Genomic DNA, 112,098 nt, shown 5'->3' with positions numbered 1-112,098 from the left:
ACGGCGAAGTCCGTTTCCGCGTCCGAGTTGACCACCACCGGATAGCCTTCGATGTACTGCACCACGGCCTTGCCGCCATAACTCGCGGCCTGGCTTTCGGCGAGTTCGGTAATGCGCTTTTTCAGCAGCGCGCGGACTTCCGGGCTGAACGATCGCACGCTCAGCTCCAGCTTCGCGCTGCTCGAAATCACGTTGTTCGCGGTGCCCGCATGCATCGAGCCGACCGTCACCACCGCCGGCTGCGACGGATCGACGTTACGCGCGACGATCGTCTGCAACGCCATCACGATGCTCGCTGCAATCACCACCGGATCCACCGTCAGATGCGGACGCGCCGCGTGACCGCCGACGCCTTCGATCGTGATGATCGCCTTGTCGCCCGCCGACATGAACGGCCCCTTGCGGAACAGCAGCACGCCCGGCTCCGCGCCCGGATGGTTGTGCACGCCGAACACGGCGTCGCACGGAAAGCGCTCGAACAGGCCGTCGTTGATCATTTTCAGCGCGCCGCTGTCGATGCCGCTTTCCTCCGCCGGCTGAAAGTACAGATGCACGGTGCCCGAGAAATTGCGGGTCTCGGCAAGGCGTTGCGCGGCGCCGAGCAGCATGGTCGTGTGGCCGTCGTGACCGCACGCGTGCATCTTGCCGTGCGTGCCGCTCGCATACGGCAGGCCGGTTTCCTCGATGATCGGCAGCGCGTCCATGTCGGCGCGAATGCCGATGCGGCGCGTGCCGTCGCCCACCGTCAGCGTGCCTACCACGCCGGTCTGGCCGACCCCGCGCGTGACCTGCCAGCCCCACTGCTCCAGTTTTTCTGCCACCAGAGCACCGGTTTGCAGCTCTTCGTAAGCCAGTTCCGGGTGATGGTGAATGTGATGACGGATCTCGCGCAGGCTTTCGGCGGCGGGCGCCAGATCGGACACTTCGGTAAAACGCGCGGCTTCGCTCATCGTTATCGCTCCATGAATTCAGGCCGCATGAAAGGCGGCTAACAGGCGAGCACTATAGCCACGCCGTTTTGTTCGAATAAGATGCTGTTTTTTTCACCCCGATTAACACGCCTTATCACGGGGATTACCCTAATGAAGTTTCAGCAACTGCAAGCCTTCGTCGCGGCGGCTCACCACCGCAGTTTGCGCGCCGCCGCGCGCGAGCTCGGCGTGACGCAACCGGCCGTCACGCATACCCTCCGCGAACTCGAAAGCGCGCTGAACGCGGAGCTGATGGTGCGCAGCGTGCGCGGCATCGAATTGACGGCGTGCGGGCTCGCGCTGCTACCGCGCGCCGAGCAGTTGCTAGGCGACATGCGGCGCACCGTCGAAGCGGTCGAACAGGTGAAGGGCGAACTGGCCGGCAAGGTCAGTGTGGGGACGATGCCGTCGATCGCGCTAACGGCGCTGCCGCAGGCGGTGTCGAAGTTTCGGCAGGCGATGCCGCTGGTGAGCCTGCATCTGGAGGAAGTGACGATTCCGGATGCGGTCGCGCGTTTGCGCAACGGCGCGCTCGATATCGCCGCGATCCATCACGTGCGGACGCTGGATAGCGATCTGGTGCAGGCGCGGCTCTATTCGACGGAGTTCGTCGTCGTGATGCGCGCGGGGCATCCGCTCGCGAATGTCACGCGCCTGAACGATCTGATCGACGCCGAGTGGATCGCGACCGTGGGCGCCGATCACTTCCCGCACAGCGTGATGATGGGCATGTTCGATACGCACGGTTTGCCGGTGCCGAAGCGGCTGTTGCGCGCGCCGTCTTCTTTCGCGGTGACGCTCGGGCTGGTGTCGCAAACCGACGTGATCGGCTGCTTCACGAGGCCGCTCGCGCAGAGGGTCGCGCCGCTCGGCATCCGCATCGCACAGATCGAAGAGACGCTGCCCACTTACGACCTCAGCATCATCTCGCGGCGCGATCTGCTGCCCACGCCGGCGGTGCTGCAATTTATCTCGTGCTTGCAGGACGCCACCCGGGAGCGGCTGGCGGCGACCGGCTAGGCGTTCTCACTGAGCCTGAGTCTCGGCCTTCAGGAATTTGACCAACACGTGCCCGGCGTCTTCGAGCGCGCCGGAGTTGTCGATCGTCGTGCAGCGCACGCCTTCGGGCAACGAAAACGGTGCGCGCCGCGCGAGTCTGGCCGCGACCTGCTCCGCCGATTCACGCGCCCGCGCACCGAGCCGCGCTTCGAGAATATGCGGCTCGGCGTCCACATGGACGACCTCGGTGTGCGGATAACGCGCCAACGTATGCTGCAAATGCTGACGCGAACCGTTGACGACCACCGTGCACCCGCGCGCGAGCCAGCCGTCGAGTTCAATGCCAATGCCGTAGCGCAACGAGTGGCTCGACCATTCGAGCGCGAACAGGCCGAGCACGGAGCGCACCGCGAATTCTTCGACGCTCAGCGCGACGTGTGCTTCGCCATTGCCGCTCGGCCGCGTGATGTAACGATGCGCGAAGAGGATCGGCTCGCCCATCAGACGCGTGCGCGCAAAGGCCAGCAACGAGTCCTTGCCCGCGCCCGACGGCCCCATCACATAGATCAAACGTCCAGCCATGGTTATTTCACCTCGCGGCTCTGGAACGGCACCCGCTGCCACAACACGAACGGCTCGCCCGGCGCCGGCTCGACAAACAGCGCGGCATGATCGACCGGCAGCGGACCGAGCTCGGGCGTACGCGCCTGCCACCACGCAACCAGCGCGGCACGCTCCTGTGCGTCGGCGAGCGAACCGGACAGCGTCATATGGAAACGGAATTCGTCGAACACGTAGGGGTAGCCCCATTCGATCAGCAGCGCGCGTTGCCGCTCGCTCAGCGGCGCGGCGAGCCGGCGCGCGAGATCGGCGGCCGGGGGTTTGGCGCGCAGCGTATCGAGCGTTTGCAGGGCATTCGTGGCGAGCGTGCGAATGTCGGCCTCCGCGTGCTGATCAGCCGGACGCAGCGCGACGAAGTCGCCCAGTGTCGCGGCTTCCACCGGCAGCGTGAACGGGCGCTGCGTATCGGCCCATGCCCGCGTGGCGGCGAGCACGTCGTCTGGTGTCACGCCGTCCGCCAGGCGAAACGGTGCGACTAGCGTGCCATGCCAGCCATAACGGCGCGGCGCTTCGGTCAACGCTGTCAGCGGACGTGTCAGACCCGGCGGTTGCGGCGGCACGTAGGTGTCGCCGCTTTCGGCATCGCGGCCAAGCCATGCCGAACCGGCTTGCCACCATGCCGACTCGCGCGACGGCGCGTAATAGACCGCGAAACGTGCATCGTTGCGCCACGCCGTGCCGCTCATATGTCGTGCTCCACCAGCAGTTGCACGCGGTCCGCCGCGAAATGCGTGAAGCCGTATTTGATCGGCGTGCCCTGCAGATCCACGTCGACGTTTTCGACCCACAACACCGGCTGCTGACGATTGATATTCAAACGCCGCGCGACTTCCGGCTCGGGCAGCACACTGCCGATGCGGCTCCACTTGCGCAGATAGTCGCTCACGCCGAGTTCCGCCATCGCTTTGGTCACGCCGCCAGTGCGCTCCAGCACCTCCGGCAGTTCGGGAAAACGCGCGGCGGGATACCAGTTGCGCGCGAACGTGAGCGGCACACCGTCGGACTCATGCAGCGATTCGATCCGGTAGACCGCCGCGCCGGCTCGCAAACTCAGCGTCTTCGCGACGCTCGGCTCGGCCTTGACGCGCACCGCCGACAACATCGTGCCCGCCGCCGAATGATGCTGCTGACGCAGGTTTTCTGTAAAGCGCGTGCGGCGGCCGATCGTATAGTCGATCGCGCCGGGTTGCACGAACGTGCCGCGGCCCTGCTCGACGCTGACCAGCCCCAACGCCGCGAGCCCGAGCATGGCGCGGCGCACGGTATGCCGGTTCACGTCGAAGCGTTTGGCGAGTTCGCCTTCGCTCGGCAAGCGCCCTTCTTCGCCGAAACCGCTCGCGGCGATTTCCCTGGCGAGGATCTGTTCGATCTGCCGCCATACCGCAACGCCAGCGCCGCGTTCGAGCATCGTGCCCGGCGTCGCGTTGTCGTTCGATGTCATGGTGCTGTCATTCCCTTGAGTTCAAATTATCGCTATGGCATGCATTGTAGTGCGCCAGCCGTGATGGAAATGTGAAACGCCGGCAAAGCGCTACACCGCTCGACAAGCATACCCCTAAACGTCTAGACGTTTAGATGAATAGATGGTCAAATGTCTACTCGCTGGATCAACAGGAACTTCGATGAGCGCCCCTCCCGCCTCGCCTTCTTCCACTGCGCCTTCATCGGTCCGGCGCGCCTGGATGGCCGTCCTCGCCCGCACGCCGCGCGCCGATCTCGAAGCCGCGCTGCAGCATGCGCTGCACGACCTGCCCCCGCCTGCTTACGACTGGCTGCGCCCGCCTGAAATCGGCCTCGCCATGGTGCGCGGCCGCGTGGGCGGCAGCGGCGACCCGTTCAATCTCGGCGAGGCTACCGTCACGCGCGCCACGCTACGTTTGCGGGTGGCGGAAGGCGCGCTGGCCACAGTCGGCGTGGCCTGCCACCTGGGCCGCGACCGCCGCCGCGCCGAACTCGCCGCGCTGGCGGACGCCTTGCTGCAAATGCCCGAGTATCACGCGGCGTTGCACGAGCAACTGATCGGGCCGTTTGCCGCGCAACAAGCCGCACGGCGCGACGCGCGGCGCGAGGACGTCGCGGCCACGCGCGTCGAATTCTTCACGATGGTCCGGGGCGACTGATGGAAAACTCACCGATTGCATTGTCCACGCTCACACCGGGTTTCGCCGATCCGGTACACGACACCCAGGGCGTGTTCCGCACCTTGCTCGACGCATTGTCGCGGCCGGGCACGGTCGGCGTGGTCGAGAACGTGTTGCCGGCCGTACGCGGCACGCTTGCCACGCGCGCCGATCTCGCCGCGTTTGCCGCGTTGCTCGCGTTGTGCGACTACGCCACGCCAGTGTGGCTCGCGCAAACCGACACGGCGCTCAGCTCGGCGTTGCGCTTTCATACCGGGGCGCCGCTCGCGAACGATCCCGCCGAGGCCGCGTTCGCCTACCTCCAAGACGCGGCCACGTTGCCGCCGCTCGAGACCTTCGCGCTCGGCGCCGCGGAATCGCCCGAGCAGGCGGTCACACTGCTGATCCATGTGGACGCGTTGACCGGCGGCGCGCCGATCGTGCTGAACGGCCCCGGCATCCAACACACCGAGACGATCGCACCGGTCGGCCTGCCCGAACGCTTCTGGCGCGAACGCGCCGCGCTCGCGCCGCTGTTTCCGTGCGGTGTCGATTGTTATCTCGTCTGCGGCGACGCCCTGATCGGCCTGCCCCGCACAACTCAAGCGAAGGTGAACTGATGTACGTTGCCGTCAAAGGTGGGGAACGGGCGATCGAAGCATCGTGGCGCCTGCTCGACAAGGAGCGCCGCGGCGAGACGCAACTGGCCGAACTCAGCGTCGCGCAGATCCGCGAACAGTTGCGTCTGGCGGTCGCGCGCGTGATGACCGAAGGCTCGGTCTACGACGAAGAACTCGCCGCGCTGGCGATCAAACAGGCAGCCGGCGATCTGGTCGAAGCAATCTTCCTGCTGCGTGCGTATCGCACCACGTTGCCGCGTTTCGGCTATACGCAACCGGTCGATACCGAAGCCATGCGGGTGGAGCGCCGTATCTCGGCAACCTTCAAAGATGTTCCCGGTGGTCAGTTGCTCGGCGCGACTTACGATTACACGCAGCGTCTACTGGATTTCGCGTTGCTTGCCGAGGGCGACGCGCACGCGAGCGGCGCGCCGGCACACCCGTCGCCGCAGCGCGTCGCACCGGTCGCCGCCGAAGCCATGCCGCGCGTCGTCACGCTGCTCGACAAGGAAGGGCTGATCGAACAGGAACGTCCCACACCGAATGCGCCGGAACCCGGCGATCTGTCGCGCGAACCGCTGGCGTTTCCCGCAAGCCGCGCCACGCGTTTGCAGAATCTCGCGCGCGGTGACGAAGGCTTTCTGCTCGCCATGGGCTACGCCACGCAACGCGGCTATGCGAACTCGCATCCATTCGCCGGCGAAATCCGCTTCGGCACGATCTCGGTGGAGATGGAACTCGACGAGTTGGGCGAGAGCGTCGACATCGGCGAGATCGACATCACCGAATGCCAGATGATCAACCAGTTCGCCGGCAGCGGCGCGGTGCCGCCCACCTTCACGCAAGGTTACGGTCTCGCGTTCGGTCACTCGGAACGTAAGGCGATGGCCATGGCGCTGGTGGATCGCGCGCTGCGTGCCGAAGAACTCGGCGAAACGCTGGCCTCGCCGACGCAGGACATCGAATTCATGCTGTCGCATAGCGATAGCGTCGAGGCGTCGGGCTTCGTTCAGCATCTGAAGCTGCCGCACTACGTGGACTTTCAGTCGGAGCTGGAACTCGTGCGGCGCTTGCGCGCACAGCACGCAGAGCAGGAGGTCAGGCGCCCGAGCGACGCCCGCGAAAACAACACCGCGCCCCAGCAAACGGCCCACGATCAGCAGGAGCAGGCAGCATGAACACAGCCGCTACACCGCTTACCAGGCCGCTCGCCACGCCGTCGTACGACGCCGCCGCGGAGGGCTACAACTTCGCCTACCTCGACGAGCAGACCAAACGCATGCTGCGTCGCGCGTTGCTCAAAGCGGTCGCCGTGCCGGGTTACCAGGTGCCGTTCGCCTCGCGTGAAATGCCGCTGCCGTTCGGCTGGGGCACGGGCGGCATTCAGGTCACCGCAGCGATTATCGGCCGCAACGACACGCTCAAGGTGATCGATCAAGGTTCCGACGAAACCACCAACGCGGTCAACATCCGCCGTTTTTTCGCGCGCACCACTGGCGTGGCGACCACGCGCCGCACTGTCGAAGCCACCATCATCCAGACGCGCCACCGCATTCCGGAAGCACCGCTCACCGACAAACAGATTCTGGTCTATCAGGTGCCGATGCCCGAACCGCTGTTCCGGCTCGAACCGCGCGTGGCCGAAAGCAAAAAGCTGCATGCGCTCGCGGACTACGGCCTGATGAGCGTGAAGCTGTACGAAGACATCGTGCATCACGGCAATATCGCCACGACTTACGACTACCCGGTGATCGTCAATCATCGCTATCTGGCGTCGCCCTCGCCGATTCCGAAGTTCGACAATCCGAAGATGCATATGAACCCCGCGCTGCAATTGTTCGGCGCCGGCCGCGAGCGGCGCATTCATGCGATTCCGCCTTACACGCCGGTGCGTAGTCTCGACTTCGACGATCACCCGTTCGAAGTACAGACGTGGCAGCATGCTTGCGCGCTGTGCGGTGCCACGGAAAGCTTCCTCGATGAGATGATCGTCGACGACGCGGGCCAACGAATGTTCGTCTGCTCCGATAGCGACTACTGTCATGAACGCCGCGGCGACGCCGAATTCGATCCGTCGTTGCGCCCCACCGCTCAAGGAGACGCAGCATGACGCCGCTGCTGAGCGCCCGCGCGCTCACCAAACAATACGGCGGCCGCAACGGCTGCAGAAACGTCAGCTTCGACCTGTATCCGGGCGAGGTGTTGTGCATCGTCGGCGAATCGGGCTCGGGCAAAACCACGCTGCTGAATGCGCTTGCATTGAAAACCGAAGCGGACAGCGGCGCGCTGCACTACACCGCCTCGCACGGTGAAAAACTCGACCTGCTGACCTTGTCCGAACCGCGCCGCCGGATGCTGATGCGCACCGAGTGGGGTTTCGTGCAGCAGAATCCGCGCGACGGACTGCGCAGCGGCGTTTCGGCCGGCGCGAATATCGGCGAGCCGCTCATGGCCGTCGGCGCACGCCACTACGGCGATATCCGCTACGCGGCCACGCAGTGGATGGAGCGCGTCGAACTCGATTCGTCGCGGATCGACGAGTTTCCGGCCGCGTTTTCCGGCGGCATGCAGCAGCGTCTGCAGATCGCGCGCAATCTCGTCACCAGCCCGCGGCTCGTGTTCATGGACGAACCCACCGCCGGTCTCGACGTCTCGGTGCAGGCACGCCTGCTCGATCTGCTGCGCACGCTGACTTCCACGCTGCATCTGTCGGTGCTGATCGTCACGCACGATATCGGCGTGGCGCGTCTGCTCGCGCATCGGCTGATGGTGATGCAAGGCGGCGAAGTGGTCGAAGCGGGTCTGACCGATCAGGTACTCGACGATCCGCAGCACCCGTACACGCAAACGCTGGTTTCCTCGGTTCTGCCGGTTTGAGGCTCATGATGCAATCCTTTGATACCGCCAACCCGACCCGCGCCGCCGGGCACGCCTTCGCCGACAACGCCGCGCTGATGTTGCGCGCGGTCGGCATCGGCAAGACATTTACGTTGCATGGCCAGGGCGGCGTGCAGATCGAAGCGCTCGCGGACGTGTCGCTCGAGGTGGAACGCGGCGAATGCGTCGTGCTGGTCGGCCCATCGGGCGCGGGTAAAAGCACGCTGTTGCGCTGCCTGTACGGCAACTATCTCGCGAGCACCGGTTCGATCGAGATTCGCGACGCAGCGGACAACAGCCGCGCCGTGTCGATCACCGGCGCCGAACCGCACGACGTGCTGCGCCTGCGGCGCGGCGTGGTCGGTTACGTCAGCCAGTTTCTGCGCGTGATTCCGCGTGTACCGACGCTCACGCTCGTCGCCGAGCCGCTACTCTCGCGCGGTGTGGCCGAAGACGAAGCCCGCACGCGGGCCGCCGCGTTGCTGGCCCGACTGAACGTGCCGGAGCGGCTGTGGACGCTGGCGCCCGCCACCTTCTCGGGCGGCGAGCAACAGCGCGTGAACATTGCGCGCGGCCTGATCGCCGGTCACCCGCTGCTGCTGCTCGACGAGCCGACCGCTTCGCTCGATGCGGAGAACCGCGACGTGGTCGCCGATCTGATCGTCGAAGCGCGCGAGCGCGGCGCGGCGATCGTGGGCATTTTTCACGACGAAGACACGCGCAACAAGGTCGCGACGCGCCGGCTCGAATTAAGGCCGCCGCTGCGCCACTGAGCGGATCGATCCGTGCCCGGCGAAACAGGAAACGGCTTTACACTGAACCAACCATCCAGTCCCACCCATCCAGTCCGACTGACTACGGAGCAAGTCGATGTTGATCAGGAACGCTCGCATCGTGACGCGAGATGAAGTATTCACCGGCGTGGTACACGTCGAAGACGGCGTGATTCGCAGCCTCGAGCGGGGCACGACCTCGGCGCGCGACGCGGAAGATTGGAACGGCGACTATCTATTGCCCGGCCTGATCGAATTGCACACGGACAATCTCGAGAAACATCTCGCGCCGCGTCCCGGCGTGCAGTGGAATACCGACGCCGCCTTCGTGATTCACGACGCGCAGGTGGCTGCCGCCGGCATCACGACGGTATTCGATGCGCTCGCCATCGGTTCGCGCTCGAACGTCGGGCTGCGCGGCCGCGACGTGCAAACGCAGTGCGCCGAATCGCTCACGCGCCTGTCCGAACGCAACCTGCTGCGCGCCGAACACTTTCTGCATCTGCGCTGCGAAATCGCCACCGCCGACGTGGTGGAACTGTTCGATTCGTTGTGCGCGCATCCGCTGCTGCGGCTTGCTTCGGTGATGGACCATACGCCCGGTCAACGCCAGTGGCACGATCGCGAGCAATGGCGTCGCTTCCAGGAGCGTAACGGCAAACTGAGCGACGAACATGTCGCGACCGCGCTGACCGAATTGTCGATCGAGCAGGCGCGTTACGCCGACACGCACCGCCGCGAGATCGTCGAACGTTGCAACCGGCTCGGCATTCCGGTGGCGAGCCACGACGACACGCTGGTCGAACACGTCGAACAGGCTCGCGCGGAAGGGATCGTGCTGGCCGAATTTCCGACCACGCGCGTGGCCGCCGAGGCCGCGCGCGCGCATGGCATTTCGACCATCATGGGCGCACCGAATATCGTGCGCGGCGGTTCGCATTCGGGCAACGTATCGGCGCTCGAACTGGCCGAGGCGAATCTGCTCGATATCCTGTCGTCGGATTACGTGCCGTCGAGTTTGCTGACCGCCGTGTTCGAACTGGTCGCGAAAGCGGACTGGACACTGCCGCGCGCCATGGCGACAGTCTCCGCCGAACCGGCGCGCACGGCCGGCTTGCATGATCGCGGCTCGATCGCGGCCGGCCTGCGCGCCGACTTCGTGCGCGTGACGATGCTCGACACGCTGCCGGTACCGCGCGCCACGTATCGCGGCGGCGCACGGATCGTCTAAGCGTGAGCTGACGTTCGAGCCCGGGCGTGGGAGGAAACGGTCTAGCGATCCGACTGCAATTGCCCCCACGCCACCAACACCTTCTGGATGCCGCGCGCGTAGGCGTCCCGCTCTCGCGGCGTTTCCGAGTGGTAGGCGCCGATCGCGCGCCACGTGTTGCCGTGCTTGACCATCTTCTGTTTCAGAAGCCACGCGGCGACGTACACGTTCACGCACGGATCGATCAGCGCGCGATGCGGCACGCCTTCGCGGGCGAGATCGCCGAAATGAATCGAATTGATCTGCAGCTGGCCGACGTCGATCGAGCCATTGGCGTTGCGCCGGATCGCGCTCGGGTCACCCTTCGATTCGTACCACGCGAGCGCACGCAGCACCCACGGGTTGACCCCTTGATAGGCCGCGGCTTCGTTGAAGCAGTCGTCGGCCGCTTGCGCTGTACCGCACGCCATCCAGCAGGCGAACGCGGCAAAGAAGATTTTCAAGGACATGCTTCATCCTTTCGCTCGATAGCGATAAAGAGGTGAAAGCGGCACGACAACCACGCCGACCGATCCTGCGTGCGTGGTGGGTCGTGCCGGGCGCTGCGTTACTTGTTCATGGCCAGCTCGATCTGGCGCTGCACGCCGTCGAGATAAGCGTGCGACGCGTCGGACACGATCAGCCGCACCACCGGAGCCGGCGGCATGCGGCGCTCCTGGGTCTGCGCGGGCGCGCGTGATTTCTTGCGATGCAGGGCCGGTTTGAGCGGCGCGGCATCGTCGTCGGTCGCACTCGGCGGCGGCAGCATGGCGAGCGACGGCAACGGTGGATAGACCTTGTCCGCCGCCGGCGGAAACGCGGCGGCGGACTGCAAATCCGCACCCGGCTGACCCGCGAACGCCGGTGCGACCAGCAAGGTGGCCAGGCTCAGAAATGCGCCGCGAGCGATCATCAGGTGCGCGTTCATTGAACCGTCCTGATCGATACGCTATACGGCTGCCCCAAGCCGGCGGTCCGGTTCTCGAAGTTCACCCGCGCCGTGTGTTGTGCCGGCACGCCTTTCCAGACTGCCTGATTCAGATAGGCGAAGTCCTGGCCTAACGCGGTGACGAGCACGACCGTCGGCTGAGGTTGCGCGGCGGCCAGCGCACCGGCTTTAGCCAGCACGGCGGTGAGTTGCGGATCGCGTGCGCCGAGTGCGTCCGGCGGAATGTCGAAGCTGATCACTTCGTTCGGCGCCTTATCCGTATGCGCCGCAGTCGACGGCGGCATCTGCGCGCAACCGGCAAGCGCCAGTGCCGCCATCAAGAAACAAACCTGTCGCTTCACGGAAAATCTCCAGTCAATCCTGTTGCCATAACGACGTTGTCGGCAAGCCCGCGGCAAAAGTTGAGACGGCGAAAACGCTTCCAGTGAAATGAAAAAGACTTGCCTCAGGATCGGCGCAAACGATTGCTGGCGCGCTCGCTGAAGCGACCATCGAGGCAAACTTGCCTCGCGTTTTTAGCGGGTATTTGTCTGATTAAAACGCCGTTTGGCGCGGGTCGAAGCGAGGAAGACGGAGCGACGCGATCGACGTGAAGCCGCGTGCAAGGCGTTCGTTAGCGGCGCGCAAGGAGGACGCGGATAAAGCGGCAGCGCGACGCGCAATCCAGACTCCGGCGAAGACGCCACAACGGGCCCGCTCAGGCCATCGGTTCGGCCTCGCGGCCGGCCGTCGCTCCCTGAGCGGCTCTCGCCTGCGCCTCTTCCTGATGGGCACGCTGTTCGCGCCGGCGTATCTCGAGCAGATCGTGGTACAGCAAATACGCACACCGTCCGCCGGATTTAGCCGCATACATGGCGGCGTCGGCGTTCAGCAGCAGTTCTTCGGCCGTGCCGCTGTCGTCCGGGAACTGGCTGATGCCGATGCTCGCGCCCACGTTCATGCTTTGCCCGTCCATCACGAGGGTTTCGTTCAGCGTGTCCATGATGCGCGACGCGATCGCGGGCGCCGCCTCCGCGGAACGCGGCCCCTCGATCAGCACGATGAACTCGTCGCCGCCGAGTCGTGCCACCACGTCGGCGGAACAGAGCACCTGTTTCAGCCGACGCGCCACCGCGGCCAGCACCTTGTCGCCAATCGAATGGCCGAACTGGTCGTTGATCTGCTTGAAGCGGTCGAGGTCGACGAACAGCACCGCCAGGCCCTCCTGACGCCGCGTGGCTTCGTCGATCGCGCTTTCGAGCTTCTGCATGAACAGCATGCGGTTCGGCAAGCCGGTGAGGCCGTCGTGCGTGGCCAGATGCACGAGCTCGCGTTGCTTGGCGTGCAGCACGTCCATCTGCGATTTGATTTCGCGGCGCAAACGATCGAAGCAGCGCGCCAGCACGCCGATTTCGTCGGTCCGTTTGAGCGGCAGCGTTTCCATGGCATGTTCGGCGAACAGATGCGTGGCCGCATGCGCGAGCAGATGCAGCGGCTTGGTCAGCGCGCGCGCGAACAGTACGGCAAGACCCAGCGCCAGCACGCTGAACACCAGCACCATACGAACGATGCGATCGCCGAGCAGATTCGCGCCGGACAACACGTCCTCCAGCGGCTTGGCGAGTCCGAGCACGATAAAGCGGTTGCCCGCGGAATCGCCGAACGGCCGCCGCACGAAGGCGAGCACCTGACCGGCGGCCTGCCTGGGCTTCACGAGGCCGTTGACGAGGATTTCGCTTTGCGACTGCTCGAAGAGCGGTTTGGTGACGGAGAAGCTGTCCTGGATCAGCACACGCCGGCCGCGGTCGAAGCCGAAGGTTTTCGACGGGTCGGGATGGACCAGGAAGTCGCCCCATTCGTTGGTGAGATAGACCTGATAGTCGCTCGGCAAATCGCTTTGCAAGCGCTTGAGCAAACCGGCCAGGTCGACGTCGATCACGACGACGCCCACCACCTCGCCGCCCGCGTTCGCCACCGGCGTGCCGAGCCGCAAGGTCGGTTTGCCTTCCGCGCCATGCGCGCCGTACTCGTGATTGACCGAGATCGGCGACGTATAAATACGGCCCGGCGAAAACGCCAGCGTCTCGAACACATACGCGAACTGGCCTTTTTCCTGCAGGCTGTTGCCCTGCACGCGCACGAGGCCGTCGCCGTCGCGATCGAAGCGGATCAGTTCGAGCCCGTAGTGCTGCCGCGCGATCAAACGGATCTGCAGGTACTCGGGGTGGTGGATCATGAAGCTCGAATACACCTGCGCCAACTGTTCGCGAGCCGCGTTCCTGCCGAGGCCGTCGTCGGTTTGCGCGACGTCCGCCGCGGACGGCAAGCTCGCGAGCACCTGGGCGTCGGCGCCGACGTCGTCGATCGAGTTGGAGAAGCGCTGCCCGAGCAGTTCCGTGGAAGTCAGCAGACTGTGGCCCGCTTCGTTCACCAGCATCGTGCGATTGGCGCGATACGCGTAATAGCCGGTCGCGCCGGACGCGAGCACGCCGATACACGCGAGCAGCACCGACAACTTGACGGTCAGGCCGGGCCGTATCATCAGAAGCGCTCCGAGCGGTCGCCGGACACGATTCGAGCCCACAGCTCCTCGCGCCGCTGGATATCCTCCACCGGTCCGATCCACACGATGTGAGCGTTGTCGCTGTTGTCGACCGGCGCGCTCAGCGTATTGGCGAGCCCCTGACGTTGCGTGAGCAAGCCGCTTACGCCGGGTTCGAGCATGTAGTTGATCCACGCGAGCGCGAGCGCGGGGTCCTGCGCCGAACGCGTCATCGACCAGCAATCGAGCCACGCGAGCGCGCCTTCATCGGGAATCACATAGCCGACGTCCGCGCCGGCGCGGCGCAGCATTTCGACCTGCTGGGTGCCGTAGTTGCCGAACATCAGCGCGACCTTGTGCTGCATGAAAACCGCGGTCGCTTCTTCGGGAAGCGTGTAATAGGTCAACAGATTGCGGCGCAGATCGACGAGTTTCTGCGCGATGGTGTGAATCTGCGTGGCGTCGAGCTGAAACGGATGCGGGTAGCCGAGCGCCAGCGCGGTGAACGAGAAGTTGTGCTGCGCGCTGTTGAAGTCGAGCACCTTGCCACGATACTTCGGATTCCATAGCTCGCGCATGGAACGCGGCGGCACCGCGATCTGCTTGCGGTCGTAGATCAGGCCCATGGACGAATACGTGAACGGAATCGCGTACACCTTGCCCGCCGACGTGAGCCCTTCGATCGACGTGCGCGCCTGAAACCGCCGCAGTTGCAGTTTCGTGTTCGGCAAGCTCGCCAGATCGAGCGGCGCAAGCAGATTGGCGTGCGTATAGCGCTGGATTTCGGCGGTGTTGGCGGCGAGCACGTCGAACGGCGGCGCGTCTTGACTGTGCATCAGCGTCCACAAGGCCTCGTCGGAATCGGCCAGCGTGACTTCCACCTTGACCTTGTAGCGCGACTCGAACGTCTTGACCACGTCGTCGTCGGCATAACCGGGCCATGCCAGCACGCGCAGGATTTTCTCGCCGGCCTGGGCGGGCGTAACCGATACGAGCCCGCAGCAGAACACCACGCCGATCAGAAGCGTCAGAAATGCGGATATAGCCGGGCGGCACGAACCCTGCGCGCGAGCTGCAGCGCCCGCGTTTCTGCGCGGGAAGCCTCGTTTAGAACAGCGCATGTCATCTGCCATCAACATCTCGTGCATATACAACACCGTTTAGCAGAAGGCCTGGCCGACGAACGCCAGCCCGCGGAGGCGATCCGCGCAGGTGGTATTCGGTGACTTTCTTCAGACAGATACGCTCGTTGCGCCGCCGGCAGCGAGCGCGAGGAGCATTGATGATAGCGCTAAAGCAATACAATTTTGTTTTCGGCCACGACGGTGTCGGGAAAAACGGGCAACCTGGCGTGACCGGTCAAACGGGCACATCCGTATTAACGGCGATTTATGCGAAATCTTTAATTTGGCGGGTCTCCGCTTGAAACGCACGCGCTGAGTAACAGGTCGTAATCAACTTCACTTAATAGCGCCATCCGAAAAGATAACCATGCCCAAAAAATTATGCTATTAGCGGGCCGCGCACGCGGTGGGCAATACTTAAAGAAGTGCGGCACGGCTGCCGATAACGTTAACTTGTCCCACGCCGGCAATGGTCGTGGGCAAAGCATGAAGCGAACCGGCTTTCGGGTCGTCGAACAAGACCATCACAATGCGCTTGAAGAAAACAGAATGGGTGTTGCTGGCCGTCGTGGCCAGTTTGGTAATGGGTTTTGGCAATTGGCTGCAAGGCGAAATGAACCGCGCGGCGCTCGCCCGTATTCAGCGCGATTCAACCAGCCCGCAGGACTTGCAGGATTCGCACGGCGCCTGCGCGGGCATGAGCGCACGCGAGACGGAAATGATGGGCAAAGGCGAACTCTGGTGCGGCACGGTCGGCACTTTAAGCTCCACCACATTCTCGCGTTAAAAGCTATCCTCCTTCGCCATCCGGTGTTTCACTAGCTTCCCAATATTTTTGACCTGATAAGCTTGGCGCGCGCTGCTGGCCGCCCCGGCTGGCGGCTTCCACCCAAGCCCGGTCGTGAGTCGCGCCGGGCGGCCCGCCGCGGCAAAACCGCATACGGGCGTATTTGAACTACACCGAGGAGTTAAACAGTGAAAAAACTGCTAGCGGCTTTGACGGTTGCTCTGCTTGCAACGGTCTCGATTGGCGCACACGCTAAAGATTGGTCGACTATCCGTTTTGGCGTTGACGCCAGCTATCCCCCGTTCGAGTCCAAAGGCTCGGACGGCAAGCTCGTTGGCTTCGACATCGACCTCGGCAATGAAATCTGCGCGCGCCTGAAGGCCAAATGCGTGTGGGTCGAAAACGACTTCGACGGCATGATCCCGGCCCTGAAGGCGAAGAAGTTCGACGGCGTGCTGTCGTCCATGTCCATGACGCCGCAACGCGCCGAACAGATCGCGTTCTCGTCGAAACTGTTCAACACGCCGACCCGCCTCGTCTCGAAGAAAGGTTCGGGCGTGATGCCGACGGCTGACTCGCTGAAGGGCAAGGCGGTGGGCGTCGAGCAGGGCACGATCCAGGAAACCTACGCAAAGACGTACTGGGAGCCGAAGGGCGTGAAGGTCGTTCCGTATCAGAACCAGGATCAGGTCTATGCCGACCTGCTGTCGGGTCGTCTGGACGCGTCGCTGCAAGACGCCGTGGAAGCTGAAATCGGCTTCCTGAAGACGCCGCGCGGCGCCGGTTACGAGTTCGCAGGCAAGGATATCGTCGACGAGAAGGTCCTCGGCAACGGCGCAGGCATCGGCATGCGCAAGGAAGACACCGATCTGAAGGCGAAGGTCGACAAGGCAATCGCCGACATCATCAAGGACGGTACGTACAAGAAGCTCGAGAAGAAGTACTTCGACTTCGACGTGTACGGCAGCTAAGCCCTCTTCGCGCGCCTCGCGGCGCGCGTACCGGCTTGCAGGCAACGGGCTCCGCCACACGCGGGGCCCGTTTCGTTTGTGCCGGCTTGTGCCACATTGCACCGCCCGGTTGACGCACGCCGCGCGGCAGATCGGCTAAGATCGTGCGGTCGAGGCGCGCCGCACGCGCCGCCTCCGCCTCGCTCTTGCATTGCCATCCAACCTGCTTTCCCACTGAAATCAACGACATAGCGCGGCATGCCTCGCTTGCCCGCGACTCCGAAGACCATGCAAACCCAAACCCATCCGCTGATTGCCCCGACGCTCGGCACTGCCCGTAACCTGACGAGTTTTCATTACGGTTCCGGCGGCGGGCAGAAGATTTATATCCAGTCGTCGCTGCACGCCGACGAGTTGCCCGGCATGCTGGTGTCGTGGGAACTGCGCCGCAAGCTGGCCGCGCTGGAAGCCGCCGGCAAGGTGCGCGGCGAAGTCGTGATCGTGCCGGTGGCCAACCCCATCGGCCTGAATCAGCACTTTCTCGGCCATCTGACGGGCCGCTTCGAAACCAACACCGCACAGAACTTCAACCGCAATTTCCACGATCTGTCGGCGCTGGTGCAACCGGTGATCGAGGCACGCCTCACCGACGACGTCGACGCCAATCGCAGCGCCATCCGCACCGCCATGCGTGAAGCGCTCGACGCGCAAAAGCCGGAAACCGAACTCGAATCGCAACGTCTGGCGCTGCAAAAACTCTCGTACGACGCCGACGTCGTGCTCGATCTGCATTGCGACTGGGAAGCCGCGATGCACCTCTACACGAACCCCGACCTGTGGCCGGAAGTCGAGCCGCTCGCGCGCTATCTGGACGCGAAGGCCTCGCTGCTGGCGCTCAATTCCGTGGGCAACCCGTTCGACGAAATTCACAGCTTCTGCTGGTCGGATCTGCGCGGCCGTTTCGGCGAGCGCTTCCCGATTCCAAACGGCTCGATCTCGGTCACGATCGAACTGCGCGGCCAGCGCGAGGTGTCGTACGAGTACGCCGAGCGCGACGCGCAGGCGATCGTCGAGTATCTGACCTCGCGCGGCGTGATCGACGGGACGGCCGCCCCGCTGCCCCCGCTCGAATTCGCCGCCACGCCGCTGGCCGGCGCCGAGCCGATCGTCGCGCCGATCAGCGGCGTGCTGGTGTACCGCTGCGAAGTCGGCACCTGGGTCGACGCCGGGCATGCAATCGCCGATATCGTCGATCCGCTGACCGATCGCGTCGTGACGTTGAAGAGCAGCGTGGCCGGTGTGCTGTACGCGCGGCACCTGACGCGCTTCGCGACGGCCGGGCTGGAGTTCGCGCGGATTGCCGGGGCGAAGGCCTTTAGAAGCGGTTCGTTGCTGAGCAATTGAGCATCGAGGCTCGCTGAACTCAGGTCGGATCGGGTCGGACTGGTACGGCTGCAAGCCTCTCGACGCAAAAACGCCCGCTGAAACAGCGGGCGTTTATGCGTTTATGCGTTTTGCGTTTATGCAGCCATCGCTCAGAACGCGGGAATAATCGCGCCCTTGAACTGCGTGTCGATGTACTTGCGCACTTCGTCCGACTCATACGCCGCGACCAGCTTCTTCACCCACGGCTGATTGCGATCCTGCACGCGCACGGCGATCAGATTCGCATACGGGCCCTTCAGGTCTTCGATCGCGATCGCGTCTTTGGTCGGCTGCAGGCCGGCCTTGACCGCGTAGTCGGTGTTGATCGAGGCCGCGTCGAGGTCGTCGAGCGCGCGCGGCAATTGCGCGGCATCCAGCTCGACCAGCTTGATTTTCTTCGGATTCTCCGCGACATCGAGCGGCGTCGCGTTGACGCCGTTCGTGCCGACGCCCGGCTTCAGCTTGATCACGCCGTACTTCTGCAACAGCAGCAACGCGCGATTACCGTTCGACGGATCGTTCTGGATGCCGACCTTCGCACCTTCCGGCAAGTCCTTGAGCGACTTGAATTTCTTCGAATAGAAGCCCATCGGCGAGACGTAGGTCAGGCCGACGTTGACGATCTTGTAGCCGCGCTGCTTGATCTGGCTATCCAGAAACGGTTGATGCTGGAAACCGTTGGCGTCGAGATCGCCCGAGTCGAGCGCGGCGTTCGGCTGCACGTAATCGTTGAATTCGATCACCTTCACGTTCAGACCTTCGCGCGCCGCGACTTTGGTCACGACCGACCAGATCTGCGCGTCCGGGCCGCTCATCGTGCCGATCTTGAGTTCCTTGTCCGCAGCGTGTGCAAACGTTGCCGTCAGCGAAACGGCGGCGATAGCGAGCAGATTCTGGATGATTGTCCGGCGTTGCATACGTTTTCCCCACAGCGATGTAATTGGTAGGGACGCATCCTCGCATGCGCAAGCCGCCCGCAAAACAAATCGTTTTTCACACGCTTAGATGGCGAAAAGAGAAAAAGCTTATGTGCGGCGCGGCTTGCGCGAATTCGCCGCGCAAAGCTATGTGAGTGTCGCGCCGGCGCGACAGATTTCAAAAATAAGCGAACCTGTCACATACCTTACTCTGCGTTCCCTTAAATTTCGGCCCATCGCACGACCTTGCCAAAGAGCAGGGCTGACGATCTGCTCAATTTTTTATCCGGAGAAAGTCTTGAACAAGAAAGTATTTGCCGCCGCTACGCTCGCAGTCTTCGCTTCCGCCGCTCACGCACAAAGCAGCGTCACGCTGTACGGCCTGATCGACGCTGGTATCAGCTACGCCAACAACTCGAAGACCGCCAGCGGTCACGACAAGCTCGTCAAGTACGACGACGGCGTTGCCCAAGGCAGCCGTTGGGGCCTGCGCGGCACGGAAGATCTGGGGGGCGGCCTGAAGGCACTGTTCGTGCTGGAAAGCGGTTTCAACAGCGGCAACGGCACGCTCGGCCAGGGCGGCGCGCTGTTCGGCCGTCAAGCTTATGTCGGTCTGTCGCAAAACAACGTCGGCTCGGTGACGTTCGGTCGCCAGTACTCGTTCTCGACCGACTACCTGGGTGGCAACTACTCGACCGGCGGCCAGACCGTCGCGGGTAACTACGCTTACCACATCAACGACATCGACCAACTGACGTCGAGCCGCATCAACAACGCAGTCAAGTTCAGCAGCGCGAATTTCGCGGGCCTGACGTTCGGCGCGATGTACGGCTTCTCGAATCAGGCTGGCGCTTTCGCAGGCGCACCGGCAACCGGCCCGGCAACGGCAACGGTGGCAGGTTCGTCGCGTGCTTACAGCTTCGGCGTGAACTACGCAAACGGCCCGTTCGGCGTCGGCGCAGCGTACACGGACATCCGTTACCCGGGCCAGGCAACGCCGGCTTTCTCGACGGCTATCTCGAACCTGACGCTCAACACCGTGCGCGATCTGCGTACGTTCGGCGTTGGCGGCCGTTACTCGATCGGCGCAGCGACGCTGTGGGCGTTGTACACCAACACGCACTTCTCGCCGATCACGGGCGCGTCGACGACGTTCGCAGCGTATGAAGCAGGCGCGAAGTACGCATTCACGCCGGCTCTGACGGCAGGCGCGGGCTACACGTACATGCACCTGAGCGGCTCGAACACGGGTCACTTCAACCAGGGCGACCTGAGCCTCGACTACGCGCTGAGCAAGCGTACGGACGTGTACGCACTGGGTATCTACCAGATCGCTTCGGGCCGCGTCGGTTCGTCGAACCTGGCAGCACAGATCGGTTCGAGCACGAGCTACTTCGGTAACTCGGGCACGGCTGACAACCAACTGGCGTTCCGCGTCGGCATCCGTCACAAGTTCTAAAGCGGGTCTTTGCCGGCGAGAAGCGCGAGCGTCTCGCCGGTTCGAGATTCAGGAAAAACGCCCTACGGGGCGTTTTTCTATTTCTGCTCGCCTCAGCGCGCGCGAACCAGCCCCGACGCGAGTTCCAGCCGGTCGCGCGCAGCCCGATATTCATCGACGAAGCGCGCCACCCGTTCCGCCGCAGGCACGACCTGCTTGACCGCGCCCACGCCCTGGCCGGCGCCCCAGATATCGCGCCATGCCTTGGCCTTGCTGACGTTCTCGGCGCTGAAGTTCATGGTGGACGGATCGGACTCCGGCAGCGCATCCGGATCCAGTCCGGCGTTGGCAATACTGTGGCGCAGGTAGTTGCCATGCACGCCGGTAAACAGATTGGAGTACACGATGTCCGCCGCCGTGCTGTCGACGATCATCTGCTTGTAGCGTTCGTCCGCATTGGCTTCCGACGTTGCGATAAAGGCCGAGCCGATATAGGCGAGGTCGGCGCCGGCCGCCTGCGCGGCCAGAATCGCGTCGCCGCTGGCGATCGCGCCGGACAGCGCCAACGGGCCGTCGAACCATTCGCGGATCTCGTGCAGCAGCGCGAACGGCGACAGCCGGCCCGCATGCCCACCCGCGCCCGCGGCGACCGCGATCAGGCCGTCCGCGCCCTTGTCGATCGCTTTCCTGGCGAACGTATTGTCGATCACGTCGTGCAGCACGATGCCGCCGTACGCATGCACCGAACGGTTCACGTCCTCGCGCGCGCCGAGCGACGTGATGGTGATCGGCACCTTGTATCTGGCGCACAACTCGAGGTCGTGCTCCAGCCGGTTGTTCGACTTATGCACGATCTGATTGACCGCGAACGGCGCGGCCGGCCGCTCCGGATGCCGCGCGTCGTGCTCGGCCAGTTCGTTCGTGATGCGCTCGAGCCATTGCTCCAGCACCGGGCCGGGCCGCGCGTTGAGGGCCGGGAACGAGCCGACCACACCGGCCTTGCATTGCGCGATCACGAGCTCGGGGTTGGAGATGATGAACAGCGGCGAGCAGATCATCGGCAGCGCGAGGCGGCCTTTCAGTAACGCGGGTAAGGACATGAGTTTTCCTGCGAGGAAGGAATGGTGTTCGGTGCTGGCCGGCAACGCTTCGGCATCAAGCCGGCGGCAAGTTCGGCGATGACCCGCGCCGTCGGCAAAGCGCACGTGCGGCCGATCAGGCCGCGTCGGACTTGCCTGTAAGCACGGCCTGGGCCGTGGCCAGTTGCGCGCCCATCTGCTCCGCCAACGCCTGCAAGCCGCTCATGGGACGCACCATGACCTCGAATTCTTCGATCTTGCCGCTCTCGTCGAAGCGCAACATGTCGATGCCCTTGAGCGATTTGCCGTCGACTTCGGCGCTGAACTCCAGCACCACGCTGCGGCCGTCTTCGCTGACGAAACGGCGGTGGTACTCGAATTGGCGAAACACGCCGTTGACCGTTTGCAAAATCAGCCGGATGGCCGCTTTGCCCGGATAGGAGGTGTGCGCAACCGGCGAGCGGAACACGATGCTGTCGGCCAGCAACGGGTCCAGCTCGTCCATCGCATTACGTTGCAAAAGGTCGTGCCAGGCCGACAGCGTGCGCTGCGCGGCTTCGGATAAGGGGTGTGCTTCCACGTCGGTCTCCTTGATACAGGCGTTGAACAATACGCAACTGGTTGCATAAAGAATAGCGAGATACCGCTCGATATGCAACTGAGTGCATAAAGTTTTGCGCCCTGGACACCAACCGCTAGAATGGCCGCCATGTCCATTCAACATGCCCTCCTCACTTCGCTGCTGGAAAAGCCTTCCAGCGGCTACGACCTTGCGCGGCGCTTCGACAAGTCCATCGGCTATTTCTGGCATGCCAGTCATCAGCAGATCTACCGCGAACTCGGGCGCATGGCCGAGGCGGGCTGGATCGTGGCGAGCGACGACGAAGCAGGCGGCAAGCGCCGCCGCCGGCTGTATCAGGTGCTGGCGCCGGGGCAGGACGAACTGGCGCGCTGGGTGGCGGAGCCCACCACGGACGGCGACGCGAGCCGCGCCCTGCTGATCAAGCTCAGGGCGGAATCCGTCATCGGTCCGCATGGGGTGGATCGGGAATTACGCCGGCTGATCGCCGAGCATCGGGCTAAGTTGGACACCTATCTCGAGATCGAACAGCGGGACTTCGCGGCGAGCGAGTTGTCGATCGCGCAGAAGCTGCAGCATGCGGTTTTGCGCGGCGGGATCCTGACGGAACAGGGTTGGCTCGCATGGGCCGACGAGGTGTTGCCGATTCTGGAGACGGCGGCGCGCAGCGCGCCTGAGTAGTCGCCTGGGTTGCAGCCTGGATCACCCCCTTGGTCGCCTGTTCCCCGGCGAGCAAGCGGCGTGTCGCGTCACCCGTCACCACGGAACCACCCGTCCGAGGTAATCGAGGTAATGCAATCCCGAGCGTCCCGCATACGCGTCGATCGTGTTCAACAGGTTCGGAATACTTTCCTCGATACTCAAACGCGCTTCAGGTCCGCCCATGTCGGTTCGCACCCAGCCCGGCGCCATCAATAGCAAGGTGCGCGGGTCGTCGGCGTGACGCGCCGCGAAACTGCGCATGAACATGTTCAGGGCGGCCTTGCTGCCGCGATAAACCTCGTACTGCCCGTTGACGTTGTTCGTGACGCTGCCCTGTCCCGACGACATCACGCCGATCGTGCCGTCCGGCGCGACGAGGTCCTGGAACGCTTCGACGACTCGCATGGGGCTCAGCGAGTTCGTCACCATCACGCGGATGAATTCGTCGGTCGACACGTCGGCGATGGTTTCGCGATCGTCGTTCTTCACGCCCGCGTTGACGAACAGCACATCGATCTGCCGGTCCGCGAGCCGGGCGCGTAAATCCGCGACCTGTTCCGGCAGCGTGATGTCGACGGTTTCGACTTCGAGCGCGCCGCTCAGGTGGCGAAGCTTTTCCGTCGACGTCGCCCGCCCGGTGGCAATCACGCGCCAGCCGCGCTTGAGGTATTCGGCGGTCATCGCCAATCCGAGGCCGCGCGATGCGCCGATGAGAAGAACGGTTTTCTGCCGGGTTGAAGTTTGCATGTGAGCGATCCCTTTGCATGACGCAGGTCCGGATAGATCGGACGAGGACTCGCCGATAGCGAGCCGGTGCATTCAATATAGGGTTGGCCGGGACATGGCGGAAGGCGCAGCGGCCGCACTCATAACCTGCACCAGACGCGCTATCTCATCGGCAAATGGTAGGATCCGCCATGGCCGAACCCGACCTGAATCTGCTGATCGCGCTCGATTCGCTGCTTGCCGAGGCAAGCGTGGCGGGCGCTGCGCGTCGATTGGCACTAAGCGCTTCCGCCATGAGCAGAACGCTGGCCCGGCTGCGCGCCGCAACCGGCGACCCCTTGCTGGTTCGCGCGGGCCGCCATATGGTGCTGACGCCCTACGCCGAAACGATCCGCGAGCGCACCCAAAACGCGGCGCATGAAGCGCGTGCCGTGCTTCGTCCGTCCACGGCACAAACCGATTTCTCGACCTTGCAGCGAACTTTCACCCTGCGCGCCAACGACGGTTTTGTCGAAGTTTTCGGCTCGCCGCTGATTGCCGCGGTCACGGCGGTCGCGCCGCGGGTCTGTTTGCGCTTTGCGCCCAAACCCGAGAAAAGCGCGATGCATCTGCGAGACGGTTCGGCTGATCTCGAAATCGGCGTATTGGGCGAAATGGGCCCTGAAGTGCGCCTTCAGGCGTTATTCCGCGATCGTTTCGTCGGTGTCGTGAGAGAAGGCCATCCGCTGCAACGGGACGGCGCGGTGACTGCGCAACGTTACATCGCGTTCGGCCATGTCGTCGCGTCGCGGCACGGACAAACCCGTGGACCGGTCGACGAAGCGTTGGCCGCGCTAGGTCTCGAACGAAGCATCGTGGCCGTGGTGCCGAGCTTTGCCGCGGCGCGCGCGGTGGCTCGACGTTCGGATCTGGTGGCACTCGTGCCCGCGTCCTTTCTCGGCGATCGGACGGACCCACAAGGACACCTTGCAGGGGCCGCGATCCACGCCTTCGAACTCCCCGTGGCGACCGGGAAGATCACCGTGTCGCAGATGTGGCATCCTCGGCTCGAAGTCGATCCGGTTCATCGCTGGCTGCGGCAAATCGTGCTGACGGTGTGCCGTCGACACGCGCCGCGCTGAGCGTCGGGTTTCACGCCAGCCATCAATCAGGCCGCTAGCCTCAGGACAACAAGGAAACCGTATGAGTGGTTCAACTCAAGCTACCCTCGAGCGCGTGATCTGGACCGCGCTCACCACCCGCCAGGCGCATCTCGGCCAGGGCGACGCTCTTGCCCGCCGATACCTCGTCGACGTCGCGCCATTCGCCGCGCTGGCCGACGAGACACCCGCCGCCTATCGGGCGCTTCACGCGCTGCTGCAACCCGACGAAACGGTCGCGTTGCTCTCTCAGGAAGAACTGCGTCCCATCGACGCGCTGCAAGCAACGCGTATCGGCCTGCTCCATCGCATGATCGCGACGCGCACTCCCGAAGCCGCCGGCGGCAGCGCGGGCGCCCCTGACGTGATCCGCCTCGGCGTGGCGGATACGGACGAGATGCTCGATCTGGTCCAGAAGACCAGGCCCGGCCCGTTCGGCAAGCGCACGCCCGAGATGGGTAACTACATCGGCATGCGCGATGGCGGACGTCTGATTGCGATGGCTGGTGAGCGCATGCGCATCGACGGATATGTCGAGATCAGCGCGGTTTGCGTCGACGAAAACTGGCGTGGTAAAGGACTGGCCGGCCGGCTCATACAGGTCTTGCGCGGAGAAATCGAGCGGCGTGAAGAGACGCCGTTTCTGCACGTGTTCGGAGAAAACCATGCCGCGATCGCTCTGTATGAGCGGCTTGGTTTCGAGGTGTGCGACACGCTCGTGTTGTCGCGGCTCGGACGTGCCGAGGCGGGCGCTACCGTCGGATAGCAGCGCGTGGGTTCGCTCGCGAACGTCGACGGTTGCTGCGAACCATGATTTCCGGGCAATCGTTGATGTAGGGCAGCTTGCCGCGACGCGCCGGGCCGCGGCGCCGCGCCGCCACTTACCGCGAGCAGGCCGCATCTGGTACGCTGCGCCCTTTGCGATCCCTTGCATTCGACTCGATGGAAACTCCTTTCAACGATCGTGGCGTGTCGGTCACGCGTAACGCGCTCTCTTCCGCCGGCCAGGTCTTTCCGTTGCGCGATATCGTCGGCGTGCAGGTCGTCACCGTGCCGAAGAACAAAGTCTTGCCGCTGACGATCTCGCTCGTCGGCGTGGCGAGCGCCGTAGTCGGCGCGATACTGCGCTCACCGGTCGGCATGGTGTGCGGCACGATGCTCGCGGTGGTGGGCTGGCTCACCTGGGCGACCCAGGACGTCACCCATCGCCTGATGGTGCAGACGGCGACCGGCGAGCGCGAGGCGCTCATGAGCGTCGACCGCGAGTTCGTGGAGCGCGTCGGCGCGGCCGTGGATGAAGCGAAGGCCTCGGCGGCGGCGCCGAAGGGTTGAGTAGGTGGCGCTGTGCGTCGCGTGCGTTTGTGGGCGGTGTTTCGAAGGCGTCGAGACATCGGCGCGAGTTCACCACTTGACGTTCAAGCATGCCACGACGGCACGACATCGTTAACACGATTTTGATTCGCCGCACGCCAGCTTTAGCGCGTCCTTAAGACACGCGCCGATAGAGTGGGCAGGTATCAACAACGCGCGCCGCCTCGCCGAATCGGCGCAACCACGATGCACACCTCCGTCGCCACGTCCAACCTCTCCATTCCGCGCGCGCCGCGCACGATCCACCGCCGCACCCATCACGTCGTCCCACTCGTCATTATCGACGTCACCGTGCCCGGCACCTCGTCGGCGCAAGGACGGCGCGCGCTGCATGCGTCGCTCGGCGACGATCTGCGCCTTTACGTCGTCACCGTCGACCAGCAACACGAACGCGTGACCTTTCGCGTCGAAGTCACCTCGCGCACGCTCGACGACGTGATCGGCCTGTTGACCGCCGTACTCGACCGCGCGACGCTAGGTCGCGCGCAGGCCACGGTGATCCGGCGTCCGCGCGATTATTGATGTAGAAGCGCGTCGGAAAGGCCCGCCTGGCAGCGGCTTTTGATGCGGGCAGGCGTCGCCATCGGCAACGCCCGAGCCGCTATCGACGCCAGCCTGCATCCCCATGCGGCGCGGTGACGTCGCCACTCGCCGCACCTTGACACATCTTTGCAAGTACACCTGAGCGGCCATGTAGAGTCGCCGCTCCTGTCAACGCGTGTTCCCGCCCGCAGGCCCGCGAGCTTCCCGGTTTCCTCGCGCCGCGGCAAGCCAGCGAAAGTTGCTGCTTGTGCTCCGTGTGCCGCGCGTGCCGATCACATCGCAGCTCACGATGCATTGCCTTCGCCAGGGACTCGCCTCTTTGCAAAGCGTGATCTATGTTCCTGTCGTTTTTGTCGTCGCTGTCGTGCCCCTCCTCTCTCCTGCGTGGCCGCCGTCCCCTTTGCACTGAACGGCGCGCCTACGCGCGCCACCGTGCCGTAGCGGCGCTGCTCGCTACCGCCACGTTCGCCACCCTGAGCGGTTGCTCCACCACCTTCCCCACACCCACGCCGCCCGCCTCCACGGCCACGCTGATCAATGGCGGCGCCGACGGTCTGCTGATCCCGCTGCACGTCGAGCGCGCCGACGAGGATCACGCGCGTCTCGGCCTGCCGGTCCAGCTCGACGGCAAGCCGTTGTACGTCGCGCTCGACACCGGCACACAAGGCGTGCGCGTGCTGAAATCGGCGCTGCCCGACACCGACTATCCGAACGCCGGCCCGCTGAGTTCGCTGCCGCTGGCGAACGGCGCGCAGATCTCCGGCGCGGCGGTGACGGTACCGATAAGCGTGGCCGGTCTCAAGACGGCGCAAGTCACCGCGCAAGCGGTCGAGCAGGTGAACTGCCAGGCCATTTCACGGCACTGCGTGGCACTGGACGGCTATACGGCCGAGTTCGGCTGGGCATTCTCGGGCCTGTTCGGCATCGGCGCGGCGCAGCCGGACGACAGCTGCTGCACGCAACCGTTGCGGGCGTTGGGCGGCAACGTCGGTCAACGGTATCTGGTGCATGCGAACTTCGCGAAACCTTACCTGCTGCTGAGTCCGTCGAATGCGCTCACGAAGGACTACACGATGCTGCCGATGGTCATCTCGCCGAATGGCACCGCGCAGTGGCCGCGAGGCTGCGTCAACGTCGGCGACAAGATGACGTTTTGCGCGCCGCTGGTGTTCGCCACGGCCAGCACCGACATGATTCGCATCGAGACGGACAAGGCCCCGGACTGGACCGGCGACGACGACGTCGGCAAGGTGCTCAAACGCGGCAACTACGACGCGGCGGTCGGCTCGGGTAAGTGGGTGCATCGCTACGAAGACGCGCAAGTCACGATCGTCAAGGCGAAACCGGACGCCAATCGCATCGTGATCGGCCTGATGGGCATGCAGAAGCTGGACGTGCTGTTCGATTTTCCGCGTGGCGAGCTGGGCTTGCGCGCGGACAGCGCCAGCGAAAGTCTGACGCAATAGCCGCGCCGGGCGGCACCGATCCTGATAGTCCGCGAATCACTTGATGCATAGCGACTACATCGTTTTCGTCGACGAAAGCGGCGATCACAGCCTGACTGCGCTGATCGATGAACTGCCGCTCACGGTGATCGCTGTCGTCATCGACAAAAGAAAGCTTCGCGATAGGTACGCCCATCCCTACAACCCGTATCACATAGGAATTCAATACGGGTTGGAGCGCGTGCGGCACTTTCTTCGACTTCATACGCAGCATGAGACGCTGACGCATGGGGTGTGCGAGGCACGTGGCGCGAAAGAGGATAAAGATCTGGAGCTCGCATTCCGCCGCGTCTGCGCTGGCGACAACCGCTCAGCTGCCCAGTACGAATTCGACATCGTGATGTGCGACAAGAAGGCCAACTCCGAAGGACTGCAGCTCTGCGATTTAATGGCACGCCCGATCGGTCTCTCGGTGCTTCGTCCCCGACAAGCCAATCGTGCTTACAGCATCCTGGAGAAGAAATTCTTTACCGGGGCATTCGGCGCCGTGTCAGGCAACGGGCTAAAAATCTTCCCCTAGAAAAGCGAAAGGCCCCAAGGTAGTCCCTGGAGCCTAGCGCCGGCCGCGTAGTCGCAACCCATTTGTGATACTAACTATAGCCTGTAAGCGGCATGGTCAAGCCAACAATGACCGTATCGCCCCGCCCTCACTCTATATCCAGCGGATTCACATGCCAGATATTGCGGGCATATTCGCCGATCGTGCGGTCCGACGAAAACTGCCCCATCCCCGCGACATTCTCGATCGCGCTCTCCGCCCACGCGCGCTTGTCGACGAAACGCGCGTCCACCTCGTCCTGGGCCTTCGCGAACGCGGCGAAATCGGCCAGCACCATGTAGTGATCGCCCCAATCCACCAGCGTGTGGAAGATATCCGAGAAGCGCAGCGGATCGTCCGGCGAGAAGAAGCCTGTGCGGATCTGATCGAGCGCCATGCGCAATTCGGCGTTCTCCTCGTAGATCTGCCGCGGCCGGTAGCCGGACGCGCGCAGGCTGTCCACTTCGTCGGCGGTATGGCCGAAGATGAAGATATTCTCGCGACCCACGGCGTCGCAAATTTCGATGTTGGCGCCGTCCATCGTGCCGATCGTCAACGCGCCGTTGAGCGCGAGCTTCATGTTGCCCGTGCCCGACGCTTCGGTGCCCGCCATCGAAATCTGCTCGGACAGATCGGCCGCCGGAATGATCAGCTCGGCCACGCTCACGCCGTAGTTCGGCACGAACACCACCTTCAGGCGATCGCCGATCAGCGGATCGTGATTCACCTTCTCGCTTACGTCGCCGATCAGTTTGATGATCGTCTTCGCCATCCGGTACGCGGACGCGGCCTTGCCCGCGAACAGCACCACGCGCGGCACCCAGTCACGCTCGGGATTCGCGCGAATCTGGTTGTAGCGCACGATCACATGCAGCACGTTCAGCAATTGCCGCTTGTATTCGTGAATGCGTTTGACTTGCAGATCGAACAGCGCGTCCGGATCGAAATGCAGCCTGGTGTGGTGCGCGAGCCGCTGCACGAGACGGATTTTGTTCTGCCGCTTCGCTTCGCGGAAAGCCTCGACAAAGCCGCTGTCCGTGCGCAGATTGCGTAGCTGTTCGAGTTCGAACAGATTGCTACGCCAATGCTTGCCGATCTGCTGATCGATCAGCGACGACAGCGACGGACTCGCCTGCGCGAGCCAGCGCCGCGGCGTAATGCCGTTGGTCACGTTGGTAAAGCGATCGGGATAGACGCGCGCGAAGTCGGCGAAGATATCGCGTGTCATCAGTTGCGAGTGCAGCTTCGACACACCGTTCACCTTATGACTCGCGACGATCGCCAGATACGCCATGCGCACGCGCCGCTGGCCATATTCATCGACCAGCGAAATGCGGCGGATCATCTCGCCGTCATGACCGGACTGCTCGCTGACGTGCTTGAGAAACTGCGCGTTGATCTCGAAGATGATCTCGAGATGCCGCGGCAACAGGCGCGCGAGCATTTCGACGTCCCACGTTTCGAGCGCTTCGGGCATCAACGTGTGATTGGTGTACGAGAAAATTTTCGTGACGTGCGTCCAGGCCTTGTCCCAAGGCACGTGGTGAATATCCACCAGCAGGCGCATCAATTCGGGAATCGCCAGCACGGGGTGCGTGTCGTTCAGATGCACCGCCACCTTCTCGGAGAAACGGCCGAACGTGCTGTGCGTGCGCTGATAGCGGCGAATCAGATCCTGCATGGTCGCCGAGACGAAGAAGTATTCCTGGCGCAACCGCAGTTCGCGGCCGGCCGGTGTCGAGTCGTCGGGATACAGCAGCCGCGAGACGTTCTCCGACATGTTCTTGGTGTCGACCGCGTTGCGATAGTCGCCGCGATTGAAGGCGCCGAGATCGAGTTCCTCGGTGGCGCGCGCGGACCAGAGACGCAGCGTGTTGGTCGCGTCGGTCGCATAGCCTGGAATAACGGTGTCGTACGCGGTCGCGTTCACATGTTCGGTGTCGATCCATTCGACGTGCTCGCCACGCTGCACCGTGCGGCCGCCGAAGTGCACCATATACTTGATCTCGGGCCGCGGAAACTCCCACGGATTGCCCGCACGCAGCCAGTAGTCCGGCGCTTCGACCTGCTCGCCGTCGACGATCTCCTGACGGAACATGCCGTACTCGTAGCGGATGCCGTAGCCGAAACCCGGAATGCCGAGCGTCGCCATCGAATCGAGAAAGCAGGCCGCCAGCCGGCCGAGGCCGCCGTTGCCGAGCGCGGCGTCGGGCTCGATATTGATCAGCATCTCCATATCGACGCCGAGGCTCGCCAACGCCTCCTTCATCTGATCGTGGATGCCGAGCGCCAGCAATGCGTTCGTAAACGTCCGGCCGATCAGGAACTCCATCGACAGGTAGTAGACGCGTTTCACGTCCTGTTCGTACTGCAGGCGCGTGGTCTTCATCCAGCGCGCGACCAGCCGGTCACGCACCGCGAGCGCGGCGGCGTGCAGCCAGTCGTGCGGATGCGCGGTGACGGCGTCCTTGCCGACGCCGTACATCATGCGATTGGAAATTGAGCGCCGTAGCGCGTCGACGGTACTGTTGAGCTGGTCGAATTCCAGATCGACGGCTGTCATCGAAGCCTCCGGTTAAAAGCGACGCGACAGGCGCGAACCGCACAGGTGACGGACGGGAGGCGCGTGCCGGTCAGGCGGGTTAAGAAACAGAGTAGGACATTTTACGGCCACCGGACACCGGCGAGCGCGAGCGGTTGATGACGCACATGCCATGCCCGCCGCCACGCGCCGCCACACGGATTTTTCGCACGTGCGCGGTGCAAACCCCGCGAGCACGGCACTGCGCGCGTGCATCGGCCCGCAAAACAGGCAAACGTTGGCGCGATAAAACACGCACGGGCAACGCCTTCAGCCGGGCACACAGCGCCATTATTTTTTCGACGCGTGACGGGCCGATGAATCGACCGGCAACGCGGATGCGTGATCGAATCGGACCACCTCGTCTGCCGGCCGGATGGACCGCAAAGACGTCTGACAACGTGAGCCCCGACCCGTTCGAGGACGCCGTGCGGCATTGACAGTTAGTTGCCTTATAGCCCCAATTCACAGCGCCCGCTCCGCCTGACTCCCAGCACGATTTCAACGTCTCTGTAACAATTGCGCCATTCGCCGCGCGCACCGCTTCGACTGCTGGACTCAAGCCACGCGCATCCTCATCACACGCAATCCTGCCGCTCGCACGCCACGCGTTTCAATGCGCGGACGCGAGCCGTATGCCCAACCCGACGAGCCACGCCTTGTCCGACAAACCCAGCGCCAACACCGCCCCGCCGTTCCCCGCGGACGGTCCGATGTCCGCCGCCAACCGCCGCGCGATGGCCGCGATCATGCTCGCCGTCGCCCTTGCCACGCTCGATACCGCGATCGCCAACACCGCCTTGCCCGCGATCGCCGCGGACCTGCATGCGGCGCCCGCGGCGTCCGTGTGGATCATCAACGCCTATCAACTCGCGATGGTCGCGACCTTGCTGCCGCTCGCGGCGCTCGGCGATATCGTCGGGCATCGGCGCATTTATATCGGCGGTATTGCGCTGTTCACGCTGGCGTCGCTGGCGTGCTCGCTGGCGACGACGCTGCCCATGCTCGCCGCCGCGCGCGTGCTGCAAGGGCTCGGCGCGAGCGCGATCATGAGCGTCAATACCGCGCTGATCCGCTATCTGTACCCGCCACACCGGCTCGGACGCGGGCTCGGCACCAATGCGCTGATCGTCGGCGTGTCGTTCGCGGTGGGACCGACGGTGGCGTCGCTGATTCTTTCGGTCGCCGCGTGGCCGTGGCTGTTCGCGGTCAACGTGCCGCTCGGCCTGCTGGCGCTCGCCTTCGCGTGGCCCGCGTTGCCGCACACCGAGCGCGGCACGCACCAGTTCGATCCGGTCGCGGCCCTGCTCAACGTGATCACGTTCGCCGCGCTGATCTTCGCGCTCGGCGAGGCGGCGCAGCGCGCGTCGACGCTGCTGGTGCTGAGCGCGGCGGCTGTCGCGCTGGTATTCGGGGCGCTGCTGATCCGCCGGGAAGCGGGCCACCCGGCGCCGATGCTTCCGGTCGATCTGTTCAAGCGGCCGGTGTTCGCGCTGTCCGCGGTGACCGCCGTGTGTTCCTTCGCCGCGCAAGGGCTCGCGTTCGTGTCGCTGCCGTTTTATTTCGAGGACGTGCTGCATCGCAGCCAGGTGGAAACCGGCTTTCTGATGACGCCATGGCCGGTCGTGGTTGCATTGGCCGCGCCGCTGGCGGGCAATCTCTCCGATCGCTATCCACCCGGCCTGCTCGGCGCGATCGGGCTAGCGGTGATGTCGGCGGGGATGGCGTCGCTGGCGCTGTTGCCGGTGCACCCGCATGTGCTCGACATCGGGATCCGGATGGCGATTTGCGGCGCAGGCTTCGGCTTCTTCCAGTCGCCGAATCTGAAGGCGCTGATGGCGAGCGCGCCGCCCGAGCGGAGCGGCGGCGCCAGCGGCATCGTCGCGACCGCCCGATTGCTCGGCCAGACCACGGGCGCGGCGCTGGTCGCGTTGAGCTTCGGTATCGCCGGCCGGCACGGTCCGACGCTGGCGCTCAGCGCCGGCGCTTTCTTCGCGGGCGCGGCGAGCCTGGCGAGCGGCCTGCGCTTGCTGGCGCCGTCGCATCGCTCGGGCGTGCATGCGAAAGCGACGGTGAAATGAAAAGCGGGCGCGCTGTCGTGACAGTGCGCCCGCATCAGTAGCTCATCGCGCCGCGAAATACCCCTTTACCGCCGCGACAAACGTATCGATATCGCCACGCGACACGTCCTTGTGCGTGACGAATCGCGACGCGTACAGCATTTGCGTGAGAATGCCGCGCTCCTTGAGCCACGCTTCGAGCGGCGCGCAATGCTGCTGCGGAAACTGCGCGAACACCATGTTGGTCGCGACCGACTGCACCTTGACGTGCTCGATGGCCTCGAGACCGGCCGCCAGATGCGCGGCGTGCGCGTGGTCGTCGGCCAGACGCTCGACGTTGTGATCCAGCGCGTACAGGCAGGCCGCCGCCAGCACGCCGGCCTGGCGCATGCCGCCGCCCAGCACCTTGCGCCAGCGGTGCGCCACGTCGATCAACGCCCGGCTGCCGACCAGCACCGAGCCGACCGGCGCGCCCAGTCCCTTCGAGAAACAGACCGACACCGAATCGAACGGCGCGCACAAATCCGCGACCGGCTTGCCCGACGCGACGGCCGCATTGTAGACGCGCGCGCCGTCGAGGTGAGCCGACAGACCGTGCTTGCGCGCGAGTTGCACCGCCTCGTCGACATACCCCGCCGGCAACACCTTGCCGCCGATGGTGTTCTCCAGCGCCAGCAGCCGGGTGCGCGCGAAGTGGTCGTCGATCGGCTTGATCGCGGCGGCAATTTTTTCGAGCGGGATCGAGCCGTCGGCGGCATTCTCGAGCGGCTGCGGCTGAATACTGCCGAGCACCGCCGCCCCGCCGCCTTCGTACTTATAGGTGTGCGCCAACTGGCCGACGATGTATTCGTCGCCGCGCGCGCAGTGCGCCATCAAGGCGGCCAGATTGCTTTGCGTGCCGCTCGGAAAAAACAGGCCGGCTTCCTTGCCGGTGCGCTCGGCGAGCGTGGCTTGCAGACGCAGCACGGTGGGGTCGTCGCCCCAGACGTCGTCGCCCACTTCGGCGGCCGACATGGCCGCGAGCATGGCGGGGGTCGGACGGGTTACGGTATCGCTGCGCAAATCGATCATGGTGTGTCCCTGTGCGTCTCGTCTATGAATGACAACCCGTGGCGGCCGGCGCGCGGCTTTGTCTATGCGACGAAGGAGCGACGCCGGCTGGTGAGCCACACAGTGTATTCAATTCAGGCGACGCTGAGAAACCCTGCGCAAAATCCGTCCTGACGAAAAGGCCCGCTCGGGAGACCCGGCTGCGGGTCTTGTCAGCAAGACCTAACCGCCCGACTTCGGCAGCCACGCGAGCGGATCGACCGGCTGACCATTCTGGCGCACTTCGAACTGGATCGACGCGACGCCGCGGCTATCCACCCCGACCTCGCCGATGGTTTGCCCTTGCGCGACCGCGTCGCCTTCCTTGACGAGCAGCGTGCTGTTCTGCCCGTAGGCGGTAATCAGCGAATCGTCGTGTTTGATGATGATGAGCGGGCCATACGCCTCGATGCCCGTCCCCGCGTAGACCACGCGGCCGGTAGCGGCCGCCTTGACCGGATCGCCCGGATGCCCGCCGATCACGACGCCGTTCGACCTGCCGGGCGCGAAAGTCTTGAGGATCGGCCCACGCAACGGCCATTGCAACACGCCCTGCTGCGGCCCGGAAGACGCGACCGGCGCACCTGGCGCACCCGCTCCATTGAGTCCATTGGGCACGTTCGCCCCGCCGTTCTGGCCGACGCCGACCGGCGGCGTCACCACGCTACCGGACGCCATGGGCGGCGATACGCGCAGCACCTCGCCGGGACTGACGGCGGCGTTGACCGGCAGCCCGTTCCACGACGCGATTTCCTGAAGCTTGCGGCCATACGCCGCCGCGATGGCGGGCAGCGTGTCGCCCGCATTCACCCGGTAGAAACCGGCCGGTACGGGCACCGTGGCGAGGGTAGTCGGACGCGAAGGCGCATTGCTGTAGAACGGCGTGCTGTCCCACGGCATCGTGGTACAACCGCCGAACATCACGCCCAGCAAGGCCGCGGCCAGCACCCTCGAGCCCGTCAAATGCCATTGTCTTGTCATGTGATTTTCCTCGACACGTTGATTCAATCGGATGCAACCAGCCCTAAGCATTTGCCATGCCGCTCGACGGGAGCGCGCGGCGGCGACTCGCCATTATGCCGCCCTGGCTGAACGGCGCCGGAGCCGGCATGGCAGCCCCACATGGCCGTGTTCAGACGCTGCCTTCGGCCTCGACCACCAGAATGCGCGCCGCGCCGAGCGGATGGGCGACATGCTCGGTACCCACCGACGCATAGAACACGTCGCCCGTTTCCAGGATCGCCGACTGTTCGACGCCGTCCTGCCTGTAGCGCATTTCGACGCGGCCGTCGAGCACGGCGAACACTTCCTCGCCGTCGTTGACGTGCCACTTATAGGGCTGATCGGTCCAGTGCAGGCGCGTCGTGATACCGCCCATGTTGGCGATATCGAGCGCGCCCCAGGCGCGCGTCGCGGTGAAGCGCTTGCTGCGAATGATCTTCATGGTCATCGAACCGTTGAGGGAGACGAAGCGCCCGGCGTCCTTGTCTGCCGGAGCGGGCCGGGCAGCGCGAAGAGGCGTTTTGCGCTGGCCCTATTATAGGTCCGGCAATTCAACCGGCGGCTGCAGCGCCGGCTTGCGTTTATGCACGCCTAATCGTGTGACCATTGAATCCATTCGCCCCTCGCCTATACTCAGACTTGCCGCGCGCAGTAAGCCAAACGCAAACGCCTGATCCTGCGAGGAGTTGAGCATGAACAAAGCCACCTTTCTGGCCGTGCAACTCAACGTCGACGATGTGGCGGCGTCGCCCGGGCTGGTCGAGTTGCTCAACACGCACCTGGTGTTCGCCGCGGATGTCGCCGAAGCCGCCGACGCACTCGTGCAGCTAGCCAGCATCGCGGGACTGTCGAGCGGCGTCGAGGCCAGCGTCGAAATTCCCGCGCTGGCCATCGAGCGGCTACGCGAGGCGCTCGACAACCTCAGCGGCTACGACGAATCGTGGCTTCTCGCCCTCGAACCCAGCCGCGCGCTCTTCGACGATATAGGCCGCCGGCATCGCACGCTGCATTAGCACCGTGCTCGCGGACGGCGTGCCGTGCGCCGCAGCGCACGGTTGCCGGGGCCGCCCGGGGCCACCACTCCAACCCGCTTCACCGTCGCTTCGCCCAGTTTCGCTCACCGCTCGACCCGCCAGACTCGCCGGCATGTAGCGCGCTCGGCATCATCTAATGGCGCCGGGCGTCAACCGGAGGAACCGCCGTGAAAAATCTCCTGAATCGCCGCAGCGTGCTGGCAGGCCCATCGCATCTCGTCCAGGTCGCGCGTGAGAGCACCGGCGGCGCCGCCTCGCCGCCGTCCGACGACAGCAGCGAGGCGTCGGACGCCGACGCCACCGCGATACCATCGGCCGCTGTCATGTCGGCGCGGGCCGAGACGCCGCCTCGACCCGTCACGACTTTGCGGCCCGTCCCGGCGGTGCCGACGCAGGTGATCGGACGCGGCGTGCAGATAGCGGATACCGCCGATATCGAGTGGCTGACGGAAGAAGACGCGCTGACGCCGTTTCGCGTGTTCCGCAGTTTCAGTTATTCGGTCAGCCTGCTGTTTCACGCGAAAGAACTGGCGTATTACGTCGCGCTCTATCAGGACGGCTCGCTGTGGCGCGCACTGAAAGCGGCCGATCTGGAAGCCGCCGAGTCGGCTTTCCATCATTTCGAGGATCAGGCCACCCGGCTATCGGATGGTGAAACCCGCCGCGCCCAGCTCGAAGCCCATAACGAACACCTCGCGCGCCTGATCGCGCGCTCCGAGGCGCAGGCCGAACGGCTACGCGGCGATCTGCAACGACGCGGCGTGCAGGAACAGGCGGTGTCGACCCGGCAGAATCAGACGCGCAAGGACGTGTCGCAGCTGGAAGCGCAGCGCGTGGCCGCGCAAGCGCATCTGAACAAGGCGCATCGGCAGATTCACCAGCTCAATCTGACGAGCAATGAATGGATTCCGCATTTGCCCAATCGTTGACGCTTACGGCCGTGAACGCCATTCGCGGCGAGCAAAAAAAAAACGCCGACCTGGCTCAAGCCGGTCGGCGTTTTTTGTGCGTCGCCAATCGATCAGACGGCGCCTGCAGCAGCTTCAGCGCAAATTAATTGCCGAAGTAGATCGAATTACGGTTATTGCCGTTCAGCGGACGGCCCGACTGCGACGTACCGACAGCCGGTGCGCCGTAGCCGCTGTTCTCGGCTTGAGCGGTGCCGTTCTGAGCGTCGACACGTGCTTGCGCGGCCAGCAGGTTCGACGGGTAGTCAGCGTGATCGCCGACCGGGTTGTAGCCGGCCTTTTCCAGTTGCACCAGTTGGGCGCGGACGTCGGCGCGGGTCAGCGGCTGGTTCGATTGAGCGAACGAAGCGACGGGAGCGACCAGAGCCGCGGCGACAACAACAGCAGAGATAAGGGACTTCATGATGTAAACCTCCAGAACTTGTTTTTAATGCGCGTTGGGCTTGTTGTCCCGTAGCGCTTAAGTAGAAGTTTAGGAGCGTCGACACCCAGGGGAAACCCCTTAAAAGATGAAACTCTATTTCGAATTTCGCAACAGTAAGGGTCTCGCGCCAGCTTCATGCCATCTGGCTGACAGTTTTCGGCAATAATTTGCCGATCCCATTTCAATCAAACGCACGGCCCGGCGCGCCTACCTGCAAGCACGCGCCGGGCCGCGATTCAAACGCCCCGCTCCGTTCAGCTCCAGTTAGCGTGGAAGCTGCCCGGCTTGTCGACACGCTCGAACGTATGCGCGCCGAAGAAGTCGCGCTGCGCCTGCACCAGATTCGCCGGCAGACGTTCCGAGCGATACGCGTCGAAATACGCCACCGCCGACGCGAACGCCGGCACCGGCACGCCCGCGTTGATCGCGGCGACCACGACTTCGCGCAACGCCGCCTGATAGTTCTTCGCGATGTCGCGGAAGTACGGATCGAGCAGCAGATTGGCGATCGCCTTGTCTTTCGAATAAGCGTCGGTGATCTTCTGCAAAAAGCGGGCGCGGATGATACAGCCGGCACGGAAAATCTTTGCGATCGTGCCGTAGTCCAGATCCCACTTGTACTCTTCCGACGCGGCCCGCAACTGCGCGAAGCCCTGCGCGTACGAGATCACCTTGCTGAAATACAGCGCGCGGCGCACGGACTCGATAAACGCCTCGCGCTCGACGCCGAGCGGCTTCGCCTGCGGCCCTTCGAGCACCTTGCTCGCGGCCACGCGCTGATCTTTCAGCGACGACAGCACGCGCGCGAACACGGCTTCGGTGATCAGCGGCAGCGGCGCGCCGAGGTCGAGCGCGTTCTGGCTGGTCCATTTGCCGGTGCCCTTCTGCGCGGCGCGATCCAGGATCACGTCGACCAGATCCTTGCCGGTTTCGTCGTCTTTCTTGCTGAAAATCTTCGAGGTGATTTCGATCAGATAGCTGTCGAGCTCGCCCTGATTCCACTCGGTATAGACCTTGCCGAGCTCTTCGTTCGACAGGCCGACCACCTGCTTGAGCACCGCGTAACTTTCGGCGATTAGCTGCATGTCGCCGTATTCGATACCGTTGTGCACCATCTTCACGAAATGGCCCGCGCCGTCGGGACCCATGTAGGCGACGCACGGTTCGCCGTCCGGCGCCTTGGCGGCGATTTCGGTGAGGATCGGCGCCACCAGGTCGTACGCGTCGCGCTGGCCGCCCGGCATGATCGACGGGCCTTTCAATGCGCCTTCTTCACCGCCGGATACGCCCGTGCCGATGAAATGCAGACCGGACTTCGCGAGATCCTGATTGCGGCGAATGGTGTCGGTGAAATGCGTATTACCGCCGTCGATCAGAATATCGCCCTTTTCCAGCAGCGGTTTCAACTGGTTGATCGTCGCGTCGGTGCCTTCGCCCGCCTTGACCATCAGCAGAATGCGGCGCGGTTTTTCCAGCGATTCAACGAATTCTTCCAGCGTGAAAGCCGGCACCAGCTTCTTGTCCGGATATTCGGCGATGAGTTCGTCGGTTTTCTCGCGGCTACGGTTGTACACCGACACCGCGTGGCCGCGGCTCTCGATGTTGAGCGCCAGATTGCGGCCCATGACCGCCAGCCCCACCACGCCGATTGCCTGTTTGCCCATGTGAATTCTCCAGAGTCCAATAAATGTCGGGACGCCGCGCCGGGAAGAAACGTCGGCGGGACGTCGAGGGTGAAAGAATAAAAGAAATGCCGGCTTGCCGCTCGCTGGCAGGCAACGGACGGCCGATTTATTTACTGCGCGGACCTGCGTTGTTCTGCGCGTTCGTCAGACCCGTGCCGCATCCGCGTGTTTCCTGAAGACCAGGCTGAAGTTATTGGCCGGCATCGCGACCGGCTCCCCGGCGACGAGTCCCACCGAATCGCCCAACGCCACCACCGTTTCCATGTCGCGCACGCCCCATGATGGATCGCGGCTGCGCAACTGCTGGTCGAACGCCTCGTTGCTCGACGCAGTATGTGCGCCGCCGCGCCGGTACGGACCGTAAAGATAGAGCACGCCGCCGTCGACCAGACGCTGGCTCGCGCCCGCGAGCAGTGCTTGCGTCGCGCTCCACGGCGAAATGTGGATCATGTTGATGCAGACCACGGCGTCGAGCGTGTCGATACCCCAGTCGGTTTGATGCACGTCGAGCGCGAGCGGCGCGCGCACGTTCGCGAGGCCGGCCTGCGCGGTCCATGCGGCGATCGACGCGCGCGCGTGCGCATCGGCATCGCTCGGCTGCCAGTCGAGTCCCGGCAACGCGCCGGCAAAGCAGATGGCGTGCTGGCCGGTGCCGCTCGCGATCTCGAGCACGCGGCCGGTGGCCGGCAGCACGTCGCGCAGCACGGCGAGGATCGGTTCGCGATTGCGTTCGGCGGAAGGCGAGCGTTGCCGCAGCGCAAGAGGGGAATCGGTCATGGTCGGCTCGGGATTCTGCTCGGGGTTTAACGCAAGCTTCAGCTTGGAATTCTGCTCGGCGTTCGACGCCAGGTTCAAACTGGTTTTGCAGCTTGTTTTGCTGCCTGGTTTCAGTACAAGGTCGTACGCACACGCTCGTCGAGTTCGCGGTCGTAAGTCGCGGCGTCGAAGCTCGCGCCGTTGATGCGCCGGTGAATTTCGCCCGCGCTCGGCAAACGCGAACGTTCGACATGCCGCGCCGGATCCCACAGTTTCGAGCGCACCAGCGCTTTCGAGCAATGGAAATAGACCGTGTCGACGTCGATCAGCAGCACGGTGCGCGGCAGTTTACCAACGACCGCGAAACTGTCCAGCCATTTGGGATCATTCGTGATACGCCCGCGGCCGTTCACCCGCAAACTCTCGCCCACGCCGGGAATGACAAAGAGCAGCGCCAGCTTCGGCTCGGCAATGATATTGCGCAGACTGTCGATACGATTGTTGCCAGGGCGGTCCGGCAACGCGAGCGTGCGTTCGTCGATCACGCGCACGAAACCCGGCGCGTCACCGCGCGGCGAACAGTCGAGGCCTTCGGGGCCGGCCGTGGCGAGCACGACGAACGGCGCGACCTCGATGAACGCGCGATAGTCCTCGTTGATATAGGGAATCTCCTTGCGCACCGCGCGCTCGTGCGGCTGACCATAGATGGCTTCGAGCTGGTCGATCGTCGTCAACATTCGGGGTTCCTTTGCGTCGCGGGTGTCGTTCCGGTTCGAGCGAGCGCGGCGCTGTTCGAGCGCTACGGTCGGCCTTGTACCGTCAACTTTCAAGTTTCAACTTTCAATCGAGCGCCAGCCGTCCGGCCAGCGCGGTGAGCGTGTCGGCGCAAGGCGCCGCGAGTTTCAGCGCCAGCAGCGGATCGGCGCGCGTACGTCCCAGATTGATCGCCGCGATCGGCTTGCCCTGCTTCTGCGCCCACACGCAAAAACGGTAACCGGAGTAGACCATCAGCGACGAACCGACCACCAGCACTGCATCCGCCGCGTCGAGCGCATGCGAGGCCGCTTCGACGCGCTCGCGCGGCACGCTCTCGCCGAAGAACACCACGGCCGGTTTGAGCAGACCGCCGCACTGCGAACAGGCCGGCACGCGAAACGTGTCGAGCGCGTGCCATTCGAGATGCGCGTCGCCGTCGGCGGCAGTTTCGGCGGTCACGTTCAGCAACGCGGGATTGTCCGCTTCGAGCGTCTGCTGGATCGACGCGCGAGAATGTTGCATGCCGCAGTCCAGACACGTCACGCCGTCGATGCCGCCGTGCAGCTCGATCACGTCGCGGCTACCCGCCCGCTGATGCAATCCATCGACGTTCTGCGTGACGAGCGTCGGCACATGACCGGCGGTCTGCAACCGGGCCAGCGCGACATGCGCGGCGTTGGGCCGCGCGTGCGCGACCACCGGCCAGCCGACCATGCTGCGAGCCCAGTAACGCTGACGCATGGCCTGCGTGCCGAGAAATTCCTGCAACGTGATGGGCGGCGAGCGCTTCCATTCGCCGTTGTCGTCGCGATAGCCCGGAATGCCCGAATCGGTGCTGATCCCCGCGCCGGTCAGCACGAACAGACGCGGATGACGCTGCACGAAACGGTGCAGGTCGTCCAGCGTGTGGGATTCGTTCGAGGGGTCGAGCGGCGCGGACTGAAGGTCGGTCATGACGGGTGGGATGGTGGAATGCGGGGCTTTTTAGAGGGTGCCCGGCGAGCCGCCCTAAGCTGGGCCACGACGTTGACGCGGCCTGCTTTGGCGCCTGGGCGTGATCTGCTGAGGCACCGATGCCTTAGCCGCCTGACGCTCCTGACGCTCTCGCCATTGCGCAAGCGCGGCATGATAACGCTCGAGCGCTTCGTCGTAGAGATCGAATACACACGGATTGCAGCCGCTGTGACAGCACTCGTCGAGATCGGGCTGCACGGGCGGCACCGGCTGCGGGTCGTCGTGGAGTGTGGCTCGAGGCACGGCAAATCGCGGTCCGTGAAGGAGAAAGCGCTCAGTATAAGTTGATCTCCGGCACTGTGCCGCTGGTGCCCTTCGCCGGCCGCCGGCATCAGCCCGTGTGGCCGTCAGCCCATCTCATCCCCGCCCAACGAACGGCATCTTGCTCGCCATGATGGTCATGAACTGCACATTCGCCGACAACGGCAGTTCGGCCATATGCAAGATCGCGTCGGCCACGTGCTGAACGTCCATCAACGGTTCGATCATGATTGCGCCGTTCGCTTGCGGCGTGCCCTGTGCCATCCGCGCGGCCATGTCCGTGGCCGCATTGCCGATGTCGATCTGCCCGCACACGATGTCGTACGGACGGCCGTCGAGCGAGACGGCTTTCGTGAGGCCGGTGATCGCATGCTTGGTCGCCGTGTACGCGATGCTGTGAGGCCGCGGCGCATGCGCCGAGATCGAGCCGTTATTGATGATGCGCCCGCCACGCGGGTTCTGCGTTTTCATCAGACCGAAGGCCGCTCGCGTGCACAGGAACACGCCGGTGAGATTGGTATCGACCACCGCGCGCCATTCGTCGATATCGAGTTCGTCGATCTCGACCGGCGCGGCGCTGCGGCCGGCGTTGTTGAACAGCAGGTCGAGCCGGCCGCGCCGCTCGCGGATGACGTCGAACAACGCGGCGACGCTCGCGGCGTCGGTCACGTCGCAGGCGACCGCCAGCGCGTCGCCGCCGAGTTGTTGCGCTTCGCGCGCGAGCGCATCGAGCGGCGCCTGGCGCCGACCGGCCAGCACGACGCTATAACCGTGTTCCAGCAGCTTGAGCGCGCACGCGCGGCCAATCCCGCTGCCCGCGCCCGTTACCAGCGCGACCTTCTTGATGCCTGCTCCCGTCACCACGTCTCTCCTGTCTAACAGAGTCGGTGCTATGGCGCCGACTCATGGTCCATCAGCAATAGTCGCTGTTGTTCTGCCAAGGTCCAGACCCAGCGAAACGATGCCTTTCAAAGCGCTGTCATTAATTTTCGGCGCTATGCGCTGCTACGTTGCGCCGCGCATCAATGGTATCGTTCGATGTTGCGCGCCGCTCGCGCGATTCAAGACCTTCCCAGGACGGAGGAAGGCTGACCGGAAGTACGCTTTATGACTGAACACTCTTCGCCGCATGGCGCCGCACCGGCGCCATTGCGCTGGCCGCGCACCGGCTACCCCGCCATGCTCACGGCCACAGCTGCCTGGCACGTCTTCGTGCTGGCCGGCGTGTTGCTGACACCCTCCATGTGGCCCTGGTGGCTGGCCGCGATGTTCGCGAATCACGCCGTCTTCACCGTGGCCGGCCTGTTGCCGCGCACCTCGCTGCTGGGTCCGAACTGGACCCGCCTGCCCGCCGGCACGCAGAACGCCGACGCGATCGCGCTGACTATCGACGACGGTCCCGACCCTGTCGTCACGCCGCAAGTGCTGGACCTGCTCGACGCGCTCGGCGTGCGTGCCACGTTCTTCTGCATTGGTGCGAAGGCGCAGCGCTACCCGGAACTCGCGCGCGACATCGTGGCGCGCGGGCATACGCTCGAAAACCACTCGCAGGTTCACGTGCACACGTTTTCCGTCACGTTGCCGGGCTCGCTCACGCGCGAGATCGACGCCGCGCAACGCACCCTGGAAGCGCTGAGCGGCGAGCGGCCGATGTTCTTCCGCGCACCGGCAGGCCTGCGCAATATTTTCCTCGAACCCGTGCTGCGCAAGCTCGATTTGCGGCTCGCGGCGTGGACGCGGCGCGGCTACGACACGCGTGAACGCGATCCTCATGTGGTGACGCGGCGCTTGCTCGACGGTCTCGCCGCACGCGACATTCTGCTGCTGCATGACGGCAACGCGGCCCTCACGAGCGACGGCCGGCCGCTGATCCTCGCCGTGCTGCCGCGCGTGGTCGAAGCGGCGCGCGAACAACGTCTGCGTTTCGTCACGCTGCGCGAAGCGCGCGTCGAGCACTGACGCGCGCCGCCTACGCGCCCCGGCGCTACACGCGGAAATCCGCCGCCATGTCCTCATCGGTGCGTGCTTCGAGTTCCCCGCTACGGCACGCCTTCAGGAACACGTCGTAATCGCGTTCCACCTGATCCGCGTACGCCGTAGCGTAGCCGGTCAACGCCTCCGCGAACTGATCGCCGCGCCCGATATACGCGCTGATTTCGATCGCCTGGCCACTCGCCTTGGCATGCGCGCGCGCCATGATCCAGCCGCATAGCCGTGCGTACCCCTCCAGCAGATCCGTGTCGAACAGCTCGATATTCGCCGACAGCTTCATGTCGCGCAGTTGGCGAAAATAGAAATGCCGCCCCGACGGGCCGGTCGCCCAACCGAGAAAAATATCGCTGGCCGCCTGCAACATGCGCTGCCCGCCGACCACCCGCTGTCCTTCGTGCTTATACGCCGGCGACTTGTGAAACTGCGCGATCACCGACTTGCGCGCTTCCTTGATCTGGATGAAAAGCGGCTTGCCCATGTGATCGACGTTCAGCAGCACGAGGCAGCGCGTGCCCACGCTGCCCACGCCCACCACTTTGAAAACGAGATCCTGCGCGGTGAAATGACCGAGCAATTCACGGCGGTCGTGCGATAAGGTGCTCAGGTACTGGTCCCACATCGGCTCGATCAAGGTGCGCCAGTTGCCGATGCTGAACCAGTCGTCTTCCGGCGAGAACAGCGTGTTCGCGCCGTGCACGTGAAACATGCCCGGCGGCGCATCGCGAATCGTCCAGGCCTCGCCGTCGAACTCGGCCATTTTCTCCAGCAGGCTTTCATGCGTGCGGCTCGCCGCCTTTTCCATGCCGCGCCGCACCGCGCGGCGTCGTTCCGGCGTGAGCGCTGTCTCGGCCATCAGATCGAATGTGATGCGGTCGTACCAGAGCTCAAGTGCTCCGCATTGCGCGTATTGCGCCATGCGGTCGCGATAGGTCGACACCGCCGTCATCACCAGATGCTCGGCCGTGCCGCGGCTCAGGCGCATATGACGCGCGGCGACCACCAGGCTCGCCGTGAGCCGCTTGAGATCCCATTCGAATGGACCGACCGCCACTTCGTCGAAGTCGTTCAGATCGAAGACGAGTTGCCGTTCGGGCGTGGCGAAGCCACCGAAGTTCATCAGGTGGCCGTCGCCACAGATCGTCATGACGAGCCCGCTGTCATGCACCTTGCTCAGGTCATGCGCCTGCAGGATCGCGGTGCCACGGAAAAAGGTGAAGGGCGAGACCGCCATGCGCCCGTAGCGCAGCGGCACGAGGTTTTCAACGCGGCCTTCGCTGCTTTGCCGGAGCAGTTCGACCGGATCGCGATCCAATTCGCCGACCGCTTTATGGCTCGAGCGCTTCGAGTGCTCGCGGGCGGCGCGGCCACGGGCCTCGCGTTCGGCAATGGTGCTGGCTTTCATGCTCTTCTCCGTTTTTGTGAATCTTCACGATCGGTTCTAGAGACGACGTGTGCGGGCACGATAAAGCGGAACGTCCGGCGCATGAGCGTGGCGGCTGGAACAGCCGTCGCCACGAGCCGGTAGCCATGCTAGCAGACCGATCGGTAAAAAGGTGACGCCATCCATTTCGCATGACTGAGCCGCTCGCTCGGGTTTTCCCACCGACACCGGCGGAAAAGTTGCGGCTGCAACGATCGCCCAGTTAACGGACGAAATTACCGGAAGCGTCATCTCAAACTAACTATCTGGTGAATTTTGCGTTTTCATGGGTGCGGGCACTTCAGCAAAAAAGATTCGCGCCGTTTACCAGTACATACAAACTTTTTTGTGGCGCACGAGAAAAGTCCTTCGAAAAAGGGCCCGTTCTTGATCGATCGTGTTCGATCACGCGTCAGGCAAGATAATCGGAGAGAGTATGTTTGTCGCAATCGGTTGGGTGCTGGTGATCGGTTCTGTGATCGGTAGTTTTGTCGGCGTGGGCGGCCACGTGCTGGCACTCCTACAGCCGTTCGAATTACTGTGTATTTTCGGCGCGGCGATCGGCGCGTTTGTCGTGAGCAATCCGACTTCCACGCTGAAGAAGACCATCAAGGCGATCCCGTCGTGCTTCAAGACCGGCGGCTACACCAAAGAGAAATATCTCGAACTGATCGCGCTGCTGTACGAGTTGCTTCAGAAAGCCCGCAAGGAAGGCATGATGTCGCTCGAAGCCGACGTCATGGCGCCTGAGGAGAGCGTGCTGTTCCAGAAATACCCGCACGTGCTGGAAGATCATCACCTGCTCGATTTTATCGTCGACTATCTGCGCATGATGTCCGGTGGCAACGTGAACGTGCTCGAAGTGCAGGACCTGATGGATGAGGAACTGGCCACGCACCACGCGGAAGCTTCGGTCGCAGCCAATGCAATTCAGAAGATGGCCGACGGCCTGCCCGCGTTCGGCATTGTCGCGGCCGTGATGGGCGTGGTTCACACCATGGGTTCGGTCGGCGCGCCGCCCGCCGTGCTCGGCGAAATGATCGCCGGCGCGCTGGTCGGCACGTTCCTCGGCATTCTGCTCGCGTATGGTTTTATCGGCCCTGTCGCCGATCTGCTGAACGCAAAAGCCCGCGCCGCCGCCAAACCGTATCAGTGCGTGAAGGCCGTGCTGCTTGCGTCGCTGTCCGGCTACGCGCCGCCGATCGCCGTCGAGTTCGGCCGCAAGGTGCTGTTCACCGCCGACCGGCCGAGCTTCCAGGAGCTCGACGACGCCGTGCGCGCCACCAAGATGCCGAAGTCGGCCTGACGCGGAGCGGCATGATGAGCGAAAGACAGTCGCGCGCGTCGCAACAGGTGGAGACGCCCGCGCCTGTGATCGTGCGCCGCATGCGCAAGGGCGACGATCACGGCGCGCATCACGGTGGCGCCTGGAAGATTGCGTACGCCGATTTCGTCACGGCGATGATGGCGTTCTTTCTATTGATGTGGCTGCTCGGTTCCACGTCGAAGTACGACAAGCAGGGCATCGAGGATTATTTCAACACGCCGCTGTCGAGCCTGCTCGGCGGTAACCAGGGCACCGCCGCCGCGCGGCCGAGCGTGGTGCAGGGCGGCGGCCGCGATATCTCCGACACGCGGCCCGGCGACGGCAAGAAGAGCCAGACCCAGCCCACCCCACCGACCACGGCGGCACCGACCGTCTCGCCCGCCGATGCGGCTCGCCTCGAACAACTGAAAGCGAAGCTCACCACGCTGATCGAACAGAGCCCGGCCTTGAAGGCATTCAAGGATCAGATCCGCATTTCGATCACCAACGAAGGCCTGCGCATCGAGATCGTCGACTCGCAAAACCGGCCCATGTTCGCCTCCGGCAGTTCGAAGCTGCAACCGTATGCGGTAACGATCCTCACGCAGATCGGCGCCGCGCTCAACGACGTCGACAACCGTATTTCGATTGCCGGCCACACGGATGCGGTGCCGTACACCGCGGGTCCGGACGGCTATTCGAACTGGGAATTGTCGTCGGAGCGCGCCAACGCCGCGCGCCGCGCGCTGGTGGCGGGCGGCATGCACGGTGAGAAGCTATTGCAGGTGCGCGGACTGGCCGACGTCTTGCCGCTGAACAGCAAGGTCGTCGACGAGCCGACCAACCGCCGCATCAGCATTCTCGTGCTGAACAAGGCGGCGGAACTGGCCTTTTTCCACGACGGCGGCCGCACCGCGATCGACGAAGCGACACCCGCAAGCTCGGCCATTCCGGCGGTCGTGGAACGTCTGCAGCCGGTGGCCGCAACGCATGGCACGCCATAGCTTTTCTCGCCGCTGTTGGACCTGCGCAACCTGAACGCATGCGATCGATAGCGCACACTGCGCAGCCCCGGTGGCGCGTATAAAATCGATCGCATGCGCCCTGCCCCTTATCAGCAACGGGAGCCCGATCTTCCGCTGCATACGCCCAGTGTTTCGTCGGTGACGTTGGCGTCGATTATCGCCGTCATCGCGTGGCTCGCGATCGTCGCGCAAGCCGGCGTGACGCTCAACCGTAAGCTTTCGCATGGGCTAACCGTGCTGGACGGGCTGGCCCGCATGAGCAGCTACCTGACCAACCTGACTGCGCTGGCCTGCGCAATCTGTTTCACCTGCGTGGCGCTGCGTGGGCTCAGGTCGCCGCTGGCGCGTTTTTTCCGGCAACCGACGGTCGTGACCGCGGTGGTCGGCTACATGGTGTTCGTCGGTATCGCCTATAACCTGCTGTTGCGCGGATGGTGGACGCCGACCGCGTTCAGGATGCTGCTCAACGAGTCGCTGCACAGCATTTTGCCGATGCTTTCCGCGCTTTACTGGCTCCTGTTCGTCCCGCGCTTCCAGCTGAAACTGCGCCACGGTCTGCTGTGGCTCGTGTATCCGCTGGCCTATCTTGCCGTGACTTTCTGGCGCGGCGGTGCGTCCGACTACTACCCCTATCCGTTCATCAACGTCGGGCGGCTTGGCGTCGCGCATGCGGCACTCAATTCCGCGCTGCTGTTCGGCGGATTCCTGATGCTGATGGCGGTGTTCGTCGGCATCAATGCGCGCCGCCGACATTGACTCCGTAACGCGCTTCACGCGTTTTCGGCCCCCGTTCCGTGGTGTTCCCGGGCGCGCTTCTTGCGCCCCGTCTGGTGGACGTACGCCGCCCCTCGCCGGGCGGTTGCGCGAAACCCTGGCGTAGCGGCATTGCGATTGCAGACGCCCCACGCGTAAATATGACAATGGGAGCAAAAACGTATGGACACGAATTCAGCGGAAGGCGCGCTCAACGAAGTCGCGGGCAAAGTGGAAAGCGCGGTTGGGGATGTGTTGGGCGACACCGGCACGCAACTGGCCGGCAAAGCGCGAGAGCTCAGCGGCAAGGCGCAACAGCTTTGTGCAAGCACGACCAGCCTCGTGCGCGAAACCACGGCCGAAAGTCCGTTTACGGCGATTGCGGTGGTGGCGTTGGCCGGCTTCGTCGCCGGTGCGCTGTGGGCGCATGGGCCGTCCGGGCGCGACTATCGCCGGTGATCGAAGCCGGTAATTGAAGCCGGCAATTGAACGCTCGCCGCGGAAGGCGAGCGGACGAGCGGCGGGTGACCGGACCCCGCCGCTCGTCCGGTTAACGATCAGCTCACAGCGGCATCGCACCACGCGATCGCCCACGACTTCGCGCATGAGATTGCATCGGCCTCGTTCGCGAAGGCATCGATATCCCCGGAATCGTGCGATTGCACGTGCTCGTTTTTTCGCGCCGCACGCGTGATCTTCGCCCTCGCGTAATAAGCCCCGTCTTCCGCGTGACGTGCACGGCAATCGATATGGAAATGCTGGTAATCGAACTGCATGAGTTCTCCTTCTGGCGTATGAACTTGCCCGTTGGTGCCGTTGATGCCGTTGCTGACGCATCGCCCGTACCCGGCGATTCAGAGCCGAATGCGCAAAACTGTAGTGCGCGAAACGCCAGGCATCGCCGAAGGGCGCGCTCGGGCGCTGCGTTCCACGCTCGGCGCCGGCATCCACCGATCGCCGGCCGGCGAGATTCGCTTTGCTGTCCCCGCATTTTTCCCATACCGTTGTACTCGCAACGGCATCCAAATTGCTGCACGGTATCCGTTGGATCGCGACGCTTCGGAGTTCGACGCTTCGCCAGCCTGCATTGACCTTTCAATGGAGTCGACAAAACGTCATGCCCACGCATACCGATCATCCGGATTCGAGCGGCGCACCCGCCGCCACACCCGATCAACCCACGCCCGATCAACCTTCACGTCGCCGCTTTCTGCAAACCGCCGCCGCTGCCGCGACGGTCGGCGCCGCGCCACATTTGCGCGCGCAAACGCAGACACCGGTCGCACCGCCTGCTCCAATGCGGCAAGCCGTGCCGCCGCGGCCGGTCACGTTGACCGTCAACGGCCGCACTTACACGCTGCAACTCGAAGCGCGCGTCACCCTGCTCGACGCGTTGCGTGAATACGCGGGGCTGATGGGCACGAAGAAAGGTTGCGACCGCGGCCAATGCGGCGCCTGCACGGTGCTCGCCGACGGGCGCCGTATCAACTCGTGTCTGACGCTGGCAGTCATGCACGAAGGCGAGCAGATCACGACCGTTGAAGGTCTCGCCACTAACGGCGTTTTGAGTCCCATGCAACGCGCGTTCATCGAACACGACGCGTTTCAGTGCGGCTACTGTACGCCCGGGCAGTTGTGTTCCGCGACTGCCCTGCTCGACGAATTCCGCAACGGCACGGCCAGCACCGTCAGCGCCGATGTCCGCAACCGTCCCCCGCAACTCTCCGACGCGGAAATCCGCGAGCGCATGAGCGGCAATATCTGCCGCTGCGGCGCGTACGCGAACATCGTCGCCGCAGTGCGCGCGGTGCACGACGGCGGTGGCCAGACCGGCAACGCAGCGACTGGCCCGCTTCAAGGCCAGCTTCAAGGCCAAGTGCAAGGCCCGTTGCAAGACAACCCCCAGCGCAACGCGTAAAGGAGCGACCAGCATGGATGCGATCTCTTACGAACGCGCCGGCGACATCGCCGGCGCCGTGCGCGCGGCGCAGCAGCCGGGCGCGGTGTTCATCGGCGGCGGCACCAATCTGCTCGACCTGATGAAGGGCGGCGTGGCACGGCCGCTGCGGCTGATCGATATCACGCATATCGGCGGACTCGACACGATCTCGACGCAGCCCGGCGGCGGCATTCGGATCGGCGCGCTGGTACGCAATAGCGACGCGGCCAATCACGCGCTGGTGCGCGAGCAATACCCGTTGCTTTCGCAAGCATTGCTGGCGGGCGCGTCATCGCAACTGCGCAACATGGCGACCGTCGGCGGCAATCTGCTGCAGCGCACCCGCTGCGGTTACTTTTACGACACGGCCTTCACGCAGTGCAACAAGCGCGTGCCGGGCAGCGGCTGCGCGGCGCTCGACGGTCTGAACCGCACACACGCGATTCTCGGTGCGAGCGCGCAGTGCATTGCCGTGAATCCGTCCGACATGAGCGTCGCGCTCGCGGCGCTCGATGCGGTGGTCCGCGTCAGCGGTCCGGCCGGCGAACGCGCGATTCCGTTCGCCGAATTTCATCGACTGCCGGGCGATCGTCCCGATGTCGATACGACCTTGCAGCCGGGCGAATTGATCACCGCCGTCGATCTGCCGCCGCCGCTCTTCAGCAGCCACGCGCATTATCTGAAAGTGCGTGACCGCGCCAGTTACGCATTCGCGCTGGTGTCGGTGGCGGCCGCTTTGCAGATGGACGGCGATCGGGTGAGCAGCGCGCGTATCGCTCTCGGCGGCGTCGCGCATAAACCGTGGCGCGCGGGCGCGGCGGAACAGTTGCTCAACGGCCAGACGCTCACGCAGGACACGCTGCGCAATGCGGCCGCCGCCGCTTTACGCGATGCGCGTCCGCAACGCGACAATCGCTTCAAGGTGCAACTCGCGCAGCGCGCGATCGTGCGTGCCGTGAATCAGGCCGCCGGCCGTGCGGGAGGTGTCGTATGAATCTGATCGGACAACCGGTCGACCGGATCGACGGTCTGCTCAAAGTGACCGGCGAAGCGCGCTACGCCGCCGAATTTCCCGAAGCGCGTCTCGCGCATGCGGTGCTCGTGACCAGCACGATTGCGCGCGGCACGATTGCGTCGATCGACGCAAGCCGCGCGCAGGCTTTGCCCGGCGTGCTGCTGGTGATGACCTATCAGAACGCGCCGCGTCTGCCGAACGGCGGCAAGCCGGCGCTTGCGCCGCCCGCTGGGCGGCGTCTGTCGCTGCTGCAGGACAACGAGGTTCACTACAGCAACGAGCCGGTCGCGGTGGTGGTCGCCGATACGCTCGAACATGCCACCGATGCCGCGCGCCAGTTGCGCATCACCTACCAGAGCAGTGCGGCGACCGTCGACTTCACGCAGGCGAAACCGAACGCGCACGCGCCGGACCGGCCGCAAGGCAGGCAAACCGATACGCAGCGCGGCAGTTTCGACGACGGCATGCGCAGCGGCGCCGTGCGGGTCGACGCGACTTACACCACGCCGATCGAACATCACAACCCGATGGAGCCGCACGCCACGATGGCGCGTTGGGACGGTCCGCAACTCACGCTCTACGACGCCACGCAGGGGGTGAGCAGCGCGGCGCAAGCCATCGCCAAAACGTTCGGCATGTCGCCCGCCGACGTGCGCGTGATCTCGCCGTTCGTCGGCGGCGGCTTTGGTTGCAAGGGCTCGTCGTGGTCGCATGTGTCGTTGTGCGCGATGGCCGCGCGGCAGACCGGGCGGCCGGTGCGGCTCGCGCTCGAACGGCCGCAAATGTTCGGCCCGGTCGGCGCGCGGCCGCACACCGAGCAGCGTTTCATTCTGGCCGCGCGCCCCGACGGCACGCTGACCGCCATGCGTCACGACAGCCTGTCGAATACCTCCGTGATCGAAGACTGGACCGAGACCTGCTGCATGGTCACGCGCATGCTGTACGCGGTGCCCAACCAGGTCACCACGCACCGCATCGTGCCGCTCAACCTCGGCACGCCGACCTTCATGCGCGCGCCGGGCGAGACCACCGGTTCGTTCGCGCTCGAATCGGCCATGGACGAACTCGCGGTCGCGCTGCACATGGACCCGCTCGCTTTGCGCCTGAAGAATTACGCCGAAGCCGATCCGCAGGAAAACAAGCCATGGTCGGGTAAGTCGCTGCGCGAGTGCTATCAGATCGGTGCGCAAAAATTCGGCTGGTCGCGGCGCAGCGCCGCGCCGCGTTCCATGTGCGACGGCAACGCGTTGATCGGCCTCGGCATGGCGACCGCGACGTACCCGGCCAATCGCAGCGAAGCGGCGGCGATAGCGCGGATTCTGCCGGACGGCACCGCGATGGTCGCCTCCGGCACGCAGGATCTCGGTACCGGCACCTACACCGTGATGACCCAGGTCGCCGCCGATGCGCTCGGCTTCGCGCCCGAGCACATCCACTTCGCGCTCGGCGATTCTTCGCTGCCGCGCGCGCCGGTGTCGGGCGGTTCGCAATCGGCGGCGAGCGTGTCGCCGGCCGTGCGCGACGCAGCCAACCAGGCGCGCAGCCAGCTGATCACGCTGGCGCTCGCCGACGAGGCTTCGCCCGTGTACGGCATCGCGCTCGAGGACATCACGGTGATCGACGGCTGGGTGACGAGCCGTTCGCAGCCGGGCAAACGCGATCCGGCGGCGGCGATCATCGCACGTTCGGGCGGCAAGCCGATCGAGGCGACCTCGACCGTCAAACCCGGCGACGAAAAGCAGAAGTACTCGTTTCACTCGTTCGGCGCGGTGTTCGTCGAGGTGCATGTCGACGCCGAACTGGGCACGATTCGCGTGCCGCGCGTCGTGGCCGCGTACGACGTGGGCCGTGTGCTGAACCTGAAGACAGCGCGCAGTCAGTTGATGGGCGGCATCGTCTGGGGAATCGGCGCGGCGCTGCAGGAGGAAACCCTGCTCGATACGCGCTACGGTCGCTTCACCAACGCGAATCTCGCCGAGTACCACGTGCCGGTAAATGCGGATATCGGCGCGCTCGACATTACGTTTATCGACCGGCCCGATCCGTATATCAACTCGCTCGGCGTACGCGGCATCGGCGAGATCGGCATTACCGGCGTACCAGCCGCGATCGCGAATGCGGTGTATCACGCGACGGGGGTACGGGTGCGCGATTTACCGGTCACGCTCGATAAGGTGATGGGCGCGCTGCAGGTGTGAGGCTCGCGCAGCGGCGAGCCTCGACGATAGCCGTGTGAATTTAGACAGCAAGCGCCATGCGTATGCATTGGCGCTTGCCTGTGCCTGGGTTGCATCGCACAATCGGTCTCATTCTTTCTACCGGTGCCCGCCCATGGCCTACGCCTCACTTGCCACTGGCGTGTTGCTCGCCGCCGGCTTCGGCTCCCGTTTCGATCCCGAGGGCCTGCACAACAAACTGTTGGCCCGCATGCCCGACGGCACGCCGGTCGCACATGAAGCCGCGCATCGACTGCTGCGGGTGGTCACGCGGGTGCTCGCGGTGGTGCGGCCGGGTTCGGACGCGCTCGCGCGACTGCTGAACGACGCCGGTTGCGACGTGGTGTTCGCCGCCGACGCCGAGCGCGGCATGGGCGCGAGCCTCGCCGCCGGCATCGAGGCCAGCGACGATTCCGAAGGCTGGATCGTCGCGCTGGCAGATATGCCGCGCATCGCCACCGCCACGATCGAGGCCGTGGCCCACTCGCTCGATGGCGGAGCATCGCTGGTCGCGCCGTTCTACCAGGGGCAGCGGGGGCATCCCGTTGGCTTCGGGATCGAACATCGCGATGCATTGCTGAGGCTCGACGGCGATACCGGCGCGCGCGCTTTGTTGATGTCGCAACGAGTGACGCGACTGGACGTCGACGATCCGGGTATTTTGCGGGACGTCGATACGCCAGACGATCTGCTCAGAATCTAGTGGCTTGATCTTCGTGGGGGTTTAGACGGATACTGTATATCCGTACAGTATTTTGCCCGTATGAACCGCATTTCAATCGAACCGTCTTTTGCCGCCTGGCGCCGCGCGGCGCGAGCCGTGCTGCGCCAGGAGATCGAGCCGGCGCAGATCGACTGGGTCGAACTGGAAGGCGACGCCGCGCAGGGCGGTGGTTCTTCAGAAGCAGGGCAAGAAACGACGCACGCGGCGACGGTTGGCACGGCAGACGTGGTGGCTACGTCGGCGAATTCGGGCGCTGCCGTCCCAGCCGCCATCCCACGCGAACTGCTGTCGCGCTTGAAAGCGGCCGCCTGCTACCGTGCGCCCGACCGCTGGGCGCTTCTTTACCGGATCCTCTGGCGCTGGACTCATGGCGAGCGCCAGGTCATCGCCCTCGACGACCCCGACGGCGCTCAACTCGCGCACCGCATGCAGTCGGTCGACCAGGAAAGCGAAGACCTGGTGGCGCTCACGCTATTCCGCCGTCGCGATCCGTCAATGGGACTGCCGGAGTTCGTCGGCTGGTACGAGCCGCGTCACGATTTGCTGGAACACGCCGCCGCGTACTTCGGCAAGCGCATGGGCGATTCCACATGGATGCTGGCCACGCCGCAGGGCGCGGCGTTCTGGAACGGCATGCTGCTGCGGATCGGCCGCCCGGCCACCGAGGAAAGCACCGAAGCCGCTCACGCCTTACCCGCCAGCGCCATGACCGGCGAAGCGATCACCAGCGAACCCACCGAGGCGCTGTGGCTCGCCTGTTACGCCCGCGCCTTCAACGCCGAACCGGCGCCGGTGCCGCTGCGTTACTGGCGCACGCCGGCGGCCGGCCCACCGTTGCCCGCCCGCCTCGCGCGCGAACGCAGCCGTCTCGGCGCGCAGAGCAGCGTCGTCACCGTGCCGGAGCGGCCGCCCATCGAATATTCCGCGGTGACGCCACCGTTGCGCGAGCCGACCGGCCCGCTCGCCACCTGCCGGCGCTGCGCGTTATGGCGCAACGCGAAACAGGCGGTCGCGGGCGCCGGGCCGGCTCGGGCGGCGCTCATGGTGGTCGGCGAACAGCCCGGCGAGTACGAGAACCAGCACGGCGAGCCGTTCACCGGACCCGCCGGTCAGTTGCTCGATACCGTGCTCGCGCGTGCCGGTCTCGAACGCTCGGCGTTGTACCTGACCTATGCGGTCAAGCATTACAAATGGGAGACGCTCGACCAGCAGCGGATTCATCGCACGCCCGCGCCACGCGAGGTCGAGGCTTGCCAGTACTGGCTGGATCGGGAACTGGCGCAGATCGGGCCGCGCGTGGTCGTGACGCTCGGCGCGACCGCGCTGAAAGCGCTGAGCGGCGCGCACGTCAACCTGTCGGAATACCTCGGGCAGACCATTGCGCGAGACGGGCGCCTGATCGTGCCGACGTGGCATCCGTCGTACGCGCTGAGAACCGCCGATGCACGGTTGCGCGAGGATATCGTCGCGGCGATCGTGAGCGCGTTCAGGCGTGCGGCGGAGTTGGCCGCTGAAGGAACGTCGTGTTGCCGTTAGACACCCTAGCCGCCCGCTCATCGATGCCGAACCGGCCCACCGCACCACCAGCAAAGGTGAGTCAATTCAGGAGTAGACGATCACTTCAAGGTGAGCCGCTACGGGAGGCCACACCCGCTCATGCCACCCAGGCACACCGCTTGCGCTAGCCACAACGGCCACGCAAATCTCGCCGTTTCCGCCTAAGCTGATGAGACGCCGCGATTTCCACGCCGCGCTAATACCGCGCTCACGCGCAACACCGCATGACCGTCACGCCAGCGCCCCGCACCGGGCAGGCGCCCCTGAAACCACTCCACGTCCCATGAGCGAAACCAGCCCACGCCTGTTCATCGTCTCGCCTCATTTCGACGACGCTGTCTTCAGTTGCGGCGAACTCCTCGCCGCCCATCCCGACACGGCGATCTGTACCGTCTTCGCCGCGCCGCCCGAGCAGGAGATGCATACCGAATGGGATGAAAAGTCGGGTTTCACGGGCGCATATCAAGCCATCCATGCGCGCACGCTCGAAGACAACCTCGCGCTCGAGGTGCTCGACGCGATTCCACTGCGCATGCCGTTCCGCGACGGCCAGTATCGCGACTCGCCGTCGATCTCCAAACTGGCGGCGGCGCTGGAAGAAACCATTTACCGCACCACCGCGAACACCTTGCTGATGCCGCTCGGTCTGCATCACGACGACCACGTGCGGGTTTTCGAAGCCTGCTGCGAAATCCTGCCGCGTCTGTCGCATCTGGAATGGTTCGGTTACGAGGAAGCAATTCATCGGCGCACGCCCGGCGTCGTGCAGGCGCGCCTCGCCGATCTCGTGCAGCGCGGCGTGGTCGCCACGCCGGCGCAGCCGAGCGCCGGCCATACGATCGACGTCCAGCGTCGCGCGCAACTCAAACGCGAAGCGGTCAATGCGTATGGAAGCCAGTTGCAGGCATTCGGCGCGGGCAATTACGACGACGTCTTCGCCACCGAACGTTATTGGCAGTTGAGCGTGGGGCGTCGGGTCAGAAAGTAAGCGGACAGGCCGACGTGCAAACGTCCAGGCTTGAAGAGGAAAGAACAGCCGGCGCGAGGCGCGGCCGCGGTCGAACGTCGACCGTTAGTCGAGTCGTTAGGTGTCAGCCGGCTCGCGCATCGCTCAACCACGAGGTGACGCCATGAGCTATGACATGCATACCAGTCCGATTCCCGATCCCAACGCCGATCCGAATCGCGACCCCGAGGCCGATCCGCTGGTGCCGCCGTCGCCCGGCCATCACCCCGAGGAACCGCAGCGGCCCGACGGGCCGCCGGACAAGGACCCGGTGTAGAGAACCGTATGGCCGGCGGCGCGACCTGGCACCCATCAAGCCGCCGCGCGCAAACAGCGGCGGCGGCCCGAATCAACGCATCAGTTCGGTGAAGCCCTGCAACAGACGGTCGATATCGGCGGCGTGAATATTGCCCATCGTCGAAATGCGGAACAGTTCGGCCGACAGCCCGCCCTGCCCTGCATAGATGACGAAACCGCGCGCCTTCAACGCATCGTGCAATTGCGGATACGCAATCCCGCCCGGCAGGCGATACGCGCGCAGCACCACCGACGACTGCTCCGGCGGCAACACGCTGTCCATGCCGCGCGCCGCCAGCCCTACCCGCGCCTGCTCCGCGAGCGCCGCATAGCGTGCGTGGCGCGCGCGCCAGCCGCCTTCGTCCGCGAGTTCGCGCAGCGCTTCGACGAGCGCGTAATACGCGTGCACCGACGGCGTGAACGGCGTATTGCGCTGATCCTGCAAACGCGCGAGACGGCCGAGGTCCAGATAGTACGTGCGGCTCGCCGCCTGTTCGAGCGCCGCGCGCCGCACCAGCACGAACGACGCGCCCGGCACGCCATGCAGACATTTGTTCGCCGTGGCGGCGACCGCGTCGAGGCTGCTGTCGGCGAAATCGATCGCTTCCGCGCCGAAGCTGCTGACGCCATCCACCAGCAAACGCAATCCGCGTTCACGGCACAGCGCGCCGAGCGCCGTCAGATCGTTCAGCCGGCCGGTGGTCGTCTCGTGATGAATCACGGCGAGGTGAGTGAACGCCTTGTCGGCGTCGAGGCGTTCGGCGATCTTCGCGAGATCCGGCGCCTGCATCCACTCGTGTTTGAGCGACTCGTGCGCGATGCCGTACTGCGTGGCGATCTGCGAAATACGCTCGCCGTACACGCCGTTTTCCACCACCAGCAGTTTGCCGTTTTGCGGCACCAGCGCCGCGGTCATGCTTTCGACGGCAGCCGTGCCGGAGCCGGTCATCAGCACCGCTTGCCACTCGTTCGCGTCGAGGCCGTACAGATCGACCAGACGCGTGCGCGCCTCTTCCTGCAAGTCGAAAAACTCGCTTTCGCGATGGCAGAGATCCGTTTGCAGCAGGCTGTTGCGGACACGTTCGGTGAGCGTCACCGGGCCTGGATTGAGTAGCAGCATGAGCGCTCCTTGACTTGTACGTTGTGCGCGTTGCGCGTTAAGCAGCGCCGATGTGGCGCATCAGACGCGTCTTGACATCGGGCGGCGTGATGGTGGGACGCGGCAGGCCGTCGGGCGTGCCACGGCGAATCGCCAGACGCGCGAAGCGCGGACCGTCGAGCGGCGCACCGCCCAACAGTTCGTCCAGCACGCCGACGTCGTCGCTTTCAACCGCCGACGCGTAACCGCACGCGGCAGCCACGCCCGCGAACGACACCTGCGACGACACCGTCGCCTGGCCGCCGGTGGAATCGTGCGCGCCGTTGTCGAGCAGCACGTGCGTGAGATTCGCGGGGCCGTAAGCACCGAGCGTCGCGAACGCGCCCATGCGCATCAGCGCCGCGCCGTCACCGTCGAGCGCGACTACGTGCAGGTCTGGACGCGACAGCGCGAGCCCCAGCGCGAACGGCGTCACGCAGCCCATCGAGCCGACCATGTAGAGCTGGTTCGCACGGTCGTCGATCGCGTAGAGTTCGCGCCCGCAAAAACCGGTCGATGCGAGCACAACCGTCGATTCCAGCGGCGTATGCGCGATCACTTTCTGCAACGCGTCGTGACGCGACGCGAGTTCGTTCGCCGCGACGTTCCGGAATGTCGAACGCGCCTGCACCGGCACGCGGCGCTCGCCCGCGCCGCTGTCCTTCAACTCGTAAGGCGCCACGCTGCCCTTTTGCATGACGAGCGCGTACGGCCGGCCGGTTTCGTCCATATGAGCGATCGCGCGATCCAGCGCCGGGCCGATCGCGTCGGCCTCGGTCGGGAAGGTCTCCCACGGAATGTCCATGGTCTCCAGCATCTGCGGCGTGACCGGGCCCATCAGCGCATGCTGCGGCTCGTCGGCCACACCCGGCTGACCGCGCCACGTGACGATCAGCAGTTGCGGCAAACGGAACGTCCACGTCAGCGAGGTCAACGGGCTCACGGCGTTGCCGAGCCCGGAGTTCTGCATCATCGTGATGCCGCGCCGGCCGTTTTGCGCGCCGAGCGTGACGCCCGCGATCAACGCGACCGCGTCGCCTTCATTCGCCGCCGACACATAGTGCAGCGATTCGTCCTGCAACACGTAATTGATGAACGGCGTCAGATACGAACACGGCACGCCCGCATACCAGTCGAAGCCGCGCGTGCGCGCCGCTTCGACGAACTGTGCTGCCTCGATCATTGCGCGGCTCCGCTCGCGGCGTCCGTGGCGGCAACGTTGGCCGCGAACGGCGCTTGCGCATGCGCGAAGTCGCCGGCGCGACGGAAATCTTCCAGGTCGTTCACACCGCGCCAGTGGCCGTGCACGTACTGCACTTCGATCGACTCACCCGCTTCGATCAGCGCGTTCAGCAGCGCGGGCATATCGAGCGTGGCGAAATCCGCGCGCGCCTGCAACTGGCTCAACACCGCCGCCAGACGCGGCTGACCCGCTTCGCGCACGTTCAGCAGACCGACCCAGCGGCCATGCGGCGTTTGCGATGCGATGGCCGACGACGCTTCCTGCCCGCTCGACACGTGACGCAGCGTCACCTTGTTCCCGAACAGACCGCGATCGTCACCCGCCGAGCACCACGCGAAATCGCGCACGCTGGCGTTTTCCGCCTCGGTCAGCGACGAATCGACCACCACGCTGAAGGCCGCTTCGCTCTCCACCAGATCGCGCAGGATATAGCTGCGGAACAGCAGGTCGCCGTACGAGATCACCGTGTCGCCCGACAGCTTGGCCGCAGCGCAGGCGAGCGAAGCGAGTTCGCCGCTTTGCGCGTGCTGTTCGTTGACCACCAGCTTGATGCCGGCCGTGTCGATCGCATCGGCGCGATACCCGCCCACCACCGTAATGTCGTTGACGCCCTGCTTCTTGAACGCGTCGACGAGCCAGCGCAGCAGCGGCTTGCCGGCGATCGGCAGCATCACTTTCGGACGGTCCTCGGTGACGGCTTCGAGGCCCTTGCCGCGGCTCGCGGCGAGCACCACGGCGGAACCCGCCGACGCGCTCGACAGATAGCGGTCTTCCGCTTCCGAATACTCGTCGGCGTCTTGCAAACGGAAGATCTCGTTGACGGCGGCAATGCTGTCTTCAACGTTGACGAGCGTTTCGCTCGAATGAATCTCCTTGGCGACGGCTTGCATGGCCGAGGTCGCCGCGCGGATCAGATGGTTCGCCCAGATCACCGTGCTGATGCCCGCTTCGCGGAACACTTCGGTCGGCGTGCTGTAGTACTTGGTCGGCACGATCACGAGCGGGCCGCGGCCGGCCCATTCGCGCGCGAATTCGAGGATTTCGTCGGGACGCGACAGCTTGCTGTGAATCAGGATCGCATCCGCGCCGGCTTGCCGGTACGCTTCCGCGCGGCGCAGCGCTTCGTCCATGCCCCAGCCGGCGATCAGCGCTTCGACGCGCGCCACGATCGAGAAATTCTCGTCCGACTGCGAGTCCTTACCGGCCTTGATCTTGCCGCAGAACTCGTCCATATCGGCGAGCGGCTGCGCTTCGCCGTTAATGAAGCTATTGGTCTTCGGGAACTGCTTGTCTTCGATACACACGCCGGCAATGCCGCGTTGTTCGAGCTTGCGCACGAGACGGCGCACGTTGTTGAAGTTGCCGTAGCCGGTATCGCCGTCCAGCAGGATCGGCAGGTCGCTGGCGTCGGCCATGAATTCGAGGTTGTCCACGACCTGGGTCCAGCTCGCTTCGTTGTTGTCGCGCACGCCGAATTGCGCGGAGATCGCGAGGCCCGAGCCCCAGATCGCCTTGAAACCGGCTTCGCGAACGATGCGCGCGGAGAGGCCGTTATGGGCTTCCATCATGAATTCGAGTTCGTTGCTGACGAGCATCTGGCGCAGACGCGCGCTACGGGACGTGGGGACGAAAGCGGGTTCGCGGGCATTCATGTTCTTTACTCCTGATGGCGGGCTTATTGGCGCTCTTTTTTGCCCGGCTGGCGACTGGAAAATGGCGACTATAGCGGAATTTTTATTAATTCGTCTTTCCGACGACTTCAGCCCGCATTTCTTGCGATTAAGTGGAAAATTGTGTCGTTTTTTGCATTTTCGAGCCGCGTTGACGGATTTGCTATTTATTGGCGTTATGTGCGGTTTTGACGCAAAGGCCGGCGACCAGGCGGGGCTCGGGCGACCGGGGCGCACGTCTGGTTTTTTGCAGACAAGCGGGCGCGAGCCAATCTGCCTCGCTGAATAATCCATTTATTTTGATGGGATTTTATTTTTCAGCCACTTTAATCGCACGACGTCGGCGGCAATGCACCGCATACAGAAAAAATTAACAACCCGATATAAATCAAAAACATTTGTTTCACCCGGCGTATAAAAACATCGTCGCGCCGGCTCAGCGCTTATTTGGTAAGACAAATGCAATCGCGACACAGCGGGTTTCCCCTCCCCTGCGGTTTCGATCCCGACAAGCCGTAAACACAGTCAGCGACAAGCGACTCGCTGAATGCCCATCAGCGAACCCAAACCTGACCGACCACCTTGCGAAAGCAACAAGCCATTGCTATGACTCTGAACAAAAAACTGGCCTCAATGATCGCCGTTCTCTGGATCGGTCTGATTCTGATCGGCGGCTTCGGCGCATGGCAAAACCGTGCCTCGATGATTTCGGACCGCCGCGACCAATTAACCTCGCTGATCGACCAGGCCAACCACATCGTGACGCGTTACTACACGATGGCGCAGCAACACACGATCACCGAAGATGAAGCCAAAAAACAGGCGCTCGACACCCTTGGCGCAATGCGCTACGGCAAGGACGGCTATATCTCCGTCAACGATTCGCAGCCGGTCATGCTGATGCACCCGATCAAGAAAGAGCTGAACGGCAAAAACATGGCACAGTTCACCGATCCGGCGGGCAATCATCTGTTCGTCGATATCGTCAACGCGGGTAATCATGAAGGCGGCGGCTTCGTCGATTATTTGTGGTCCAAGCCGGGCAGCGATAAACCGGTAGCGAAAACCAGCTTCTCGCTGCACTTCGCGCCGTGGGACTGGTACATCGTCACCGGCATGTATATGGACGACGTGCAAAGCGCGTTCTACGCGAATCTGCTGCGCTGGCTCGTGATTACCGTGACGCTCGGTGCGATCGCCACGGCCGTCATGCTGCTGGTATTGCGCAGCATTCGCCGCACGCTTGGCGGCGATCTCGAAGTGGCCGTCGAACACGCGCAACTGATGGCGCGCGGCAATCTCGCGACGCGCGTACCGGTCGATTCGGACCACACCGGCAGCCTGCTGCATGCGTTGCAGACCATGCAGGCCGGTCTCGTCGACACGGTGTCGCGCGTGCGTCTCGGCACCGACAACATCAATATCGGCGCGACGGAAATCGCCGCCGGCAACACGGATCTGTCGCAACGCACCGAGGAACAGGCCGCGGCGCTCGTGCAAACGGCGTCGAGCATGGATCAGATGACGGTCAACGTGAAGCAGAACGCGGACAGCGCGCTGCAGGCCGCGCAACTGGCCGGGCAGGCCGCGGATGTCGCGACGCGCGGCAGCCGTGTGGTCGACGACGTGGTTCGCACGATGGGCGAGATCACCACCAGCTCGCGGCAGATCGGCGACATCATCGGCGTGATCGACGGCATTGCGTTTCAAACCAATATTCTCGCGTTGAATGCCGCGGTGGAAGCGGCGCGGGCGGGTGAGCAGGGCCGCGGTTTCGCGGTGGTGGCCGCAGAAGTGCGCAGCCTCGCGCAACGCTCGGCGACGGCGGCGAAGGAAATCAAGGCACTGATCGAAACCTCGACCGGCACGGTGGAAGCCGGTGCCTCGCTGGTCGCGAATGCGGGTTCGACGATGGGCGAGATCGTGCAGTCGGTGCGCCGCGTGAACGAGATTCTCGAGGAGATCAGCAATGCGTCGCGCGAACAGAGCGCGGGTATCGAGCAGGTGAATCGCGCCGTGGGCGAGATGGATCAGGTCACGCAGCAGAACGCGGCGCTGGTTGAAGAGGCGGCCGCGGCGGCGCATTCGCTGAAAGACCAGGTGGGAGTGTTGCGGGAAGCCATTTCGAGTTTCGCGTTGCCGGCCTGATGCAGCGTTCGGGACTCGCCGCACGCTAACCGGGCGGTCTGGCGGCGCGGCAGGAGCGCAACACAAAAAGAAGGCGCTCTACAGGCGGAGAGCGCCCCTTTAACACGCCGCGTCGGAGTCGACGCATCAATCGAACGAAGCAGCCGCGCGGATTTTTCAAGTCCGCGCGGTTTTTTTATGCCCGCGCAGTTCGCGCACTCGTGTCTCGATCGACGGCACTGCGCCCGGCCGATTCGGCAAACGCCGACCCCATTTCGAACCGCAATCAACTTAAGCCGAATTTGGCCTAGCCGAATTCGGCTTAAGCGATTTTCATCCTGACGGGTCGCTTACGATAATGGCGGCTTTTCAAACGCGCGTCATGCAGCGGCCCCCGTCTGGGCACCTGCGCCGCGCGCCGCTCCGTCAAGGCTCGCCGTCATGTTGCTCCATCTCCTTTACCTCATTGCGATCGTCGCCGAAGCCATGTCCGGCGCACTGATGGGCATGCGCCGCGGCATGGACCGCTTCGGTTTGTGCCTCGTCGGCACCGTCACCGCGCTCGGCGGCGGCACGGTGCGCGACGTCCTGCTCGGTCACTATCCGCTTGCATGGATCTCGCATCCAGATTACGTTCTTATTACAATCGGGGCGGCGTCGGTGGCGGCGGCCGGGGCGAAGTGGCTGCGCAACTGGCAATGGCTGTTCGTGACCGTCGACGCCATCGGCCTGATCGCCTTCACCGTGATCGGCTGCGACGTGGCCGCCACGCTGGAGGTGAGCCCCGCGATCGTGGTGCTGGCCGGCGCAATCACCGGCGTGTGCGGCGGCATGTTGCGCGACCTGCTGTGCAACCAGATCCCGCTGGTGTTGCGTCAGGAGTTGTACGCCAGCATCGCACTCGGTGCCGGTGCGCTGTACGTGGGATTGCAAAGCTGCGGCATGGAGGCCGGGCCGGCCTCCGTCGCGGTGCTGTCGGGCGGCTTTGCGGTGCGCATGCTGGCCGTGCGGTTCCGCTGGCAACTGAAGGTGTTCACCGCCGCCGATTCGGGCGGCGCAAGTTAATCGAGCTGTACGTTATCCGCACCCCATGACCCAGAAGAAGAAGTCGCCGTCGCAGGACCCCTACGCGCCGGTCGCGAAGAACCCGTTGCTGGCCGCGCGCTTGCCGATGTGGCGCTCGAAACTCGTCGTCGTGCTGATGTTCGCCGCGTTCGCGTCGCTGGCGGGCCGCGCGTTCTGGATTCAGGTGGTGAACCAGGATTTCTACGTCGATCAGGGGCAAAAACGCTATCAGCGCACCCTTGAACTCGACGCGACGCGCGGGCGGATCGTCGATCGCAACGGCTCGATGCTCGCCGTCAGTCTCGCCACTTATGAAATCTGGGCCTCGCCCAAGCTGATCGACGAAGCCGCGTTCGCGCCGCTGTCGAAGCTGCTCGATCTGCCGCGGGAGGAACTGCGCCGGCGCTTAAGCGGCGACAAAACCTTCGTGCTGCTCAAGCGCCAGGTGGATGCCGATACCGCCGCGCATCTGTCCAGGCTGGGCCTTGCCGGCATCACGCAGATCGCGGACTCGAAGCGCTTCTACCCCGAAGGGGAATCCGCGGCGCACGTGGTCGGCTTCACCGATATCGAGGACAACGGCCAGGAAGGTGTCGAGCTGGCCGCCAACGAGCAACTGCTCGGCGTGCCCGGCCAGCGCGAAGTGATCCGCGACCGGCTGGGCCGCGTCGTGTCCGAGACCCGGCCGCTGGTGCCGGCGCAGAACGGCGACACCATCCATCTGACGATCGACCGGCGCATTCAGCAGCTCGCTTATGCGCAGTTGAAGGAGGCGATCGCCAGACATCACGCCGAGGCGGGCAGCGTGGTCGTGCTCGACGCACGCAACGGCGAGATTCTCGCGCTCGCCAACTATCCGAGCTTCGATCCCAACGACCGCGCGCGTCTGACCGGGCGGCAACTGCGCAATCGCGCGGTCGTCGATACCTTCGAGCCGGGCTCGACGATCAAGCCGGTGGTCGTCGCGTTGTCGATCGACGAAGGCAAGGTGCGGCCGCAGAGCGTCATCGATACAGCGCCCGGCTGGTACAAGATCGGGCCAGCCGTGATTCACGACACGTCGAATCACGGCGCGATGACCGTCGCGGAGGCCGTGCAGAAATCGAGCAACATCGCGCTCGCCAAACTCGCGCTGAATCTGCCGGCCGAAACGATCTGGAACAAATACCAGGAATACGGGCTCGGTTTGCGGCCCGCCCTCACCTTTCCCGGCGTGGCGTCGGGCAAGGTGCGTCCGTATCAACGCTGGCGTCCGATCGAACAGGCGACCATGGCGTATGGCTACGGGCTGTCCACTTCGCTGCTGCAACTCGCGCAGGTCTACACCGCTTACGCCGGCAACGGCACGATGCATCGTGTGAGTCTGGTGCGCGGCAGCGCGGACACCACGGCGCAATCCGCCGATCAGGGCCACGCGGTGACCACGCCGGCCACCGCGCGCGCGATCCGTTCGATGCTGGAAATGGCCACGGGTATCGGCGGCACGGGCCGCGCCGCGACGGTCGCGGGTTACCGGATCGGCGGCAAGACCGGCACGGCGCGCAAACAGATCGGCGCGACCTACGCAAAAAACCGCTACCGGGCGCTCTTTGTCGGCATGGCGCCGATGAGCGACCCGCGCCTGGTCGTGGCCGTGATGATCGACGACCCGGCGGGCAAATCGTTTTATGGGGGGACGGTGGCCGGTCCGGTGTTCAGCGGCGTGACGGGCGGCGCACTGCAGTTGCTGGGCGTGCCGCCGGATGCGCCGGAGACTTGAGGGGGTTGGGGCGGGAGCTGGTTCGGGTTTGGCTCGAGTTCGATTCGGGTTTGACTCAATCGCCCGCTCTTGCCATGGCCTCGATACGATTGCGGCCGTTGCGTTTGGCCTGATACATCGCACGATCGGCTTCTTCCATCATCGTGCGGCCGTGCGTGATCGCGTCGGCCGGCGCACCGCCAATCGTACGCGCCGCCACGCCGATCGACACGGTCAGCGCAATGCGCTCGCCGTGATCGTCCTGCAAGGCGAGCCGTTCGACCGCGAGCCGCACGCGCTCGGCAACCGTCAGCGCATCGGCCCGATCGCCTTGCAGCAGTGCCGCGAATTCTTCGCCGCCATACCGCGCGACGGTATCGCCCAGACGCACCTGCTGACGAACGCAGGCCGCCACCGCCGCCAACGCGCGGTCGCCGGTCTGGTGCCCGTAGGTGTCGTTGATCCGCTTGAAACTGTCGATGTCGATAAACAGGCACGCTACCGGCACGCCATAACGGGCCGCGCGCATGATCTCTTCGCGCAGCCGTTCGTCGAAATAGCGGCGATTGGCGAGCCCCGTCAGCGAGTCGGTCATGCCGAGTTGCTTGAGCCGCTCGCGATGCGCGACATTGTCGAGACTCGCGGTCACGATGCTCGCGAAGCGCTCCAGAATATCGGTGGCCAGGCCTTCGCCGAAACGCTGCGGGTCGTCGCTGCCGAGGCACAGATAGCCGCTGACGGTGTCGCCTGCGGCGAGCGGCAGCAGAATCGCGCTGGCCGGTGTGGCGCTGTCGTGCGTACTACTGGCGTGCGTCCCTCCATCGCCGAAAAATGCGCGGCACACGGCGTCATCCAGTTCAGCAGGCCGGCCCAGCCAGGGTCGGCCTTCGTCGCACAGACCCTGCGCCGCGAGCCCCCCTTCACGCGAGGTCTTCAAACCCGACTGATCGAGTGCGCGCATAGCGCTCGGCTCGAGTAATTCGAGCAGCATCGGTGCACGGTCGTCGAGCCACAGCGTCACGCTGGCCAGCGAAAATTCCTGCGGCAGATGGCTGAACAAGGTGTCGAGAAAAGACGCGAAATCCTGCGCGCCGATCAAACGCAATTCGACATTCTGGAAACGGCGCAGCGTGCGCTCGTTGTGCTGGACAGTGTCGACGAGCGAGCGAAGGCGGTCGGAGAGCGGCGTTTGGGCGAGATTCGTCACGTAATAAGGCGCGCCCGGAGGCGAAGCGGGGACCACGGCCCCAACCGCTGTAATAACGGCCGATTTCGCGAGGTCTTAAGGGTGGCGATCCAGACATACCGTTCGCGCCGGTTCGCGCGCGGGCTCCTGCATGAGTGCTCGCACGGCTCCCGAAGCCCCGCATTCGCCCTCGCGAGCTTTTCCGCCCTCTTAAGTCTGGCTTAATTCTTTACTGTAACTATGACTGCACAACATCCCCTGTTGAGCCGCCAGAACATCGGCGGCGCTTTTTCTCCGGGGTGTCGGGGACGCGCCGAAAGGCGGGCAGCAAGCCTGCGAAGAAGGAGTCAAAACATGGTTGAAGACACGGTATTCGAGCATCTGCGCGCCATACCCGGCAACGAATGGGTTCGGCAGATTCACTCGTGCAAGGTCTCTGATCCGCTGCAGCCGCCTTGGGGACGTTCGTACCGTCTCGTCGAATGGACCATGAAACACACGCCCGAATCCAGCCGCCGGGTCGTGCCCGCCGAAAGCACACCGTTCGAGATCGCTCAGGCTGTCGTCTCGCATGTGCCGGGGCGACGTTTTTGCCAGCATGGCGACGAATAAACGCTCGCGTTTCGACTCGCGTTGAATTGCGCGGCGTCACACTCGTTTATCGAACAAGCCGGGTCTTGCAATGCTTGACAATCGCCCGCAATGCTTCTGCTTATGATGGATGCTTCGCCGACCCGTTAGATGGTTACGCCATGAGCTATCCGTACGACATCCTCACCGCCGCATGCCTGTTCGTCATCGTGATCTCGACGTCGATCATGCTGGCGTTGACTTGACTTCAGTTGATCCGGGCCGGCCGCGACACGGCTTTTTTTCGCGGCGGCAAAGTGGACAACGCGCGGCCTGCGCACCCTACGCACTTGCGTAAAAAAGACGGGATATACTGTACATCCATACAGCATTTTTCGTCTGAGCAATGCGCCTTCCCCCTTTCGATCCTCCCACGCTCGCCGAATTGCGCGCCTGGTGGCGTTGGCGCGACGAACACGCCGTACAGCGGCTCATCCTCGAAATTCAACGTCAGCGGCTCACGCTGCTGGAGCTGCGTAATCTGATCGATTGCGGCGTTCAGCAGGCGCGCGCCACGGATCGCACGCTGGTCGAACGCGGCGAACCATTAATGACGCTACGCATCAGAATCGCACAGGAAGTGCTGCGAGTCGGCGACATCGACGATACGCGGCAAATGAGTCGTGCCGCGCAGGAAAAGCTCGCGGTCCGTACCGAGGGACAAATGGAATATGCGCGTGAGGGCCGCCTGAGACGGCAGCGTCGCAATATCTAGCACCGGCTGCGGTGTCAGCACCCGCTTCGCGCGTAACGAGGCGGGCGTGACGCCATGCGGTTACGTCAGCGCGTTTGCGTGGCGACGCGCAGGCCGAGCGAAATAAACAGCACACCGATAATCTTGTTCTGCCAGCGGCTCAACCACGTCAACCGCTTGACGAGTTTGCCGAGCGGACGAATCGTCAACACGATCAGCGTTGTATAAAGCGCGCTCATGCCGACAAAAATGAGGCCGAGCGTGGTGAACTGCAAAAACGTGGAGCCGTGTTCGGGCCGCACGAATTGCGGCAGAAACGCAAGGAAAAACAGCGCGGTCTTGGGATTCAGTACTTCAGCGGGAATAGCCTGAAAGAAAGCTTTCGAAGGCGACACCGGCGCGACCGCGGGTAAATGCGCCTGGCTCTGCTTCTCACGCAACGCACGAATGCCGAGATAAACGAGGTAAGCGGCGCCCGCGAATTTCACTGCGTTGAAGGCGAGTGCCGAGGTCATCAGCAGCGCCGAGAGACCGACCGACGCGGCCAGCGTATGAACGAAATCGCCGGTGGCCACACCGAGGCCGGTGAGAATGCCGGCCTTGCGCCCGCCATGCACGGTACGCGTCAATACCAGCAATACGGCCGGCCCGGGGATCAGAAAGAGCCCGAATACAACGGCAATGAAAGTCCCCAAGGTGGATAAGTCGAGCATGTCGTCTCCTGGATGGTGCGCTGGGTTCCGTGTGCAAGCCCGCGCTTCGGAACATTGTAGACGAGCGCGCTTCTCGCCTAGACTTCTGTCTTTTGCACTCCGGCGCTGAACCGCACGATGAGACCCAAGACAATCCTGAAGACGGTCCCGCGTGAAGCGTCGCATCGAAGAACCTCCGCATGAGTCACACGCTCTCCTCGCCGTGCATCAAGGAACTCGAAATCCGCAAGAGCCGTTTTATCGCCTACGCGATGCCGGTCGCCGATCGCGACGCCGCGATAGCCGAACTGCGGCGCCTGCGTGACGAGCACCCGACGGCCACGCATGTGTGCTGGGCGCTGCTGGCAGGCGGCCAGTCCGGCATGTCCGACGACGGCGAGCCGTCCGGTACGGCGGGACGGCCGATTCTCGAAGTGCTGCGGCATCATGATCTGGACGGCGTTCTGGCGGCCGTCGTGCGCTATTACGGCGGCGTGAAACTCGGCGCAGGCGGTTTGGTGCGCGCGTACACCGACGCGATCGCTTCGGCCTTGCTGGACGCGCCGCGTGTCGAACGGATCGCGCAAATCACGCTCACCGTCGAGGTGGGTTATGCCGACGAGGCGAAAGTGCGCCGCTGGATCGACAGCGAAGGCTATACGCTGACCGACACCCGCCACGCCATGCTGGTGAGGATGACGATCCGCCTGCCCGTCAACGCACTCGACGACGCACGGCGCGCGTTGGTCGATATGACGCAGGGCAAAGCCGGCTTCTTCTGAGCCACGGCCCCCCCGCCATGAAGCGGCCTCCCCGTTTCGAATTGCCCTGAGAAATCCGCTGTAGCAGCGGCGCTCTAATGACGCAGTGTCGATCGGCGCGCTGCCTCGTTATGATGACCTCCCGCATGCGAACAGCAGGAATGCGAATGTCGAGGCAAGGAGAATATGTCCTGGCGCGGCTCGCTGTTACCATGCTCTCTGTACCGGACGACTTCACTTAAAAGGCACATCTTCTGACCTCGACCGCCGCTCATTCCAGCACAGCGCCCAAGACGCCGCGACGGAGCCTGCCGTCGCCCCGCGCCCTGCGTTCGCCCTATCGGTCCACCGTCCTCAAAGGCTGCAGCGTGATCGCGCTGCCGTTGATGCTGTCCGCCTGTTCCTGGTCCTGGTTCGGTCTGAATTGCGCGCCGCGCGCGAATACCGCGCATCCCACCGGCTCATTGAGCGTGGCACCTGCACGCGATTTCGCCTACATGGCGGCGCGTAGCGGCAAGATCTCGCCGAACCGGATAGAAAACACCGCCATGACCGGCCTCGTGCTCAAGGAAGATATCAATGAAACCGTGCGCAACGGGATCGTGCGCAGCCTGCAGTTGTCCGGTTTTCATCTCGACGCGGGCAAACGGATTCTGAGCGGCAGCATCGAAAAATTCACCGTGGACGACGAACGCTCACCCGCGTCCTGGACATTGAAAATGCGCTATGTGGTCACCGACGCCGCGACCCAGAAAGTGGTGTTTTCCACCACCAAGACGGTCCGGCAAAAGTCACCGAAATTCACCAGCACCACCATTGCGATCGAAGATACCGTGAAGCTGAGCATCGATGCGTTGATCGGCGATCCGGGCTTTGTCAAAAGCGTGAATTGAACGGAACGCCCGGTCGCTTTGAGGTCCGATTCCACGCCGTTTCAATCGCTGCCGCGGCGCACGGCACGTGCCGCGATTTCCACGTTGCCGTAATACATGGTGCGATCGCTGACGTCGGACGGCCGCGTTTTCCACCACCACTTGTAAATGCCGATCTTCAGGTAAGCGTCCTTGTCGCCGGGATAGGCGTTGACCATACCGGTGCTGTGCAGCACGCGCACGCCGTCTTTGTACAACTCCGTCAAAGCCTGCGTGCCTTGGTCGTCGGGGCGATAGTGCAGAACCCAGTTCACGGCGTTGCCGGCGTCGGCAGCGGGCGCGCCGAACTTGACCGATCGATTCGCGCCGCTTGCGCCGCCTCTCACGTCGGCCTGGTACTGATCGCCCGCGAGCAGGAGCGCAAAGGGCGGCGATCCGGTTGCGCCGCCTTGATGCAATTGCGTGATGATTTCAGGCTGCCGCGTGTCGAATCGATACCCGGCCGGGATCAGCGTGGACCACCGGACTTCGTATTCCTTCCCCACCGCGAAATGCACAACCGGCGCGAAAACAATTTCCGCGCGAGGCGTGCCGCTCGCAACAGCCGAGAAATCGTCCGAGCGACGCATCGTCGTTTTCAGCGCCACGCCTTTCAACTGCGGCATCGTGACGGTCGAAACGGAATCCGGCGCGGGGGCTTGAATCGTCAAGCGGGGATCGATGCCGTCACGCCACGCGCTGCGATACAAAACCGTATATGCGCCGCCGTCGTGCCAGGATTGCCACGCGTGCGATACCGTACTGCATGCCATCGCCGCTACCAGCACCCCGGCGACCCCGATCAGTCTATTTTTCATAGCCGTCTGCCGAACCGTGATACAGGCGCCGAAACGTCATGGCGACACGCGCCTTGAGCAGCATCAGCGCGAAGCGATGGTTGGTGACGAAATAGCGCTTCCACATGCGGCGCGGTTCCTGCGCGACACGATAGGCCCATTCGAGGCCGCTGCGCTGCATCCAGGGCGGCGCACGGCGCACCTTGCCGGCGACGACGTCGAACGTACCGCCCACCCCCATCACGAAGTCGACCCCGAGGTGCGCCTTCCAGCGTTGAATAAACATTTCTTTTTTCGGCGACGTGATCGCGACGAACAGCAATCGCGCGCCCGAACGACGGACCATGTCCACGACCGCGGCTTCATCGTCCCAGAAGTAGCCATGGTGATAGCCGACGACCCGCAATCCGGCATAACGCGCCGAGACCGCCGCAGCCACGCGCGTCACTACCGTCTCCGTTGCGCCGAGCAGGAACACTGGCAGCGAACGTTGCGCCGACATCTGTAACAGCCGCTCGAACAGATCGATGCCGGCCACGCGTTCGCGCACCGGCAGCCCTAACATCCGCGCACCCCACACCACACCCATACCGTCGATATTGACGATATCGCACGCGCGCACCGAGGCCGCCAGTTCCGCGTCGGTCTGCAGATGGACGAGCTTCGCCACGTTGACCACGACATGCTGCGTGAACTGCTGGCGTTCGATCCGCGCGCCGATCCAGTCGACGGTCTCGTTCATCGTTGCAATATCCACGGGACAGGAGAAAAGTTCGACGCGTTTCATGACGGTTCCTGCTGCTTCGGCGGGCGAGCCGAATTCATGGCGGCGGAGGAAGCAAGGCGTTGCCGATCGCCGCGAACTTCGCCGAGAATCGATCGGTAGAGCAGGTTGATTTGCGCCGCCACATCCGCTGAAAAATAGCCGAGCGACCTCAACCGTTGCCGCCCATTCGAACGTTTCGCGTGGTTCAGCACCTCGGCCGTGGCGCACGCAAGCGTCGCCGCGTCGCGGCCCTCGATCACCGTGCAATTCGATACGCCCTGGAGTAAATGCCTGACGTCGCCCACGTCGACGGATACGACGGGTAGATTGACCGCCATGGCTTCTTTCACCGACTGCGGCGAGCCTTCCCTTCTGGAGGTCATGACGAGGCAATCGGCTTGCAGGAGCAGATCGCGCACCTCCCGGCGATCGAGGCCGTCGATATGCCGCGCCGCCACCTCGCTTCGCAGCAACGCCGGCAACTGCGCCATGACCGCGCTGAAAAGCGGGTAGTCCTTCTCCGCTCTTTTCGGCGACGAAGGAAAGACCACGATTTTCCGGCTAGCGGCAGCTTTCTCGCAGTCGACCGGTTCCACGAATAGCGTCTCGTTGACCGCACAGGGAATGGTTGCGCAGTAACGTGAGCCACGGCTCACGCTTGCGGAGATCTCGTCGCTCACGCCAATGCAGGCGTGAGCGAAGCGTGCCGCGGCGAGAGAAATCGCCCTGATCCAGCCGCGCCCCATGACATCGGAACCATGAAACGTCACGACGACTTTTGAGCGGGAGACGAGTCTGACCAGCGGCGCCGAACAGGCACTCAGGCCGAAATGGTAATGAACGACGTCGTACGCGTTACCTTTGACTCGGCTTACCACATGGGCAAGCGACCGCAGGTACGCGAGCCGGCCGCGCCAGCCCTCGATCACCACAACGTCGACCGTATCGCCGCGCAGTTCACGCAACGCCATGACCTGTTCGGTCACGAACACGCCCTGCGTCGGTTGGGCCGCGTTGCATCCGGCGTACATGTTCGTTACTACGAGAATCTTCATCGGCGCATCCCGAAGTTTTTGCGTGAGCGGACCATGCCGGAATCAAGTGATTGATCGGCGAGCCCCGACAAGGCGTGCATGACGAGCAACGCCGAAAATACATACGAAGGGGAAACAAAGGCCATTGAAAAAACGTTGTCGAAGCAGAACGCCGAGACAAGGAACAGCCACGCCATGCCGACGCGTCGTCCCTGCCCATAGCGCAACACGAACCCAAGCCACACCAGGGCGCCGAGCAAGCCGATTTCGACAAACAGGTGCGGATAGAAGGTGTCGGTTGTCTTCAGGATGCTGCCGAGTCCATACCAGTTGAAGTGATAGAGACCGTAAAGCGGCGAACCATATTTGACCGATGCGGGACCGCCGAACGACCCCAGCCCCTCGCCGAGGAAATTACCGTTGAGCAGCGACTCGCACATCACCCGGTAAGACTCCGCCCGCGCGGAATTGCCCTCGACGATATAGAACGCGATCTTGGCGGACGCCACGTTAATCACCGAATCCAGATAGCCGTTGGCAATCACCCAAATTACAACGCCTGCCGCCGCGCCGCCCATCAGCCAGACACGCGCACGCACCTTCCTCGCAATCAGCGGGTAAACCGCCAACGTGGCAAACATCTTGAACGAGAAGCCGAGAAGCGCGAACAGAACGAATAGCCACGACAGGGCACGAAATCGCTCCGCCGGCTGGTACTGTCGGCACAGCAGAAACGCACAGAAGTTGATGAAACTGAACTCCGAAAAGAACCCCATCCAGCCTTGCGCCCGCAGGAACAGACCTGAATCGATACGGACCGGCAGCAGCACCGGCAGCCCTGTCAGATAGGCAAGATAGAAATAGCACTGAAAGAGGTCGTTGCTGAGTACGACCACGAAGAACATCGTCATCACCGCATCGATGCGGTCGCGATAGGCGAATAGCGCCACCGTGATAACGATCGGAAACAGAAAGCGGAGCAGCTCCTCCATGCCGGCGTCCGTGTTGAACGACCGCGCGAGGCCGATCCCAAGCATGAACAGAAGCGGCGCAGCCAGCACGATCAGGCGATGAAATCTCGGTCTGAGCGAGATTGCCAGCAGCAGCAGGCAGAACGCGAAAATTTTCACGAGTTGCGCACGTTCGTCTTCGAGCGTGAGCATCGTGTCGCTGATGCAGAACATCAGGTATGCCAACGCGACGGCCCACGCGCCGAATGAACGCAGCGTCAACGGCCGTCGCGCCGCGGCACCGGAACCGCCCCATCGCGTGGCATTCATGACGGCGACCTCTGCGTCACGGAAGCCGTGAGCCTGCTGTCGGACCCGGTACCGGCGTGCTGCGTCGCGTATTGGCGGTACACCTCGGCGGCCTTGCCGCAGACCAGCCGGTTACGAAGGCCTGTCACCGCAATGGCCGATACCAGCACCAGCAGAAAGCCCGCCTGACCACCCCACCCTACACAGAGCACGAACAACCCGGCGAACGTCCCGGTGGCCACCAGGTTGATCCTCGCCGTGTCGGCGCTTTTTTCAAACGCCATCATCACACTGCTGCCGACCATGCCCATCATGCCGACCGCGCACTGAACCGCAAGCAGCAATCCGGCAACCATCACGGCCGTGCGTTCGCCACCGTCGCCCACGCGCCATACCGTCATGCCGACAACCATCACCACGTTGATCGCCAGCACCGCGCCGTTCGACCAGCCAATGCTTCGACGCATGTGACGCAGCGTGTCGCCGAACGGCAGCCCCGCCGACTTGCACCTTGCCAGCTCGGGCAATTGCGCGATCGAAATCGCGCGCGGCAACAGCATGCCGACCGCCGTCACCGAGGCGAGCAGCGACAGCATGCCCGCGAACACGGCGCCGCACATCAGCGTTGCCGCCGGCACGAGAACCAGCGCAATACCGCCGGAAAGAAAGTTCGTGAGGCCGAACTGCAGGCCTTTCATGTCGAACCGCCGCCACCACGCGCCGCGCGACGGCAGACCGATTGCGATGAACATGCCCGCTGCCGTGAGGCCGAGCGCCGCGGCGAGAGCGCACGACGGCGGCCATCCACTCCGTTGCCCGACATACAGCAATGACCCGGAACACGCGATCAGCGCCACGTCGAATAAAACCGCCGTTCGATAGCGCTTGTGCGCGACGAAGTAATGCCGCGCGACCTGATAAGCGGTCCATCCCCACAGCAGGGACACGAAACCCGGGAAGTCGAAGTGGAACAGACCGGACAGGCTCGGCAAGGTGCTGGCCAACGTCACCGCCAGCGTCGTCACCAGCGCCATTGCCGCGAGCGGATAGAAAGTGTCGATGGCGGCCCGCTCGTCGGCCGCGCCCGGCAGGCGTACCAGAATCAGCGTGGCCCAGCCGATTGCCGTGAAAAAGGCCGCCATCTGCGCGAGCGACATGATCGACGCGACGTGCCCCAGTTCGGCCAGCGAGTAGATACGCTGCACGGCGAAGAACGTCACCACGCGATACAACCCCGGCGAACCGGTGCATAAGAGCGCTTCGCACCGTTTGAGCGCACCGTTACGCATGAGCCGGTCCCTGCGACGCCGTATGCCGCTTCTGCCGCTTCAGCCGCCTCTGTCGCTTAACCATTCGCTAGCAATCCACGCGTGTCGATCACCACCTTCGCCTGCAATCGCACCGGATCGACGCGCTTGAACGGCTCATGGTCGACGAGCACCAGTATCACGTCCGCTTCGGCGAGCGCATCATTCAGTTCGCAGAGCCGGGCTTTGCCCTCGAGGGCGGCCGGCAATGTTCCGATGTTCGGCTCGACCACCAGCACCTGCCCGGCATACCGCTCCACCAGCTCGCGCGTGATTGCCAGCGCGGGACTCTCGCGCAGATCGTCGATATTCGCCTTGAACGCCAGCCCGAGGCAGGCAATGACCGGCTCCTTGAAGCGCTTCGCCGCGCGCTCGACCCGCTCGATCACGTAGCGCGGTTTGTCGTCGTTGACATGGCGCGCGGTACGGATCAGACGCGCCTGTTCCGGCGCCGAATCGACGATGAACCACGGGTCCACTGCAATGCAGTGGCCACCCACACCCGGTCCCGGTTGCAGAATATTCACGCGTGGATGACGATTGGCGAGCCGGATCAACTCCCACACGTTGATGTCGAGCTTGTCGCAAATCACCGACATCTCGTTCGCAAACGCAATATTCACGTCGCGAAACGAGTTCTCGGTGAGCTTGCACATTTCGGCGGTACGTGCATCGGTCAGGATGCATTCGCCGCGCACGAAGCACTGATACAAATCACGCGCGCGCTCGCTGCATGTCGGCGTCATGCCGCCGATCACGCGGTCGTTCTCGACCAGTTCGCGAAGCACGTGTCCCGGCAGCACGCGCTCGGGACAATGCGCGATCCGGATATCCGAGTTTTCGCCAGCCTGCTGCGGGAACGTCAGATCCGGGCGAGCCTCGGCCATCCACGCGGCCATCCGCTCGGTCGCGCCAACCGGCGAGGTCGACTCGAGCACCACCAGATCGCCCTTCTTCAACACGGGCGCAATCGCCCGGCTCGCGGCTTCGATATAGCTGAGGTCGGGTTTATAACCGTCGGCGAACGGCGTCGGCACCGCGACCAGGAATGCATCGGCCGGCTCCGGCGTCGAGGCCGCGCGCAAATAACCTTGCGTCACCGCCGCGTGCACCAGCATGTCCAACTCGGGTTCCACGATATGAATCTCGCCGCGATTGATGGTGTCGACCGCGTGCTGGTTCACGTCCACGCCGATCACCTGCTTTCGGCGTGCCGCGAAAACCGCCGCGGTCGGCAATCCGATATAACCCAGGCCGATCACTGAGACGACTTCGAAACTCATGACGCTTCCTTCTACTGTTTGACTTGTTTCACGCGGCGAGCGCGTCGTTCCAGAACGTTGCGAGCGCATCGACGATGCGTTCGCAAGCCTGGCCATTTCCATACGGATTGCCGCCGCGCGTCATGGCGCGATAACGGTCGGCGTCGTTCAGCAGGTGCGCCACGCCGTCCGCGATGCGCTGCGCGTGGGTACCCACCAGCCGCACGACGCCCGCGTCGACCGCCTCCTGGCGTTCGGTCGTCTCGCGCATCACGAGGACCGGCTTGCCGAGCGACGGCGCTTCTTCCTGCACACCGCCCGAGTCGGTCAGAATCAGCGACGCGCGGTCCATCAGGCGCACGAACGGCAGGTAGTCGAGCGGCTCCAGCAAATGAATGTTCGCCACTCCGGTCAGGAGCCGGCTCACCGGCTCGCGCACGCTCGGATTCAGATGCACCGGGTACACGATGTCGACCTCCGGATACGCGCGCGCAATCTGCAGCAACGCGGCGCAGATCTGTTCGAAGCCCGAGCCGAAACTTTCGCGCCGATGGCCCGTCACCAGAATCACGCGTCGTTCAGGCGCGAAGCACGGTAGCAGCCGCTCGGCGGCGCGGCATAACGAAGCGTCGGTCGCGAGCCTGGCGCGCACCTGCAGCAACGCGTCGATCACGGTGTTGCCCGTCACCACGATGCGATGCGCGGCGACGCCTTCGGCCAGCAGGTTGTCTCGCGCCCGTTCGGTCGGCGCGAAGTGCAGCGAGGCCAGCACACTGGTTATCTTGCGGTTGGCCTCCTCGGGCCAGGGCGACAATAGATCGCCGGTTCGCAAACCGGCTTCGACATGACCGACCGGAATGCGCTGATAGAAGGCCGCGAGCGTCGCGGCCAAGGTGGTGGTGGTGTCGCCGTGAACCAGCACCATGTCGGGCCGGCACGCGCTCAACACGTCGCGCATGCCTAGCATGATCGAGGCAGTCACGTCGTACAGATCCTGGCCGCGCTTCATCACGTTCAGATCGAAGTCCGGGCGAATGTCGAATAGCTCGAGCACCTGGTCGAGCATCTCGCGATGCTGGCCGGTCACGCACACGAGGCACTCCACCCCGGCGGCACGTTGCAGCCGCTTGACGAGCGGCGCCATCTTGATCGCCTCGGGCCGGGTGCCGAACGTCAGTAAAACTCTTCTTCTCATCGATTCATCTCCAACGCGACATGGGCTCAAGGCGCCGTCTCGGGCATGCTGTGATAGGGGGAATACGCGTAGTCGGACGCCCGTTGCGGCACGTCGCTCAGCACGATTGCGTCGACCGGCACGCCGGCCGCGCCGAGCAGCCGGGTGGTCTCGCGCAGTTCCGCGACGCTGTGGCGCGCATGGCGCATCACCAGCAAGGTCGTGCCGGCGTGCTTGCCGATCAGCGCCGAGTCGGTCACCGCGAGCACCGGCGGCGTGTCGAGAATCACGATGTCGTACGCCTTGGCCAACTGCTCGACGACAATGCCCAGGCGCTCGCCGAACAGCATTTCCGCCGGCATCGGCGAGCCGCCGCCGCGCGTCAGCACGTCGAGGTTCGGCAACACTTCGCGGCTTACCACGCTATCGAGGCTGGCGCCGCCGATCATGTCCGGCAAGCCGCGTTCGCGCGACAACCCGAAGTACTGGTGCAGCTTGCCGCGCCGCATGTCGCCGTCGACGATCAGCACGCGCTTGCCCACCGACGCCAGCACCACGGCGAGATTGCCGGACAGGAACGACTTGCCGATGTTGGGCCGCGGCCCGGTGATCATCACGACGTTATTCGGCGCCTCGGCAAGCCGGAACTGCAGCGCCGTGCGCAAACTGCGCACGCCTTCGACAGCAATGTCGTCGGGCGCGGCCACCGCCAGAATGTGAGCGCCCGGTTCGTTGCGGCCAGCGGCACGCTGCAGGCGCAGTTGCCGCTCGCTGTGCGGGATCACCGCGTAGACCGGTGCGTCGGCGATCTGCTCGATCTCGAACGGGCTTTCCAGACCGTTCAGCAAGGCGCGGCGCACGAACGCGGCCGCGATGCCCGCCATCAATCCCAGCGCTGCGGCGGCCGCGATCACGATGGCCTGCTTCGGTTTCACCGGTTCTTCGGCCGTTACCGCGTAATCGACCACGCGCACGTTGCCCTGCTGTCCGGCCTTCATCACGCCTAGCTGCTGCGCGCTGTCCATCAGACTGGTGTAAAGACCCGAATTGATGTCGACGTCGCGCATCAGCCGCCCGGCCGATTGCTGCGTATCCGGCAGTGCGGCGAGCGTCGCACCCCGTTCGGTCTGCTGACGCCGCAGACTGGCCAGTTGCGCGTCGATCGCGGTCACCGACGGATGTGTCGGCGTGAAACGCTGCAGCAATGCCGAGCGTTCCTGTTGCAACGCGGCGGCTTGCGTCTTGCCGTCGGCAATCGCCTGCAGCAACAAGCGGCTCTCCGCGTCGAGATCGACGGTGCCGTTGCGGTTTCGAAAGGTGTTGTAGCGCTGCTCCGCCTGCTCCAGGTCGCCCCGCAACTGCGGCAACTGATTGCCGAGGAAGCCGAGCATCTGCTGCGCCTGTGCGGACTTCCAGCCGACGTTGCGGCGCACGTAGCCGGACACGATCGCGTTGACCGTCGCGGCGGTGCGCGCGCTGTCGTCACCATCGAGCCGGATACCGATCACCCCGGACTGCTTGGTTTTCTCGCCGACTTCCACGGTCTTTTGCAATAACGCCGTGGTGAGTTGCGTCGACGCGCGGCTCAACCTGAACTCGGTGCCGGCTCGCGCGACCAGACCGTCCACCCGCAGGCGGACCGGTCCGTCCGGCGTCATGCTGTACAGCAGGCTGCCGACGTGCCCCTTCAGCACTAAATTGCCGTGCCGGTCCATCAACTGGAATTGCTGGTCGGCGCCGGCGATCAACGTGAATTTCCGGTCATAGAGGCTCGGCGGCACGTCGAATTGCGACACGCGCAGCACTTCGCCGCCCCAGCCGAAACGCGCCAATCCCCACAGCGGATCGGCGAGCGTATCGCCGGCTGCGCCGCGCGCGATCCGTCGACCGATCAGCGGGAAATAGCGCGGCCGTGCGTCGATATCGAGGTGCAACTGCCGCACCGCGTCGTCCACCACGCCGCGCGAGCGGATCAGTTCGATCTCGGCGTCCGCGCTCGCCTTGCCGTTGAACATCTGCGCGAGATCGCCCAGCTTGTCGTTGAGCGCGCCGTTGGCGTCGTCGACCTGAACCGTGGCGTCGGCCCGATACACCGGCGTGGCAAGAAAGGCGTAGGCAACGCCGATCGCGAGAATCGCGGCGGTAACCGCCGCGATCAGCACACGGTTTTCGATCATCACGGAGGTGATTTCGGACAGGTCGATTTCATCGTCGTGGCGAGCCTCGACGGGAACAGGATTAGTGTGAATGCTCATGATTCAGTGCTGCAGTCCGGCAATCGCGTCCAGCCAGCGCAGCACGCCCTGCTCGATCTGGGCCACCGCCATTTCAAAAGTGAATCGACCGCGTCGATACGGGTCGACGATGTCGAGTCGATCGTGCTCGCCGAGGCGGTACACCTTACCCCGGGCAAACGGAAAGACGCGCTCGATCAAGCCGCATTGCGCTCGCGTCATGGCCAGGATCAATTGCGCGCCGCGCACCTGCGCCGACGTCAACGCCGTCGCCACATGCGGGCGCAGGTCGATGCCCTGCTCGTCCATCAACGCCACGGCTAACGGCGCCGCGCGATGACCCGCGAGCGCGCGCGTGCCGGCCGAGCGCGTGGCGACTTGCGGCAACGCCCGGGTGAGCAGCGCGGCCGCGATCGGGCTACGGCAGACGTTGCCTTCACAGACCATCAGTACGCCGGTCATTTCGCGATCACTCCCGCGGTCAAACCGGAACTGATCAACGGCATCAACAGGGTCAACACACGGTTGAAGCGAACCAGGCCACTGCCGTCCACATAGACGACGTCTTTCGGCTGCAAGTCGAAGTCTTTGGCGAGCAGCATCGCGACGGGCGAACGGCCATCGAGATGGAACACTTCCGGCGTGCCCGTCAACGAACCGCGAATCACGAACATCTGCGCGGCGTCCGCGGTCGAGGCGTTCACGCTGCCGGCCTGCGACAGCGCATCGGCCAGCGTGATGACACCGGTTCTACGCGGCAGGGCCGAGATCGGCTTATTCACTTCACCCATTACGTACACGCCGTTTTCGTCGCGCGGCATGACACGCAGTACGTCGCCGGTATTCAGAAACAGCCGCGACGGACTCACCCCCTGCGCGAGCAACCGGGTCAGATTCACGCGATGCGATTGGCCGCCGCGCACCAGCACGAGGTCGCTTTGATCGGCCGTTTCGCTGAAGCCACCGGCGCGGCTGAGCGCTTCGTACAGCGTCATGGGGACGTCGTTCACGGACAACGCGCCGGGGCTATGCACTTCACCGTCCACATAAACCTGATGCGCGCGGTAAGACGCCATCCGCACGGTCACCTGCGGTTTCACGAAGTACTTGCCGAGCGCGCTGCTCAGGCGTTGCTGGATCTCATCGGTGCGCAAGCCCGCCACTTGCAGCGTGCCCGCATAGGGAAACGTCAGACTGCCGTTCTGATCGACGATAAAACCGGCGAGTGGATCGCCGGGCCGCGCCGACGACTGGATCTGCGAAGACCCCAGCGCGGTCGCGAATTCCGGATGATCCCAAACCACGATCTGCAGCACGTCGCCCGGGCCGACCGTGTACTCGCGCGGCGTGCCCGACAGTAGTCGCGACAGGTCGAGTTGTTGCTGTTGACGGCGTTGGGCCAGTTGCGAAATCAGCGCCGCGTCGACTTCGGTGATCGCGATCTCGGGCGTGGCGGGGGACGCGTCGACTTTCCCGTTCGCGGCGGCCTGACTATTTTTCTCCACGGACTGCGACGATTCAGCCGCAGCCGCAGCCGCAGCCGAAGTCTGCATGTGCATACCCGGCGCCACGGCGCACGCGCTGTTCAATAGCGTCACCGCCATTGTCAGTATGCCAAGCCGATAACGGGACCGGTTCTTCATTAAAGCAAACATCGTGTTCAACCTACTCCTCAAGCGAGCGTGCCGAAGCATTGCTCTCGCCTGCCACGCCGTGGCAGACAGATTCATGATGTGACGAAACGTAATCCCTACAGGCTCGGCAATGCTCGATGCCCATGCTTCACCGCGGCATTCGCGGCAATCGCATGTCAATAGGCATTGCGATTCAGAAAACCCTTTACGACCGTTGCGACGACAATGCGCATGTCCAATCCGAACGACCAGTTGCGCAAGTAGTACAGATCGTGTTCGACGCGCCTTTGCATTTTTTCGATCCGATCGGTCTCGCCGCGCAAGCCGTTCACCTGCGCCCACCCGGTAATGCCAGGCTTGATCCGGTAGCGGTGGATATAGCCGTCCACCAGGCTGCGGTATTGATCGTCGTGTTCTATGGCGTGCGGCCTGGGGCCCACCACCGACATTTCCCCGCGCAGCACGTTGAGAAATTGCGGCAACTCGTCGAGACTAGTGCGCCGCAAGAACGCGCCGACGCTCGTGATGCGCGAATCGCCTCGCGTGGCCTGGCGAACCACACCGGGTTGCTGCGCTTGCGCACGCATCGAGCGGAACTTGTAGATGCGAAAGACGCGGCCGTCGGCGCCCTTGCGTCGCTGCGTAAACAGCACCGGCCCCTTCGATGTGGTCTTCACGGCAATCGCAATGGACAGCATCAGCGGCGCCAACGCAAGCAGCGCCACGGCGGCGAACAACCGGTCGAACAGCGCTTTCTGCAGCCGCGCGTAAGGCGTCATCGGCGAGGCCATCAGGTTGATGGCCGGCGAGCCGAGCAGATCGACCACATGGCGATCGAACATCACGAGACTGCGTACGTCCGGCAGAAAACGCACATTGACGAGGTCGCCGCTGAACGCCGCGAGGACCCGCAACACGGTGTCTTCCTCGGCCATGGGCAGTGCGATCCAGACCTCGTCGATCTGTTCCCGGCGCACCCAGTCGGCAAATTCAGGGAGTTGCCGGAACGCCGGCAAACCCGCAACGTCCTGCTCGCGGCCGGGCCAGGTGGTCAAGGTCGCCACGGCACGAAAACCCGCGTCGGGCGAGCCCGCGATATGAGCGAGCACGCCGTCGCGATGCGCGCCGGCGCCCACCACGGCGACCGTGCGCAGATTGCGGCCGGCACGCCGCATCCGGCCGAGCGCGGCATGCACCAGCAGCCGCGACGCCACCAATGCGCAGGCCGTCAGCACAGTCCACGTCACGCACCAGAGCCGCGACAACGACGCGGTGCGGTGCAGCAGGAACATGACGGCCAGACCGCACGCCTGCACCGCGATCCAGCCGAACACGATGCAGACGCTCAAGCGCCATTTCGAACGCCCACGCCATGAGTCGTACACGCTGAACCATGGCAGCAGCAAGATGGCAAAGGCCATATCGAATGCCACGAAAGACGTTTCGACAATCGAAAGGCCGAGGTCGCCAAGGCAGAGCAACGACGCCAGCGCCGCCCCCAGCGCGACCAGCATCACGTCGAGCAGGCGCGCGAGTGCGCTTTCCATGTCGGCGAAATCACGGCCCGTGGTTTGACGAATCACTGTGTGCATTGCGCTATCGAATACTTCGTTCTTCAGAAGGACTCGCATTCTGCCTTCGCGTCCGCGACTTAGGTCCGAGAAATTTCCCAATTTGTCGCAGCATTCGCCGAGACATTTTTTGAACTGCCTTGAGTAATCCGAATGTAAGCGTCATTGCCGACCGACGCATTCCATAACGGATACCGAATGCATCGACCGAGCAACTTTAACTATCTGTATCGCCCTCGAATCCGTATGCTGATGCCGTGACCCGCCGCCGCGCATGACGCGTTTTCCGGCATCGGTTCAGCGACTTTTCATCGTCACAGGAGCGGCACCATGAAGATCTGTGTCTTCGGAGCGGGAGCAATAGGTGGTTTGATGGGCGTGCAGCTGGCACGCGCCGGCGCCGACGTGAGTTTCGTCGCACGCGGCGCGCATCTGGCGGCCATGCGCGAGCACGGCGCGCGGCTGATTATGGACGGCGAAACGATCAGCACGCCGGTGCGCTGTACGTCCGACCCGAGCGAACTCGGCGTGCAGGACTTCGTGATCATCACGCTGAAAGCGCACTCGCTGCCCGGCGTGGTGGATGCAATGCAGCCGCTGCTCGGCAAGCACACGGCGATCGTCACGGGCGTCAACGGCATTCCGTATTGGTATTTCCATCAACACGGCGGCAAGTTCGCCGGCACGCGTCTCGCCAGCATCGATCCGGACGGCGCGCAGTGGACCAAACTCGGCCCTGAACGGGCAATCGGCTGCGTGCTTTATCCTGCGGCCGAGATCGTCGAGCCGGGCGTCATCAAACATGTGTACGGCAAGAAATTCCCGATCGGCGAGCCCAACGGCGAACGCACACCGCGCATTCAGCAGTTGCACGAGATCATGCAGGCAGCGGGTTTCGACGCGCCGATCCGCGACAATATCCGCGACGAGATCTGGCTCAAGCTGTGGGGCAATCTGTGCTTCAATCCGATCAGCGCGTTGACGCATGCCACGCTCGACGTGCTCACCAGCGACCCCGGCACTCGCTCGGTATCGCGCACCATGATGCTCGAAGCGCAACGCATCGCGGAGCAGTTCGGCGTGCATTTCCGGGTAGACGTGGAGCGGCGCATCGACGGCGCGGGCGCGGTCGGCGCGCACAAGACGTCGACGCTGGTCGACCTGGAAAACCGCCGGCCCATGGAGATCGACCCGCTGCTGACTGTCGTGCAGGAGATGGGCCGGCTCGTCGCCGAGCCCACGCCGACTATCGACGTGGTGCTGGCACTGGTGAAACTGCGTGAACGGATGGCGTTGCAGGGCGCCTGAGCGTTTTCAGGTTTGCATCGATGTGAAAAAGGATCGAACGCCATGCGCGTTCGATCCTTTTTTCATGGGGCGCTTCGCCTGGTTATTGGTCGATCGCGAGCCACACCGCTTTCGGCTCGGTGAAGTTCTCGATCGCCACATCGCCGTGCTCGCGGCCGAACCCGGAATCGCCCGAGCCGCCCCACGGCAGCCGCACGTCGGTGTAGCCATAGGTATTGATCCATACGGTGCCCGCTTTCAGATCTCGCGCAACCCGATGCACCCGTCCGATGTCCGCGCTCCATACACCCGCCGCGAGGCTGTACAGCGTGCCGTTGGCGATACGCAGCGCGTCGGCTTCGTCGTTGAAACGAATCACGCTGGCCACTGGGCCGAAAATCTCCTCCTGCGAAATACGCATCTCATGCTCGACGTTCGCGAACACCGTGGGCTCGACGAAAAAACCGCGCTCGCCGATTCGCGCGCCGCCGGTGACGAGCGACGCCCCTCCCGCGCGGCCGGTTTCTACATAGCCGAGCACCGTTTTCATCTGCGCGGCGGAGATGAGCGGACCCATCGACGTTTCGCGTGCCGACGGATCGCCGACCTTGATCGATCTGGCGCGCGCCGCCAGCCGCTCGACCACTTCGTCGTACACGTCGCGGTGCGCGAGAATCCGCGAGCCCGCCGAACACACCTGGCCGGTGTTGAAGAAGATGCCCGAGGCGGCGGCGCGCACCGCGTTGTCGAGATTGGCGTCGGGAAAAATCAGATTGGCCGACTTGCCGCCGAGTTCGAGCGTGACGCGTTTGAAGTTGCCGGCCGCGCCTTGCAGAATGCCGCGTCCGACCGAAGGCGAACCCGTGAACGTCACTTTATCGACGCCCGGATGCGCGACCAGTGCGTCGCCCACCACTCGCCCCTTACCTGTGACGATATTCAGCACGCCGGGCGGCACGCCGGCTTCGAGCGCCAGTTCGCCGATCCGCAACGCGGTGAGCGGAGTGATTTCCGCCGGTTTGACGATCAGCGTGCAACCGCACGCAAGCGCCGGCGCGATCTTCCACATGCCGATCATCAACGGGAAATTCCACGGCACGATCGCGGCGACCACGCCGACCGGCTCACGCAAGGTGTACGTCAACGCATCGGGCCGCACCGGCACGACCTGGCCGTTGATCTTGTCGCACCAGCCGGCGTAGTACTCGAGCGTATCGATCGCGGCGGGAATGTCCTGGCGCATCACTGCCGCGATCGGCTTGCCGGCGTCGAGACTTTCGAGCGCGGCGAGTTCCTCCAGATTGGCGCGCATCAGTGCGGCGAGGCGCAAAAGAATCCGGCCGCGTTCGGCGGCGCGAATCCCGTTCCACACTTTCAACGCGGCGCGCGCCGACTGCACGGCGGTGTCCACATCGGCGGCGCTGCCTTGCGCGACCAGCGCGATCGGCTGTTCGGTAGCGGGGTCGATGTCGACGGAGTACTCGCCACTGCCCGGCGGCAAGCGCTTGCCATCGATCAGCAGATCATGGCGCTGGAGTTCGGTTGCGGTATCCATGGTGACGCTCCTTGCGTGGCGTGTTGCGTGGGCTGACTGGCTGCGGGCCGGTCGGTGAGCGGCCGGGAGGCTGGGGCAAAGGGTGAGGTCGAGGAGGCTAAGGCTCCTCGTGCAGTGCGGCGCCGCCGTGTAGCGCGGCCGTGCGCGAGTCTGCCGGGGAAGTGGCGGGCTGCGCGCCGGTCGTGGGCGACGATATCGTGGTGGACGAATACGAAGACAAGGCCGCCGCCGCGTCTAACGGCCTGGCGCGGTCCGTGTGCGAATGCGCAGTCGCGTCCCCCTGCAAAGGGCCGGCCGCCGCGGCGAACTGCGCCCTCGCCGCTGCTGCATTCGGCCGAAGAGAACGATTGCGGCGATGCACGAGCCACGTGGTCAGCTTCACCTCCGGCCCGAGCGGCCGGCTGACTAACCCGGCACTCAACATAGGCCAGTGCGCGTCGACCGGTAAAACGCCGACGCCAAGATCAAGCTCGACCATGCGCAGCACCGCCGTGACGTGGCCGAGCTCCTGAATTGGCCGCCGTTTCATTCCATTCGAATTCAACGCGAGCTCGAGCGCCGCGCGCACCCCCGCATCGGCATTGAGCGTGACGATCGGGTGCTCGCTCAAGCGTGGCCATGCCACGTTGCTCTGCCGGGCTAGCACATGGGTAGCCGGCAACACGGCGTGCAGCGGCGTCGTGAAAACCGCTTGCGCGTGCAACAGATCGCTGTCCGGCGCCTCGGCCGACGACACCACACCGAAATCCACCTCGCCCTGCTCCACACTCGCCAGTACGCTGCTCTGCGGCTGATCCCTGACCGACACGCTCAACCCCGGCAACGCCGCCGCGCAAGCGGCCACGCCCTGCGCCACCCAACCGGACGACAACACCGGATTGCTTGCAACCACAACCACGCCGGTGTGGCCGTCGAAAGCCGCGCGTTCTTCACGCAGCGTCAATTCGATTTCGTCGAGCAGGCGGCCGATTCGTCGTTCGAGGCTCGCGCCCGCATTCGTCAATTCGACCTGACGTGTGGTGCGATCGAACAGTTTCAATTCGACAGCGTCTTCGAGTTCGCGCACGCAACGGCTCACCGCCGACTGCGTGAGATCGAACTCGCGCGCCGCGCGCGTAAAGCTCCGTTCACGTGCGACGGCTACGAACACCCTGAGCTGCTGCAGCGAAACATTCATGACGTCACGGCCCAATGCGCTCGATTCACCTCATTCCCCGGTCTGCTCGGGCCAGTGGCCCAGGCGCGAAGCGTTGCCGGCGGCGGCTGGCGCCAGCACGCCTTGCGGCTGATTGTGCGATTCGATCCAGCGCGAGCGCATCGGCGCGAGAATGAATTTCGCCGAGACGCCGGCGGCGATCGTCACGACCGCCGACACGATAAAGACGAGATTCCAGCCACCGGTGGCGGCCAGCACGGAAGCGATCGGCACGATCAGCGAAGCCGTGCCCTTCGCGGTGTACAAGGTGCCCGCATTGGCCGCCGCGTATTTGCTGCCGAACGTGTCGGCGCAGATGGCCGGAAAGATCGAGAAGATCTCACCCCAGAACAGGAAGATCAGCGCGGCGAACGTCATGAATGCATAGGGGTTGCTGCCGTACTGCATCAAGCCGAGCAACGCGAGACCTTCGCCGATAAAGATCACGAACATGGTGTTCTCGCGGCCGAGCTTGTCGGAAATGAAACCGCACAGCGGCCGCGTAAAGCCGTTGCAGGCGTTGTCGATGGACAGGGTCATGGTGAGCAGCGGCAAGGTCATGCCGAACATCGTCATCGGAATGCGCGCGAGCCCCCAGTCCTTCGCGATCGGACCGATCTGCGCGGTCGCCATCAAGCCGCCCGCAGCCACCGCGACGAACGACACGTAGATCACCCAGAACACCGGCGTTCTGATCATCTGCCCAGGCGTGTAGTCGACCTTGGACACCGAGAACTTCTTGCGCGCCACCACCTGCTGACGCAAGGTCGGTTTCTTCAACAGCAGCGCGAGCGCCAGAATGCAGCCGCCTTGCAGAATGCCGAAGAAGAAGAACGTATGCTCGTAACCCGTGCGCGTGATCATGTTGGCGATCGGAATCACCGTCACCGCCGCGCCCGCGCCGAAGCCCGCGGCCGTGAGGCCAGCCGCGAGACCGCGACGATCGGGAAACCACTTCAACGCATTGCCCACGCATGTGCCATACACGCCGCCGGCGCCGATCCCCGCGATCACCGCCGACACATACAACACCGGCAAGGTAGTCGCATACGAATTCATCACCCACGCGAGTCCCGCGCACACCGCGCCGCCCGCGACGACCGGCCGGGGTCCGAACTTGTCGACCAGCCAGCCTTCGAGCGGCACGAGCCACGTTTCGGTCAGAATGAAAATCGTGAAGGCGAGTTGAATGGACGCTTCGCCCCAATGGTGGCGTGAGTTCATCGGCGTGACGAACAAGGTCCATGCGTATTGCAGGTTCGCCACCAGCGCCATGCACACCATGCCGATAGCGAGCTGCCACCAGCGGTTCGTCCAGAAGGCGCGCGTGGGGGCCTGCCGAGTAATATCGTCCATGAGACTTGTCTCCGCCATTTATTCAGTGCGGCGGATCGACCGGCCGCACTGTATGCGTCCCACCTTATGGTTATGACCCGAAAAGCCCGGCAATTCGGGAATGTTTAATAGTTGCGTCTTTAAACCGCCTGCTTTTTATTTCGCCGGACTGCCTGAATTGCATCGCTTTCCGGAAAGTACTTTATTCGTATCAATTAATTGTCCGCGCGGCAGGTCATTTGTGCCTGTCTTGCCGTTTCGTACCTTGATGCAAGCGTTAACCCGACTACGACGACCCGCTCTACCAGCACCGAGTACTTCTCCCAATACGCAGTTGCAATTCCGCCTCTTATACGAACTCATGCTAGGGTCATTGCTGAATTACGAATAATTAAAGTTTGTTATTATGTCGATTCACGTTTGCTTATACATCGGCCATGACGATGCGCAATGCGACTCTGCGGCAGTTGAAGGTTTTCGAAACGGTGGCACGCCACCTGAGCTTCTCGCGCGCCGCGGAGGAATTGCATCTCACGCAGCCCGCCGTCTCCACTCAGGTGCGGCAACTCGAGGAACATGCCGGTCTGCCGCTGTTCGAACAGCTCGGCAAAAAGATCTACCTGACGCCGGCCGGCACCGAAATGCTCCACTACAGCCGTGCGATCATTCAGCAGTTCCACGAAGTCGACGAAGCCATGAGTCAGCTCAAGGGCGTCTCCGGCGGCAAGCTGGACGTGGCGGTGATCAGCGCCGGCGACTACTTCTTTCCGCGCGTGCTCGCCGAATTCACGCGCCGCTACTCGGGTGTCGTGTTGAATCTCGCGGTACACAACCGCGCGGAACTGCTGCATCAACTCGCCACCAATCAAACCGATCTCGCGGTCATGGTGCGTCCGCCGCACGAGACCGACGCCACCAACGAACCGTTCGCGCCGCATCCTTACGTGATCGTGGCAGCGCCCACGCATCCGCTCGCGCACAAGCGCAACATCAAGATGAGCCAGTTGGCGGGCGAAGCGTTTATCGTGCGCGAGCGCGGCTCGGACACGTGGAATTCGATGGAAGAAGGTTTCGCGGGACGCCTCGCCAACCTGAAGATCGCCATGGAGATCAAAAGCACCGAGACGATCAAGCAGGCGGTCATTGCCGGCATGGGGATCGCCTTTCTGTCCGCACACACCATCAGCCTCGAGTTGCAGCTCGGCCATCTGGTGGTGCTCGACGTCGAGAGCTTTCCGGTCATGCTCAACTGGTACGTCGTGCATCGCAAGAACAAACGGCTGCCGCCGGTCGCGGTCGCGTTCAAACGCTTCCTGATGGAAGAAGGCGCGAATCTGATCGAGAAGATCACGCGTGTGAAGGAACTGAGTGTGTATAAGCAGTAGGCGCTGGCAACGCGACTGAGCCTGCCAAGGCAGGCTCAGTCGTACTACGGCGAATTCTCCGCGGCGGGCGTTCGAGCTGCTTGAGCCAATAGAACCGGTTGAGTCGATCGTACCTTGCGGCATGCGTACTCCCCGAATTGCGATGCCATCACGCGCGGTCAATTGACCGCGCGATCTTCTATTGCGCCAATCAGACCGCAGCGATCGTCGAGGCGTTTTGCGTTGCCGTCTGCATAGCGGTCAAGGTATTGCTGAGCGTGCCGATTCCGTCGATCGTAATCGATACGGTTGCGCCGTCCCTGATCGAACCGACGCCCACCGACGTGCCGCACGCGATCACGTCGCCCGCTTCGAGCGTGAGATCCTGCGACAGAAGACTCACCTGCTCCGCCGGCGAAAACACCATATCGTCGAGCGGATAGTTCTGCCGTTCGACACCATCGAGTAGCGTCACGAGACGCGCTTGCCGCCAGTCGAAACCGGAGACGATCGCCGGGCCAAGGCAGCAGAACGTATCGAAGCCCTTCGCGCGCGCCCATTGCGGAAAGTGCGGGTTCTCGTTCAATAGATCCGCGGCGGTGACGTCGTTGACGAGCGTATAGCCGAAGATCGCGGCGCCCGCTTCCTCGATACTCGCGTCGCGACAACGCTTTCCGATCACAATCCCGAGTTCGCCTTCGTAGACGATCTTGCCCGCGTAACCGGGGGGCCGGCGAATCGGCTCACCCGCACCGATCACCGAGCCCGCCGGCTTCAACAGAAATAGCGGATGCGTCGGCACCGGCTTATCGAGCTTCGCGGCGAGCGCGTGATAGTTGTTCCACAACGCAACGATCTTGCCGGGCGCGCACGGCGCGAGCGGTGTGAGCGCGCGCGTCGACAGAACCACGCCGGTCGGCACCGGCTGATCGAGACTGGCGTACTCGTGCAGATAGCCGCCTTCGACACGGCCGAACACGAGGCCACCGTCGCTCGACATGAAACGCATCCACGTGTCCATATCGTTCGCTCCTAGATCGCGCCGGCGGTACGCAATGCGCTGATCTGCTCGGGTGAATAGCCGAGCTCCGCCATCACCTCGTCGGTATGTTCACCGAGCAGCGGCGAACGTTTGACTTCGGTCGGGCTGTCCGACAGTTTGATCGGATTGCCGACCGTCAGATACTTGCCGCGGGTCGGATGGTCCACTTCGACGATCGTGCCGGTTTTGCGCAGCGAAGGCTCTTCAGCGATTTCCTTCATCGACAGGATCGGGCCGCACGGAATGTCGTACTCGTTGAGGATCTGCATGGCCTCGAACTTGGTCTTGGTCATGGTCCAGCGTTCGATCTCGGCGAAAATCTCCTTCAGACGCGGCAAGCGCGCGGCGGGCGTCGCGTAGTCGGGATCGGTGGCCCACTCTTCCTTGCCGATCACGTTGCAGATCTTCGTCCACACCGGCGCCTGGGTGATGAAGTAGATATACGCGTTGGGGTCGGTCTCCCAGCCCTTGCACTTCAGAATCCAGCCCGGCTGTCCGCCGCCCGACGCATTGCCCGCCCGCGGCACCGCTTCGCCGAAGGTGCCGTTCGGATACTGCGGATACTCCTTCATCGTGCCGTTGCGCTCGAGCCGCTGCTGGTCGCGCAGTTTCACGCGGCACAGATTCAGCACGCCGTCCTGCATCGCGGCGAGCACGCGCTGGCCGCGACCGGTTTGCGTGCGCTGAAACAGCGCCGTCACGATGCCGAGCGCCAGATGCAGACCCGTACCACTGTCGCCGATCTGCGCGCCGGTCACGACCGGCGGGCCGTCGTCGAAACCGGTGGTCGAGGCCGCGCCGCCCGCGCATTGCGCGACGTTCTCGTAGACCTTGCAGTCTTCGTAGGGCCCGGGACCGAAGCCCTTCACCGAGGCGACGATCATGCGCGGATTCAATTCCTGAATCCGCTCCCACGTGAAGCCCATGCGATCCAGCGCGCCCGGCGCGAAGTTCTCGACCAGCACGTCGCATTTCTGGATCAGCGCTTCGAGTACCTGCTTGCCTTCTGGGTTCTTCGTGTCGATCGTGACCGAGCGCTTGTTGTGATTCAGCATCGTGAAGTACAGGCTGTCGACGTCTGGAATGTCGCGCAACTGCTCGCGCGTGATGTCGCCGGCGCCGGCCCGCTCCACCTTGATCACATCCGCGCCGAACCACGCGAGCAATTGCGTGCAGGTCGGACCCGATTGCACATGCGTGAAGTCGAGAATGCGCACACCGTCGAGTGCTTGGCTCATATCGTGTCTCCGTTCGGCCAGGATCGGCGCCTGGGCGCCGATCCTTGTTCCATGCAGGTTAGTTGCGGAAGCTGCGTTTTATGGGTCCATCGTTTGACTGTTCGTGCCCGGCTCGCCAGTTGATATATCACATACCATATTTTAAAGACCGTCAAGCGCGGCTTTTCCCGTAGCGCCCGCGCCGCGGCAACAAAAACTAAAAAGCCCGCGGTGTTTTCACACCGCGGGCTCGATTCAATCCGCCGAAACCGGTCAGACAGACGCTTGAAGCATCAATCCAGAAAGTCGCAATTCGCCTCGACGAACGCGGCCAGATCCAGCGAATGCTGCCGCGTGAGACGCTCGGCCAGTTCAGTATCGCGCTGCTCGAGCGCCTCGATAATGCGCAAATGATCGACGATGGAACGCGAAGCGCGATCGCTCTGCGAGATGGTCATGCGGCGAATCGCGCGCACGTGAATGAAGATGTTCTTGATGGTGTCGAGAATGATCTGCGACTTCGACAGTTCCACGATCGCCTGGTGGAACGCGATGTTGGCGTCCGAATACTCGGCGATATGCTCGGCCGGCGTGGCGTCGCGGAAATGGTCGAACATGTGCCGCAGACGGGCGATTTCCTCGTCGCTCGCGTGCAGCGTGGCGAGCCGCGCCGCCATGCTTTCGAGCGCGGCCCACATCTGGATCATCTCCACGATTTCGCGTTTGCTCTTGCGCACGATATAGATGCCGCGCCGCGGCACCATGCGCAGAAAACCTTCCTGTTCGAGCAGCGTCATCGCTTCACGCACCGGCGTGCGGCTCACGCCGAGCGATTCGCTCAGTACGCGTTCGTCGAGACGGATTTCTTCGCGGTTCTGGTAGATGTCCGCGTCGGCGATCGCCTGGCGCAACATCGCATACGCCTGATCGCGCAGGCTGACGCTCGCGCCGATCGGCTGCAACGACAAAGTCAGCGGTGTACCCACTGCTTCAGTTTGAAGTTCTGACGACATTCATCGCCTCGTGTTGACCGTGCGCACGATACGGTGCGGCCACTGCGCCCCCGTATTGTTCACCCAAACCGACGAACCGGCCATGCTGCGCAGCAAGTTGCGCGACCGGCTGCGGAATCCAGCGGGTCAGCAGAACCGTGGCGGCAGCGCCCAAACCAACGGCCGAGACGGCCAGCAGTGCGAGAGGAACGAATTCCATGTGCAACTCCGAATGATTGAGTGAACGAATCCCTCAATCATATGCTGCGGCGCCGCATTTATCAATATTCCGTATGTAGTATATCAGTGATTGTTGTTTTCAAGATGACATTCTCAAGGTAGCACGGGTGCGTCGCCGATGGTTCGGGGCCGTTGTTCAAACACTCAACGCCTGGATCGCGTCGGTGTAAACGCGCAAAACGCGCGCTATGCGCGCAGTCACGTCCGATAATCGCGCACTCTGCCTTCGATGCCGATTGTGAGATCCGTCGCGCATCATTAACCTTCGGGGAAATCCTGCCAGAAGACGAGCGGCGGCACGCCGCCCGGCCTCTTCACAGCAGTTCGAAAGTTTTCAGGAGACACCGTCATGAGCACTACCCTTCCGACGGCCGCGCCGGCCGACAACCGTACGGCACGCAGCCAGGCCCGCAAGGCGGCGCTCGGCAGCTTCATCGGCGCCGTGGTCGACTGGTACGACTTTCTGCTGTACGGCATCGTCGCCGCGCTGGTGTTCAACGCCGAGTTCTTCCCGAAGGTCAGCCCGGCGATGGGCACGCTCGCCGCCTTCGCCACCTTCGGCGTCGGCTTTCTGTTCCGGCCGCTCGGCGGCTTCGTGTTCGGTCATTACGGCGACCGGCTCGGACGCAAACGCATGCTCGTGCTCACCGTGATGATGATGGGCCTCTCGACCGCGGCGATCGGTTTGCTGCCGGCATTCTCGACGATCGGCTGGTGGGCGCCGGTGCTGCTCGTGACCTTGCGCGCGATTCAGGGTTTCGCGGTGGGCGGCGAATGGGGCGGCGCCGCGTTGATGGCGGTGGAAAGCGCGCCGGAGAAGAAGAAGGCCTTCTACAGCAGCGGCGTGCAGGTCGGCTACGGCGTGGGCCTCGTGCTGTCGACCGGGCTGATCGCGATCATCAGCCGCTCGATGGACAACGCGTCGTTCCTGAACTGGGGCTGGCGCCTGCCGTTCCTGTTCAGCGTGGTGCTGGTGCTGATCGCACTGTGGATCCGCTCGAGCATGGAAGAGTCGAAGGAGTTCGTCGAAAAAGTCGGCCAGCATGGCGAACGCAGCGTGCGTCTGCCGATCGTCGAGGCATTGCTGCGGCATCCGCAAGCGTTCCTGCTGATCATCGCGCTGCGTCTCGCCGAACTGTTCACCATGTATATCGTGACCGCGTTCGCACTGAACTACTCGACCGCGAACCTGCACATGCCGCGCGAATTCTTCCTCACGATCGGCCTGCTGGTCGGCGCGCTGAGTTGCGTGACGATCCCGTGCTTCGCGCTACTCGCGGACCGCTTTGGCCGGCGCCGCGTGTATATGATCGGCGCGCTGATCGGCATGCTGAGCGCGGTGCCGTTCTTCCTCGCGCTCGAAGCACGCGCGACGGTCTGGATCGTGATCTTTGCGGTGATGCTCGCGAACGTCGCGCACGACATGGTCGTTAGCGTGCAGCAGCCGATGTTCACCGAACTGTTCGGCACCGAGTACCGCTATAGCGGCGCGGGCGTCGGTTATCAGGTGGCGAGCGTGGTAGGCGGCGGCTTCACGCCGTTCATCGCGGTCGCGCTGGTCAACTTCGCGGGCGGCTCGTGGCATCCGGTGGCCGCTTATCTCGCGGGGGGCTGCCTGATCTCGGTGCTGGTCGCGGCAAAAATGAAGACCGGACGCGGTATCGCCTGAGTCTTACCCTCTCACTGTCGAGCCGGGCCGGCGTGGCGATATTGCCACCGCCGGCCCGTTTGCTTTTGGGCGACCGGTAATGCGTTCTGCGGGTTTCCACGGCAAGCCGCCGCAATTCGGCAGATTACGGTCGCATTTCACCAGGCTAATGCCTTATGTTTTTGCATCTCATATTGCAAACGCATACTTCGCGACCTATCGTTCCACGAAGCGGGTCCACGCCATGATTTTTCCACGTCATATGAAATAAAAATACATATATTGACGCCCTACAACACTGTAATTTTTACGCCGCGAGACCTAAAGCATTTTGTATGGAAGCCGATAACAAAGAATTCGTAACTGGAGACCGACCATGAGTAGCATCACCGAGCCGAGCGGCAGTTCAGGCTCCGCCCCATTCTTTTCCAAACAGGCCACCGTTGCGAAACCCGGGTTTTCGCGTTGGATGGTTCCGCCCGCGGCGCTCGCCGTCCACCTTTGTATCGGCCAGGCGTACGCGTTTTCCGTGTTCAACGGACCGCTGACCAAAGTGATCGGCATCACGCAATCCACCGCCGATGACTGGACGCTGACCTCGCTCGGCTGGATCTTTTCACTGGCGATCGTGTTCCTCGGTTTGTCGGCGGCGTTCGCCGGCAAATGGCTCGAACATGTCGGCCCGCGCCGCACCATGTTTACCGCCGCGTGCTGCTTCGGCGGCGGCTTCCTTGTGTCGGCGCTCGGCGTGCATCTGCATCAGATCGCGCTGCTGTATCTCGGCTATGGGGTGATCGGCGGCATCGGACTGGGGCTCGGTTATGTCTCGCCCGTGTCGACGTTGATCCGCTGGTTCCCGGACCGCCGCGGCATGGCGACCGGCATGGCGATCATGGGCTTCGGCGGCGGCGCGATGATCGCCGCGCCGTTGTCGGTGGCGTTGATGAAGCACTTCCAGAGCGCGACCAGCATCGGCGTGGCCGAGACCTTCGTCGTGCTCGGCATTGCGTATTTCATCTCGATGTCGATCGGCGCACTCGCGATCCGCGTGCCGCCGGCGGACTGGAAACCGGCCGGCTGGACGCCGCCCGCGACCAATCAGAAGAAGATGATTTCGCGTAATCACGTGCACATCGATCAGGCGTTGAAGACGCCGCAGTTCTACCTGATCTGGCTGGTGCTGTTCCTGAACGTGACGGCCGGTATCGGCATTCTCGGCCAGGCGTCGGTGATGATTCAGGAGAGCTTCAAGGACACGGTCACGGCGTCCGCGGCGGCCGGTTTCGTGGGCCTGCTGTCGTTGTTCAACATGAGCGGCCGCTTCGTGTGGGCGTCGGCGTCGGACTGGCTCGGCCGCAAGAACACCTACTTCATCTTCTTCGCGCTAGGCGCGGTGCTGTACTACCTGGTGCCGACGTTCGCCGCGTCTGGTCAGATCGCGTTGTTCGTGCTGGCCTACTGCGTGATTCTGACCATGTATGGCGGCGGCTTCGCCACGGTGCCCGCGTATCTCGCGGACATGTTCGGCACGGCGTTCGTAGGCGGTATTCATGGCCGTCTGCTGACGGCGTGGGCGGCCGCCGGCGTGGCCGGTCCGGTGCTGGTGAACTACATTCGCGCGTATGAAGTGGCGCACGGGGTGGCCAAGGCGGATGCGTACACGATGACCGTTCACATCATGGCCGTGCTGCTGGTGATCGGCTTCGTCTGCAATCTGCTGGTCAAGCGGGTGGACGACAAGCACCACATGACCGACGCACAACTCGCCAAAGGCGCCTGAGGAGACCCGCATGTCGACCATTCAAACCGCGCATCCGACCAACAAGGGCAAGCTCGTCGTGTTCTGGTTATATGTGACGCTGCCCCTCGCATGGGGCGTGTTCAATACGCTCACGCAAGCGATGAAGCTGTTCCACTAAGTCGCATCCGGCGCCCCGCGTTTCGACACGCGGGGCGTTGCGCTTTCCGCGCGTTCAGATCTTCTCGAACAGCACGTCCTGCGCACCTTCCCACAACACCTTGGTACCGAGCTCGCGCAGCTTGTCCCGGCCTTCGACGATGGTCAGGAAATGATTGCCCGCGAGCTGCCCCATCTTGCTCGCGAAACAGCACGAGCCGTACGCGAGAATGATCTCGGTTTCGCTATAGCCGCCGGGATAGAACAGAATGTCGCCGACCGACGGATGGCTCGTGTGATTCTCGAAGCCGACCGCCGCGCCGTCGTTCTCGAGTTTGAAATCGCCGAGCGGCACCCAGCAGCCTTCGCCGCTCCAGCGCACGTGAATGATCTTCTGACGGTACGGCAACAGCTTCAGAAAGGCCGCGACGGTTTGCGGCGCGTCGGGATGAGTTTCGGCGGTAAAGACGTGGCCGCAGGAGGTGATTCGGAGTCGGGTCATCGCTAGATATCCGGTGAGACGGTTGATGAAATGGTCGGTCGGACGCTGGCAAGGGGCCATGCTGCAGGCAAGCTATTCTGTCGTCCGATGCAAGGCTTCGACAGATACAGTTCCCTTCCGCCCGGTCAGGCCAGTTGGACCAGTTGACGTGACCTGTGCGCTATGCGGTCTAAATCATGGGAAGCCCGCCCCATGCCAGATTCAGGCATCCCTGGCCACGAAAGTTCGTAGTTTGCAAGCCGCGCAATGCACCGCACACTGCGCAAGGTGCGTAATTACCCTCAGGACGATTCATCGGCTTGCTTGCCCCGGTGAGCGACCCACGGCCCGCCGTCAGACTCATGGCGGCAGCACGGTGCGGCAACGCAAAAATCGTCGTGCCGCCCGGCGGCGAGACCGGCTGATATCCGGCGCCATCAACTAATGTACTTAAGCGTCGGCGGCGAGCCAACCTTTGTCTGCCGGCCCACCAACCGCCGACCCGCTGTTCACCCCTGCCGCCGCGCAATCCGTACCATCAGCCGCGCAGCCGGTAAGCGAGCGGCGTCACGCCGTAGCCACGCTTGAACTGCACGGAGAAATGACTGGCGTTCTCGAAACCAACCGCAAGAGCAATCTGCAACACAGTTTGATTGGTGGCGCGCAGCAGTCTTGCCGCTTCCTCGAGCCGTAAACGCGTCACGAACTGATGCGGCGTCTCGCCGGTCTCGCGGCGAAACACGCGCGCAAAATGAAAACTGCTCAGGCCGGCCTGCGCGGCCAGTTCGCTGATCGCCAGATCGCCCACCAGATTCGCGCGAATGTAGTCGGTCACGCGGCGAATCCGCCGCGGCACCAGCCGTTCGGGCGGCACGGGCGAACCGGCGGAGGCGCCGCGGCCACGCGAGTAGTGCTGCAGCAGGTGCGCGGTCAGCGCGTGAAGCAGTGCGTCGACATACAGGCGCGAGTCGGCTGGATCGGCGGCGGCGCGATGCAGGGCGCCCAGCATCGCGGCCACCAGCGGATCCTGAAACCGCATCGCGTCGCCGAGCGACAGTTCGTGGGAGCCGTTCAGTTCCATCTGCTCCGCAACGCTGTCGACCAGGCTGCGCTCGATATGCAGGTGAACGGTCGACAGCGGCTCGTCGCTGATCGAGCGCCAGCGCCACGAGATCGGCACGGGCGGCACGAACCAGACGTCGCCCACCCGCAGATCCGTGCTCTCCCAGCGTCCGTTCAGGTTGCGTTCGAGATGCTCGGCGCCGCTCGCGAGCGTCATCAGCGTGAGGTCCTGCAGGCCGGGCGCCTCCAGTAGTTCCTGCTCGTTCGGTTCGAGATACGAGCGCAACACCAGATGCCGCCACGGGCGGTCGACGCTCGACACCAGATTTTGGCCCGCCATGTAGCGATCGTAGGCGAGCGTCGTTGTCAGCTTTGGAATTCGTGCCATGACGTCTATTCCCAGGAGGTGCCGTATGCAAATGAAAGAAGCCCGCCACACTCGAGTTGCCGGTCGACTATCGGAGCAAGAACTCAAAAATGATAGCAAGGAACCGGCTACCGTAATTTTTGGAAATAGCTAATCATTCAGGTTGTCGTCTTTCACGCGTTTCGAACGCTGGAGCTACCGTTTCATGGAACACGAATGCGATGCGCTGCCGCATTGGCTGACCGGCTCGCCGTCAGGCGAAACCGGGCATACGCCGGCGGCATACAACTCCGTGGTGTCCGCACAACCGGCTTACCCGGCCGGCACGCGGCAACCCGGAAAGTCGGCCCACGCGGCCGAAGCACCCAGGGCGTCAAGCCGTACCGCGGCAGGCGCGGCGCCCACCGGTTTTCTCACGCTCTTCACCGAAGAAGAGATCGGCACGCCCTCGCCCGCCGCACGGCGAGCGGCGCCGGTCATCAGTCCGCTGGTGCGTTTTGGCAGTGCGCAGGACCGCATTGAATTCGTGCGGCAGCGCATCAAGCAACTCGGCTTCGACTCGTTCAGCTATACGGCCACGCGCACGTCGGCGCATCACAAGACGATGTTCGTGCTGACCAGCTACGAATCGCAGACCTGGCTCACGCGCTATTTTCGCGAGCGTTATTTCGAGCTCGATCCGCGCGTGGCGTCGGCGTCGCCGACCGGTCTGCCATTCATCTGGAACACGGCCGACATGCGCGCCGATCTGCCGCGTGCGCAAATGCGCAGCGAGCGGCTCGGCGGTCTGATCGACATGCTGGAGGCGACCGGCCGCAAAAGCGGGATTCTCACGCAGATGCCGCTGCCGGAGCCGGAGCTGTCCGCCAGCCTGTGTTTCAACTCGGCGATCGGCAACCCGCGCTGGATGACGGAGTCGATCGTGGCGGAAACGCTGATGTTCGCGCACACGATCCACGAATTCATCTGGACGCACGCGAAGAGCGTGATCGGCCTCGCGCCCGAGCAACAGCGGCGCGTGACGCTGAGCGAGTTGCAGCATGCGGTGCTGCGGGCGGTCGTGCAGGGGCAGCGGGACAAGGAGATCGCTTACTTCCTTGGACTGTCGCCGCATAACGTCGACTACCATCTGCGCCGCTTGCGGCAGTTGTTCAACGTGCGCAACCGCGTGCAGTTGATCAATGTGGCGCAGGGCTATGTGTCGTAGGGGTTGGCGCAGGTGTTCAGTCGAGTTGAGACCAGCAGTGCAGCAATGAAGTAGTCAAGCAGTAAAGCCAAGTAGTGAGAGCCGCGGCCGGCCCGATTGGCGGGTCGGCCGCGGCGAATTCGCTGGACGCTGGCAGCAAAGTGCCCAACAGCGAAGCGCCGCGTTCAAAGCTGCAACACATAGCACGCGCATTTCGCGCGGTATCCGCGCACAACAAAACCCCTCGCCGTCAAACCACTTCGCGCAACGTGCGCAAACAGTCCGCCGCGAGTTGCTGATACACCCGCGTTCCAGACGACTTCGCGCGAATCTCCTCGTCGCTCAGCAGGCGCGCCACGCGCCCCGGCACACCCGCCACCAGCACGCGCGGCGGCACCCGCCAGTCCTTCCTGACGAACGCGCAGGCGGCCACGATGCTGGCCTCGCCGACCACCACACCGTCCATCACCACCGCGTGCATGCCGATCATCGTGTTCGGCTCGAGCGTCGCGCCATGAACGATCGCACCGTGACCGACATGGCTGTCGACGCCCAGCCAGCAGTGGTTATCGACACCGGTGTGCAGCACACAACCGTCCTGCACATTGCTGCCGCGCTCCACCACCACCGCGCCGAAATCGCCGCGCAGACTCGCGAACGGCGCGATGTAACAGCACGCGCCGATCGTCACGTCGCCGATCAGCACCGCGCTCGGATGCACATACGCGGACGGGTCGACGCGCGGCCGCTTGCCGTTGAACTCAAAGAGCGCCATGGCGTGAATCCGGATGCGCTCGTGGAGGTGAGCGCTGAAGCACCATCCCGCGCATCAAGCCGCGCGCTCTGTCAGGTGATAGTCGTCGGCGCCCCAATACGCGCGCATGCGCACGATCTTGCCGGCGGCGTCGAAATCCATCACGTCGGTTACGTCGATATGAGCCGGCTGCCCGTCCTGCGCCGCGATATGCACGCGAAAGCTGATCGACGCGCTCTGGCCGTGCGAACCGCGCGGCGGCGCGATCAGTTCGAGCCGCGCGCCCACCGAGGTCGCATACGCGTAGAACGCGTCGACCTCACTGCGGCCTTCCTTGAGCGGCGTGCCGACCGGATCTTCGATCGTCGCGTTATCGGCGAACAGCGCCGCGACGCGCGCGGCATCGGCCGCATTGAATGCATCGATATAGTCGAGCAGACGCGCCTTCATGGTTTCGCTGGTGTTCATGCTGGCTCCTTACCGCGCGGTGTAGCCGCCGTCGATCACCAGCTCAGTGCCCGTCACATAGCGGCCGGCCGGCGACACGAGGTACAGGATGCCCGCCGCGATATCCTGCGGATCGCCGATCTTCGCGAGCGGCACGAGCGTTTTCATATGCGCAAAAATCTGCTCCGGGTCGCCGAGTTTGGCGAAGGCTTCCTCGAGCAGCGGCGTACGGATAAAACCAGGGTGCACGGAATTCGCGCGAATGTTCTGCGCCGCGTACAGCATCGCTTCGGTCTTCGCCATCAACCGCACCGCCCCTTTCGACGCGTGATACGCGGGCACATCCGGTCCGCCGACCAGTCCGTACATCGACGACAGATTCACGATCGACCCGCCGCCCGCGGTGAGCAGGTGCGGAATCGCGTACTTGGTGCAGAGGAACACGCCGGTCACGTTCACGTCGATCACTTTCTGCCATTGCTGCAGCGTCATTTCGTGCGTCGGCAGATTCGCGCCTTCGATGCCCGCGTTATTCACCAACGCGTCGAGCCGGCCGAAACGTGCGGCGATGTCGCCGAACACGCGCTGCACGTCGTCTTCCTGCGTGACGTCCATCTTCCAGAAGGCCGCCTTGCCGCCCGCCGCGTTGATCTCGGCGACCAGTTGCTCGCCGGCCTCCGTCAGCACATCGAGCACCGCCACGGCCGAGCCGGCCGCCGCCAGCGTGCGCGCGGTTTGCGCGCCGATGCCGCGCGCGCCGCCGGTGATCGCGGCCACCTTGCCGCTCATGTCGAACAATTGATGGGGAAATGTCATATCGTCTCCGTCGTGTTGTAGTGGGACTGCCGGGCCCCGTCGAACCGCGCGGCGCCGCAGCCTGCAGGATGCCTCAAGCGGCGCGCCTGTCCGCGAGAAATGCCAGACATTCGCGATTGAAATACTCGCGATGCTCGACCATGACCCAATGGCCGCAGCGATTCATCAGCACGAAGCGCGCGTCGGCGCAGTGTTCGAGAAAACGCATCGCGCCGCTGGCCGGATTGAAGCGGTCGTCGCTGCCCCAGAAACCGAGTACCGGGCATTGCAGTTCGGCGAGACGTCCGGTGAGATTCGGCACACGCATGGTCGACAGCACTTCGGGCGGCTGCTGTTCGCACACGCGCAGGCGTTCCTCGACCAGGGCATCCGTCACGAGGCTGCGGTCGTACACCAGCATGTCGAGCAGTTGACGCATGGTCAGCCGGTTCATCTGCCGGTTCGTGAACAGCGACACCATCTTCTGGATGCCGTCCATTCTGAAGTACGTTTCGCGTTCCTCGACGCCGCCCGGCGCCATCATGATCAGACTGTCGACGTCGTCGGGATAGTCGAGCGCGTATTGCAGCGCGATCGCGCCGCCCAGCGAATTACCGAGCAGCGTGGCGCGGCCGATGCCGTTGGCGGTCAGTTGCGCGCGCAACGCTTCGACGAAAAAGTCGAGCGTGTAGAGCGCGTCCGCAGGCTTCGACGAGGCGCCGTAACCCGGCAGATCGACCACGATCGCGCGGTATCCGGCCGCAGCGAAGCACGGATAGTTGTGTTTGAAATTACTGAAGCCGCTCGCACCGGGCCCGCTGCCGTGAATGAACACGACGGGCGCGCCGCTGCCGGCTTCGAAGTGATGAAGCATGAGGCCGCCGGGCGCCTCGGTGAAAATCCCGACCGGCGCTTCCGCAGGCGGGCGAGTGGTCGGTGTGGCTTCCTGGAAGCCGGTGGGCGTTGCGGTCATGCGCGCTTGTCTCCTTCGACCGGGGTCGGCGCTGCTGCGCCTACTGCGGTCCATGCAACACGGTTGCGGTCTCGCGCCGCGCTCTTCGGCGCGGCCGATGGTACGAACATCACCAGCGCAACCATGATCGGCGCGCGGGCGCGCGTCGGCATCGTCTTTTCAGACTACGAGGCGCCGTCGCATTTCTCCTACCATCGGGCCCACACGAACGAATGGAGACAGCGGCAATGACGGGATTCGATTACAGCGGCAAGGTCGTGCTGGTGACCGGCGGCACCAAGGGGATCGGCGCGGGCATCGCGCGGGCGTTCGTCGCGGCGGGTGCGACGGTTTATGTCTGCGGACGCACCGATCCCCACACCCGGAACCCACGTTTCATCGCCGCCGACGTACGCGACATCGACGCGATCGACGCCTTGCTCGCGCAGATAGAACAGGAAGCCGGCCGCCTCGACGTGGTGATCAACAACGCGGGCGGCGCACCGTTCGCACTCGCCGCCGACGCCTCGCCGCGCTTCACCGAGGCAGTGATCCGCCTGAATCTGCTTGCGCCGCTGCAACTCGCGCAACGCGCCAACGCACGCATGCAGCGGCAAAGCGGAGGCGGCGTGCTGCTGTTTATCGGCAGCGTGAGCGGCTTGCGCGCGTCGCCCGGCACGGCGGCTTACGGTGCCGCAAAAGCGGGCCTGCTCAACGCGGTGCGCTCGCTCGCGGTCGAATGGGCGCCGCACGTGCGTGTCTGCGCGGTGAGCCCGAGTCTGGTGGAGACCGAAGCCGCCACCAGCGGCCACACGGGGTCGTCCGCAGCGGACCCGCACGGCGCGCTCGCCGCCATTAGCGCGACGATTCCCGCCGGTCGTCTCGCGCAGCCCGCCGACATCGCGTCCGCCTGCCTGTTCCTCGCGTCGCCGCACGCGGCCTATGCGTCGGGCAGCAACCTGATTCTCGAAGGGGGTGGTGAAGTACCGGCATTTCTCGCCGCGAGCGGCCAGCTTCGCACCTCGACAACGTAGACCACGCGCACGCCTAGCCCGCGTCCCCCAGGACAAGCGACTAGTCCGTTTTGACGATTCCCGCCCCGCACGTGACCCCTAACCTCTGAGCACAACAAATTTCAGACGTGACCACAGAGGAGACAGGATGCAGATCAACGGAACACAGGAGCGCGCACCCGTACTGCGCGCGGTGTGCGCGGCATGCAAACTCGCCATGCTGGCAGCGGCGACGCTGACCGTCGCCCCCGCTTATGCGGGCGACACGGTCAATCTCGGCGCCGACACCACGCTCGATTACACCTTCACGCTCGGTTACGGTCTGGGCATGCGTACGCGTGCGCCGAGCGGCAATCTGCTGACCCCCGCGAACATCAACGGCGATGACGGCGACCGCAATTTCGCCAGGAACAAGCTGATCGAAAACCAGGTGAGCGTGCTTGGCGAAGTGAACCTCAAGCACGACGACTGGGGCGTCTTCGTGCGCGCGGACACGTTCTACGATCAGGCGTACCAACACTCGAACTACAACGACGCGCCCGGGACCGTGAATCACGGCGGCGTGTACAACAACTTCACCGAGCAGGCCAACTACTGGGCGGGCGGCCGCACGCAACTGCTTGCCGCGTATGTCTACAACACCTTCAAACTGGGCGGCACGAGCCTGAACGTGAAGGTCGGCGATCAGGTCGTGGCGTGGGGCGAGAGTGTTTTCTTCCCGAACATCGCGGGCGCGCAAGGCCCCGCCGACGCGACCAAATCGTTCGTGGCGGGTGCGGAGGTCAAAGACATTCTGTTGCCGGTGCCGCAGATCTCGACGCAATGGCAGATCGCGCCGAACTTCAGCCTGCTCGGCTACTACCAGTTCTCGTTCCAGCCGAATCAACTCAGCGCGCCGGGCAGCTACATGAGCTATTCCGACGTAGTCGGCCCGGGCGCCGAATACATCATCGGACCGGGCGGCGTGCAGATTCCGCGCGCTCCCGACAGCCGTCCCGGCAACAGCGGCCAATGGGGTCTCGGCGCACGCTGGCGAGTCCTCGGCGACACCGAGATCGGCGCTTACTACCTGCACTACAACGACATGAATCCCAGTGTCGTGACGACGTACTTCCCCACACTGTCGTATCAGGAGAAGTTCTTCGACAACATCAAGCTCACCGGTCTGAGTTTCTCGACCGATCTGAACGGCGTGAACGTCGCCGGCGAAACCTCGTACCGCCAGGGCGCGGCCGTGCTGGTCAACACGCCGCTCGGCGCGCAGTCCACGCGTGGCGACGTCTGGCAATCGAACCTGTCCGCGATCTATTCGATCGGCCCGACCTTCCTTGCCGCCTCGCAGACGCTGGTGGGTGAAGTCTCGTACGTTCACGCCGGCAATATCACGCCGCTGCTCGGTTCCACCACGCTCGCCAACACGCGCAACGCAGCCGCGTTCGAAGTGGCGTGGACGCTCAGTTACAAGAACGTCTTCAACGGTTGGGACGTCGATGTGCCGCTTACCTACTCCGACGACTTCACCGGCAAGTCGTCGCTGGCCGGCGCGCTCGGTTCGATGACCGGCGTGGGCGACCACCGCGTGACGGTCGGCGTGACCTTCACGCGCCTGAGCAACCTGCAGCTCGCGCTGGTCTATGCCAAGTTCCTCGGCACGCCGGACCCGGTCAACCGTCCGCTCGCCGATCGCGATTACGTGCTCGCGACCGCGAAGTACTCGTTCTGAGCGTTCCGACGCTCACGCGCCGGAGCCTTGGAACACGCATCACCCTTTGAATCAGCCGTCTTTTTACTGCAAGAGGATTTGGTCATGAGTCGAATTTTCAATCCCGCCCTGCGTGTCTGCGTGTTCGCCGCGGGTGCCGCGCTCGCGGCCTCACTCGGCGCCCCGTCGTTCGCCAAAACCAGCCCGGAAGATCTCGCCAAACTCGAAGGCCCCCTCACGCCGATGGGCGCCGAGCGCGCGGGCAACGCCGACGGCACGATCCCCGCGTGGAGCGGCAAATGGTTCGGCACGCCGCCGGGCGTCGACTATAAAGCGGGGCAACGCTTCCCCGATCCGTATGCGAGCGAGAAGCCGCTCTTCGTGATTACCGCGCAAAACATGCAGCAATACGAAGCGCGTCTGACCGACGGCGAAAAAGCGCTGCTGAAAAAATATCCCGACACCTTCAAGATTCCGGTCTATCCGAGCCACCGTGATTTCAGCTACGGCGACGCCGTGTACAAGGACATTCGCCTGTACGCGCCGACCACGACGATGACAAAAGATCAGAACGGCCTGAAGGATTTCCCGCCGGTCACGCCGTTCCCGGTGCCGAAAAGCGGCGTGGAAGCCATGTGGGACCTGCGCTTCGCCTCGGCGATCGAAGGCGAAACCGCCACCTACGACCAGGCGGTCGTTTATCCGGACGGCAACATTGCCTGGGGAAAGGTGCAATACGCGATTTACGGACCGCGCAGCGCGGACCGTTTCGATCCGAAGAACGTGCTGAACGCGAAGAGCTTCTTCCGCCAGACCACCATGTTGCCGCTGTCCGATCGCGGCACGATCATCACCGGCTACGAAATGTGGGACCAGGAGGGCTCCGACACGCGCCGTACCTGGTCGTATAACCCCGGCACGCGGCGCGTGCGCCAGGCGCCCGAATTCGGTTTCGACCAGCCCGAAGGCCCCGGCGGTTTCCGCACCGTCGACGACGATCGCCTGTTCAACGGCTCGGGCGAACGCTACGACTGGAAGATCGTCGGCAAGCGCGAAGTGTACGTACCGTACGACAACTACAAGCTGATGGACCCGTCGATCAAGTACACCGATCTGTTGACGAAGGGTCACGAGAACACCCAGTACATGCGCTTCGAACTGCATCGCGTGTGGGTACTGCAGGCCACGCTGAAATCCGGCTACCGCCATCAATACGCGAAACGGGTGCTGTATCTCGACGAGGACACGTGGAATGCCGTCGCCGCCGACAACTACGACGCCCGCGGCACGCTGTGGCGCACCAACCTTGCGCCGACCCTGTATGCATTCGACGCCAAGTCGTTCTATTCGACCGCGGTGTTCTATCACGACCTGATTTCGGGCGCCTATTACGCCGACCGTCTGTCGAATCAGGAACCGATGCCAGTGCTCACGCGCGGCTCGCAACTGACCGAAGCGTACTTCTCGCCCGACGCGATTCGGGGCGCGGGCAACTAAACCTGTTTGCGCTTTCGGGCGCACGGAGCCTGGCCATGGCGAATCGAGCCATGGTCCGCTTCTCACCCCTCCATTCAAATGCGATGACTTCGACTCTACACGCCGAACTCGGCGACACGCTTTATCGCGCCTGGCTCGAGCGCGCGCCGATCGCCCCTCTTTCCGCCCGGGATGACGGCTTGCCGCTCGCCGACGCTTACCGGGTGCAACAGCATTTCATCGCGCGCCGGATCGAGGCGGGCGAGACCGTCGTCGGCAAGAAGATCGGCCTGACGAGCGCGGCCGTGCAGAACATGCTCGGCGTTCATCAGCCGGACTTCGGCATTTTGCTGTCGGGCATGCACTACGTCGCCGGCGAGGCGATTCCGATCGACACGCTGATCGCGCCGCGCGCCGAAGGCGAAATCGCGTTCTATCTGAAACACGATCTGCGCGGCCCCGGCGTGACGCGCGCGGCCGTGCTCGCCGCCACGGACGCCGTCGGCGCGTGCTTCGAAATCGTCGATTCGCGGATTCGCGACTGGGCGATCCGCATTGGCGACACGGTCGCCGACAACGCGTCGTGCGGCGTCTACGTGCTCGGCCACGAACGCGTGTCGCCCGACGCGCTGGATCTCGCGGCCTGCCGCATGACGCTCGACAAAAACGGCGAGCGTGTCGCGCAAGGCATCGGCGCCGCCGCGCTCGGCCACCCCGCCGACGCCGTTGCGTGGCTCGCGAATACGCTCGGCGAACTCGGCGTGCCGCTGCTTGCGGGCGAGGTCGTGCTGTCGGGCTCGCTCGCGGCGTTGATTCCCGTCACTGGCGGCGACCTGCTGGAGATGCACATCGAAGGCATCGGCGGTTGTTCGGTGCGCTTCGTCTGATTGCCTGACCGTCTTTCATTAAAGGATGCATTGAATGAGCAAGATCAAATGCGCGTTGATCGGGCCCGGCAACATCGGCACCGATCTGCTGTACAAGCTGCGTCGCAGCACGGTACTCGAACCCGTCTGGATGGTCGGCGTGGACGCAGCTTCGGAAGGCCTCGCCCGCGCCCGCGAGCTGGGCCTGAAAACCACCGCCGACGGCATAGACGGCTTGTTGCCGCATCTCGCCACCGACGACATCCGCATTGCGTTCGACGCCACTTCCGCGTACGTCCACCGCGAGCACTCCGACAAACTGACCTCGCGCGGCGTGCGCATGATCGACCTGACGCCTGCCGCCATTGGCCCGTTCTGCGTGCCGCCGGTGAATCTTGCCGCGCAGAACGACCAGCAGGTGATGAACGTCAACATGGTGACGTGCGGCGGGCAGGCGACCATTCCGATGGTGCATGCCGTGTCGCGTGTGCAGCGCGTGGTGTACGGCGAGATCGTCGCGACGGTGTCGTCGCGTTCGGTCGGTCCCGGCACGCGCAAGAACATCGACGAATTTACCCGCACCACGTCGCTCGCGATCGAGCAGATTGGCGGCGCGGCGGTGGGCAAGGCGATCATCGTGATCAACCCGGCCGAGCCGCCGTTGATCATGCGCGACACGATTCACTGTTTGACGGAGAGCGATCCCGACATCGACGCGATCACCGCTTCCGTGCATGCGATGGTCGACGAAGTACGCCAATACGTGCCCGGCTACACGCTGAAGAACGGCCCCGTGTTCGACGGCCGGCGCGTTTCCGTCTTCATGGAAGTGGAAGGTCTCGGCGACTATCTGCCGAAATACGCCGGCAATCTCGACATCATGACCGCGGCTGCCGCGCGCACGGCGGAAGTCTTCGCCCAACAGATGCTCGCCGCATCCACCCTTGCTTAAGGAGCGACCATGTCATTAGCAGGAACGCGAATTACCGTACACGACATGACGTTGCGCGACGGCATGCATCCGAAGCGTCATCAGATTTCGCTGGACCAGATGCGCGGCATTGCGCGCGGGCTCGATGCGGCCGGTGTGCCGTTAATTGAAGTGACGCATGGCGACGGTCTGGGTGGTGCGTCGGTGAATTATGGTTTTCCGGCGCATACCGACGAAGCTTATCTGACTGCCGTGATCGCCGAGTTGAAGCAGGCGAAGGTCTCGGCGTTGTTGATACCGGGCATTGGTACTGTCGAACATTTGCGGATGGCGCACGATCTCGGCGTACATACGATACGGGTGGCGACGCACTGTACCGAGGCGGACGTATCCGAGCAGCACATTGGGTTAGCGCGCAAGCTCGGCATGGATACGGTCGGTTTTCTGATGATGGCGCATATGTCGCCGGCGGGGGCGTTGGTCGCGCAGGCGAAGCTGATGGAGTCGTATGGGGCGAATTGCATCTATATCACCGACTCCGCGGGGCATATGTTGCCCGACGATGTGACTGCGCGGATTAGCCGGGTAAGGGAAGCGTTGCGACCTGAGACCGAGCTTGGGTTTCATGGGCATCACAATCTCGCGATGGGCGTGGCGAATTCTATTGCGGCTGTGGCTGCCGGGGCTAATCGGATCGATGCGGCTGCTGCTGGGCTTGGTGCTGGCGCTGGGAACACGCCGATGGAAGTGTTGGTCGCGGTTTGCGAGCGGATGGAGATTCATACGGGGGTGGATGTGTTTCGGATCTCCGATGTGGCGGAGGATCTTGTTGTGCCTATTATGGATTCGCCTATTCGGCTTGATCGGGATGCGTTGACGCTTGGGTATGCTGGGGTGTATTCGTCGTTCCTCCTTTTTGCCAAGCGGGCTGAGGTTAAGTATCGGGTTTCTGCGAGGGATATTCTTGTTGAGCTTGGGAGGCAGAGGCTGGTGGGGGGGCAGGAGGATATGATTGAAGATACAGCTATTACGCTTGCTAAATTGCAGGTGGGCTGAATTTTTTTTGCCTGTGCGGTGCTTCTTTTTTTGGGGCTCTCTTTTGGGGGGGCTTTCCTTGCGTTCTTGGTGGTCTGCTAGCGTTCCCCCTGTGCGGGGGGGCACCTACTTTTCTTTGCTTGCCGCAAAGAAAAGTAGGCAAAAGAAAGCGGCTCACACCGCTAACCATTAAGCGGGGCCCTCGCGCAGTCACGGTAGTGGTGCATCTGGAATCTGTGTTCTCGCGCATTTGGCGTTAGTGACAAAGGCGTCATTTTTCCGGCGGCGCTGCGCGCGCCGCGGCGGTCGTTCACGTCAGGCCCCTGCTAAGTGGGGTCCTCGCGTTGTTGCGGTAGTGGTGCATCTGGAATCTGTGCTCTCGCACACTCCGCGTTCGTGGTACAGCAGTCATTCATCCCGCCTCGCGCGAAGCGCTCGCCGGAGCGGTTCGCTTTGCAGTCCGCGTTTTGGCGCGGTGGGGTCGTCGGCTTCGCCTCAGAGCCGGAAATGGTCGCCGAATGCGGCGTGGCCGCCCGCCAACAGCTGCTGATTTGCCGCACGACCGCCACGGCGCGCGCAGCGCCGCCGGAAGAATGACACCTTTGTCACTAACGCGAAGTGTGCGAGAACACAGATTCCAGATGCACCACTACCGTGGCTGCGCAAGGGACCCGCTTAGCAGGGGTGTTGCTTGAACAACCGCCACGGCGCGCACAGCGCTGCCGGAAGAATGACGCCTTTGTCACTAACGCGAAGTGTGCGAGAGCACGGATTCCAGATGCACCACTACCGGAGGAGTACCACGAAACCCACTTATGAGCTGGCGGTGTGAGCCGCTTTCTTTTGCCTACTTTTCTTTGCGGCATGCCCTCCATGTCAGGCTAGTTGTCGCCTCAGCCGAACCGATTAGTGTAAAGATGGAGGGCGGACAGCGAATGGAAGATGAAACGCTATTCAGCGGA

110 protein-coding genes (1 of these 110 only partly in view) are annotated in these 112,098 nt (G+C 63.8%); 55 read left to right on the top strand and 55 right to left on the bottom strand.

Going from position 1 to position 112,098, the window contains the following annotated elements; genetic code table 11:
- Positions 1–950, bottom strand: the 5' portion of a protein-coding gene (locus tag BX591_RS24205; protein ID WP_111933832.1) for a M20 aminoacylase family protein. 241 nt of this gene lie to the left of the window's left edge; only the first 950 of its 1,191 coding nucleotides appear in the window; its start codon is at positions 948–950; its stop codon lies off the left edge, out of view.
- Between the two features lie 132 nt (positions 951–1,082).
- Between BX591_RS24205 and BX591_RS24200 the strand changes: the two genes are divergently transcribed.
- Positions 1,083–1,991 carry a LysR family transcriptional regulator gene (locus BX591_RS24200; protein ID WP_111933831.1) on the top strand — a complete coding sequence of 303 codons (909 nt, stop codon included), beginning with the start codon at positions 1,083–1,085 and terminating at the stop codon, positions 1,989–1,991.
- Between the two features lie 6 nt (positions 1,992–1,997).
- Here the strand turns inward: BX591_RS24200 and phnN are convergent, their stop codons facing one another.
- From phnN to phnF, 3 genes are read right to left on the bottom strand one after another with little or no spacing between them, the layout of a single operon-like run.
- Positions 1,998–2,552 carry a phosphonate metabolism protein/1,5-bisphosphokinase (PRPP-forming) PhnN gene (gene phnN, locus BX591_RS24195; RefSeq protein WP_111933830.1) on the bottom strand — a complete coding sequence of 185 codons (555 nt, stop codon included), beginning with the start codon at positions 2,550–2,552 and terminating at the stop codon, positions 1,998–2,000.
- A gap of 2 nt (positions 2,553–2,554) precedes the next feature.
- Positions 2,555–3,277 (bottom strand): DUF1045 domain-containing protein, encoded by a 723-nt coding sequence (locus tag BX591_RS24190; protein ID WP_111933829.1) that lies wholly within the window; start codon positions 3,275–3,277, stop codon positions 2,555–2,557.
- A complete protein-coding gene (gene phnF / locus BX591_RS24185) occupies positions 3,274–4,032 on the bottom strand; it encodes a phosphonate metabolism transcriptional regulator PhnF (protein ID WP_111933828.1) in 759 nt (252 codons plus the stop codon). The genes BX591_RS24190 and phnF overlap by 4 nt, the downstream gene beginning before the upstream one ends.
- A 181-nt stretch (positions 4,033–4,213) precedes the next feature.
- Here phnF and phnG point away from each other — a divergent pair, with 181 nt between their 5' ends.
- From phnG to BX591_RS24150, 7 genes are all read left to right on the top strand, one after another.
- Positions 4,214–4,711, top strand: coding sequence for a phosphonate C-P lyase system protein PhnG (gene phnG / locus BX591_RS24180; protein ID WP_111933827.1), 498 nt, complete (start codon positions 4,214–4,216; stop codon positions 4,709–4,711).
- Entirely contained in the window at positions 4,711–5,331 is a 621-nt protein-coding gene (gene phnH / locus BX591_RS24175) for a phosphonate C-P lyase system protein PhnH (RefSeq protein ID WP_111933826.1), read from the top strand. The genes phnG and phnH overlap by 1 nt, the downstream gene beginning before the upstream one ends.
- Positions 5,331–6,509, top strand: coding sequence for a carbon-phosphorus lyase complex subunit (locus tag BX591_RS24170; RefSeq protein ID WP_244147035.1), 1,179 nt, complete (start codon positions 5,331–5,333; stop codon positions 6,507–6,509). The genes phnH and BX591_RS24170 overlap by 1 nt, the downstream gene beginning before the upstream one ends.
- The gene (locus BX591_RS24165) at positions 6,506–7,441 is read left to right on the top strand and encodes an alpha-D-ribose 1-methylphosphonate 5-phosphate C-P-lyase PhnJ (protein WP_111933825.1); all 936 of its coding nucleotides are present in this window, start codon (positions 6,506–6,508) and stop codon (positions 7,439–7,441) included. The genes BX591_RS24170 and BX591_RS24165 overlap by 4 nt, the downstream gene beginning before the upstream one ends.
- On the top strand, positions 7,438–8,208 hold the full coding sequence (gene phnK, locus BX591_RS24160; RefSeq protein ID WP_111933824.1) for a phosphonate C-P lyase system protein PhnK: 771 nt from the start codon (positions 7,438–7,440) through the stop codon (positions 8,206–8,208). The genes BX591_RS24165 and phnK overlap by 4 nt, the downstream gene beginning before the upstream one ends.
- A gap of 8 nt (positions 8,209–8,216) precedes the next feature.
- Entirely contained in the window at positions 8,217–8,981 is a 765-nt protein-coding gene (phnL, locus tag BX591_RS24155) for a phosphonate C-P lyase system protein PhnL (protein WP_111933868.1), read from the top strand.
- Between the two features lie 97 nt (positions 8,982–9,078).
- Positions 9,079–10,212 (top strand): alpha-D-ribose 1-methylphosphonate 5-triphosphate diphosphatase, encoded by a 1,134-nt coding sequence (locus BX591_RS24150; RefSeq protein ID WP_111933823.1) that lies wholly within the window; start codon positions 9,079–9,081, stop codon positions 10,210–10,212.
- Positions 10,213–10,253: 41 nt separating this feature from the next.
- Here BX591_RS24150 and BX591_RS24145 read toward each other — a convergent pair whose 3' ends face one another.
- From BX591_RS24145 to BX591_RS24125, 5 genes are all read right to left on the bottom strand, one after another.
- Positions 10,254–10,700, bottom strand: coding sequence for a lytic transglycosylase domain-containing protein (locus BX591_RS24145; protein WP_111933822.1), 447 nt, complete (start codon positions 10,698–10,700; stop codon positions 10,254–10,256).
- Positions 10,701–10,798: 98 nt separating this feature from the next.
- Positions 10,799–11,158, bottom strand: coding sequence for a hypothetical protein (locus tag BX591_RS24140; protein ID WP_244147036.1), 360 nt, complete (start codon positions 11,156–11,158; stop codon positions 10,799–10,801).
- On the bottom strand, positions 11,155–11,496 hold the full coding sequence (locus BX591_RS24135; RefSeq protein WP_111933821.1) for a hypothetical protein: 342 nt from the start codon (positions 11,494–11,496) through the stop codon (positions 11,155–11,157). The genes BX591_RS24140 and BX591_RS24135 overlap by 4 nt, the downstream gene beginning before the upstream one ends.
- 380 nt (positions 11,497–11,876) lie before the next feature.
- Complete coding sequence (locus BX591_RS24130; RefSeq protein WP_111933820.1) at positions 11,877–13,700, bottom strand: diguanylate cyclase domain-containing protein; 1,824 nt, start codon at positions 13,698–13,700, stop codon at positions 11,877–11,879.
- Positions 13,700–14,833 carry an extracellular solute-binding protein gene (locus tag BX591_RS24125; protein WP_244147037.1) on the bottom strand — a complete coding sequence of 378 codons (1,134 nt, stop codon included), beginning with the start codon at positions 14,831–14,833 and terminating at the stop codon, positions 13,700–13,702. The genes BX591_RS24130 and BX591_RS24125 overlap by 1 nt, the downstream gene beginning before the upstream one ends.
- A gap of 520 nt (positions 14,834–15,353) precedes the next feature.
- On the opposite strand from BX591_RS24125, the gene BX591_RS24120 reads away from it, so the two are divergent.
- From BX591_RS24120 to BX591_RS24110, 3 genes are all read left to right on the top strand, one after another.
- Positions 15,354–15,611: a hypothetical protein gene (locus BX591_RS24120; RefSeq protein ID WP_111933819.1), complete on the top strand. Its 258-nt coding sequence runs from the start codon at positions 15,354–15,356 to the stop codon at positions 15,609–15,611.
- Between the two features lie 188 nt (positions 15,612–15,799).
- Positions 15,800–16,582, top strand: a complete 783-nt coding sequence (locus BX591_RS24115; RefSeq protein ID WP_111933818.1) for an ABC transporter substrate-binding protein — start codon at positions 15,800–15,802, stop codon at positions 16,580–16,582.
- Positions 16,583–16,849: 267 nt separating this feature from the next.
- Positions 16,850–17,965, top strand: coding sequence for a succinylglutamate desuccinylase/aspartoacylase family protein (locus BX591_RS24110; RefSeq protein ID WP_111933817.1), 1,116 nt, complete (start codon positions 16,850–16,852; stop codon positions 17,963–17,965).
- Between the two features lie 131 nt (positions 17,966–18,096).
- On the opposite strand, the gene BX591_RS24105 is transcribed toward BX591_RS24110, so the two are convergent.
- Entirely contained in the window at positions 18,097–18,903 is an 807-nt protein-coding gene (locus BX591_RS24105) for a MetQ/NlpA family ABC transporter substrate-binding protein (RefSeq protein WP_111933816.1), read from the bottom strand.
- A gap of 298 nt (positions 18,904–19,201) precedes the next feature.
- Here BX591_RS24105 and BX591_RS24100 point away from each other — a divergent pair, with 298 nt between their 5' ends.
- Positions 19,202–20,362, top strand: coding sequence for a porin (locus tag BX591_RS24100; RefSeq protein ID WP_111933815.1), 1,161 nt, complete (start codon positions 19,202–19,204; stop codon positions 20,360–20,362).
- A 92-nt stretch (positions 20,363–20,454) separates the two neighbouring features.
- On the opposite strand, the gene BX591_RS24095 is transcribed toward BX591_RS24100, so the two are convergent.
- Both BX591_RS24095 and BX591_RS24090 read right to left on the bottom strand, forming a co-directional pair.
- Positions 20,455–21,441 (bottom strand): NAD(P)H-dependent flavin oxidoreductase, encoded by a 987-nt coding sequence (locus tag BX591_RS24095; protein ID WP_111933814.1) that lies wholly within the window; start codon positions 21,439–21,441, stop codon positions 20,455–20,457.
- A 115-nt stretch (positions 21,442–21,556) separates the two neighbouring features.
- Entirely contained in the window at positions 21,557–22,000 is a 444-nt protein-coding gene (locus BX591_RS24090; protein ID WP_244147038.1) for a nuclear transport factor 2 family protein, read from the bottom strand.
- A gap of 129 nt (positions 22,001–22,129) precedes the next feature.
- Here BX591_RS24090 and BX591_RS24085 point away from each other — a divergent pair, with 129 nt between their 5' ends.
- Entirely contained in the window at positions 22,130–22,681 is a 552-nt protein-coding gene (locus BX591_RS24085; protein WP_111933812.1) for a PadR family transcriptional regulator, read from the top strand.
- Between the two features lie 75 nt (positions 22,682–22,756).
- Here the strand turns inward: BX591_RS24085 and BX591_RS24080 are convergent, their stop codons facing one another.
- Entirely contained in the window at positions 22,757–23,449 is a 693-nt protein-coding gene (locus tag BX591_RS24080; protein WP_111933811.1) for an SDR family NAD(P)-dependent oxidoreductase, read from the bottom strand.
- Between the two features lie 170 nt (positions 23,450–23,619).
- On the opposite strand from BX591_RS24080, the gene BX591_RS24075 reads away from it, so the two are divergent.
- The 6 genes from BX591_RS24075 (at position 23,620) to BX591_RS24050 (ending at position 28,506) form a co-directional block, all read left to right on the top strand.
- On the top strand, positions 23,620–24,549 hold the full coding sequence (locus BX591_RS24075) for a LysR family transcriptional regulator (protein ID WP_111933810.1): 930 nt from the start codon (positions 23,620–23,622) through the stop codon (positions 24,547–24,549).
- A gap of 61 nt (positions 24,550–24,610) precedes the next feature.
- A complete protein-coding gene (locus tag BX591_RS24070) occupies positions 24,611–25,333 on the top strand; it encodes a GNAT family N-acetyltransferase (protein WP_111933809.1) in 723 nt (240 codons plus the stop codon).
- Between the two features lie 176 nt (positions 25,334–25,509).
- Positions 25,510–25,899, top strand: coding sequence for a DUF6232 family protein (locus tag BX591_RS24065; RefSeq protein ID WP_111933808.1), 390 nt, complete (start codon positions 25,510–25,512; stop codon positions 25,897–25,899).
- 225 nt (positions 25,900–26,124) lie between these two features.
- Positions 26,125–26,460 carry a hypothetical protein gene (locus BX591_RS24060; RefSeq protein ID WP_111933807.1) on the top strand — a complete coding sequence of 112 codons (336 nt, stop codon included), beginning with the start codon at positions 26,125–26,127 and terminating at the stop codon, positions 26,458–26,460.
- A gap of 356 nt (positions 26,461–26,816) precedes the next feature.
- Positions 26,817–27,947: a hypothetical protein gene (locus BX591_RS24055; RefSeq protein ID WP_111933806.1), complete on the top strand. Its 1,131-nt coding sequence runs from the start codon at positions 26,817–26,819 to the stop codon at positions 27,945–27,947.
- 43 nt (positions 27,948–27,990) lie between these two features.
- Positions 27,991–28,506 (top strand): DUF3800 domain-containing protein, encoded by a 516-nt coding sequence (locus BX591_RS24050; protein WP_111933805.1) that lies wholly within the window; start codon positions 27,991–27,993, stop codon positions 28,504–28,506.
- A gap of 127 nt (positions 28,507–28,633) precedes the next feature.
- Here the strand turns inward: BX591_RS24050 and BX591_RS24045 are convergent, their stop codons facing one another.
- Positions 28,634–31,087 carry a glycogen/starch/alpha-glucan phosphorylase gene (locus BX591_RS24045; protein WP_111933804.1) on the bottom strand — a complete coding sequence of 818 codons (2,454 nt, stop codon included), beginning with the start codon at positions 31,085–31,087 and terminating at the stop codon, positions 28,634–28,636.
- Between the two features lie 731 nt (positions 31,088–31,818).
- Here BX591_RS24045 and BX591_RS24040 point away from each other — a divergent pair.
- On the top strand, positions 31,819–33,186 hold the full coding sequence (locus BX591_RS24040; RefSeq protein WP_176343093.1) for an MFS transporter: 1,368 nt from the start codon (positions 31,819–31,821) through the stop codon (positions 33,184–33,186).
- 42 nt (positions 33,187–33,228) lie between these two features.
- Here the strand turns inward: BX591_RS24040 and ltaE are convergent, their stop codons facing one another.
- The 3 genes from ltaE to BX591_RS24025 all read right to left on the bottom strand — a co-directional run bounded on the left by ltaE (position 33,229) and on the right by BX591_RS24025 (position 35,698).
- The gene (gene ltaE, locus BX591_RS24035) at positions 33,229–34,236 is read right to left on the bottom strand and encodes a low-specificity L-threonine aldolase (protein ID WP_111933802.1); all 1,008 of its coding nucleotides are present in this window, start codon (positions 34,234–34,236) and stop codon (positions 33,229–33,231) included.
- A 201-nt stretch (positions 34,237–34,437) separates the two neighbouring features.
- On the bottom strand, positions 34,438–35,235 hold the full coding sequence (locus BX591_RS24030; RefSeq protein WP_111933801.1) for a peptidoglycan DD-metalloendopeptidase family protein: 798 nt from the start codon (positions 35,233–35,235) through the stop codon (positions 34,438–34,440).
- 151 nt (positions 35,236–35,386) lie between these two features.
- Positions 35,387–35,698, bottom strand: a complete 312-nt coding sequence (locus BX591_RS24025) for a cupin domain-containing protein (protein WP_167444600.1) — start codon at positions 35,696–35,698, stop codon at positions 35,387–35,389.
- Positions 35,699–35,948: 250 nt separating this feature from the next.
- Here BX591_RS24025 and BX591_RS24020 point away from each other — a divergent pair, with 250 nt between their 5' ends.
- Positions 35,949–36,269, top strand: a complete 321-nt coding sequence (locus BX591_RS24020) for a hypothetical protein (protein WP_105508698.1) — start codon at positions 35,949–35,951, stop codon at positions 36,267–36,269.
- A 188-nt stretch (positions 36,270–36,457) separates the two neighbouring features.
- Positions 36,458–37,219 (top strand): DUF2968 domain-containing protein, encoded by a 762-nt coding sequence (locus BX591_RS24015; protein WP_111933799.1) that lies wholly within the window; start codon positions 36,458–36,460, stop codon positions 37,217–37,219.
- Between the two features lie 124 nt (positions 37,220–37,343).
- Here the strand turns inward: BX591_RS24015 and BX591_RS24010 are convergent, their stop codons facing one another.
- The 7 genes from BX591_RS24010 to BX591_RS23980 form a co-directional block, all read right to left on the bottom strand.
- Complete coding sequence (locus BX591_RS24010; RefSeq protein WP_035555949.1) at positions 37,344–37,661, bottom strand: DUF4148 domain-containing protein; 318 nt, start codon at positions 37,659–37,661, stop codon at positions 37,344–37,346.
- 275 nt (positions 37,662–37,936) lie between these two features.
- Positions 37,937–39,346, bottom strand: a complete 1,410-nt coding sequence (gndA, locus tag BX591_RS24005) for an NADP-dependent phosphogluconate dehydrogenase (RefSeq protein ID WP_111933798.1) — start codon at positions 39,344–39,346, stop codon at positions 37,937–37,939.
- Between the two features lie 165 nt (positions 39,347–39,511).
- Complete coding sequence (locus BX591_RS24000) at positions 39,512–40,144, bottom strand: DUF938 domain-containing protein (protein WP_111933865.1); 633 nt, start codon at positions 40,142–40,144, stop codon at positions 39,512–39,514.
- A 110-nt stretch (positions 40,145–40,254) separates the two neighbouring features.
- Positions 40,255–40,860 carry a pyridoxamine 5'-phosphate oxidase family protein gene (locus BX591_RS23995; protein ID WP_111933797.1) on the bottom strand — a complete coding sequence of 202 codons (606 nt, stop codon included), beginning with the start codon at positions 40,858–40,860 and terminating at the stop codon, positions 40,255–40,257.
- A 103-nt stretch (positions 40,861–40,963) separates the two neighbouring features.
- The gene (locus BX591_RS23990) at positions 40,964–41,833 is read right to left on the bottom strand and encodes an NAD-dependent protein deacetylase (RefSeq protein ID WP_111933796.1); all 870 of its coding nucleotides are present in this window, start codon (positions 41,831–41,833) and stop codon (positions 40,964–40,966) included.
- A gap of 54 nt (positions 41,834–41,887) precedes the next feature.
- The gene (locus BX591_RS23985; protein WP_244147042.1) at positions 41,888–42,091 is read right to left on the bottom strand and encodes an oxidoreductase-like domain-containing protein; all 204 of its coding nucleotides are present in this window, start codon (positions 42,089–42,091) and stop codon (positions 41,888–41,890) included.
- Positions 42,092–42,250: 159 nt separating this feature from the next.
- Positions 42,251–43,015 carry an SDR family oxidoreductase gene (locus BX591_RS23980; RefSeq protein WP_111933794.1) on the bottom strand — a complete coding sequence of 255 codons (765 nt, stop codon included), beginning with the start codon at positions 43,013–43,015 and terminating at the stop codon, positions 42,251–42,253.
- 246 nt (positions 43,016–43,261) lie between these two features.
- On the opposite strand from BX591_RS23980, the gene BX591_RS23975 reads away from it, so the two are divergent.
- A complete protein-coding gene (locus BX591_RS23975) occupies positions 43,262–44,113 on the top strand; it encodes a polysaccharide deacetylase family protein (protein ID WP_111933793.1) in 852 nt (283 codons plus the stop codon).
- Positions 44,114–44,138: 25 nt separating this feature from the next.
- Here BX591_RS23975 and BX591_RS23970 read toward each other — a convergent pair whose 3' ends face one another.
- Positions 44,139–45,548, bottom strand: a complete 1,410-nt coding sequence (locus BX591_RS23970) for a DUF2252 domain-containing protein (RefSeq protein ID WP_111933792.1) — start codon at positions 45,546–45,548, stop codon at positions 44,139–44,141.
- A 454-nt stretch (positions 45,549–46,002) separates the two neighbouring features.
- Here BX591_RS23970 and motA point away from each other — a divergent pair, with 454 nt between their 5' ends.
- From motA to BX591_RS23950, 4 genes are all read left to right on the top strand, one after another.
- Positions 46,003–46,872, top strand: coding sequence for a flagellar motor stator protein MotA (motA, locus tag BX591_RS23965; RefSeq protein WP_111933791.1), 870 nt, complete (start codon positions 46,003–46,005; stop codon positions 46,870–46,872).
- A 14-nt stretch (positions 46,873–46,886) separates the two neighbouring features.
- Positions 46,887–47,876: a flagellar motor protein MotB gene (gene motB / locus BX591_RS23960; RefSeq protein WP_111933790.1), complete on the top strand. Its 990-nt coding sequence runs from the start codon at positions 46,887–46,889 to the stop codon at positions 47,874–47,876.
- A gap of 93 nt (positions 47,877–47,969) precedes the next feature.
- Positions 47,970–48,653 (top strand): Pr6Pr family membrane protein, encoded by a 684-nt coding sequence (locus BX591_RS23955; RefSeq protein ID WP_111933789.1) that lies wholly within the window; start codon positions 47,970–47,972, stop codon positions 48,651–48,653.
- 180 nt (positions 48,654–48,833) lie between these two features.
- Positions 48,834–49,109, top strand: a complete 276-nt coding sequence (locus tag BX591_RS23950) for a CsbD family protein (RefSeq protein ID WP_111933788.1) — start codon at positions 48,834–48,836, stop codon at positions 49,107–49,109.
- Between the two features lie 98 nt (positions 49,110–49,207).
- Here BX591_RS23950 and BX591_RS23945 read toward each other — a convergent pair whose 3' ends face one another.
- Entirely contained in the window at positions 49,208–49,426 is a 219-nt protein-coding gene (locus BX591_RS23945) for a hypothetical protein (protein WP_111933787.1), read from the bottom strand.
- A 341-nt stretch (positions 49,427–49,767) separates the two neighbouring features.
- Here BX591_RS23945 and BX591_RS23940 point away from each other — a divergent pair, with 341 nt between their 5' ends.
- The 7 genes from BX591_RS23940 to BX591_RS36570 all read left to right on the top strand — a co-directional run bounded on the left by BX591_RS23940 (position 49,768) and on the right by BX591_RS36570 (position 57,384).
- Entirely contained in the window at positions 49,768–50,568 is an 801-nt protein-coding gene (locus tag BX591_RS23940) for a 2Fe-2S iron-sulfur cluster-binding protein (protein WP_244147039.1), read from the top strand.
- Between the two features lie 13 nt (positions 50,569–50,581).
- Complete coding sequence (locus BX591_RS23935; protein ID WP_111933786.1) at positions 50,582–51,583, top strand: FAD binding domain-containing protein; 1,002 nt, start codon at positions 50,582–50,584, stop codon at positions 51,581–51,583.
- Positions 51,580–53,802: a xanthine dehydrogenase family protein molybdopterin-binding subunit gene (locus tag BX591_RS23930; protein ID WP_111933785.1), complete on the top strand. Its 2,223-nt coding sequence runs from the start codon at positions 51,580–51,582 to the stop codon at positions 53,800–53,802. The genes BX591_RS23935 and BX591_RS23930 overlap by 4 nt, the downstream gene beginning before the upstream one ends.
- Positions 53,803–53,935: 133 nt before the next feature.
- Positions 53,936–54,523: a nucleotidyltransferase family protein gene (locus tag BX591_RS23925; RefSeq protein WP_111933784.1), complete on the top strand. Its 588-nt coding sequence runs from the start codon at positions 53,936–53,938 to the stop codon at positions 54,521–54,523.
- A gap of 60 nt (positions 54,524–54,583) precedes the next feature.
- On the top strand, positions 54,584–56,080 hold the full coding sequence (locus tag BX591_RS23920; protein ID WP_111933783.1) for a UdgX family uracil-DNA binding protein: 1,497 nt from the start codon (positions 54,584–54,586) through the stop codon (positions 56,078–56,080).
- Positions 56,081–56,384: 304 nt separating this feature from the next.
- On the top strand, positions 56,385–57,089 hold the full coding sequence (locus BX591_RS23915; RefSeq protein WP_111933782.1) for a PIG-L family deacetylase: 705 nt from the start codon (positions 56,385–56,387) through the stop codon (positions 57,087–57,089).
- Between the two features lie 142 nt (positions 57,090–57,231).
- Entirely contained in the window at positions 57,232–57,384 is a 153-nt protein-coding gene (locus BX591_RS36570; protein ID WP_167444599.1) for a hypothetical protein, read from the top strand.
- A 72-nt stretch (positions 57,385–57,456) separates the two neighbouring features.
- Here BX591_RS36570 and BX591_RS23910 read toward each other — a convergent pair whose 3' ends face one another.
- Genes BX591_RS23910 through aepX form a run of 3 tightly spaced genes read right to left on the bottom strand, consistent with a single transcriptional unit; the run spans position 57,457 to position 61,437 of the window.
- A complete protein-coding gene (locus tag BX591_RS23910) occupies positions 57,457–58,524 on the bottom strand; it encodes a 2-aminoethylphosphonate aminotransferase (protein WP_111933781.1) in 1,068 nt (355 codons plus the stop codon).
- A 37-nt stretch (positions 58,525–58,561) separates the two neighbouring features.
- Entirely contained in the window at positions 58,562–59,725 is a 1,164-nt protein-coding gene (gene aepY, locus BX591_RS23905; protein WP_111933780.1) for a phosphonopyruvate decarboxylase, read from the bottom strand.
- Complete coding sequence (gene aepX / locus BX591_RS23900) at positions 59,722–61,437, bottom strand: phosphoenolpyruvate mutase (RefSeq protein WP_111933779.1); 1,716 nt, start codon at positions 61,435–61,437, stop codon at positions 59,722–59,724. Before aepX ends, aepY begins: the two co-directional genes overlap by 4 nt.
- Between aepX and BX591_RS36200 the strand changes: the two genes are divergently transcribed.
- The 4 genes from BX591_RS36200 (at position 61,436) to BX591_RS23885 (ending at position 66,406) form a co-directional block, all read left to right on the top strand.
- Positions 61,436–61,744, top strand: a complete 309-nt coding sequence (locus BX591_RS36200; protein ID WP_146749812.1) for a hypothetical protein — start codon at positions 61,436–61,438, stop codon at positions 61,742–61,744. The two genes, aepX and BX591_RS36200, sit on opposite strands and share 2 nt — an antisense overlap.
- A gap of 317 nt (positions 61,745–62,061) precedes the next feature.
- On the top strand, positions 62,062–63,603 hold the full coding sequence (locus BX591_RS23895; protein ID WP_111933778.1) for a methyl-accepting chemotaxis protein: 1,542 nt from the start codon (positions 62,062–62,064) through the stop codon (positions 63,601–63,603).
- 420 nt (positions 63,604–64,023) lie between these two features.
- Complete coding sequence (locus tag BX591_RS23890; RefSeq protein ID WP_111933777.1) at positions 64,024–64,647, top strand: trimeric intracellular cation channel family protein; 624 nt, start codon at positions 64,024–64,026, stop codon at positions 64,645–64,647.
- Between the two features lie 25 nt (positions 64,648–64,672).
- Entirely contained in the window at positions 64,673–66,406 is a 1,734-nt protein-coding gene (locus BX591_RS23885) for a peptidoglycan D,D-transpeptidase FtsI family protein (protein WP_111933776.1), read from the top strand.
- Between the two features lie 55 nt (positions 66,407–66,461).
- Here the strand turns inward: BX591_RS23885 and BX591_RS23880 are convergent, their stop codons facing one another.
- Complete coding sequence (locus BX591_RS23880; protein ID WP_111933864.1) at positions 66,462–67,592, bottom strand: GGDEF domain-containing protein; 1,131 nt, start codon at positions 67,590–67,592, stop codon at positions 66,462–66,464.
- Positions 67,593–67,925: 333 nt separating this feature from the next.
- Between BX591_RS23880 and BX591_RS23875 the strand changes: the two genes are divergently transcribed.
- The 3 genes from BX591_RS23875 (at position 67,926) to BX591_RS23870 (ending at position 68,916) form a co-directional block, all read left to right on the top strand.
- Positions 67,926–68,183: a DUF2866 domain-containing protein gene (locus BX591_RS23875; protein WP_111933775.1), complete on the top strand. Its 258-nt coding sequence runs from the start codon at positions 67,926–67,928 to the stop codon at positions 68,181–68,183.
- A gap of 65 nt (positions 68,184–68,248) precedes the next feature.
- Complete coding sequence (locus BX591_RS36565) at positions 68,249–68,407, top strand: hypothetical protein (protein ID WP_167444598.1); 159 nt, start codon at positions 68,249–68,251, stop codon at positions 68,405–68,407.
- Positions 68,408–68,547: 140 nt separating this feature from the next.
- Positions 68,548–68,916, top strand: a complete 369-nt coding sequence (locus tag BX591_RS23870) for a hypothetical protein (protein WP_111933774.1) — start codon at positions 68,548–68,550, stop codon at positions 68,914–68,916.
- A 65-nt stretch (positions 68,917–68,981) separates the two neighbouring features.
- Here the strand turns inward: BX591_RS23870 and BX591_RS23865 are convergent, their stop codons facing one another.
- Positions 68,982–69,608, bottom strand: coding sequence for a LysE family translocator (locus tag BX591_RS23865; protein WP_111933773.1), 627 nt, complete (start codon positions 69,606–69,608; stop codon positions 68,982–68,984).
- A 179-nt stretch (positions 69,609–69,787) separates the two neighbouring features.
- Between BX591_RS23865 and BX591_RS23860 the strand changes: the two genes are divergently transcribed.
- Both BX591_RS23860 and BX591_RS23855 read left to right on the top strand, forming a co-directional pair.
- Positions 69,788–70,369 (top strand): IMPACT family protein, encoded by a 582-nt coding sequence (locus BX591_RS23860; protein ID WP_111933772.1) that lies wholly within the window; start codon positions 69,788–69,790, stop codon positions 70,367–70,369.
- Positions 70,370–70,734: 365 nt separating this feature from the next.
- Complete coding sequence (locus BX591_RS23855; RefSeq protein ID WP_176343094.1) at positions 70,735–71,241, top strand: hypothetical protein; 507 nt, start codon at positions 70,735–70,737, stop codon at positions 71,239–71,241.
- 41 nt (positions 71,242–71,282) lie between these two features.
- Here BX591_RS23855 and BX591_RS23850 read toward each other — a convergent pair whose 3' ends face one another.
- The 11 genes from BX591_RS23850 to BX591_RS23800 form a co-directional block, all read right to left on the bottom strand.
- On the bottom strand, positions 71,283–72,077 hold the full coding sequence (locus BX591_RS23850; protein ID WP_111933770.1) for a polysaccharide lyase family 20 protein: 795 nt from the start codon (positions 72,075–72,077) through the stop codon (positions 71,283–71,285).
- Complete coding sequence (locus BX591_RS23845; RefSeq protein ID WP_111933769.1) at positions 72,067–72,843, bottom strand: WecB/TagA/CpsF family glycosyltransferase; 777 nt, start codon at positions 72,841–72,843, stop codon at positions 72,067–72,069. The genes BX591_RS23850 and BX591_RS23845 overlap by 11 nt, the downstream gene beginning before the upstream one ends.
- Entirely contained in the window at positions 72,840–73,808 is a 969-nt protein-coding gene (locus tag BX591_RS23840; RefSeq protein WP_167444597.1) for a glycosyltransferase family 4 protein, read from the bottom strand. The genes BX591_RS23845 and BX591_RS23840 overlap by 4 nt, the downstream gene beginning before the upstream one ends.
- Positions 73,809–73,873: 65 nt before the next feature.
- On the bottom strand, positions 73,874–75,136 hold the full coding sequence (locus tag BX591_RS23835) for a hypothetical protein (protein WP_111933767.1): 1,263 nt from the start codon (positions 75,134–75,136) through the stop codon (positions 73,874–73,876).
- On the bottom strand, positions 75,133–76,404 hold the full coding sequence (locus BX591_RS23830; RefSeq protein WP_111933766.1) for a polysaccharide biosynthesis protein: 1,272 nt from the start codon (positions 76,402–76,404) through the stop codon (positions 75,133–75,135). Before BX591_RS23830 ends, BX591_RS23835 begins: the two co-directional genes overlap by 4 nt.
- A 56-nt stretch (positions 76,405–76,460) precedes the next feature.
- A complete protein-coding gene (gene wecC, locus BX591_RS23825; RefSeq protein WP_111933765.1) occupies positions 76,461–77,705 on the bottom strand; it encodes a UDP-N-acetyl-D-mannosamine dehydrogenase in 1,245 nt (414 codons plus the stop codon).
- 28 nt (positions 77,706–77,733) lie between these two features.
- The gene (wecB, locus tag BX591_RS23820) at positions 77,734–78,879 is read right to left on the bottom strand and encodes a non-hydrolyzing UDP-N-acetylglucosamine 2-epimerase (RefSeq protein ID WP_111933764.1); all 1,146 of its coding nucleotides are present in this window, start codon (positions 78,877–78,879) and stop codon (positions 77,734–77,736) included.
- A gap of 26 nt (positions 78,880–78,905) precedes the next feature.
- A complete protein-coding gene (locus tag BX591_RS23815; protein WP_111933763.1) occupies positions 78,906–81,113 on the bottom strand; it encodes a polysaccharide biosynthesis tyrosine autokinase in 2,208 nt (735 codons plus the stop codon).
- A gap of 3 nt (positions 81,114–81,116) precedes the next feature.
- Positions 81,117–81,554 carry an arsenate reductase/protein-tyrosine-phosphatase family protein gene (locus BX591_RS23810; RefSeq protein WP_111933762.1) on the bottom strand — a complete coding sequence of 146 codons (438 nt, stop codon included), beginning with the start codon at positions 81,552–81,554 and terminating at the stop codon, positions 81,117–81,119.
- Positions 81,551–82,651 (bottom strand): polysaccharide biosynthesis/export family protein, encoded by a 1,101-nt coding sequence (locus BX591_RS23805; RefSeq protein ID WP_420849409.1) that lies wholly within the window; start codon positions 82,649–82,651, stop codon positions 81,551–81,553. The genes BX591_RS23810 and BX591_RS23805 overlap by 4 nt, the downstream gene beginning before the upstream one ends.
- Positions 82,652–82,902: 251 nt before the next feature.
- Positions 82,903–84,318: an undecaprenyl-phosphate glucose phosphotransferase gene (locus BX591_RS23800; protein ID WP_111933761.1), complete on the bottom strand. Its 1,416-nt coding sequence runs from the start codon at positions 84,316–84,318 to the stop codon at positions 82,903–82,905.
- A 309-nt stretch (positions 84,319–84,627) separates the two neighbouring features.
- Here BX591_RS23800 and BX591_RS23795 point away from each other — a divergent pair, with 309 nt between their 5' ends.
- Entirely contained in the window at positions 84,628–85,605 is a 978-nt protein-coding gene (locus BX591_RS23795; protein WP_111933760.1) for a 2-dehydropantoate 2-reductase, read from the top strand.
- An 82-nt stretch (positions 85,606–85,687) separates the two neighbouring features.
- On the opposite strand, the gene BX591_RS23790 is transcribed toward BX591_RS23795, so the two are convergent.
- The 3 genes from BX591_RS23790 to oxlT form a co-directional block, all read right to left on the bottom strand.
- Positions 85,688–87,139, bottom strand: a complete 1,452-nt coding sequence (locus BX591_RS23790; RefSeq protein WP_111933759.1) for an aldehyde dehydrogenase family protein — start codon at positions 87,137–87,139, stop codon at positions 85,688–85,690.
- Positions 87,140–87,236: 97 nt separating this feature from the next.
- Positions 87,237–88,316 carry a LysR family transcriptional regulator gene (locus BX591_RS23785; RefSeq protein WP_111933758.1) on the bottom strand — a complete coding sequence of 360 codons (1,080 nt, stop codon included), beginning with the start codon at positions 88,314–88,316 and terminating at the stop codon, positions 87,237–87,239.
- Positions 88,317–88,346: 30 nt separating this feature from the next.
- Positions 88,347–89,690 carry an oxalate/formate MFS antiporter gene (gene oxlT / locus BX591_RS23780; RefSeq protein ID WP_111933757.1) on the bottom strand — a complete coding sequence of 448 codons (1,344 nt, stop codon included), beginning with the start codon at positions 89,688–89,690 and terminating at the stop codon, positions 88,347–88,349.
- A 416-nt stretch (positions 89,691–90,106) separates the two neighbouring features.
- Between oxlT and BX591_RS23775 the strand changes: the two genes are divergently transcribed.
- Positions 90,107–91,054: a LysR family transcriptional regulator gene (locus tag BX591_RS23775; protein WP_111933756.1), complete on the top strand. Its 948-nt coding sequence runs from the start codon at positions 90,107–90,109 to the stop codon at positions 91,052–91,054.
- Between the two features lie 190 nt (positions 91,055–91,244).
- Here the strand turns inward: BX591_RS23775 and BX591_RS23770 are convergent, their stop codons facing one another.
- From BX591_RS23770 to BX591_RS23755, 4 genes are all read right to left on the bottom strand, one after another.
- Positions 91,245–92,054, bottom strand: coding sequence for a fumarylacetoacetate hydrolase family protein (locus tag BX591_RS23770; protein ID WP_111933755.1), 810 nt, complete (start codon positions 92,052–92,054; stop codon positions 91,245–91,247).
- A gap of 11 nt (positions 92,055–92,065) precedes the next feature.
- Positions 92,066–93,313 (bottom strand): formyl-CoA transferase, encoded by a 1,248-nt coding sequence (gene frc / locus BX591_RS23765; RefSeq protein ID WP_111933754.1) that lies wholly within the window; start codon positions 93,311–93,313, stop codon positions 92,066–92,068.
- Between the two features lie 272 nt (positions 93,314–93,585).
- Positions 93,586–94,305 (bottom strand): GntR family transcriptional regulator, encoded by a 720-nt coding sequence (locus BX591_RS23760; protein ID WP_035555864.1) that lies wholly within the window; start codon positions 94,303–94,305, stop codon positions 93,586–93,588.
- Positions 94,283–94,504 carry a hypothetical protein gene (locus BX591_RS23755; RefSeq protein ID WP_111933753.1) on the bottom strand — a complete coding sequence of 74 codons (222 nt, stop codon included), beginning with the start codon at positions 94,502–94,504 and terminating at the stop codon, positions 94,283–94,285. The genes BX591_RS23760 and BX591_RS23755 overlap by 23 nt, the downstream gene beginning before the upstream one ends.
- Positions 94,505–94,873: 369 nt before the next feature.
- On the opposite strand from BX591_RS23755, the gene shiA reads away from it, so the two are divergent.
- From shiA to BX591_RS23740, 3 genes are all read left to right on the top strand, one after another.
- Complete coding sequence (gene shiA / locus BX591_RS23750; RefSeq protein ID WP_111933752.1) at positions 94,874–96,193, top strand: shikimate transporter; 1,320 nt, start codon at positions 94,874–94,876, stop codon at positions 96,191–96,193.
- 355 nt (positions 96,194–96,548) lie between these two features.
- On the top strand, positions 96,549–97,952 hold the full coding sequence (locus BX591_RS23745; RefSeq protein ID WP_111933751.1) for an L-lactate MFS transporter: 1,404 nt from the start codon (positions 96,549–96,551) through the stop codon (positions 97,950–97,952).
- A gap of 10 nt (positions 97,953–97,962) precedes the next feature.
- Positions 97,963–98,091, top strand: coding sequence for an MFS transporter small subunit (locus BX591_RS23740; protein ID WP_111933750.1), 129 nt, complete (start codon positions 97,963–97,965; stop codon positions 98,089–98,091).
- 54 nt (positions 98,092–98,145) lie between these two features.
- On the opposite strand, the gene BX591_RS23735 is transcribed toward BX591_RS23740, so the two are convergent.
- Both BX591_RS23735 and BX591_RS23730 read right to left on the bottom strand, forming a co-directional pair.
- A complete protein-coding gene (locus BX591_RS23735; protein ID WP_111933749.1) occupies positions 98,146–98,571 on the bottom strand; it encodes a DUF3830 family protein in 426 nt (141 codons plus the stop codon).
- Between the two features lie 517 nt (positions 98,572–99,088).
- A complete protein-coding gene (locus BX591_RS23730) occupies positions 99,089–100,000 on the bottom strand; it encodes a helix-turn-helix domain-containing protein (RefSeq protein WP_111933748.1) in 912 nt (303 codons plus the stop codon).
- 184 nt (positions 100,001–100,184) lie between these two features.
- On the opposite strand from BX591_RS23730, the gene BX591_RS23725 reads away from it, so the two are divergent.
- A complete protein-coding gene (locus BX591_RS23725; RefSeq protein ID WP_111933862.1) occupies positions 100,185–101,186 on the top strand; it encodes a helix-turn-helix transcriptional regulator in 1,002 nt (333 codons plus the stop codon).
- Positions 101,187–101,415: 229 nt separating this feature from the next.
- Here the strand turns inward: BX591_RS23725 and BX591_RS23720 are convergent, their stop codons facing one another.
- The 4 genes from BX591_RS23720 to BX591_RS23705 all read right to left on the bottom strand — a co-directional run bounded on the left by BX591_RS23720 (position 101,416) and on the right by BX591_RS23705 (position 104,134).
- Positions 101,416–101,940 carry an acyltransferase gene (locus tag BX591_RS23720; protein WP_111933747.1) on the bottom strand — a complete coding sequence of 175 codons (525 nt, stop codon included), beginning with the start codon at positions 101,938–101,940 and terminating at the stop codon, positions 101,416–101,418.
- A gap of 54 nt (positions 101,941–101,994) precedes the next feature.
- A complete protein-coding gene (locus tag BX591_RS23715; RefSeq protein ID WP_111933746.1) occupies positions 101,995–102,387 on the bottom strand; it encodes a nuclear transport factor 2 family protein in 393 nt (130 codons plus the stop codon).
- 9 nt (positions 102,388–102,396) lie between these two features.
- Positions 102,397–103,182, bottom strand: a complete 786-nt coding sequence (locus BX591_RS23710; RefSeq protein ID WP_111933745.1) for an SDR family NAD(P)-dependent oxidoreductase — start codon at positions 103,180–103,182, stop codon at positions 102,397–102,399.
- Positions 103,183–103,255: 73 nt separating this feature from the next.
- Positions 103,256–104,134 carry an alpha/beta fold hydrolase gene (locus BX591_RS23705; RefSeq protein ID WP_111933744.1) on the bottom strand — a complete coding sequence of 293 codons (879 nt, stop codon included), beginning with the start codon at positions 104,132–104,134 and terminating at the stop codon, positions 103,256–103,258.
- A 227-nt stretch (positions 104,135–104,361) separates the two neighbouring features.
- On the opposite strand from BX591_RS23705, the gene BX591_RS23700 reads away from it, so the two are divergent.
- The 6 genes from BX591_RS23700 (at position 104,362) to dmpG (ending at position 111,157) form a co-directional block, all read left to right on the top strand.
- On the top strand, positions 104,362–105,147 hold the full coding sequence (locus BX591_RS23700; RefSeq protein WP_111933743.1) for an SDR family oxidoreductase: 786 nt from the start codon (positions 104,362–104,364) through the stop codon (positions 105,145–105,147).
- A 127-nt stretch (positions 105,148–105,274) separates the two neighbouring features.
- Positions 105,275–106,849, top strand: coding sequence for a DUF1302 domain-containing protein (locus BX591_RS23695; protein WP_111933742.1), 1,575 nt, complete (start codon positions 105,275–105,277; stop codon positions 106,847–106,849).
- Positions 106,850–106,933: 84 nt separating this feature from the next.
- Positions 106,934–108,325, top strand: coding sequence for a DUF1329 domain-containing protein (locus BX591_RS23690; RefSeq protein WP_111933741.1), 1,392 nt, complete (start codon positions 106,934–106,936; stop codon positions 108,323–108,325).
- Between the two features lie 83 nt (positions 108,326–108,408).
- A complete protein-coding gene (gene dmpE, locus BX591_RS23685) occupies positions 108,409–109,191 on the top strand; it encodes a 2-oxopent-4-enoate hydratase (RefSeq protein ID WP_111933740.1) in 783 nt (260 codons plus the stop codon).
- 34 nt (positions 109,192–109,225) lie between these two features.
- Positions 109,226–110,122: an acetaldehyde dehydrogenase (acetylating) gene (locus BX591_RS23680; protein WP_111933739.1), complete on the top strand. Its 897-nt coding sequence runs from the start codon at positions 109,226–109,228 to the stop codon at positions 110,120–110,122.
- Positions 110,123–110,131: 9 nt separating this feature from the next.
- Positions 110,132–111,157, top strand: a complete 1,026-nt coding sequence (gene dmpG, locus BX591_RS23675) for a 4-hydroxy-2-oxovalerate aldolase (protein WP_111933738.1) — start codon at positions 110,132–110,134, stop codon at positions 111,155–111,157.
- Positions 111,158–112,098 lie beyond the last annotated feature (941 nt).

This window comes from Paraburkholderia bryophila (assembly GCF_003269035.1).
In the GTDB taxonomy this organism is placed as follows: domain Bacteria; phylum Pseudomonadota; class Gammaproteobacteria; order Burkholderiales; family Burkholderiaceae; genus Paraburkholderia; species Paraburkholderia bryophila.
The sequence above is the reverse complement of the archived record's forward strand: the minus strand, read 5'-3'. Positions and strand labels throughout refer to the sequence as shown.

Bases quoted from the DNA above. Each gene is read 5' to 3' on its own strand.
- wecC (WP_111933765.1), bottom strand. From the start codon at position 77,705: ATGAGTTTCGAAGTCGTCTCAGTGATCGGCCTGGGTTATATCGGATTG.
- BX591_RS23925 (WP_111933784.1), top strand. From the start codon at position 53,936: ATGGCCTACGCCTCACTTGCCACTGGCGTGTTGCTCGCCGCCGGCTTC.
- BX591_RS23680 (WP_111933739.1), top strand. From the start codon at position 109,226: ATGAGCAAGATCAAATGCGCGTTGATCGGGCCCGGCAACATCGGCACC.
- phnF (WP_111933828.1), bottom strand. From the start codon at position 4,032: ATGACATCGAACGACAACGCGACGCCGGGCACGATGCTCGAACGCGGC.
- BX591_RS23775 (WP_111933756.1), top strand. From the start codon at position 90,107: ATGACGATGCGCAATGCGACTCTGCGGCAGTTGAAGGTTTTCGAAACG.
- BX591_RS23690 (WP_111933741.1), top strand. From the start codon at position 106,934: ATGAGTCGAATTTTCAATCCCGCCCTGCGTGTCTGCGTGTTCGCCGCG.
- BX591_RS23715 (WP_111933746.1), bottom strand. From the start codon at position 102,387: ATGAACACCAGCGAAACCATGAAGGCGCGTCTGCTCGACTATATCGAT.
- BX591_RS23725 (WP_111933862.1), top strand. From the start codon at position 100,185: ATGGAACACGAATGCGATGCGCTGCCGCATTGGCTGACCGGCTCGCCG.
- BX591_RS23845 (WP_111933769.1), bottom strand. From the start codon at position 72,843: ATGAAACGCGTCGAACTTTTCTCCTGTCCCGTGGATATTGCAACGATG.
- BX591_RS23920 (WP_111933783.1), top strand. From the start codon at position 54,584: ATGAACCGCATTTCAATCGAACCGTCTTTTGCCGCCTGGCGCCGCGCG.
- BX591_RS23895 (WP_111933778.1), top strand. From the start codon at position 62,062: ATGACTCTGAACAAAAAACTGGCCTCAATGATCGCCGTTCTCTGGATC.
- BX591_RS23945 (WP_111933787.1), bottom strand. From the start codon at position 49,426: ATGCAGTTCGATTACCAGCATTTCCATATCGATTGCCGTGCACGTCAC.
- phnG (WP_111933827.1), top strand. From the start codon at position 4,214: ATGAGCGCCCCTCCCGCCTCGCCTTCTTCCACTGCGCCTTCATCGGTC.
- BX591_RS24150 (WP_111933823.1), top strand. From the start codon at position 9,079: ATGTTGATCAGGAACGCTCGCATCGTGACGCGAGATGAAGTATTCACC.
- BX591_RS23760 (WP_035555864.1), bottom strand. From the start codon at position 94,305: ATGTCGTCAGAACTTCAAACTGAAGCAGTGGGTACACCGCTGACTTTG.
- BX591_RS24045 (WP_111933804.1), bottom strand. From the start codon at position 31,087: ATGACAGCCGTCGATCTGGAATTCGACCAGCTCAACAGTACCGTCGAC.
- BX591_RS23740 (WP_111933750.1), top strand. From the start codon at position 97,963: ATGTCGACCATTCAAACCGCGCATCCGACCAACAAGGGCAAGCTCGTC.
- BX591_RS24085 (WP_111933812.1), top strand. From the start codon at position 22,130: ATGTCCATTCAACATGCCCTCCTCACTTCGCTGCTGGAAAAGCCTTCC.
- BX591_RS23800 (WP_111933761.1), bottom strand. From the start codon at position 84,318: ATGCACACAGTGATTCGTCAAACCACGGGCCGTGATTTCGCCGACATG.
- BX591_RS24040 (WP_176343093.1), top strand. From the start codon at position 31,819: ATGTCCGCCGCCAACCGCCGCGCGATGGCCGCGATCATGCTCGCCGTC.
- BX591_RS23810 (WP_111933762.1), bottom strand. From the start codon at position 81,554: ATGACCGGCGTACTGATGGTCTGTGAAGGCAACGTCTGCCGTAGCCCG.
- BX591_RS23870 (WP_111933774.1), top strand. From the start codon at position 68,548: ATGCGCCTTCCCCCTTTCGATCCTCCCACGCTCGCCGAATTGCGCGCC.
- BX591_RS23990 (WP_111933796.1), bottom strand. From the start codon at position 41,833: ATGACCGACCTTCAGTCCGCGCCGCTCGACCCCTCGAACGAATCCCAC.
- BX591_RS24075 (WP_111933810.1), top strand. From the start codon at position 23,620: ATGGCCGAACCCGACCTGAATCTGCTGATCGCGCTCGATTCGCTGCTT.
- BX591_RS24030 (WP_111933801.1), bottom strand. From the start codon at position 35,235: ATGACAAGACAATGGCATTTGACGGGCTCGAGGGTGCTGGCCGCGGCC.
- BX591_RS23950 (WP_111933788.1), top strand. From the start codon at position 48,834: ATGGACACGAATTCAGCGGAAGGCGCGCTCAACGAAGTCGCGGGCAAA.
- BX591_RS23930 (WP_111933785.1), top strand. From the start codon at position 51,580: ATGAATCTGATCGGACAACCGGTCGACCGGATCGACGGTCTGCTCAAA.
- BX591_RS23955 (WP_111933789.1), top strand. From the start codon at position 47,970: ATGCGCCCTGCCCCTTATCAGCAACGGGAGCCCGATCTTCCGCTGCAT.
- BX591_RS23890 (WP_111933777.1), top strand. From the start codon at position 64,024: ATGTTGCTCCATCTCCTTTACCTCATTGCGATCGTCGCCGAAGCCATG.
- BX591_RS36200 (WP_146749812.1), top strand. From the start codon at position 61,436: ATGTTCTTTACTCCTGATGGCGGGCTTATTGGCGCTCTTTTTTGCCCG.
- BX591_RS23785 (WP_111933758.1), bottom strand. From the start codon at position 88,316: ATGAATGTTTCGCTGCAGCAGCTCAGGGTGTTCGTAGCCGTCGCACGT.
- BX591_RS23735 (WP_111933749.1), bottom strand. From the start codon at position 98,571: ATGACCCGACTCCGAATCACCTCCTGCGGCCACGTCTTTACCGCCGAA.
- aepX (WP_111933779.1), bottom strand. From the start codon at position 61,437: ATGAATGCCCGCGAACCCGCTTTCGTCCCCACGTCCCGTAGCGCGCGT.
- BX591_RS23855 (WP_176343094.1), top strand. From the start codon at position 70,735: ATGCTGTCCGCCTGTTCCTGGTCCTGGTTCGGTCTGAATTGCGCGCCG.
- BX591_RS24010 (WP_035555949.1), bottom strand. From the start codon at position 37,661: ATGAAGTCCCTTATCTCTGCTGTTGTTGTCGCCGCGGCTCTGGTCGCT.
- BX591_RS24110 (WP_111933817.1), top strand. From the start codon at position 16,850: ATGCAAACCCAAACCCATCCGCTGATTGCCCCGACGCTCGGCACTGCC.
- BX591_RS23720 (WP_111933747.1), bottom strand. From the start codon at position 101,940: ATGGCGCTCTTTGAGTTCAACGGCAAGCGGCCGCGCGTCGACCCGTCC.
- BX591_RS23885 (WP_111933776.1), top strand. From the start codon at position 64,673: ATGACCCAGAAGAAGAAGTCGCCGTCGCAGGACCCCTACGCGCCGGTC.
- BX591_RS24135 (WP_111933821.1), bottom strand. From the start codon at position 11,496: ATGGCGGCACTGGCGCTTGCCGGTTGCGCGCAGATGCCGCCGTCGACT.
- BX591_RS24095 (WP_111933814.1), bottom strand. From the start codon at position 21,441: ATGTCCTTACCCGCGTTACTGAAAGGCCGCCTCGCGCTGCCGATGATC.
- BX591_RS23770 (WP_111933755.1), bottom strand. From the start codon at position 92,054: ATGGACACGTGGATGCGTTTCATGTCGAGCGACGGTGGCCTCGTGTTC.
- BX591_RS23710 (WP_111933745.1), bottom strand. From the start codon at position 103,182: ATGACATTTCCCCATCAATTGTTCGACATGAGCGGCAAGGTGGCCGCG.
- BX591_RS23815 (WP_111933763.1), bottom strand. From the start codon at position 81,113: ATGAGCATTCACACTAATCCTGTTCCCGTCGAGGCTCGCCACGACGAT.
- BX591_RS24170 (WP_244147035.1), top strand. From the start codon at position 5,331: ATGTACGTTGCCGTCAAAGGTGGGGAACGGGCGATCGAAGCATCGTGG.
- BX591_RS23795 (WP_111933760.1), top strand. From the start codon at position 84,628: ATGAAGATCTGTGTCTTCGGAGCGGGAGCAATAGGTGGTTTGATGGGC.
- BX591_RS23975 (WP_111933793.1), top strand. From the start codon at position 43,262: ATGACTGAACACTCTTCGCCGCATGGCGCCGCACCGGCGCCATTGCGC.
- dmpG (WP_111933738.1), top strand. From the start codon at position 110,132: ATGTCATTAGCAGGAACGCGAATTACCGTACACGACATGACGTTGCGC.
- BX591_RS23995 (WP_111933797.1), bottom strand. From the start codon at position 40,860: ATGTTGACGACGATCGACCAGCTCGAAGCCATCTATGGTCAGCCGCAC.
- BX591_RS23830 (WP_111933766.1), bottom strand. From the start codon at position 76,404: ATGCGTAACGGTGCGCTCAAACGGTGCGAAGCGCTCTTATGCACCGGT.
- BX591_RS24105 (WP_111933816.1), bottom strand. From the start codon at position 18,903: ATGCAACGCCGGACAATCATCCAGAATCTGCTCGCTATCGCCGCCGTT.
- BX591_RS24025 (WP_167444600.1), bottom strand. From the start codon at position 35,698: ATGAAGATCATTCGCAGCAAGCGCTTCACCGCGACGCGCGCCTGGGGC.
- BX591_RS24125 (WP_244147037.1), bottom strand. From the start codon at position 14,833: ATGGCAGATGACATGCGCTGTTCTAAACGAGGCTTCCCGCGCAGAAAC.
- frc (WP_111933754.1), bottom strand. From the start codon at position 93,313: ATGAGCCAAGCACTCGACGGTGTGCGCATTCTCGACTTCACGCATGTG.
- BX591_RS23805 (WP_420849409.1), bottom strand. From the start codon at position 82,651: ATGCACATGCAGACTTCGGCTGCGGCTGCGGCTGCGGCTGAATCGTCG.
- BX591_RS23875 (WP_111933775.1), top strand. From the start codon at position 67,926: ATGGTTGAAGACACGGTATTCGAGCATCTGCGCGCCATACCCGGCAAC.
- phnH (WP_111933826.1), top strand. From the start codon at position 4,711: ATGGAAAACTCACCGATTGCATTGTCCACGCTCACACCGGGTTTCGCC.
- BX591_RS24145 (WP_111933822.1), bottom strand. From the start codon at position 10,700: ATGTCCTTGAAAATCTTCTTTGCCGCGTTCGCCTGCTGGATGGCGTGC.
- aepY (WP_111933780.1), bottom strand. From the start codon at position 59,725: ATGATCGAGGCAGCACAGTTCGTCGAAGCGGCGCGCACGCGCGGCTTC.
- BX591_RS23730 (WP_111933748.1), bottom strand. From the start codon at position 100,000: ATGGCACGAATTCCAAAGCTGACAACGACGCTCGCCTACGATCGCTAC.
- BX591_RS23865 (WP_111933773.1), bottom strand. From the start codon at position 69,608: ATGCTCGACTTATCCACCTTGGGGACTTTCATTGCCGTTGTATTCGGG.
- wecB (WP_111933764.1), bottom strand. From the start codon at position 78,879: ATGAGAAGAAGAGTTTTACTGACGTTCGGCACCCGGCCCGAGGCGATC.
- oxlT (WP_111933757.1), bottom strand. From the start codon at position 89,690: ATGGACGATATTACTCGGCAGGCCCCCACGCGCGCCTTCTGGACGAAC.
- BX591_RS23835 (WP_111933767.1), bottom strand. From the start codon at position 75,136: ATGAATGCCACGCGATGGGGCGGTTCCGGTGCCGCGGCGCGACGGCCG.
- BX591_RS23910 (WP_111933781.1), bottom strand. From the start codon at position 58,524: ATGCTGCTACTCAATCCAGGCCCGGTGACGCTCACCGAACGTGTCCGC.
- BX591_RS24190 (WP_111933829.1), bottom strand. From the start codon at position 3,277: ATGAGCGGCACGGCGTGGCGCAACGATGCACGTTTCGCGGTCTATTAC.
- BX591_RS23940 (WP_244147039.1), top strand. From the start codon at position 49,768: ATGCCCACGCATACCGATCATCCGGATTCGAGCGGCGCACCCGCCGCC.
- BX591_RS24120 (WP_111933819.1), top strand. From the start codon at position 15,354: ATGCGCTTGAAGAAAACAGAATGGGTGTTGCTGGCCGTCGTGGCCAGT.
- phnK (WP_111933824.1), top strand. From the start codon at position 7,438: ATGACGCCGCTGCTGAGCGCCCGCGCGCTCACCAAACAATACGGCGGC.
- BX591_RS24080 (WP_111933811.1), bottom strand. From the start codon at position 23,449: ATGCAAACTTCAACCCGGCAGAAAACCGTTCTTCTCATCGGCGCATCG.
- BX591_RS23695 (WP_111933742.1), top strand. From the start codon at position 105,275: ATGCAGATCAACGGAACACAGGAGCGCGCACCCGTACTGCGCGCGGTG.
- BX591_RS23705 (WP_111933744.1), bottom strand. From the start codon at position 104,134: ATGACCGCAACGCCCACCGGCTTCCAGGAAGCCACACCGACCACTCGC.
- BX591_RS23700 (WP_111933743.1), top strand. From the start codon at position 104,362: ATGACGGGATTCGATTACAGCGGCAAGGTCGTGCTGGTGACCGGCGGC.
- BX591_RS24000 (WP_111933865.1), bottom strand. From the start codon at position 40,144: ATGACCGATTCCCCTCTTGCGCTGCGGCAACGCTCGCCTTCCGCCGAA.
- phnN (WP_111933830.1), bottom strand. From the start codon at position 2,552: ATGGCTGGACGTTTGATCTATGTGATGGGGCCGTCGGGCGCGGGCAAG.
- BX591_RS24065 (WP_111933808.1), top strand. From the start codon at position 25,510: ATGGAAACTCCTTTCAACGATCGTGGCGTGTCGGTCACGCGTAACGCG.
- BX591_RS24070 (WP_111933809.1), top strand. From the start codon at position 24,611: ATGAGTGGTTCAACTCAAGCTACCCTCGAGCGCGTGATCTGGACCGCG.
- phnL (WP_111933868.1), top strand. From the start codon at position 8,217: ATGCAATCCTTTGATACCGCCAACCCGACCCGCGCCGCCGGGCACGCC.
- shiA (WP_111933752.1), top strand. From the start codon at position 94,874: ATGAGCACTACCCTTCCGACGGCCGCGCCGGCCGACAACCGTACGGCA.
- BX591_RS24140 (WP_244147036.1), bottom strand. From the start codon at position 11,158: ATGAACGCGCACCTGATGATCGCTCGCGGCGCATTTCTGAGCCTGGCC.
- BX591_RS23860 (WP_111933772.1), top strand. From the start codon at position 69,788: ATGAGTCACACGCTCTCCTCGCCGTGCATCAAGGAACTCGAAATCCGC.
- BX591_RS23790 (WP_111933759.1), bottom strand. From the start codon at position 87,139: ATGGATACCGCAACCGAACTCCAGCGCCATGATCTGCTGATCGATGGC.
- BX591_RS24060 (WP_111933807.1), top strand. From the start codon at position 26,125: ATGCACACCTCCGTCGCCACGTCCAACCTCTCCATTCCGCGCGCGCCG.
- BX591_RS24050 (WP_111933805.1), top strand. From the start codon at position 27,991: ATGCATAGCGACTACATCGTTTTCGTCGACGAAAGCGGCGATCACAGC.
- BX591_RS23850 (WP_111933770.1), bottom strand. From the start codon at position 72,077: ATGAAAAATAGACTGATCGGGGTCGCCGGGGTGCTGGTAGCGGCGATG.
- dmpE (WP_111933740.1), top strand. From the start codon at position 108,409: ATGACTTCGACTCTACACGCCGAACTCGGCGACACGCTTTATCGCGCC.
- BX591_RS36570 (WP_167444599.1), top strand. From the start codon at position 57,232: ATGAGCTATGACATGCATACCAGTCCGATTCCCGATCCCAACGCCGAT.
- BX591_RS23915 (WP_111933782.1), top strand. From the start codon at position 56,385: ATGAGCGAAACCAGCCCACGCCTGTTCATCGTCTCGCCTCATTTCGAC.
- gndA (WP_111933798.1), bottom strand. From the start codon at position 39,346: ATGGGCAAACAGGCAATCGGCGTGGTGGGGCTGGCGGTCATGGGCCGC.
- BX591_RS23935 (WP_111933786.1), top strand. From the start codon at position 50,582: ATGGATGCGATCTCTTACGAACGCGCCGGCGACATCGCCGGCGCCGTG.
- BX591_RS23745 (WP_111933751.1), top strand. From the start codon at position 96,549: ATGAGTAGCATCACCGAGCCGAGCGGCAGTTCAGGCTCCGCCCCATTC.
- motB (WP_111933790.1), top strand. From the start codon at position 46,887: ATGAGCGAAAGACAGTCGCGCGCGTCGCAACAGGTGGAGACGCCCGCG.
- BX591_RS24055 (WP_111933806.1), top strand. From the start codon at position 26,817: ATGTTCCTGTCGTTTTTGTCGTCGCTGTCGTGCCCCTCCTCTCTCCTG.
- BX591_RS24165 (WP_111933825.1), top strand. From the start codon at position 6,506: ATGAACACAGCCGCTACACCGCTTACCAGGCCGCTCGCCACGCCGTCG.
- motA (WP_111933791.1), top strand. From the start codon at position 46,003: ATGTTTGTCGCAATCGGTTGGGTGCTGGTGATCGGTTCTGTGATCGGT.
- BX591_RS23970 (WP_111933792.1), bottom strand. From the start codon at position 45,548: ATGAAAGCCAGCACCATTGCCGAACGCGAGGCCCGTGGCCGCGCCGCC.
- ltaE (WP_111933802.1), bottom strand. From the start codon at position 34,236: ATGATCGATTTGCGCAGCGATACCGTAACCCGTCCGACCCCCGCCATG.
- BX591_RS23755 (WP_111933753.1), bottom strand. From the start codon at position 94,504: ATGGAATTCGTTCCTCTCGCACTGCTGGCCGTCTCGGCCGTTGGTTTG.
- BX591_RS24200 (WP_111933831.1), top strand. From the start codon at position 1,083: ATGAAGTTTCAGCAACTGCAAGCCTTCGTCGCGGCGGCTCACCACCGC.
- BX591_RS24130 (WP_111933820.1), bottom strand. From the start codon at position 13,700: ATGATACGGCCCGGCCTGACCGTCAAGTTGTCGGTGCTGCTCGCGTGT.
- BX591_RS24020 (WP_105508698.1), top strand. From the start codon at position 35,949: ATGAACAAAGCCACCTTTCTGGCCGTGCAACTCAACGTCGACGATGTG.